The organism is Saccharospirillum salsuginis, from assembly GCF_014651855.1.
GTDB classification, from domain to species: Bacteria; Pseudomonadota; Gammaproteobacteria; order Pseudomonadales; family Natronospirillaceae; genus Saccharospirillum; species Saccharospirillum salsuginis.
Genome location: NZ_BMXR01000002.1, coordinates 230,687 through 346,029, shown reverse-complemented (window position 1 = coordinate 346,029; position 115,343 = coordinate 230,687). Strand labels below are relative to the sequence as shown.

Annotated in this window: 85 protein-coding genes and 1 riboswitch (2 of these 86 running past the window's edge); of the genes, 34 read left to right on the top strand and 51 right to left on the bottom strand. The window is 60.2% G+C overall.

The features are described from left to right. Together IE111_RS04650 and IE111_RS04645 are read right to left on the bottom strand one after the other, a co-directional pair. Positions 1–698, bottom strand: the 5' portion of a protein-coding gene (locus IE111_RS04650; RefSeq protein WP_189607337.1) for a LytR/AlgR family response regulator transcription factor. It extends 22 nt beyond the left edge of the window; only the first 698 of its 720 coding nucleotides appear in the window; the start codon lies at positions 696–698; the stop codon falls past the left edge of the window. Continuing rightward, entirely contained in the window at positions 673–1,776 is a 1,104-nt protein-coding gene (locus IE111_RS04645; protein ID WP_189607336.1) for a sensor histidine kinase, read from the bottom strand. The genes IE111_RS04650 and IE111_RS04645 overlap by 26 nt, the downstream gene beginning before the upstream one ends. A gap of 609 nt (positions 1,777–2,385) precedes the next feature. Between IE111_RS04645 and argH the strand changes: the two genes are divergently transcribed. Together argH and IE111_RS04635 are read left to right on the top strand one after the other, a co-directional pair. After that, entirely contained in the window at positions 2,386–3,777 is a 1,392-nt protein-coding gene (gene argH / locus IE111_RS04640) for an argininosuccinate lyase (protein ID WP_189607335.1), read from the top strand. A gap of 211 nt (positions 3,778–3,988) precedes the next feature. Next, positions 3,989–5,734: a putative bifunctional diguanylate cyclase/phosphodiesterase gene (locus IE111_RS04635; protein WP_189607334.1), complete on the top strand. Its 1,746-nt coding sequence runs from the start codon at positions 3,989–3,991 to the stop codon at positions 5,732–5,734. A 7-nt stretch (positions 5,735–5,741) separates the two neighbouring features. On the opposite strand, the gene IE111_RS04630 is transcribed toward IE111_RS04635, so the two are convergent. The 10 genes from IE111_RS04630 to hemC form a co-directional block, all read right to left on the bottom strand. Then, positions 5,742–8,705 carry an EAL domain-containing protein gene (locus IE111_RS04630; protein ID WP_189607333.1) on the bottom strand — a complete coding sequence of 988 codons (2,964 nt, stop codon included), beginning with the start codon at positions 8,703–8,705 and terminating at the stop codon, positions 5,742–5,744. Positions 8,706–9,044: 339 nt separating this feature from the next. After that, the gene (locus IE111_RS04625; RefSeq protein WP_189607332.1) at positions 9,045–10,154 is read right to left on the bottom strand and encodes an ABC transporter ATP-binding protein; all 1,110 of its coding nucleotides are present in this window, start codon (positions 10,152–10,154) and stop codon (positions 9,045–9,047) included. A 14-nt stretch (positions 10,155–10,168) separates the two neighbouring features. Beyond that, a complete protein-coding gene (locus IE111_RS04620) occupies positions 10,169–11,047 on the bottom strand; it encodes a carbohydrate ABC transporter permease (RefSeq protein WP_189607331.1) in 879 nt (292 codons plus the stop codon). Then, positions 11,040–11,927, bottom strand: a complete 888-nt coding sequence (locus IE111_RS04615) for a carbohydrate ABC transporter permease (protein WP_189607330.1) — start codon at positions 11,925–11,927, stop codon at positions 11,040–11,042. Before IE111_RS04615 ends, IE111_RS04620 begins: the two co-directional genes overlap by 8 nt. Before the next feature lie 207 nt (positions 11,928–12,134). After that, on the bottom strand, positions 12,135–13,382 hold the full coding sequence (locus tag IE111_RS04610; RefSeq protein WP_229805256.1) for an ABC transporter substrate-binding protein: 1,248 nt from the start codon (positions 13,380–13,382) through the stop codon (positions 12,135–12,137). Between the two features lie 739 nt (positions 13,383–14,121). Further along, a complete protein-coding gene (msrC, locus tag IE111_RS04605; protein ID WP_189607328.1) occupies positions 14,122–14,607 on the bottom strand; it encodes a free L-methionine (R)-S-oxide reductase MsrC in 486 nt (161 codons plus the stop codon). Next, entirely contained in the window at positions 14,600–15,775 is a 1,176-nt protein-coding gene (locus IE111_RS04600; protein ID WP_189607327.1) for a heme biosynthesis HemY N-terminal domain-containing protein, read from the bottom strand. Before IE111_RS04600 ends, msrC begins: the two co-directional genes overlap by 8 nt. Beyond that, positions 15,772–17,010 (bottom strand): uroporphyrinogen-III C-methyltransferase, encoded by a 1,239-nt coding sequence (locus IE111_RS04595; RefSeq protein ID WP_189607326.1) that lies wholly within the window; start codon positions 17,008–17,010, stop codon positions 15,772–15,774. Before IE111_RS04595 ends, IE111_RS04600 begins: the two co-directional genes overlap by 4 nt. 60 nt (positions 17,011–17,070) lie before the next feature. Beyond that, the gene (locus IE111_RS04590; protein WP_189607325.1) at positions 17,071–17,817 is read right to left on the bottom strand and encodes a uroporphyrinogen-III synthase; all 747 of its coding nucleotides are present in this window, start codon (positions 17,815–17,817) and stop codon (positions 17,071–17,073) included. After that, on the bottom strand, positions 17,817–18,764 hold the full coding sequence (hemC, locus tag IE111_RS04585; protein WP_189607324.1) for a hydroxymethylbilane synthase: 948 nt from the start codon (positions 18,762–18,764) through the stop codon (positions 17,817–17,819). The genes IE111_RS04590 and hemC overlap by 1 nt, the downstream gene beginning before the upstream one ends. A gap of 221 nt (positions 18,765–18,985) precedes the next feature. Here hemC and IE111_RS04580 point away from each other — a divergent pair, with 221 nt between their 5' ends. Beyond that, positions 18,986–20,260, top strand: coding sequence for an ABC transporter substrate-binding protein (locus IE111_RS04580; RefSeq protein ID WP_189607323.1), 1,275 nt, complete (start codon positions 18,986–18,988; stop codon positions 20,258–20,260). Between the two features lie 242 nt (positions 20,261–20,502). Here the strand turns inward: IE111_RS04580 and IE111_RS04575 are convergent, their stop codons facing one another. Further along, positions 20,503–20,775 carry a late competence development ComFB family protein gene (locus IE111_RS04575; protein ID WP_189607322.1) on the bottom strand — a complete coding sequence of 91 codons (273 nt, stop codon included), beginning with the start codon at positions 20,773–20,775 and terminating at the stop codon, positions 20,503–20,505. 82 nt (positions 20,776–20,857) lie between these two features. Continuing rightward, the gene (gene parC / locus IE111_RS04570) at positions 20,858–23,101 is read right to left on the bottom strand and encodes a DNA topoisomerase IV subunit A (protein WP_189607321.1); all 2,244 of its coding nucleotides are present in this window, start codon (positions 23,099–23,101) and stop codon (positions 20,858–20,860) included. Positions 23,102–23,597: 496 nt separating this feature from the next. Here parC and IE111_RS04565 point away from each other — a divergent pair, with 496 nt between their 5' ends. Further along, entirely contained in the window at positions 23,598–25,994 is a 2,397-nt protein-coding gene (locus tag IE111_RS04565) for a penicillin acylase family protein (RefSeq protein WP_189607320.1), read from the top strand. Between the two features lie 91 nt (positions 25,995–26,085). On the opposite strand, the gene hemE is transcribed toward IE111_RS04565, so the two are convergent. Further along, positions 26,086–27,150 (bottom strand): uroporphyrinogen decarboxylase, encoded by a 1,065-nt coding sequence (gene hemE / locus IE111_RS04560; protein WP_189607319.1) that lies wholly within the window; start codon positions 27,148–27,150, stop codon positions 26,086–26,088. Between the two features lie 109 nt (positions 27,151–27,259). Here hemE and IE111_RS04555 point away from each other — a divergent pair, with 109 nt between their 5' ends. Further along, the gene (locus IE111_RS04555; protein ID WP_189607318.1) at positions 27,260–27,829 is read left to right on the top strand and encodes an acyl carrier protein phosphodiesterase; all 570 of its coding nucleotides are present in this window, start codon (positions 27,260–27,262) and stop codon (positions 27,827–27,829) included. Between the two features lie 35 nt (positions 27,830–27,864). Here IE111_RS04555 and IE111_RS04550 read toward each other — a convergent pair whose 3' ends face one another. The 10 genes from IE111_RS04550 to IE111_RS04505 all read right to left on the bottom strand — a co-directional run bounded on the left by IE111_RS04550 (position 27,865) and on the right by IE111_RS04505 (position 42,150). After that, entirely contained in the window at positions 27,865–29,283 is a 1,419-nt protein-coding gene (locus IE111_RS04550; RefSeq protein ID WP_189607317.1) for a glutamate synthase small subunit GltD family protein, read from the bottom strand. Between the two features lie 18 nt (positions 29,284–29,301). Next, positions 29,302–33,747, bottom strand: a complete 4,446-nt coding sequence (gene gltB, locus IE111_RS04545) for a glutamate synthase large subunit (RefSeq protein WP_189607316.1) — start codon at positions 33,745–33,747, stop codon at positions 29,302–29,304. A gap of 246 nt (positions 33,748–33,993) precedes the next feature. Beyond that, positions 33,994–35,460: an SPOR domain-containing protein gene (locus IE111_RS04540; protein ID WP_189607315.1), complete on the bottom strand. Its 1,467-nt coding sequence runs from the start codon at positions 35,458–35,460 to the stop codon at positions 33,994–33,996. 65 nt (positions 35,461–35,525) lie between these two features. Further along, a complete protein-coding gene (aroB, locus tag IE111_RS04535) occupies positions 35,526–36,623 on the bottom strand; it encodes a 3-dehydroquinate synthase (RefSeq protein WP_373300852.1) in 1,098 nt (365 codons plus the stop codon). A gap of 4 nt (positions 36,624–36,627) precedes the next feature. Further along, the gene (gene aroK, locus IE111_RS04530) at positions 36,628–37,143 is read right to left on the bottom strand and encodes a shikimate kinase AroK (protein ID WP_189607313.1); all 516 of its coding nucleotides are present in this window, start codon (positions 37,141–37,143) and stop codon (positions 36,628–36,630) included. Positions 37,144–37,149: 6 nt separating this feature from the next. Beyond that, on the bottom strand, positions 37,150–39,333 hold the full coding sequence (locus IE111_RS04525) for a type IV pilus secretin PilQ (protein WP_189607312.1): 2,184 nt from the start codon (positions 39,331–39,333) through the stop codon (positions 37,150–37,152). Between the two features lie 25 nt (positions 39,334–39,358). Next, positions 39,359–39,898: a pilus assembly protein PilP gene (locus IE111_RS04520; protein ID WP_189607311.1), complete on the bottom strand. Its 540-nt coding sequence runs from the start codon at positions 39,896–39,898 to the stop codon at positions 39,359–39,361. Continuing rightward, positions 39,895–40,524: a type IV pilus inner membrane component PilO gene (locus IE111_RS04515; RefSeq protein WP_189607310.1), complete on the bottom strand. Its 630-nt coding sequence runs from the start codon at positions 40,522–40,524 to the stop codon at positions 39,895–39,897. Before IE111_RS04515 ends, IE111_RS04520 begins: the two co-directional genes overlap by 4 nt. Further along, positions 40,521–41,084 carry a PilN domain-containing protein gene (locus IE111_RS04510; protein WP_189607309.1) on the bottom strand — a complete coding sequence of 188 codons (564 nt, stop codon included), beginning with the start codon at positions 41,082–41,084 and terminating at the stop codon, positions 40,521–40,523. Before IE111_RS04510 ends, IE111_RS04515 begins: the two co-directional genes overlap by 4 nt. Further along, on the bottom strand, positions 41,071–42,150 hold the full coding sequence (locus tag IE111_RS04505; RefSeq protein ID WP_189607308.1) for a pilus assembly protein PilM: 1,080 nt from the start codon (positions 42,148–42,150) through the stop codon (positions 41,071–41,073). Before IE111_RS04505 ends, IE111_RS04510 begins: the two co-directional genes overlap by 14 nt. Positions 42,151–42,319: 169 nt before the next feature. Here IE111_RS04505 and IE111_RS04500 point away from each other — a divergent pair, with 169 nt between their 5' ends. Continuing rightward, a complete protein-coding gene (locus tag IE111_RS04500) occupies positions 42,320–44,863 on the top strand; it encodes a penicillin-binding protein 1A (protein ID WP_189607307.1) in 2,544 nt (847 codons plus the stop codon). A 100-nt stretch (positions 44,864–44,963) separates the two neighbouring features. Here the strand turns inward: IE111_RS04500 and IE111_RS04495 are convergent, their stop codons facing one another. Beyond that, the gene (locus tag IE111_RS04495) at positions 44,964–46,211 is read right to left on the bottom strand and encodes a malic enzyme-like NAD(P)-binding protein (RefSeq protein WP_189607306.1); all 1,248 of its coding nucleotides are present in this window, start codon (positions 46,209–46,211) and stop codon (positions 44,964–44,966) included. 372 nt (positions 46,212–46,583) lie between these two features. Next, positions 46,584–46,799 (bottom strand): 50S ribosomal protein L31, encoded by a 216-nt coding sequence (gene rpmE, locus IE111_RS04490; protein WP_189607305.1) that lies wholly within the window; start codon positions 46,797–46,799, stop codon positions 46,584–46,586. Between the two features lie 138 nt (positions 46,800–46,937). Here rpmE and IE111_RS04485 point away from each other — a divergent pair, with 138 nt between their 5' ends. The 10 genes from IE111_RS04485 (at position 46,938) to IE111_RS04440 (ending at position 58,790) form a co-directional block, all read left to right on the top strand. Beyond that, positions 46,938–49,130 (top strand): primosomal protein N', encoded by a 2,193-nt coding sequence (locus IE111_RS04485; RefSeq protein ID WP_189607304.1) that lies wholly within the window; start codon positions 46,938–46,940, stop codon positions 49,128–49,130. Between the two features lie 278 nt (positions 49,131–49,408). Continuing rightward, a complete protein-coding gene (gene argS, locus IE111_RS04480; RefSeq protein WP_189607303.1) occupies positions 49,409–51,094 on the top strand; it encodes an arginine--tRNA ligase in 1,686 nt (561 codons plus the stop codon). Position 51,095: 1 nt separating this feature from the next. Next, positions 51,096–51,728, top strand: coding sequence for an SPOR domain-containing protein (locus tag IE111_RS04475; protein ID WP_189607302.1), 633 nt, complete (start codon positions 51,096–51,098; stop codon positions 51,726–51,728). Positions 51,729–52,159: 431 nt separating this feature from the next. Further along, positions 52,160–52,678 (top strand): ATP-dependent protease subunit HslV, encoded by a 519-nt coding sequence (hslV, locus tag IE111_RS04470; RefSeq protein ID WP_189607301.1) that lies wholly within the window; start codon positions 52,160–52,162, stop codon positions 52,676–52,678. A gap of 10 nt (positions 52,679–52,688) precedes the next feature. Further along, positions 52,689–54,032: an ATP-dependent protease ATPase subunit HslU gene (gene hslU, locus IE111_RS04465; protein ID WP_189607300.1), complete on the top strand. Its 1,344-nt coding sequence runs from the start codon at positions 52,689–52,691 to the stop codon at positions 54,030–54,032. Between the two features lie 24 nt (positions 54,033–54,056). Beyond that, entirely contained in the window at positions 54,057–54,437 is a 381-nt protein-coding gene (locus tag IE111_RS04460) for a gamma-butyrobetaine hydroxylase family protein (RefSeq protein WP_189607299.1), read from the top strand. Positions 54,438–55,025: 588 nt separating this feature from the next. Then, entirely contained in the window at positions 55,026–56,489 is a 1,464-nt protein-coding gene (gene ubiD / locus IE111_RS04455) for a 4-hydroxy-3-polyprenylbenzoate decarboxylase (protein ID WP_189607620.1), read from the top strand. A 101-nt stretch (positions 56,490–56,590) separates the two neighbouring features. Next, on the top strand, positions 56,591–57,007 hold the full coding sequence (locus IE111_RS04450; protein WP_189607298.1) for a hypothetical protein: 417 nt from the start codon (positions 56,591–56,593) through the stop codon (positions 57,005–57,007). A 296-nt stretch (positions 57,008–57,303) separates the two neighbouring features. Continuing rightward, positions 57,304–58,041, top strand: a complete 738-nt coding sequence (locus IE111_RS04445) for a ferredoxin reductase domain-containing protein (RefSeq protein ID WP_189607297.1) — start codon at positions 57,304–57,306, stop codon at positions 58,039–58,041. Positions 58,042–58,043: 2 nt separating this feature from the next. Continuing rightward, a complete protein-coding gene (locus IE111_RS04440; RefSeq protein WP_189607296.1) occupies positions 58,044–58,790 on the top strand; it encodes a TrmB family transcriptional regulator in 747 nt (248 codons plus the stop codon). Between the two features lie 381 nt (positions 58,791–59,171). On the opposite strand, the gene cdd is transcribed toward IE111_RS04440, so the two are convergent. The 4 genes from cdd to IE111_RS04420 form a co-directional block, all read right to left on the bottom strand. Continuing rightward, complete coding sequence (cdd, locus tag IE111_RS04435) at positions 59,172–59,588, bottom strand: cytidine deaminase (RefSeq protein WP_189607295.1); 417 nt, start codon at positions 59,586–59,588, stop codon at positions 59,172–59,174. Next, complete coding sequence (gene deoD / locus IE111_RS04430; RefSeq protein ID WP_189607294.1) at positions 59,585–60,301, bottom strand: purine-nucleoside phosphorylase; 717 nt, start codon at positions 60,299–60,301, stop codon at positions 59,585–59,587. Before deoD ends, cdd begins: the two co-directional genes overlap by 4 nt. Positions 60,302–60,434: 133 nt before the next feature. Beyond that, positions 60,435–61,877, bottom strand: a complete 1,443-nt coding sequence (locus tag IE111_RS04425) for an ATP-binding protein (protein ID WP_189607293.1) — start codon at positions 61,875–61,877, stop codon at positions 60,435–60,437. Between the two features lie 2 nt (positions 61,878–61,879). Further along, the gene (locus IE111_RS04420; RefSeq protein WP_189607292.1) at positions 61,880–62,605 is read right to left on the bottom strand and encodes a response regulator; all 726 of its coding nucleotides are present in this window, start codon (positions 62,603–62,605) and stop codon (positions 61,880–61,882) included. A 237-nt stretch (positions 62,606–62,842) separates the two neighbouring features. On the opposite strand from IE111_RS04420, the gene IE111_RS04415 reads away from it, so the two are divergent. Further along, positions 62,843–65,686: a class I adenylate cyclase gene (locus IE111_RS04415; protein ID WP_189607291.1), complete on the top strand. Its 2,844-nt coding sequence runs from the start codon at positions 62,843–62,845 to the stop codon at positions 65,684–65,686. A 14-nt stretch (positions 65,687–65,700) separates the two neighbouring features. Here the strand turns inward: IE111_RS04415 and IE111_RS04410 are convergent, their stop codons facing one another. From IE111_RS04410 to pilG, 8 genes are all read right to left on the bottom strand, one after another. Continuing rightward, positions 65,701–66,171 carry a chemotaxis protein CheW gene (locus tag IE111_RS04410; RefSeq protein ID WP_189607290.1) on the bottom strand — a complete coding sequence of 157 codons (471 nt, stop codon included), beginning with the start codon at positions 66,169–66,171 and terminating at the stop codon, positions 65,701–65,703. 17 nt (positions 66,172–66,188) lie between these two features. Continuing rightward, positions 66,189–67,229, bottom strand: a complete 1,041-nt coding sequence (locus tag IE111_RS04405; RefSeq protein WP_189607289.1) for a chemotaxis protein CheB — start codon at positions 67,227–67,229, stop codon at positions 66,189–66,191. Further along, positions 67,230–73,850, bottom strand: a complete 6,621-nt coding sequence (locus IE111_RS04400; protein WP_189607288.1) for a hybrid sensor histidine kinase/response regulator — start codon at positions 73,848–73,850, stop codon at positions 67,230–67,232. It abuts the gene before it with no gap. A 17-nt stretch (positions 73,851–73,867) separates the two neighbouring features. Continuing rightward, positions 73,868–74,725 (bottom strand): CheR family methyltransferase, encoded by an 858-nt coding sequence (locus IE111_RS04395; RefSeq protein WP_189607287.1) that lies wholly within the window; start codon positions 74,723–74,725, stop codon positions 73,868–73,870. Positions 74,726–74,741: 16 nt separating this feature from the next. Continuing rightward, a complete protein-coding gene (locus IE111_RS04390) occupies positions 74,742–76,841 on the bottom strand; it encodes a methyl-accepting chemotaxis protein (protein ID WP_189607286.1) in 2,100 nt (699 codons plus the stop codon). Between the two features lie 105 nt (positions 76,842–76,946). Then, positions 76,947–77,483, bottom strand: coding sequence for a chemotaxis protein CheW (locus IE111_RS04385; RefSeq protein WP_189607285.1), 537 nt, complete (start codon positions 77,481–77,483; stop codon positions 76,947–76,949). A 10-nt stretch (positions 77,484–77,493) separates the two neighbouring features. Further along, on the bottom strand, positions 77,494–77,871 hold the full coding sequence (gene pilH, locus IE111_RS04380) for a twitching motility response regulator PilH (protein ID WP_189607284.1): 378 nt from the start codon (positions 77,869–77,871) through the stop codon (positions 77,494–77,496). 53 nt (positions 77,872–77,924) lie between these two features. After that, positions 77,925–78,305, bottom strand: coding sequence for a twitching motility response regulator PilG (gene pilG, locus IE111_RS04375; RefSeq protein ID WP_028671183.1), 381 nt, complete (start codon positions 78,303–78,305; stop codon positions 77,925–77,927). A gap of 383 nt (positions 78,306–78,688) precedes the next feature. Between pilG and gshB the strand changes: the two genes are divergently transcribed. The 5 genes from gshB to IE111_RS04350 are packed head-to-tail and all read left to right on the top strand — an operon-like array spanning position 78,689 to position 84,857. Further along, positions 78,689–79,642 carry a glutathione synthase gene (gene gshB / locus IE111_RS04370; protein ID WP_189607283.1) on the top strand — a complete coding sequence of 318 codons (954 nt, stop codon included), beginning with the start codon at positions 78,689–78,691 and terminating at the stop codon, positions 79,640–79,642. Next, positions 79,643–80,533, top strand: coding sequence for an energy transducer TonB (locus IE111_RS04365; RefSeq protein WP_189607282.1), 891 nt, complete (start codon positions 79,643–79,645; stop codon positions 80,531–80,533). Beyond that, the gene (gene ruvX, locus IE111_RS04360) at positions 80,530–80,955 is read left to right on the top strand and encodes a Holliday junction resolvase RuvX (protein WP_189607281.1); all 426 of its coding nucleotides are present in this window, start codon (positions 80,530–80,532) and stop codon (positions 80,953–80,955) included. Before IE111_RS04365 ends, ruvX begins: the two co-directional genes overlap by 4 nt. Before the next feature lie 4 nt (positions 80,956–80,959). Continuing rightward, entirely contained in the window at positions 80,960–82,585 is a 1,626-nt protein-coding gene (locus tag IE111_RS04355; RefSeq protein ID WP_189607280.1) for a VRR-NUC domain-containing protein, read from the top strand. Then, positions 82,569–84,857, top strand: a complete 2,289-nt coding sequence (locus tag IE111_RS04350) for an ATP-dependent DNA helicase (protein ID WP_189607279.1) — start codon at positions 82,569–82,571, stop codon at positions 84,855–84,857. The genes IE111_RS04355 and IE111_RS04350 overlap by 17 nt, the downstream gene beginning before the upstream one ends. Before the next feature lie 173 nt (positions 84,858–85,030). Here the strand turns inward: IE111_RS04350 and IE111_RS04345 are convergent, their stop codons facing one another. The 8 genes from IE111_RS04345 to thiC form a co-directional block, all read right to left on the bottom strand. Beyond that, positions 85,031–85,987 carry a sensor domain-containing diguanylate cyclase gene (locus IE111_RS04345; RefSeq protein WP_189607278.1) on the bottom strand — a complete coding sequence of 319 codons (957 nt, stop codon included), beginning with the start codon at positions 85,985–85,987 and terminating at the stop codon, positions 85,031–85,033. 2 nt (positions 85,988–85,989) lie between these two features. Then, the gene (locus IE111_RS24445) at positions 85,990–86,598 is read right to left on the bottom strand and encodes a histidine kinase (protein WP_229805216.1); all 609 of its coding nucleotides are present in this window, start codon (positions 86,596–86,598) and stop codon (positions 85,990–85,992) included. A gap of 4 nt (positions 86,599–86,602) precedes the next feature. Further along, complete coding sequence (locus IE111_RS24440; RefSeq protein ID WP_229805214.1) at positions 86,603–86,974, bottom strand: response regulator; 372 nt, start codon at positions 86,972–86,974, stop codon at positions 86,603–86,605. Between the two features lie 144 nt (positions 86,975–87,118). Beyond that, complete coding sequence (gene thiH, locus IE111_RS04335) at positions 87,119–88,237, bottom strand: 2-iminoacetate synthase ThiH (RefSeq protein WP_189607277.1); 1,119 nt, start codon at positions 88,235–88,237, stop codon at positions 87,119–87,121. Then, entirely contained in the window at positions 88,234–89,004 is a 771-nt protein-coding gene (locus tag IE111_RS04330) for a thiazole synthase (RefSeq protein WP_189607276.1), read from the bottom strand. The genes thiH and IE111_RS04330 overlap by 4 nt, the downstream gene beginning before the upstream one ends. Before the next feature lie 5 nt (positions 89,005–89,009). Next, on the bottom strand, positions 89,010–89,210 hold the full coding sequence (gene thiS / locus IE111_RS04325) for a sulfur carrier protein ThiS (RefSeq protein WP_189607275.1): 201 nt from the start codon (positions 89,208–89,210) through the stop codon (positions 89,010–89,012). Next, a complete protein-coding gene (gene thiE, locus IE111_RS04320; RefSeq protein ID WP_189607274.1) occupies positions 89,207–90,796 on the bottom strand; it encodes a thiamine phosphate synthase in 1,590 nt (529 codons plus the stop codon). The genes thiS and thiE overlap by 4 nt, the downstream gene beginning before the upstream one ends. Then, positions 90,789–92,765 (bottom strand): phosphomethylpyrimidine synthase ThiC, encoded by a 1,977-nt coding sequence (gene thiC / locus IE111_RS04315; RefSeq protein ID WP_189607273.1) that lies wholly within the window; start codon positions 92,763–92,765, stop codon positions 90,789–90,791. Before thiC ends, thiE begins: the two co-directional genes overlap by 8 nt. Before the next feature lie 175 nt (positions 92,766–92,940). Continuing rightward, positions 92,941–93,047: riboswitch (TPP riboswitch) on the bottom strand. Positions 93,048–93,148: 101 nt separating this feature from the next. Between thiC and IE111_RS04310 the strand changes: the two genes are divergently transcribed. The 6 genes from IE111_RS04310 to IE111_RS04285 all read left to right on the top strand — a co-directional run bounded on the left by IE111_RS04310 (position 93,149) and on the right by IE111_RS04285 (position 102,044). Next, positions 93,149–93,670, top strand: coding sequence for a winged helix DNA-binding protein (locus IE111_RS04310; RefSeq protein ID WP_189607272.1), 522 nt, complete (start codon positions 93,149–93,151; stop codon positions 93,668–93,670). 335 nt (positions 93,671–94,005) lie between these two features. After that, a complete protein-coding gene (locus IE111_RS04305; RefSeq protein WP_189607271.1) occupies positions 94,006–95,016 on the top strand; it encodes a TRAP transporter substrate-binding protein in 1,011 nt (336 codons plus the stop codon). Positions 95,017–95,120: 104 nt separating this feature from the next. Beyond that, positions 95,121–96,098 carry a TRAP transporter substrate-binding protein gene (locus tag IE111_RS04300; RefSeq protein WP_189607270.1) on the top strand — a complete coding sequence of 326 codons (978 nt, stop codon included), beginning with the start codon at positions 95,121–95,123 and terminating at the stop codon, positions 96,096–96,098. Positions 96,099–96,528: 430 nt separating this feature from the next. After that, positions 96,529–97,047 (top strand): TRAP transporter small permease, encoded by a 519-nt coding sequence (locus IE111_RS04295; RefSeq protein WP_189607269.1) that lies wholly within the window; start codon positions 96,529–96,531, stop codon positions 97,045–97,047. A gap of 10 nt (positions 97,048–97,057) precedes the next feature. Next, positions 97,058–98,359, top strand: coding sequence for a TRAP transporter large permease (locus tag IE111_RS04290; protein WP_189607268.1), 1,302 nt, complete (start codon positions 97,058–97,060; stop codon positions 98,357–98,359). Between the two features lie 49 nt (positions 98,360–98,408). Beyond that, positions 98,409–102,044: a hydantoinase B/oxoprolinase family protein gene (locus IE111_RS04285; protein WP_189607267.1), complete on the top strand. Its 3,636-nt coding sequence runs from the start codon at positions 98,409–98,411 to the stop codon at positions 102,042–102,044. 41 nt (positions 102,045–102,085) lie between these two features. Here the strand turns inward: IE111_RS04285 and IE111_RS04280 are convergent, their stop codons facing one another. The 3 genes from IE111_RS04280 to polA all read right to left on the bottom strand — a co-directional run bounded on the left by IE111_RS04280 (position 102,086) and on the right by polA (position 106,518). Beyond that, entirely contained in the window at positions 102,086–102,796 is a 711-nt protein-coding gene (locus IE111_RS04280) for a ZIP family metal transporter (protein WP_189607266.1), read from the bottom strand. A 59-nt stretch (positions 102,797–102,855) separates the two neighbouring features. Next, positions 102,856–103,461: a porin family protein gene (locus IE111_RS04275; protein WP_189607265.1), complete on the bottom strand. Its 606-nt coding sequence runs from the start codon at positions 103,459–103,461 to the stop codon at positions 102,856–102,858. Between the two features lie 246 nt (positions 103,462–103,707). After that, positions 103,708–106,518, bottom strand: coding sequence for a DNA polymerase I (polA, locus tag IE111_RS04270; RefSeq protein WP_189607264.1), 2,811 nt, complete (start codon positions 106,516–106,518; stop codon positions 103,708–103,710). 151 nt (positions 106,519–106,669) lie between these two features. Between polA and IE111_RS04265 the strand changes: the two genes are divergently transcribed. The 3 genes from IE111_RS04265 to IE111_RS04255 all read left to right on the top strand — a co-directional run bounded on the left by IE111_RS04265 (position 106,670) and on the right by IE111_RS04255 (position 110,990). After that, entirely contained in the window at positions 106,670–107,620 is a 951-nt protein-coding gene (locus IE111_RS04265) for a homoserine kinase (protein ID WP_189607263.1), read from the top strand. Between the two features lie 83 nt (positions 107,621–107,703). Continuing rightward, a complete protein-coding gene (gene ppnN, locus IE111_RS04260; RefSeq protein ID WP_189607262.1) occupies positions 107,704–109,086 on the top strand; it encodes a nucleotide 5'-monophosphate nucleosidase PpnN in 1,383 nt (460 codons plus the stop codon). Positions 109,087–109,196: 110 nt separating this feature from the next. After that, positions 109,197–110,990 carry a sensor domain-containing diguanylate cyclase gene (locus tag IE111_RS04255; RefSeq protein WP_189607261.1) on the top strand — a complete coding sequence of 598 codons (1,794 nt, stop codon included), beginning with the start codon at positions 109,197–109,199 and terminating at the stop codon, positions 110,988–110,990. A 177-nt stretch (positions 110,991–111,167) separates the two neighbouring features. Here IE111_RS04255 and betC read toward each other — a convergent pair whose 3' ends face one another. After that, entirely contained in the window at positions 111,168–112,688 is a 1,521-nt protein-coding gene (gene betC, locus IE111_RS04250; protein ID WP_189607260.1) for a choline-sulfatase, read from the bottom strand. 135 nt (positions 112,689–112,823) lie between these two features. Here betC and IE111_RS04245 point away from each other — a divergent pair, with 135 nt between their 5' ends. The 3 genes from IE111_RS04245 to IE111_RS04235 all read left to right on the top strand — a co-directional run. Then, entirely contained in the window at positions 112,824–113,762 is a 939-nt protein-coding gene (locus IE111_RS04245) for a LysR substrate-binding domain-containing protein (RefSeq protein WP_189607259.1), read from the top strand. 69 nt (positions 113,763–113,831) lie between these two features. Then, the gene (locus tag IE111_RS04240) at positions 113,832–115,058 is read left to right on the top strand and encodes a hypothetical protein (RefSeq protein ID WP_189607258.1); all 1,227 of its coding nucleotides are present in this window, start codon (positions 113,832–113,834) and stop codon (positions 115,056–115,058) included. Next, positions 115,055–115,343, top strand: partial view of a hypothetical protein gene (locus IE111_RS04235; protein WP_189607257.1) — the 5' portion only. It continues 890 nt past the right edge of the window; 289 of the gene's 1,179 nt are visible here — the first part of the coding sequence; it begins with the start codon at positions 115,055–115,057; the stop codon falls past the right edge of the window. Before IE111_RS04240 ends, IE111_RS04235 begins: the two co-directional genes overlap by 4 nt.

The window sequence follows — 115,343 nt, the reverse complement described above, 5'->3', positions numbered from 1 at the left end:
AACTCCCGAGCGAAGCGACGACTGACCGGCAAGGACTCCTCCAGCCCCCGCAATCGCAGCCAGAAGCCCCCTTCGCTGTCCCGACTCAGTTTCTCCAGCCTCTGTTTGGGCACCAGGGTATTGCGATGCACTCGGACAAGATGGTCCGGCCAGCGCTCCTCCAGTTGTTTCAGGCTCAGGTCGCACAACCGTTCGCCCTGGCGGCACAACGCGGTTACATATTTCTGATCCGCCCGGAAGTAATACAGGTCCGTCAACGGGATCCGTTCCTTGCCGCGCCCGGTCTGCAAGGTCAGCACCGGCCCGGCGTCCTGGTCGCCGAGCGCATTCAACTGGGCCCGGTTCAGTTGACCGGCCTGACGCAATACCCGGTTTAAGTCCTCCCGTTTCACCGGTTTCAGCAAATAGGACACGGCCTGGACCCGGAACGCGTCGAGCGCGTAGTCGTCGTAGGCGGTGCAAAACACGATCGCCGGCGGCTGGGTGGCCTCCATCATCCGCTCCGAGACTTCCAGCCCGCTGATGCCGGGCATGCGGATGTCCAGCAGGACCAGATCGACCGGATCCGTGGTCATCCTGGTCAGTGCTTCCTGACCGTTGGCGGCACTGAAACACTGGGTCACGGTGTCTTCCGACTCCAGCAGCCGCATCAGCCGCTCGCGAGCCAGGGGTTCATCGTCGACGACCAAGACTTTCATTCGATTCCTCACGCGGGTTGTACAGGCGGGCCGGCAACGTCAGCCGGACTCGATAACTGCGCTCTTCGGGCGCGGCGTAGAGCTTCGATCCGTCACCGTAGAGCGTGGCCAGGCGGTGACGGATGTTGTTCAACGCGACCTGGTTGCCTCTCGACTCTCGTCCTTCCTGCGCGGTCGGGCTGTTGTCGGGCAGCGGATTTTCGATGTCGATGATCAGTCGTTCACCGCGCTGGTAGCAACCAATCATCAGCGTACCGCCCTGAACCTGGGGTGCAATGCCATGCACGATGGCGTTTTCGATCAGTGGTTGCAGGATCAACACCGGCACCGACCAGCGCAATGTGGGTTTGGGCGTGCGCCAGACCACCCGGAGACGGTCGCCGAGACGCCATTGCTCCAGTGACAGATAACCCTGAACCAACGCCAGTTCTTCTTCCAGCGACCAGAAGGTTCCGGCTTCCCGGAGACTGGCCCGGAACAGGCGCGACAGATCTTCGATGGCGCGCTCGGCCTCGACCGGCCGCGTGGCGATCAGTTCGGCGATGGTGTTCAGGCTGTTGAACAGGAAATGCGGGCGAATGCGGTTTTGCAGGGCTTCGACGCGGGCGGCCATTTCGGCCCGGGAGCGGTCGACAACCTGTTGCTGAAGTTGGAAGTAGCGCAACAGCAAGGCGGCGATGATGGCGGTGGCGGCCGTTTGCCGCAGGACCTGCCAGCCGTCGGTATCCTGCCAGCTGCCTTTGACGATCCAGTCGCCGGCGAGGCTGACCACGAAGCCGACGGTCGAAACGGCGGCGAAGGCAACCAGCCAGCCCTGCCAGAGGGGGCGTCGGGCGAGCCAGTGGCGCAGACGGCAGAGTATGGCGGCGGAGGGCAGGACGATCCATTGGACGGTCAGGCTCATGTAGCCGAGTTGGATCCAGTCGATGCCCGATTGCAGGAGGACCCAGACAAGCACGAGGAGTTCGGAGACGAGGACGAGAAAGAAAACCGAGGTGGTGGCGCAGAGGTCCGGCAGGATAAGGGACTGGTTGCGCGGGGGTTTGGCTCGGGTCGGTTTACGCTTGGTCTTCGTCAAACGGGAGTCTCCTTGGATCGGAGTCCAGTTTGGCCTGTGGTTGGTTACGGATCAAGTTTCGAGGTTGGGTCCGTGCCAGGAATCCGGACAGGTAACCTGTTGCCAGTGGATTGCCTCGTGCCACCTTTGACTGGGGCACCCTATTATTGAATGCCACAATAACAAACGTTGGATTACGCCTACGGCTAATCCAACCTACGAAACTGGGACCACGGCCAGGATTGGTAGGTGAGCACCCGGCATCGGGTATGCCCCTGGCGGGACGTCGGTCCGCAGGGATGCGGACCGCCGAGCTTACATGGGTGAGGCAAGCGTCTGCGAAGCATGCTTCGCGCGCAGCCCGAACGACTTCCAGCTGTGCTGGAAGGCTGGACCCGCTTGCGGGTACTTGCAGCGACCCGTCAGGGGCATGCCCGGTGGCGGGTGCGGATTCCTGCCACCAGATTGAGGCGCGCCACAAGCAAACCGGGGCACTCATTCCGGCGATTGGCTCTGACCGTCTTTCCCGTATTGCGCCAATAAAAAGGCAGTCTTGCCAACATGACGTAGCCACAGCCTGTCAGACGCTTATAATCCGCTCCTGAACTCCATGAAAGGAACCGACTCGTCATGTCCGATACCAATGCCGCCTGGGGCGGTCGCTTTGCTGAGGCGACCGATGCGTTCGTCGCTGAATTCACGGCGTCGATTAATTTCGATCAGCGTCTGTATCGCCACGATATTGAAGGCTCGATCGCGCACGCGACCATGTTGGCCGAGGTCGGGGTGCTGACCGAGGCGGAGCGCAAGGCGATTGTGGTGGGGCTGGAGTCGGTTCGTGACGATATAGCGGCCGGTCGGCAAAAATGGTCGGTGGCGCTGGAAGACGTTCACATGAATGTGGAAGCGGCGCTGACGGAGAAGATCGGCCCGGTGGGCAAGAAGTTGCACACGGGGCGCAGCCGGAACGATCAGATCGCGACGGACATTCGATTGTATGTGCGCGACGCGATCGATGGTTTGGGTGCGGAGCTGACGCGTTTGCAACAGGGTCTGGTCGGTCTGGCGGAGCAGGAGGCGGATACGATCATGCCCGGGTTCACCCATCTGCAGACCGCTCAGCCGGTGACCTTCGGTCACCATTTGCTGGCCTGGAACGAGATGCTGCAGCGCGATTTCGAACGGCTGCGGGATTGCCGCAAGCGGGTGAATCAGATGCCGCTGGGCGCGGCGGCGCTGGCGGGGACGACCTATCCGATCGATCGGGCGCGTACGGCGGAGTTGCTGGGTTTCGAGAAGCCGACGGAAAACAGCCTGGATTCGGTGTCGGACCGGGATTTCGCGATCGAGTTCACGCATTGCGGGGCCCTGATCATGATGCATCTGTCGCGGATGTCGGAAGAGCTGGTGCTGTGGACGTCGGCCCAGTTCGATTTCATCGATCTGCCGGACCGGTTCTGCACCGGGTCGAGCATCATGCCGCAGAAGAAGAATCCGGATGTGCCGGAACTGGTGCGGGGCAAGACCGGTCGGGTGTATGGGCATCTGACCAGCCTGTTGACGCTGATGAAGAGCCAGCCGCTGGCATACAACAAGGACAACCAGGAGGACAAGGAGCCGCTGTTCGATACCATCGACACTCTGGCCGGCAGCCTGCGCGCCTTCGCCGATATGGTGCCGCATATTCAGGCCAAGCGCAACGTGATGAAATCGGCGGCGATTCGCGGTTACAGCACGGCGACGGATCTGGCCGATTATCTGGTCAAGAAGGGGATGGCTTTCCGCGATGCGCACGAGGTGGTGGGCAAGAGCGTGGCTTACGGCTTGGATCAAGGTAAGGATCTGAGCGAGATGACGCTGGACGAGTTGAAGCAATTCAGCCAGACGATCACCGAGGATGTGTTCGAGGTACTGACGCTGGAAGGCTCGGTGGCCGCGCGTGACCATCTGGGTGGCACGGCCCCGATCCAGGTCCGGGCGGCGGCGGGTCGTGCTCGCACTCGCCTGGCCGAACGCGGGTAACGTCTCCCCTGGCCTGCCGCGCCGGCGACTCCAGCCGGCGCACGCCTTCTCCTTCCCCGCCTGGCAATCCCCCGGTCTTTTGCTAATCTGAATGTATCAAGGCGCAGTACTCCGTGCGGGGTAGTCCGCAGGTCTGGCCCAATGTCCAACCGAGCATACCGACATATGGATGTCATCCTGTCCAACCGCATAGAGGGAGGCCGTTCAACCTATGAGACACGATGTGGGTGTCGATCTGTACAGAGGCGCGGCAGCAGCCAATCAAGCCCGATCCCGAATAAATCCGTTCGATCCCGTCGCTTTTTACCAATGGTTTGAACGCCATTGGGAACGCCTACAGTGGATCACCCTCCCCCTGCTGATGGTGTTGATGGTTGGCGTTTACAGCCTGGTGTATGCCACCGGTGGCATCAAGTATGTGTACTCCCATTCGATGTACCTGGTCATCCTGCTCGGCGGTTTTCTGCTCGGTGCGCGCGGTGGCCTTCTGATCGGTCTGCTGGCCGGTGTCGTTCTCGGCCCCTTCATGCCCATCGATGTCGCAACCGGGGAACCCCAGAAACTGTTCAATTGGTTGTATCGCACCGGTTTCTTTGGCCTGGCGGGGTTGCTGAGCGGTGTGGCACGGGATGGCACGCGCCACTACCTGGCGCATCTGAACTGGGCGCTACGCCACGACGCTGTAACCGGACTGTCCAACCGGCGGGCACTGATCGAATACCTGGAGGGGCTGCGAGACAGCCAACGGCAACGACTCGCTCTGACGGTGATATCGCTCGACAACGTCGCCGAAATGGAAGCGGCCCACGGACCGGACATCACCGACGAGATCATTCGACAAATGGCGTGTCGGCTGGGGCCCAAACTGAACCGGGGTCATTGCTGCTACCGCATCAATACCCATCAGGTGGCCGCTCTGATCGCCATCTCGACCGATGCCGATCTGGAACGTCGACTGGAGGATGTCACGGCGGAGTGCGGCGAACCCTATGCATTCGGCCAGATTCGCATTCATGGTGATATCCGCATTGGCTACGCCGATATCTCACAACTCGATGTCGAGCCGGAACAATACCTCCGACGTGCGGAAATGGCATTGCGCAACGCCTCGACGCTGTCTCAGCATCGGGTTCGGTTCACACCGGATCTGGACACGCTGCATACCCGGGAAAACCTTGAACTGCTGGGTGAATTGACCGCGGCGTTGTTGACCAACCAACTGGCACTGCATTACCAACCCAAGATCAATCTGGCCGATGGCCGCATCACCGGGGTGGAAGCCCTGATGCGCTGGAACCATCCGGAACGGGGCTTTATTCCGCCCGGCAAATTTATTCCCCGGGCCGAGCAGAGCACCCTGATCGACCGCTTGACCGCCTGGGCGCTGGATACGGCGCTGGCCCAGTTGGTGGCCTGGCGTCGAGACGGCCTGGAATTGACCGTGGCGGTCAATGTCTCGACTCACAACCTGATGCAGCCGAACTTCGTCGATAGCGTTGTGAATCTGTTGAAAAAGCACGACCTGCCCGGTCAACACCTGGAACTGGAAGTGACGGAAGGCGCCTTCATGATGGATCTGGATCACAGCATCGACAAACTGAAACGTCTGGCCGACCACGGCATTCAACTGTCCATCGACGACTTCGGCACGGGGTATTCTTCGCTTCGCTATTTGAACGATCTGCCGGTCTCGATCATCAAGATCGATCAGTCCTTTATTCGAACCCTGTCGCCCACCGGTCCCACAGCCCACATCGTCAATGCCTCGGTCACTCTGGCACACCAGCTGGGCAAGAAAGTCGTGGCCGAAGGGGTCGAGGACGCGGACGTCTATCGTTACCTGCGCGATATCGAGTGCGATATGGCCCAGGGGTATTTCATGCAACGCCCGGCCTCCGCCGACGACCTGTCACGGTGGTACCGCAGCGAACAGGGCGTTTTCAGGCTGGACCCTTGACCTCGCCTTACTCGTACCGCTTCAGCCAGACATCGACATCGGCCGGCGGCAGGGGTTTGGAAAAATAGTACCCCTGGATGGCATCGCACCCCATTTTCACCAGTTCGATCAGGGTCGCCTCGTCTTCGACACCTTCGGCGATGGTGGCCAGATCCAGGTTATGGGCCATCTTGATCGTCGATTCGACGATGATCCGATCGTGAGGGTCGAGCAACAAGTCGGCGACAAAGCTTTTATCCACTTTGAGCGCCTGGATCGGCAGCGATTTCAAATAGGCGAGCGACGAATAGCCCGTCCCGAAATCATCCACTTCCACCTGGATACCGATGGCCGCCAGCTCATTGATGATATCGACCGCACGCAGCGGATCCGACAGCAAGGTGCTCTCCGTCAGTTCCAGCACCAGGGCGGTGCCGGGCAGGCCGTGCTCGCGCAGCAGGCGTTCGATGTTGCGCGGCAGGTTTTGATCCAGCAACACCCGCGATGACAGGTTGACCGCGATATAGAGATCGGGCACGCGCCGGCGCCAGTTCGCGAGCGCGGCCAGCCCGGTATGCAACACGAATTCGGTGATGCGATGGATGCCCTGCCCCATTTCGGCGATCGGGATGAACTCGGCGGGTGACAAGGCTCCCAGTTCGGGATGTTGCCATCGCACCAGGGCTTCGAACCCCTTGGTGCGGCCGTCACTGGCGCTGATCACCGGCTGATAGGCGACCCAGAGGTGTCCCTCGCGCAGCCCCTGATCCAGTTCGGACAGGACCGCGATACGCTGCGGTGTATTCGCATCCAGGGCCGATTCGAACTCGACCAGGGAACGACCGGCATGCTTGGCGGCATACATGGCCACGTCGGCACACCGCAGCAATTCGTGACCGTCGTTGCCTTGGTCCGGATAGTGGGCAATGCCGATACTGGCTTCCACCTGCAACTGCAATGCATCGATCACGTAAGGCCGGCGCAGATGCTCGCTGATGTCTTCGGCCAGACGGCAAGCCTTCTCGGAACGAATGCGGGGCAGGAAGACCGCGAATTCGTCGCCACCGAGGCGGCAAATGCCCCAATTGTTGTCCCGATCGAGGGCCAACCGGACCCGGGGGCCGATCTCGCACAGCAGTCGATCGCCGAAATGGTGTCCGAGGCTGTCGTTGATTTCCTTGAACCGGTTCAGGTCGAACAGCAACAGACTGGCCGTCTGGCGTGGATCCTGTGCCAGTGACTCGCGGATCCACTCATGCAATTGAGCCCGGTTACCGAGATCCGTCAGGCTGTCGCGCATGGCCTGCTGACGCAATGTATGACGCTGCAGCAGGTTGTCAAAGGACAGACTGATGGTCTGCATCAGCAGAGACACGAACTCCTGATCGTCGTAAACCGGTTGGCTACACCCCAGTACCAACACCGCCAGGGGCGCGTCCCGGCCCAACAGCGGAAAATAAAGCCAGTGCCCGGTATCCCGGCGCCAATCGGATTGACCGCTGCGCAATGCCCGGGCGACGGCACCCCGGTGCTGTTGCGGCGCGCCGGTTGGCGCCGGGTTAGCCATCGAGTGCCAGCGATCCTGTTCCCGCTCGAAAAATGCGGCCTCGTGGATACCGCTCTGCCGGTACAGCTGACGACACGCCTCGTATAGAAAGTCGCCCAGGCTGGGCTGGCGCTCCAGTTCGGTCGCCAGCGCCACCAGATTACGCAGCCGCCCCTGTCGTTCATTCTGCAAGGCGTGTTGGGTACGCAGTTCCTGTTCGGCTCGAACCTGATCGGTGATGTCTTCGAAGGTCAACAAGACCCGTTCACTGAGATTCAACACCGTGGACACGGCGTAAACGGTGACTATGCGTGCCTCGCCATCGAGCCGATGAATATGCCATCGCTCCGGCGGCACCGGACCCTGTATGGAGTGGCGGATGTAATGCAGAAAGTGATAGAGCGAAGACCGGCCGTCCGGCTGCTGGCGGGGGAAGATGTCCTGTAATTCGATGCGCGCATCGTATGTCTCGGATATGAGCCCGAACAATTGCTGGGCGGCGCGATTCAGGTCCAGGATGCGCCCCTGAACATTGACCACCACCGAGGCTTGCACGGCCGTTTCGAAAAAGGCCCGATAGCGGCTTTCGCTTTCCTGTAATCGGTCTTCGAGCCCCAGTCGCTCGATTTCCGTCACAGCACGGTCCGAGTACAGCTCAAGCACCCGATCCAGAGTCCTGTCGCGTTCAATGGGATGATCGTGGCCCAGTGCCAGCACACCCAGCCATTCATGTTGTCGGTTGTTCAGTCGAATGGCCGTGACGTGGTGGATGTGCTCCAGCATGGTCCAGGTCTGGTCTTTCGAATCCAGATAGAGCTCGAGTGAGTCCTGCGCACCCAGCGGTTTGAAGATGCTTTGCGCAACCGGAATGCCGTACCGGGGCAGCAACAACCCGTCGCGCACAATGGCCAGGCATTCGAGATAACGTTCATGCTCCACCCGAAAGATGCCGACCTGACGTGCCCCGGTCAGGTGTGACAGGCGCCGGCACAGGTGTTCCAGAAATTCCTGGCCGGTGGCGATGGCGACGTCGGCGTTGAGTCGGGCCAACCGGGTGTCCAGATCCGCCAGATACTCCTGCTGCCGTTCCGGCGCGTTGGAATCGATCAGGCACCCGTAGCTGTGCAAACGGCCGTCCGGATCCCGCTCGAAAATCGAACGTTCCTCGACCAGGCGGTAGCCGTCTGTCGCGTGCAAGAGCCGATATCGCAGCGACACCATCGACAGCGTGGTCCGGCAGCGGTCGTACTCAACGCCCACGCGTACACGGTCATCGGGGTGGATCAATGCGAACAGGTGCCGTTCGGGGTATTCACCAACAAAGTCTTCGGTCGGGTAACCGGTGACCGTCAGCAAGGCGTCGTTGGCGTAGGACAACACCCACAGATCGGTTTGAACCCGTGACGGCATCGCCTCGTAGATCACAACGGGCAATCGATGGATCATGTCACCCAAAGTCGCGTGCAGACGGGGGATCGACACAGAGGGGGTATGGTTGGGGACCTTTGGCAAATCCGACATCCGGAACATTCGATGGCTGAAGCGCTGTCGTATCAGTCTAGTCGGCCCGGGCCGGAATGTCAGGATATTGAGCCGTCCGCCGGAAAGACCTGCGGGAAGCGAGCGTTCCCGGTAAAAAAGAGCGCGGCCCGAGGGCCGCGCCAAGAGGTTGCCTACCAAACGAGCAAACGAGGGTCGTATGCCAGGTGCTCCCCGCGTTTGGGGGAGCGATGAGGCCGCCGGAACGGCCTCGCCGGGCCCATCGCCAGGCGACGGGCCGGGTTCTTACAACCGTTCTTCGGTTTCGGGGTCGAAGAAAACGGCCTTACTCATGTTGAACAGCATTTCCATCATCTCGCCGGGCTTGCCGGCCTCGGTCGGGTGTACCCGGCACTCGCATTCCTGGTCGTTGATGCGAGCCAACACCAGGGTATCGGCCCCGGTCGGTTCGGTGACCTCGATCTTGACCGGCACCTTGGTGACAAAGGGCTCGGCTTCGACATGCGGCATGACATGGGTGATCTGCTCCGGACGGATGCCCAGGATCACCGTCTTGCCAAGGTATTGGCTGAGGTCAGCCTGCTTCGGATCGATCGGCAGCTGGAAGATACGGCCTTCCGAATCGACCTGCACGGCGTAGTTGCCTCCGCTCTCGGTGACTTCGCAGTTCAGGAAGTTCATCGAGGGCGAGCCCATGAAGCCGGCGACGAAAATGTTGGCCGGATCGTCGTAGACTTCCTGCGGTGTTCCGAATTGCTGCACAACACCGCCTTTCATCACGGCGATCCGGTCGGCCAGTGTCATCGCCTCGATCTGGTCGTGCGTTACATACACGATGGTGGTACCCAGACGCTGGTGCAGTTTCTTCATTTCGGTGCGCATTTCCACGCGCAGCTTGGCATCCAGGTTCGACAGCGGTTCGTCGAACAGATAGGTCTTGGGCCGACGTGCCAGGGCCCGCCCCATGGCCACCCGCTGACGCTGACCACCGGAGAGCTGGGAGGGTTTGCGATCGAGCAGAGGCTCGATCTGCAACAACTTGGCGACTCGGTGAACTTCCGCGTCGATCTCCTCTTTCGGCATCTTGCGGATTTCCAGACCGAAGGCGATGTTCTTGCGCACGTTCATGTTCGGATAGAGCGCGTAGCTCTGGAACACCATGGCGATGTCACGATCCTTGGGCGCGGCGTGGGTGACATCGTCCTTGCCGATGACGATGCGACCGTCCGTCACTTCTTCAAGACCGGCGATGCAATTCAGCAATGTTGATTTGCCGCAGCCGGACGGACCAACCAGGATGACGAATTCACCGTCCTGAATGCTCAGGTTGATGCCCTTCAGGATGTGGGTCTCGCCAAAACTTTTGTAGACGTTGTCGATATTCAGTTCAGCCATCTTGCGAACTCCAATTAACCTTTAACAGAACCGGCCGTCAGACCGCGTACGAAATATTTACCGGCCAGTACATAGACCAGAATGGTCGGCAGGGCGGCGATGATCGCACCGGCCATATCCACGTTGTAACGTTTCTCACCGGTGGCGCTGTTGACCAGGTTGTTCAGACCCACGGTCACCGGTTGCGAGTCGGGATCGGAGAAGACCACCCCGAACAGGAAGTCGTTCCAGATCTGGGTGAACTGCCAGATGACCGTGACCACCAGGATCGGCGCGGACAACGGCAGAATGATGCGGAAGAAAATCATCCAGAAACCGGCGCCGTCCAGCTTGGCCGCCTTGATCAGTTCATGCGGCAGGTTGACGTAATAGTTGCGGAAGAAGAGCGTGGTGAAGCTCACCCCGTACACAACGTGGGTCAACACCAGGCCTGGAATGGTGCCGGTCAGGCCCAACCAACCCAGCAACTGCGATTGCGGCAGCAGGATGGCCTGGAACGGCAGGAAGCACCCCAGCAACAGCGCGGCAAAGAACAACTCGCTGCCCCGGAATTTCCAGAAGCTCAATACATAGCCGTTCAACGCGCCCAACAACGTGGAGATCGCCACCGACGGAATCACCATGATGATGGAGTTGATGAAGTAAGGCCGCAGACCCAGTTCATCACGGGCGCCGATCTGGGCTTCATTCCAGGCGATTTTCCAGGCCTCGAAAGTGATCGCATCGGGCCATTCGATCAGTTGCCCCAGACGAATCTCGTCCATGGACCGCAGTGACGTCACAACCATGAGCGCCAGCGGCATCAGGTAATAGAGAGCGATAACAATCAGCACTCCATAGAGGATGGCCCGGCCGGTAATCGGCGAATAACGGGGATCGGTCGTTTTAGCCATTTTTCGGAGTCCTCAATTCGGAATACAGATAGGGCACCAGGATGGCGAGCACCGTCATCAGCATGATGATGGCCGAAGCCGCACCCATGCCGAGTTGGCCGCGCTGGAACGAAAACTGGTACATGAAAATGGCCGGTACGTCGGTCGAATTACCCGGCCCGCCTCCGGTGAGCGCGATGATCAGGTCGAAACTCTTGATCGCAATGTGCGCCAGCATGATGAATGCCGAGAAAAAGACCGGACGCATGGACGGAATGATGATGCGCGTGTAGACGGAGAAGAGACTGGCACCGTCCAACTGGGCCGCCTTGATGATCGAGGTGTCGATCCCGCGCAGACCGGCCAGGAAAATCGCCATGACAAAGCCGCTGGCCTGCCAGACCCCGGCGATGACAATGGTGTAGATCGCCATATTCGGGTCGATGATCCAGTCGAAGGTGAAACTGTCCCACCCCAGACTTCGTATGAATCGCTCAATGCCCACGGTCGGGTTCAACAGCCACTTCCAGACGGTACCGGTAACGATGAACGACAGCGCCATCGGGTACAGGTAAATCGTACGGAGTGCGCCCTCGGCCCGTATGTTCTGGTCCAGCAGGACCGCCATGATCAGACCGACGATCATGCAAATGGCAATGAACAGCACACCGAAGACAAGCAGGTTGGTCAGCGCGCCCATCCAGCGATCGTTCAGAAAGAGACGAACATACTGATCAAAACCGACAAATTCATATTGCGGCAGAATTCTGGACTTGGTGAATGACAACACCGCCGTCCAGATCACAAAGCCGTAAAAAAAGATCACCGTTATGGCGACCGTGGGCGAAACCACCAGCTTGGGCAGCCAGTAATCCAGCCCCTTTTTGTTTGATACCGACATACTATTCCCGTCCGTTCACTTAAGCAGATTGAAAAATAGTTCAACGCAGTGTTAGAGGAACTCTAGAACAAGTTTCTAAGTCTCGCTCCGGTTCCGCAGGCTGAAGAGCTGTTTTTCAAGCTGCCTGCCTGGAGAGCGACGGGTCGCGGAAGCGCGACCCCATCGCTGTCAGATCCGAGGGTGGCTCAACGAGCCACCCTGGGTTGCTTACTGGGCGGCGCGGATGGCGCGAGCCAGTCGAGTGGTCGCATCTTCGGCACTCATGTCGGAGTTGAAGAACTCAGTCACAGTGTCGTAGATGGCACCTTGTACCGTGGAAGTCGTGGACATGCCGTGGGCCATGGACGGTACCAGACCTTCGCCGGAATTGGCGGTCTGCTTGAAGGTGTCCATGGACGCCAGGGCGCAGCTGTCGAACGCGCTCATGTCCATATCGGTACGGGCCGGAATGGAACCCTTGTTCAGGTTGAAGGTTTCCTGGAATTCCGGAGACAGCACCAGTTCAGCCATTTTCATCTGCGCTTCGCTGTTGGAGGCAGTGCGCTGCTTGAACATGGCCAGCGAGTCGATGTTGAACGTGAACTCGCCCTGGGTGCCCGGGAACGGCAGACAGGCATAGTCTTCGCCCGGCGTCATGTTGGCGGCGGTGAATTCACCTTTCGCCCAGTCACCCATGAACTGCATGGCGGCTTCGCCACGAATGACCATGGACGTCGCCACGTTCCAGTCACGGCCCGGAGCACCGCGGTCGATGTAGTCTTTGACCTTTTTGAACTCACGGAATGCCTGGGTCATGGTGTCGCTTTCCAGGGCTTCGGCGTCGTGGTCGACGAAGACATCGGCAAAGAAGTCCGCGCCACCGACAGCCAGTACGATGCTTTCGAAGGTGGTCGCATCCTGCCACGGCTGACCGCCGTGAGCGATCGGCGTCACACCGGCGGCTTTCAACTGATCGGCCGCATCCCACAGTTCGTCCAGAGTGGTCGGCATTTCAACGCCGGCGTTTTCGAACACGTCCGGGTTGGCCCACATCCAGTTAACGCGGTGTACGTTCACGGGGGCGGCTACGTAATCGCCATCGTGTTTCATGACGTCCGATACAACCTCGGGCAGGACCTGATCCCAGTTGTTTTCGTTAGCCACGTCTTCCAGGCTTGCCAGGAAGCCGAGATCACCCCATTCCTGGATTTCCAGACCCTTGATCTGGGCTGCGGCCGGCGGGTTGCCGGAAACGGCGCGTGAGCGCAATACGGTATAGGCGTTTTCACCGCCACCACCGGCTACGGCGAAGTCTTTCCAGGTGTGGCCGGCGTCTTGAACCATTTCTTTGAGCACGGCGATGGAACGAGCTTCACCACCGGACGTCCACCAGTGCAGTACTTCCACTTCACCGGCTTGCGCGGTTGCGGCGACGGTGCCGCCCAATGCCATGGCCATCAGAGTTTTCTTAAACATCATTGCTCAGTCCTTCTCTTGTTGTTGTGACAGAGTCTCAAATTCGATCGAAACCCGGGTTTGTTATTCGGCGGCGCCAAGGACTGCGTTCTCCTGGTCACCGTTCCGTCCCCGAATCCCGTTTGGACAGTGCTTCGATGGAATTCGCTGATTCCAACGCTTTTCACTCTAGTCAGACCGACCGCCCCAAGCACGTCTCGAAGGGCAACCTAACGTAACAAAGCCTTACAGCCGCACAGCGCTGGCTGGCATGTTACTGTGTTACTTCCGGTGACGTTTGGTGGCTTGTCTCTGGTGGCTCGGTTGGTTTTCGTGGCTTTGGTCCGTGCCGGTTGGCGGGGTATTCTCCCTCGGGGTCGCCATAGACCCGTCCATGGGGGCTTGGCTTCGGCATCCATGCCTCAGACATCCCCGATGGAGAATACCCCGCCATCCGGCACTCGCTGTAGAATCCCGTACTCTGAAATCCAACGACTCCACACCAAACATCACCCGCAAAAGCGGTAAAGAGGACATTCTGGTTGAACCCCCTCTCCCGGTTGAATGAAAGAGGTCGGGTTTATTGGAGGCAAGGTTTTTGGAATGGCGGAGATCCGAGATCCGGGAGGATGGACAACGGCAAACCCATTGGCGAGCCGCTGATATTGTTCATCCAAAGGAGGGGGTAACACGAGAACGGTAACACTTTAGCCCGGACGGAGCCTGCCAATGTAACATCCTTGTTACGTTGGCCGGGCAACTATGTCCAGAAGGTTACACAGAGTTGGGCGACACTCTGCAAGCCTTCGATGTCGGCTTCGGTAAAGCCGTCCAGCTGATCGCTGTCGACATCGAGTACCGCCACCACCTCTTCGTCGACCAGAATGGGAACCACCACTTCGGAGCGGGACTGACTGCTGCAGGCAATATGGCCCGGGAAGGCATCGACATCAGGTACCCACTGGGTGGTCGCTTCCGACCAGGCCGCGCCGCATACACCTTGCCCGTAACCGATGCGGGTACAGGCAATGTCGCCCTGGAACGGCCCCAGAACCAGTTCGTCGCCCTGAACCTGATAGAAACCGACCCAGAAAAAGCCGAACGCCTGACGCAGTGCCGCAGCGAGGTTGGCGAGGTTCGCGGTACGATCCGGTTCGCCGCTGACCAGTCCCTTCAACTGCGGCAGGAGGTCGGCGTATTGTTGACGGTGATCGGCGCCGGGTTCGAGGGTCAGTGATTCAGCCAAGGTCGGAGGTTCCTTTGGTTCGTTGGGCCAGGGTCTTGTAGATAGCCTGGGCCTTTTCGGTTTGATGACGGGATTCGTACAGCCGTGCCAGGGCGAGCCCGATGGAGGCTCGATCGTCCTGTTGCCAGGCGTCGTTCAGATAGTCTTCGGCCTTGCCCCAGAGGGACTGGCGTTTACACAGGACACCCAGTGCCCAACTGAGCGTGGCGCTGCGCTGATGTCGGCCTTCCAGTTGCTCGGCCAGTTTCAGTGCCTGTTGGGCGTCGAACGGACAGTCGACCAGCAGTGCGACAAGTTCGTCGGCAGGCCGGCTGTCCAACGCCTTTTTCAACAGTTTGAACGCGTCGTCCAGCTTTTCGTGTCGAGCCAGACAACGCACTTCGGCGGCGACCAGCGCAGGCTGCTGACGAATCTTCCGGGGGATGGTCTTCAGCCGGGTAAAGTCCGGTTGATCGTTGTCGAGACATTGTTTGATCAGCGCCAAACCGGCCTCCTGTTGCCAGCGCTCCCGATCTGAAGGATTCAATGCCGGCGTTGCGCCGACGCTGATCAAGGCTTCTTCTGCCCGGCCGCCGTCGATCAGCGCCCGCCAGTAACGATGCCGCAATCGCTTGACCTCGAGCAATTCGGGGTGCCGGTCGATGCCGGCCAGGAATCCCGTTCGATCACCGGCCTGCCAGAGTTGATCCGCCTGCAGGGCCAGGCCGGCCACGGCCAGGTCGGGGTCGATTTCCATGAATCGGTTCAGCCGCTCTTCCCACTGGCCACTGTTCCGGGCCGGCAACAGCGTCAGCACACGCGGCAGCCGCTCGGAGCCACCGGCTTTGATCACCTTGTCCAGTGCCGTCAACGCGTTTTCGTCATCGCCTTGCAACCAGGCTTTAACCGCCTTTTCGGTTTCGACACGCGCCAGCTTGCGATCGCGCCGATCGCGATACTGCCGCGCCAGCCGAATCGGGTTGAGCCCCCGGGTGAGCCGCCAGACAAGCCAAATCGCCGCCAGGGTGACCACCAGGGCACCGAGAGCCGCCCACAGGGTGATTTCCACCATCCAGTTGCCCCAGGTGACCATGACGTAACCGGGGTGGCGCACCATGAAATGGGCCAGCACGCCGGCCGCCAGCAGCAGCACGAACCACAGCAGAACTTTCCAGACCATCCGGCTCATTCGGTGCCCTCCTGTTCAGCCGAGTCGGAGGGGTCCGAGTCGCTGTTTTCGGTTTCGGCCCGGGCCATGTAGTCCTCGAGCGCCCGAACACTGCCGTGGATATCCGGCCAGTCGGGATTGAGTCGGGTGTCGTGCAGGGCATTCAGTTCGTCGACGACAGGCTGCAACTTCAAGGTTTCACGCATCGGCTGCAAGTGGTCGAGTAATTGCCGCACCGCGGTATCGTACAGGGCCTGGTTGCCGGCGAGCAGCGCCAGCTGGGCTTGCTCGGCGAGCAGCAGGGCATGCTGTTGCCAACGGGCGAAATCGTCGAGCAGTGGAGGAGCCTGGTAAGCGGTATCGAGCCGGGTAATGGTGACCAGACTGCCGAGACTGTCCACGAAGGCCTTCCAGGCGGAATCCGGATCGGGCTGAACCTTGGGTGTCACCGCGTCTTCCGGTGTCCAGTCCAGCGCCGCCAGGGTTTCATGGACGGCATCCAGGCGGAAATAAAGACCGTTGATGTCCGGCGACTCGACCGACTGCAATGCCAGACGATCCTGCGCGATCTGCCGACGCACCGGCAACACGGCGGCCTGGGTCAGGCCGGCCAGGACCTGGTCGGCGGCGTTCAATAAGCGCAGCGCGACCTCGGCGTTCTGGTCGAGCTGCAGACGTCGCTCGGCCAGACGCAGGAGGGCGAGCGCTTCTTCCAGCGGCCAGCGATCGGCTTCCAGATCCTGTCGGCGGCTCAGGCGCTGGGCGGTTTCCACCAGCATTTCCTCTTGAGCGGCGAGTTCGCTGCGCAGTTGATCCTCCAGATTGGCTCGAGCCCGTTCGGATTGCCCCAGGCGGGATTGCAGGGTGTCCACTTGCTCGACCAGTTGTTCCTGGTTGCGGGTCAGGCTCTGCCAGTTCTGGTTCAAACGCCCCAGTTGTTGAACCCCCCAATAACCAGCCGCCACCAGGACCGCGAGCAATATCAGGCTGACCAACGGCCACAGCCAGGGGCGACGGGGCCCGCTTGAGCGACGACTGGTACGCCCGGGGCGCTTGGGCGGCGGCGGTGTCCGGGCTTCGCTTTCGGATGGGCTTGGTTGCGGTTTATCGGTGGATTCCACATGGTCCGCAACCGGCTCGGACTCGGTATCACGGGACGAATCCCCGTCGTTTTGGGTATCGACCCGGTCCGCGCCTTCCGGCGGGGTACCGGTTGACGGTTCGCTGTCCGGTTTTTGATCGTCTGGGTGAGTCATCGTCGTCCTGTCTCGAGCCTGTCGATGGTTGCACAGTGTAAGATGGAAGCTTGGCCGGCGTCACCTGCCGCCGTGTCGGGTTCGTTCGATTAACGCCTGACGGACTTGCTCCAGGGCCGCCCCCCGGGTACCCCGGCAATGGGGGATACCTTCGGCCACCGCCCAGTCGAGCAAACGCGGCGAGGTCAGCCACCATTGGCCCGGCCAGCTCCGCCAGTGCTGTGGGTTTTCGTGCATCAGGGCGGCGGCGAGTGTCTGGGAGCTGACCAGGATCGCCTCGGCGTCTTTACTGCGTTGAACCAGTTCCGAGAGGGCTTCCGCTTTGACCGAACGACGATAGAGGCGCAGTTCGGTGACCTCGGCACCGCGGTCGGACAGGGTTCGAGCAAAGGTGTCCCGGCCTCCCTCGCCCTTGACGACCAGCCATTTTTGTTCGGCGACGGCCTGTGTTTCAGGCAATTGAAGTACGGCTTCGGCGGTGTTATCCCGTTCGGGGAAATGAACCCGCAGACCCGCCTCCGTCAGCGGTGCGGCGGTGCCGCTGCCATTGCACAACCAATGAATGCCGATCGGTGGCATCGGCCAATACCGGTCGAGTGCCGCCACCAGCCCTTCGGCGGCTCGGGCGCTGACACAGATCACTCCCTGGAATTCATCCAGATTCAACCAGACCGTGCGCTGCTCCGGCGTCTCCCACTGCCATTCGAAATGCCAGGGGTCGATACAGATCGGCGTTGTATCCAGATCCGCCAGACCGGCGCGCCAACGCGCCCAGTCTTTCGCGGGTTTTGGTAACAGCAGCCGCATCAGTCCGCCAGTTGGTCGAGAATCTCGCCGGCACCCTGGGCGAGCAGATCTTCCGCCAGCGACAAACCCAGCTTGCGCGCGGCCGCGAGGTGCTCGGCCGAATCGCCCCCGAGCTCCGCCGTGCCCCGGCTCTTGAGCAGGCGGGAACCATCCGGCTCACCGACCCGCCCTTCCATGCTCAACCGGTTGCCATCCAAGATGGCGAAACCGGCGATGGGGACCTGGCAACTGCCTTCCAGACGGCGGTTCATGGCGCGTTCGGCCGTCACCCGGATCAGGGTTTGCTCGTGCATCAACGGCAACAGGCGCTGACGCACGGCCTCATCGCCGGCGCGTATTTCAATACCCACCGCACCCTGGCCGACGGCGGGCAAACTCAAATCGGTGTCCAGGGTATGCCGGATACGCTCTTCGAGTTTCAATCGACGCAGCCCGGCCGACGCCAGAACAATGGCATCGTATTCGCCGGCATCGAGCTTGCCGAGCCGGGTACCGACATTGCCGCGCAGGAAACGGATGGTCAGGTCCGGACGGGCCGCCAGTAGCTGGCTCTGTCGACGCAGGGAGGATGTGCCCACCACCGCGCCTTGCGGCAGATCGGTGACGTGTGCGTACTGGTTGGATACAAAGGCGTCCGTCGGATCCTCCCGCTCGCAGATAACGGCGAGTTCGAACCCCTCCGGCATCTCCATGGGTACATCCTTCATGGAATGCACCGCGATGTCGGCTTCGCCATCCGAAATGGCACGTTCCAGCTCCTTGATGAAGAGGCCCTTGCCGCCAACCTTGGCCAGCGGCAGGTCCAGAATCTGGTCGCCCTGGGTGGACAATTCGACCAATTCGATCGCGAGATCCGGGTGCAGTCGATTCAGGGCGCTTTGGACATATTCGGCTTGCCACAGGGCCAAAGGACTTTTACGGGTGGCGATGCGCAGTGTCTCGGACATGTAAGTCTATCGTTGCAAAATGATGAGGCCGGAGTGTAACACAGCTTGAAGCGGTTCATGGGGAGGCCGAAGACAGCCTCGTTTGCGGCCGGCGCAACCGAGACCAACGATTTGATACAGTTTGTTACACAAGCCTCAGCTACGCTGTCCGGATCGGATGCTCGCTCGATAGACACTACACGGACAGCGCCAACAACGATAAAAACGGCCTGGAGTCAGCAATGAACACACTCGCCAAAGTCACACAAGGCGCCCTGGTGGCGACCCTGTCATGTTTACCCATGAGTCTCTACGCCGGCAGCGTTGAGGTACTGCATTACTGGACCAGCGGCGGTGAAGCCCGTGCCGTTCAGGTATTGAAAGATCAAATGGAAGCGGACGGCCACAACTGGGTCGACTTCGTGGTCGAAGGCGGTGGCGGCGGCAACGCCATGGCTAGCCTGCAGGATCGCGTGTTGCGCGGCGACCCGCCCACTGCGGCGCAGATCAAGGGTCTCGACATCCAGCGCTGGGCCCGGCTGGGCTTCCTGCGGAACATCGACGGCTTGGCCGAGGAGCAGGGCTGGGACGGCCGACTGCCACCGGTCGTGGCCGAAGCCATGCAGTACAACGGCAACTACGTGGCGGTTCCTGTCAATGTGCACCGGACCAACTGGTTATGGGCCAACAAGCAGATTCTGGACAACGTCGGCGTAAGCGTGCCCCGCACCTGGGAGGAATTCGAGCAAACTGCGGAGCAGATTCGCCAGGCCGGCTATCAGGTCATCGCCCAGGGCAATCAGGACTGGCAACACGCTACCCTGTTCGAATCCGTCGCCCTGTCGGTGGGCGGCCCGGAGTTCTATCAGAACGCCTTTGTTGAGCACGATTTCGGCGCCATGAAAGGCGACACCATGGCCGCAGTCTTCGAACGCTATTATCGTCTGGTCGACGACATGAATTTGAACAATGGGGTTTCCGAATGGAACCAGGCCACCGCCCGGGTCATCAACGGCGAGGCCGCATTCCAGTTCATGGGCGACTGGGCCAAGGGTGAATTCGCCGCGGAAAACAAGCGGCCGGGTCAGGACTATCTGTGCGCACCGGTACCCGGAACCACCAACCAGTTTCTGTTCAATATCGACAGCTTCGCCATTTTCGAACTGCGCGAGCCGAGCCCGGCCGATTTGGAAGCCCAGAACGATCTGGTTCGCAACATCATGGATGACGATTTCCAGAAGACGTTCAACCAGAACAAGGGCTCGATTCCCGCCCGGACCGATATGTCCATGGCCGGGTTCGACCTTTGCGCGAACATCTCCATGTCGGAATTCATCGCCTCCGCCAACAACGATGCCCTGTTGCCGAGCATCGCCCACGGCATGGCCACGACCGGTACGGTTCAGGGGTACTTCTACGAGAAGATCGGGGAGTTGACCGCCAATCCGGAATCACCCAGCGATTCCGCCCGGGCACTGGCGAAAGCCATTCGCTACGGCCAGTATGTGATCAAATAACTCAACTTTCGGAGTTCGCCGAACTGACTAGCGGCAGATTCCGGGGATGCCCCTGTGGGGTAGTCCGCAGCAAGGATGCTGCGGTCTAGGCTCCATGGATGGATTGAGTGGGCGGCATTCCGCCCGACCCCACAGGGGCATGCCCGGTAGCCGGCGTGGGCCACTGCCTCACAGCCCGCACGAACTCCTAAACTTGAAAAATAAAACTCCGAAAGCGCCGGAGCTTCACCGGCGCTTTCGAGTCACTCGCCACCACGACCGTGTTCCTGGACAAATTTCAGGGCATGGGTCACCGCGTCCCTGACCGCCAGTTCCATCTGGTGCTGTTCCTGCACCGACAGATAAAACGCCATATCCACGGAAAACCGGTAGTACCGGGCGGGCAGCCGGTTCAAAGCCACACAAGCGATGTCTGCCAACTCGTCCTCGGGCTTGCCGGCCACTTCGTCTCGGGAAGTCAGCTCGTCCACCACCAGTTTTTCGTAGTAGTTGGCAATCTGGGTATCGATGGTCATTACAGGCACTCCGTCCGTTTTCGATGCCTTATGAGGTTAGCTGAAAACGAACGGAGTGTGAGAGGAAAGGCTGACGTTGGCGTCAGCGTTCGACCTCGATGCCGGCCACATTCTGGAAACCGCGCGGCAGTTTGTTGCCGCGCCGGCCACGCTCGCCCAGATAGTGCTCGAGGTCGGCGCCTTTCAGCTTCAGCTTCCGTTTGCCGGCGTAGACCAGCAGGGTGTCGTCCGCGCCCAATACGACCGCTCCTACCATATACTCTTCGTGCTCCAAGGCCCGGCTGGACGGTATGTTGATGATCTTGTTGCCCTTGCCCTTGCCGAGCTCCGGCAGATCGCGCACCGGGAACACCAGTAGCCGGCCTTCGTTGCTGACCGCGGCCAGGTAGTCGGTCTGCAACTGGTGGACAGAGGCCGGCGGCAGGACGCGAGCGTTCTTGGGCAGCGACAGGACGGACTTGCCGGCCTTGTTCTTGCCGATCATGTCCTCGAACCGGGCGATGAAACCGTACCCTGCGTCCGAAGCGAGCAGATATTGCTCGCCCGGTTCACCGATCATCAGACCACACATCTCGGCCCCCGGCGGCGGGTTAACGCGCCCGGATATCGGTTCGCCCTGCCCCCGGGCCGAGGGCAGACTGTGCGTCGCCAGGGTGTAGGTACGGCCGGTGGAGTCGAGCAATACGGTCGGCTGGTTGCTCTTGCCGGGACCGGCGAAGGCGAACCCGTCGCCCGCCTTGTAGTTGAGGCCGGTCGGGTCGATATCGTGCCCCTTGGCCGCCCGGATCCAGCCCTTTTTGGACAGGACCACGGTGACCGCTTCGGACGGCAATATTTCCGTCTCGCTGAATGCCTGGGCCTCTTCGCGCTCGACCAGGCGGGTGCGGCGGTCGTCGCCATAGGTTTCAGCGTCGGCGAGGATTTCCTTCTTGATCAGGGTACGCATCCGTGCCTGGGAACCGAGGGTCTTCTCCAGCTTTTCCCGCTCGGCGGACAACTCGTCCTGTTCGCCGCGAATCTTGATTTCTTCCAGCTTGGCCAATTGACGCAGTTTGATCTCGAGAATGGCCTCGGCCTGAACGTCACTGAGTCCGAACCGTTCCATCAGCACCGGCTTGGGTTTGTCCTCGGTGCGGATGATGTGAATGATCTCGTCAATGTTCAGATACGCGATCAACAGGCCGTCGAGAATATGCAGACGGGCGATGACCTTGTCGAGCCGGTGCTGCAGTCGCCGGCGAACCGTGGTGGTACGGAATTCGAGCCATTCAGTCAGTATGCGGTTGAGCGCCTTGACCTGGGGGCGCCCGTCGGTGCCGATCATGTTCAGATTGACGCGAATGGTCTTTTCCAGATCGGTGGTCGCGAACAGGTGGTTCATCAGGGCGTCGACATCGACCCGATTGCTGCGCGGTTCGATGACAAGCCGAGTCGGGTTTTCATGATCCGATTCGTCGCGCAGGTCACTCACCATGGGCAGTTTCTTGCCCTGCATCTGCTGGGCGATCTGCTCCAGTACCTTGGAGCCGGACACCTGGAACGGCAATTCGCGAATGATGATTTCGCTGTTTTCGACCTCGTAACTGGCCCGGACCTTAACGGTGCCCCGCCCGCCTTCGTAGATCTTGCGCAGGTCGTCGCGCGGGCTGATCAGTTCGCCCCCGGTCGGAAAATCCGGCCCTTTGATGTGCATCATCAGGTCTTGAACGCTGGCGTCCGGAGCATCCAGCAGGTGGACGCAGGCGGCCGCGACCTCCTTCAGGTTGTGCGGTGGTATGTCGGTCGCCATGCCGACGGCGATACCGGTGGTCCCGTTCAGCAGGATGTGCGGCAAGCGCGCAGGCAATACCGAGGGTTCGTCCATGGTACCGTCGAAGTTGGGCACCCAGTCGACTGTGCCCTGCCCCAACTCGTCGAGCAGTAATGCGGAGTTGGCGTGCAGGCGCGATTCGGTGTACCGCATGGCGGCGAAGGATTTGGGGTCGTCCGGGGAACCCCAATTGCCCTGGCCGTCGACCAGCGGATAACGGTAGGAAAACGACTGAGCCATCAGCACCATGGCTTCGTAGCAGGCGCTGTCGCCATGCGGATGGTACTTACCGAGCACATCCCCGACGGTGCGCGCGGACTTTTTGTACTTGGCGGTGTTTTTCAAGCCAAGTTCGCTCATGGCGTAGATAATACGCCGCTGAACCGGTTTGAGACCGTCACCGATATTGGGCAGTGCCCGATCGAGGATGACGTACATGGAGTAGTCCAGGTAGGCCTTCTCGGTGAATTGGCCGAGGGATAGCGTTTCGGTGTATTCGCTGGATTGATCGCTCATTCGTGGTGTCGCCCGGACATTTTGGATCGGTTTCTCAGTAGTGCCAGGAACCCGCACCGGCTACCGGGCGAGCCCAGTCGAGGTCGCCGTGAACCCATCCATGGGGGCTTGACGGCCGTGTCCGACCGCCATGGATGGCGGAAGTGCCGGTTTTGCATGGAGCAAAAACCGGCCAGGCGGCCGACATCCTCGACTGGGCTCGCCCGGCATCCGGCGCTGACCCTGTGCGGAATTCATGACTTTCATCAATAAGTCGACAAGTGTCGCAATTTCAACAGGTTATGACAATCCGATTGAGATTGCCGAGACTTGGCAGGATTGTTGAACAAAGACTGTGTAGTGATCTCAAGTCACTTGGGAACGATTACATACCTGTGCGAAACTCTTTGACTGCTCGGCGAATCCGTATCGGTTGCCGAGAGTTCGGCCACGGATACTGACCTTTCGAAGTCGGCCACCGACTGGCCCGATAACAAGCATTCAAAAGGAGACTCTCATGGCGTTGTCGCGTCCCGTCCGATGGGTATTTCGGACCCTGTTGTTGTTGCTGGTCCTCGCTGCGGGCGGCGTGGCCTGGGTGTGGTGGCAGCTGAACGGCAGCCTGGCGCCGTTGGACGGTGAATTGTCGTTGTCCGGGTTGAACGACCGGGTATCGATCGAACGGGATGCCCAGGGCATTCCGACCATCGAAGCCAGTAACCGACCGGACACAGCGTTTGCCCTGGGTGTATTGCATGCGCAGGAACGTTATTTCCAGATGGACTTGCTGCGTCGAAATTCGGCGGGGGAATTGGCGGCACTGGTCGGACCGGTGGCGGCGAACTATGACCAACGGATTCGATTGCACCAGTTTCGCAAACGCGCGCAGCGGGCGGTGGCGGCAATGGATACCGGCTCGCGCCGGGTTCTGGATGCCTACACCCAGGGCGTCAATGCCGGCTTGAATGCCCTGTCGAGTCCACCTTTCGAGTACCGTTTGCTGCGGGTTCAACCCGAACCCTGGCAAGCGGCGGACAGCATTCTGACCCTGTACAGCATGTACCTGGATTTACAGCCGGAATGGAACGAACGTGAGCGGTCTCTGGCGGTGATGAAGGACCTGTTGCCGGCGGACTGGTACGAGTTCCTGACTCCGCGCGGCGGTCGATGGGATGCCCCCGTGGAGGGCGAAGCCTATCGCTTTGAAGCCGACTTCCCACAGACACCGTTGACGGAACTGCAGAGCGGCGCTCTGGCGGCTCGCGACTGGGAGTATCGCGATGAGGTGCAACTGGGCTCCAATAACTGGTCCGCATCCGGTGACCGTACCGCCTACGGCGCCGGGATGGTGTCCAACGACATGCATCTGGGCCTGAATGTACCGAACATCTGGTACCGCGCCTCATGGATACTGCCAGGGGGCGATCAACGGCGGGTAACCGGCGCTACCCTGCCGGGCGCGCCGGCCATGGTGGTCGGATCGAACCAGCATATCGCCTGGGGTTTCACCAACTCGAACGGAGACTACCACGACAGCATCACTTTACAGACCAATGCCGAGGGCTCCGAGTACCTGACCCCGGACGGCTGGGAGCCGTTTCGGGTCGAACGCGAATCCGTCGACATCAAGGGTGGAGAGCCGGTCGAGGTTGACGTCCGCCTGACCCGTTGGGGGCCGGTCATCGGCGAAGATCACCTGGGCAATCTTACCGCCTTGCGATGGGTGGCTCACGATGTGGAAGGAGCAAACCTGAATCTGATTCGGATGGAGAAAGCCAACACCGTTTATGAAGCTCTCGATGTCGCAGCCGTGTCCGGCGTGCCCGGTCAGAATCTGAATGTAGTGGACGATCGGGGGAATCAGGCCTGGACCATCATGGGCCGCCTGCCCCGCCGTTTCGGCTTCGAGGAAAACGGCTTTTCAGCGGAACAGCCCAGCGATTGGTCGGCAGGCAACCATGGCTGGAACGGCTACCTCAGCGCGGCCGAATACCCGCGCATCGTGAATCCGGAGCCGGGCCGACTCTGGACGGCCAACGCACGCATCGTCGATGGCCAACTCGATCGGGTCGGCTGGGGTGGCTATGCCCTGGGTGCGCGCCAGCAACAGATTCGCGATGACCTCTTCGCGCTGGAGACCTTCACCGAGCAGGACTTCCTGGACATCATGCTCGACGACCGTGCGGTCTTCCTGGAACGCTGGCAACGCTTGATGCTGGCCGTTCTGGACGAGGAGACATTGGCCGATCGGCCGCCGTTGAACCGACTCCACGATCAGGTCGAGAACTGGCAGGGGCGCGCCAGCAAAACCTCGGTGGGCTATCGGATCGTCAAGCGCTATCGGGAACGGGTGATCGATCAGACTGTCGGTCCGGTCTACGACTATCTGGCCAATGCCAGCAATGCCTTCTGGCCGGGCCAGGTGGATAATTTCCTAGAGTACCCGGTCTGGGCGCTGGTTAACCAGCAACCGGAGCGCCATTTACCCGAGGGGTTTGCTTCCTGGGATGACTTCATGGTGCGCATGGCGGTGGATACACTGACCGAACTGACACAGGGAGAGGCCTCCCTGTCCGACCGGACCTGGGGGGAAGCGAACCGACTGGACATTACCCACCCACTGAGTGGTGCATTACCCACAGTGTTGTCCAACTGGCTGAATATGCCAGCCGAACCCATGGACGGCGATACCTACATGCCCAGAGTTCAATCTCCGGACTCCGGCGCTTCGGAGCGGATGGTGGTCGCACCCGGCCATGAGGAGAACGGCATTTTCCATATGGCGACCGGTCAAAGCGGGCACCCATTGTCATCGTACTATGATCGGGGTCATCGGGACTGGGTGGAAGGCCGACCCAGCCGATTCCTGCCGGGACCGACCGAGTGGAGTTTACTGTTGGTACCCGGCCAATAGAACGACGGCTTTCAGGATGCGCAGCGGGCGGCGGAGATTCAGTTTCGGCGTCCGCCTCCTGCAAGCGATCCTACTGATTATCGAGCCTGCTCTAGCGGTGGTATTTCGGACTCAGCTCGACCACCGCCTCCACGAATGCCCCGGCGCGATCCGGATCGACGAACTGATGAATGCCGTGGCCCAGGTTGAAGATGTGGCCAGCACCTTTGCCGTACTCGGCGAGGATGCGTTCGACCTCTTCACGAATCCGATCCGGTGATGCATAGAGGACGGACGGGTCCATATTCCCCTGCAACGCGACCCGGTCGCCCACGTGCTGACGAGCGTCGGTCAGCGACGTTGTCCAGTCCAGCCCCAGGGCGTCGGCGCCGCTGTCCGCCATCGCGTCCAACCACTGCCCCCCGCCCTTGGTGAACAGGATCACCGGAACGGTTCGACCGTCGTGGCTGCGTTTCAGGCCTTTGACGATCCGGCTCATGTACGCCAGTGAGAACTCACGGTAGGCCGGGTGACTGAGCGCCCCGCCCCAGGTATCGAATATTTGCACCGCCTGGGCGCCCGCTTCGATCTGGGCGTTCAAGTACTCGGTGACCGCCCGGGCCAGACGATCCAACAGGGCGTGCATCACCTCCGGCTGATCGTAGAGCATGGCCTTGGCAAAACGGAAATCCTTGGAACCGCCTCCTTCGATCATATAGGTGGCGAGCGTCCAGGGGCTGCCGGAGAAGCCGATCAGGGGGACCCGGCCGTTCAGGGCACGGCGAATCGTACCGACCGCGTTCATCACATAACCCAGATCGCCGTCGGCCGAAGGCTGATGCAGAGCCTCGACATCGGCCATGGTACGCACAGTTTTTTCGAAGCGCGGCCCCTCGCCGGTCTCGAAATACAGGCCCAGCCCCATGGCATCGGGAATGGTCAGAATGTCAGAGAACAGAATGGCCGCGTCGAGAGGGTAACGTTCCAGTGGCTGCAGGGTCACTTCACAGGCGAAGTCCGCATTTTTACACAGGCTCAGAAAATCCCCGGCCTGAGCCCGGGTCTCGCGGTATTCCGGCAGATAGCGCCCGGCTTGACGCATCATCCAGACCGGCGTTCGATCCACAGGTTGGCGCATCAGGGCGCGCAGAAAGCGGTCGTTCTTCAATTCAGCCACAACAGGGTCCCCAAACGGAAAAGTGCCCGCATTATACGCACCGCACCCGCCACTGACGAACTCGCCGGTGTGTTAGACTGACGGACGTCAATCCACCCGGGAGACACTCATGAACTACCTGGGCCACTGGCTCTTCTCCGACCCCACTCCGGACGCCCTGATGGGCAGTCTCTGGCCGGATTTCGGCAAGCGACCCTCGCCGGATGAGGTCTCCGAAGAGTTTCTGGTGCATTTCGACCGGCATCAGTGGTTGGACAAGGAGACGGACCGAACGCCAATTCTGGAGCCGTTGCGACAGGCGTTACGACCGAAACTGAGGAAGACGACGCCCATCGTCGTGGATATGTTGATTGATCATCATCTGGCGAAGCATTGGACGGAATACCACCAGCGATCACTGACGGCATTCACCCGCATTTGCTACGAACAATCTCGACGTTTTGGCGCTTTGACGTTGCCTGCCAAACTGGAAAAGACATTGAACTGGATGCGCGAAGACGATTGGTTGGCGGGCTATCAAGACCCCCGTAATGTCTTAAGAGCCCTGGCGGGATTGTCCAGACGATTGAAATTCGATGACCCCATGGTTCAATCCGGGCACTGGGCCATTACTCAGGCGCAACATCACAAGTCTCAAATTTCCCAATTTCTGACGCATGTGAATCGATCACTCAACTGACAGCCAGCACTCCCTGCCGACTGTCAGCGATTGGTTCAGACATCCAGAAAATCAAGAATGCCTTCAGCCGCCTGCCGACCTTCATAAATGGCCGTAACCACCAGATCCGACCCTCGCACCATATCGCCGCCAGCGAAAATCTTCTCATTACTGGTCTGGAAGGCGAATTCCTGGTGTTCCGGCGCCTTGACGCGCTTCCAGTCGTCCAGATCGATGCGGTGATCGCCGAACCAGTCCGCCGGGCTGGGCTGGAAACCGAAGGCGATGATAACGGCGTCCGCCGCCAGCACTTCCTCGGATCCCGGCACCGGTTCCGGCCGGCGACGGCCGTTTTCGTCCGGTTCGCCCAGTTTGGTGGTGATTAGCTTGATGCCCTCGACCTTGCCGTCGCCGATGATTTCGACCGGCTGACGGTTGAACAGGAACTGGACACCTTCTTCCTTGGCGTTGGCGACCTCTTTGCGCGAGCCTGGCATATTGGCCTCATCGCGGCGGTAGGCGCAGGTCACGCTCGACGCCTGCTGGCGGATGGAGGTGCGGTTGCAGTCCATGGCGGTGTCGCCGCCCCCGAGGACTACGACACGTTTGCCTTCCAGGTTGATGAATTCGGACTCGTTCTTCTCCCAGCCCTGGCAATGATTGACGTTGGAGACCAGGAATGGCAGGGCTTCGTGGACGCCGTCCAGATCCTCACCCGGCATCCCGCCGCGCATGGAGGTATAGGTCCCCATGCCCATGAAGACGGCGTCGAACTCGTCATAGATGTCTTCGAAAGCGATATCCTGGCCGATGTCGGTGTTCAGCCGGAACTCGATGCCCATTTCCTCAAAGACTTCACGGCGCTTGGCCATGATGCTCTTCTCGAGCTTGAATTCCGGGATACCGAACGTCAACAGACCGCCGATTTCAGGGTAACGGTCGAACACCACCGGCTTGACGCCATTGCGGACCAGCACATCGGCGCAGCCGAGACCCGCCGGGCCGGCGCCGATGACGGCCACGCGCTTGTCGGTCCAGGTCACCTTGGACAGGTCCGGCTTCCAGCCCATGGCGAATGCGGTATCGGTGATGTACTTCTCGGCATTGCCAATGGTGACCGCACCGAAGCCGTCGTTCAGTGTGCAGGCCCCTTCGCAGAGGCGGTCCTGCGGGCAAACCCGGCCGCAGACCTCGGGCAGGGAGTTGGTCTGGTGACTCAACTCGACCGCTTCCAGCACATTGCCCTCACTGACCAGCTTCAGCCAGTTGGGAATGTAGTTGTGCACCGGGCACTTCCACTCGCAGTACGGATTGCCGCAGTGCAGGCAGCGGTGCGATTGCTCGGCGGCCTGCTTCTGGGCAAAGGGTTCGTAGATTTCCACGAACTCGTGTTTGCGGGTATGAATGTCTTTCTTGGCCGGTTCCCGGCGTCCGACGTCCAGGAACTGAAAATCGTTGTTCAAACGCTGTGTCATGGTCATTCCTCCGTCGGATTACTCGGGCCGCGCGCGGGTGTTGGACAGCAGATCGGACAAACTGGCCGCCTTCGGCTTCACCAGCCAGAATCGGCCGACATAGTCGTCGAAGTTGTCCAGCAGCTCGGCCCCCCAGGCGCTCTTGGTGTCCTCGACGAACCGGCCGATGACACCAAAGAGGTGGTCGCGATAGGTTTCCATGCTTTCGGTACCGATGCGATGGATGTCCACCAGTTCGCGGTTGTACTTGTCCGGGAAGGTGTTTTGCAGGTCCAGCACATAGGCGAAACCACCGGTCATACCGGCACCGAAGTTGCCGCCCACATGCCCCAGAACGGCCACCATGCCACCGGTCATGTACTCACAGCAGTGGTCGCCGGCCCCTTCGATCACGGCAACACAACCTGAGTTGCGCACCGCGAAACGCTCGCCGGCCGCGCCGGCCGCAAACAGGGTGCCTCCCGTCGCGCCGTAGAGGCAGGTGTTACCCATAATCGATGTCTTCTGGGTTTCGAAGGCGCTGCCTTTTGGCGGCCGGATCACAATCTTGCCACCGGTCATGCCTTTGCCGACATAGTCGTTGGCGTCTCCGTCCAGGACCAGGTTGAGACCGCCGGCGTTCCAGACACCAAAGCTCTGACCGGCCACACCGCGCAGGTTCAGCGTGATCGGTCGGTCGGACATGCCCTGGTTGCCGTACCTTTTGGCGATCTCGCCGGAAGCACGGGCACCGATCGAGCGGTCGCAGTTACCGATGGAGAACTCGTACTGCCCGCCGGTCTTGTTTTCGATGGCCGGCAGAATGGTCTCGAAAATCTCCCGCTGCTTCTCGCCCTTGTCGAACGGACGGTTACGATCGACCAGGCACTGCTGTGGTTTGTCGGCCGGTATCTGATCGCTGAACAGCACCGGAGACAGATCCAGGCATTTCTGTTTGTCGGTCAACCCCGGCTTGACGCTGATCAGGTCGGTACGACCGATGATTTCGCCAAGGCTACGGAAGCCCAACTGGGCCAGGTTTTCGCGCACTTCTTCAGCCACGAACCGGAAATAATGCTTCACCATGTCCACCGTGCCCCGGAAATGCTGATCGCGCAGCAGGTCATCCTGAGTCGCGACGCCGGTCGCACAGTTGTTCAAATGGCAGATGCGCAGGTATTTGCACCCCAATGCGACCATCGGTGCCGTACCGAAACCGTAGCTTTCGGCGCCGAGAATAGCCGCTTTGATCACGTCGAGGCCGGTCTTCAGGCCCCCATCCGTCTGCAGACGGACCTTGTCACGCAGGTCGTTGCCACGCAGTGTTTGCTGAACTTCGGCCAGACCCAGCTCCCAGGGTGAACCGGCGTGCTTGATCGACGTCAGCGGGCTGGCGGCGGTACCGCCGTCGTAACCGGAAACCGTGATCAGATCGGCGTAGGCCTTGGCCACGCCGGCGGCCACGGTGCCGACACCGGGTTCGGAGACGAGCTTTACGGAGACCAGAGCATCCGGATTGATTTCCTTGAGATCGAAAATCAACTGGGCCAGATCTTCGATCGAGTAGATGTCGTGATGCGGCGGCGGCGAAATCAGCGTCACACCGGGTACTGAGTAACGCAGCTCGGCAATCAGCTTGTTGACCTTGCCCCCCGGCAGCTGACCGCCCTCGCCCGGCTTGGCGCCCTGGGCGACCTTGATTTGGATGACATCGGCGCTCATCAGGTACGCTGGTGTCACGCCGAAGCGCCCGGACGCAACCTGCTTGATCTTGGAGCGGCGGTTCGTGCCGTACCGTTTCGGATCCTCACCGCCTTCACCCGAGTTGGAGCGACCGCCCAACTCATTCATGGCGATGGCCAGGGCTTCATGGGCCTCGGGTGACAAGGCACCCAGCGACATGGCGGCGGAATCAAAACGAGGGAACAGTTTCTCGACCGGCTCGACTTCGGAGACCGGAATCGCCTTGTTCTGCGAACCCAGCTCGAACAGGTCGCGAATGGTCGCCACCGGCCGGCTGTTTACGAAGTTGGCATAGTCCCGATAACGGGCCGGATCGCCGTTCTGAACCGCATCCTGCAGAGCCGTGACCACATCCGGGTTGTATCCGTGGTATTCACCACCGTGTACGTATTTCAGATACCCGCCCTGCTGCAAGGGTTTGCGCGGCTTCCAGGCCACCTTGGCCAGCTCCTGCAATTCCTGATGGAAATGCTCGAACCGCGCGCCCTGGATACGGCTTTTAACACCCTTGAAGCACAGATCCACCACCTCGGTCGACAGACCGACGGCCTCGAACAGTTGAGCGCCCCGGTAGGAGGCGATGGTGGAAATGCCCATTTTGGACATGATCTTGAACAGGCCTTTGTTGATGCCCTTGCGATAATTCTTATGCAGCTGACGCGGATCTCCCTGCAATTCATTGGTGCGAATCATGTCGTCCAGCACTTCATACGACAGGTAGGGATACACGGCGGTGGCACCGAAGCCGATGGCGACCGCGAATTGATGCGGGTCGCGAACGGCACCGGTGTCCAGCACGATATTGGTGTCGCTGCGCAGGCCTCTGTCCACCAGGTGATGGTGAACCGCGCCGGTGGCCATGACGGCCGGAATGGCCAACTGACCGGCTTTCAGGTCGCGGTCGGAGAGGATAACGATTTTCACACCGTCGCGGCTCGCGGCCTCGGCGGCGTCGCACAGATCCTCGATGGCCTGTCGCAAGTCACCCTCGGCCGGATAGGCCAGGGGCAGCACCTGATGGCGAAACTCCGGTGCTTCCTGATGCAAAAAGTTCTGGTATTTGAGCGGCGACAGCACCGGTGACGTCAGGATCAAGCGCTTCGCGTGATCGGCACTGGGCTCGAACAGGTTCCGTTCCGGACCCAGACAGGTCTCCAGGGACATCACCACGGCTTCGCGCAGCGGGTCGATCGGCGGGTTGGTGACCTGGGCGAACTGCTGGCGGAAATAGTCGGTGACCGGCCGGACACGTTGCGACAATACCGCCATCGGAGTGTCGTCTCCCATGGATCCGACCGCTTCCTGTCCGCTCTCGGCCAGTGGTCGCAACACCTGGTCGCGCTCTTCGAACGACACCTGGAACATTTTCTGATGCGCCAGCAGTTGCTCCGGTGCCAGTGATGCCCCGTCGACCTCCTCGGCCAGTTCCAGCTTGCTGCGCAGACGAACAGCGTTGTTCTTCAACCAGTCTTTATAGGGGTGCGTCTTCTTCAGGCGATTGTCGATTTCCTCGGTCTGCAGGAATTCGCCCGTCTTTGTGTCCACGGCGACGATGCGACCGGGGCCGACCCGGCCTTTTGCGACCACATCTTCGGGTTTATAGTCGAAAGTCCCGATTTCGGAGGCCAGGGTGATGTAACCGTTCTTGGTGATCACCCATCGTGCCGGGCGCAAACCGTTCCGGTCCAGCATGCAGACGGCATAGCGTCCGTCGGTCAATACGATACCGGCCGGCCCGTCCCAGGGCTCCATGTGCATGGAGTTGTATTCGTAAAAGGCCTTGAGCTCGGCATCCATGTTTTCCACATTGTGCCAGGCGGGCGGAATCATGGTACGGCAGGCCCGGAACAGGTCCATTCCGCCAAGCAGCATCAATTCCAGCATATTGTCCATGCTGGAGGAGTCGGACCCCGTGGTGTTGACCACTGGCTGCAGTTCTTCCAAATGCGGAATAGCGTTGGTGGCGAATTTGCTGGCCCGGGCACGAGCCCAGTTCCGGTTACCCTGGATGGTATTGATTTCACCGTTATGAGCCAGCAAGCGGAAGGGCTGCGCCAGCGGCCACTTGGGCATGGTGTTGGTGGAGAACCGCTGGTGGAATACGCAAATGGCAGTTTCCATGGAATCACTGGCCAGGTCCTGATAGAAACGCGGCAAATCGACCGGCATCACCAGGCCCTTGTAGGACAGGACCTTTTCGGACAGGGAGCAGATGTAGAACTCCTCGTCATGAATCATGGCCTGCTCGGCCTTGCGCCTTGCGGTGTAAAGCTTCACGGCCAGATCGTCCTGGCGTTCGGCCTTTACGAAGACCTGCTCTATTGCGGGGAGACAATCCATCGCCATCGGGCCACAGAACTGGGTGTCCGTCGGAACCTTACGCCAACCCAGGACCTCCAGACCCTGGTCGGTCAGCGCCGCTTCCAAAGCTTTCCGGCCTTCCTTGGCACGGCTGTCTTCCGCGCTCAGGAAGATCATGCCAACGGCATAGGCATCGCCCAAATCGGTATCAAACAGTTTTCGGGCTTCAGCACGAGCAAAGGCATCGGGCATCTGCAGCAACAAACCACAGCCATCACCCGTTTTACCATCGGCGGCGATGCCGCCCCGATGAGTCATGCAGGTCAGCGATTCAATCGCGGTCTGTAGCAGGTGGTGGCTGGCCTTGCCTTCCATATGGGCAATCAGACCAAACCCACAGTTGTCGCGAAATTCAGCCGGGTTGTAGAGACCTTGAATCATAGTGACTCTCTTCTTGTTGACGGGAAACATTGACTACAGCCGGGACAAACAGACGTTCCGATGACTGGTACTGCCGATGTTTCCTGGGTTTCACGCATCTCGGCACGGTGAAATGCGCTCCCAAAAACTCTGAGAACTGGCGCCGAGTCTACTGAGCGAAAGGCATCAAACAATTAATAACGGTATAATAAGCGGATAATTCAGTCGCATGAGTGAAAATCACGAGGAGGATATTGAAAAGCCGGGTCACTCTTCAGGTGCGTCGGCTCTTAAGCTGGAAAAGGTACGGGGCCAGGGAGACTGACCACTAAATACGTCCGGCAGGCGGTCGATGTCGGCTCGAGCCTGGGCCGCATCCTCATACTGCCCGTGAATCAGGACATACCAGGGCTCACCCTGGTAAGTGGACGAAACGATCTCGAACCGGTCCGGGTTTTCCAGGCCCAACACCACTCGTTCAATCGCAGAACGATCCCGCACGCCCAGCAGTTGCAACGTATAGTCGCTGTCCGCTGCCGTAGCCATCAGGCCACGATCACCCCCGGCATCCGTTTCGACCTCCGTCGACGCATCGGGCTGTTCGGTGTCCACATCGGTACTTCCGGGTGTCGCCGCCGGGTTCTCGGTCGTCTGAGTAGCAAGCTGCGATGTCTCGCTCGGTGGATCAGTCGGTGACGTGTCGGATGCCGGCTCCGGCTCTGCAACCGGCTCGGATTCGGAAGCGGATGCCACCCCCTCCTGACGACGCGCCTCTATACGTGCCGCGGCTTCCGCCAGTCTCTGTTGTACCTCGGTGGGTTCCTCGGTCTCCGTGTTGGTCTGCTGGGAAGAGGTTATGTCAACCGACTCATTGGCGGGTTGTTGACTGTACAGAACAGCCAGTACGACCACGGTGACAACGGCCGCGCCGGCCAACACATGGGTGAGCGGAAACCCCTGACGCCGTTCCGTGGTTTTGTAGGTGCCGGCAATCAGGTAATCCTTGACGACTTGATTCAACTCGCCGGGTAAGCCACCGGCCAATTCGTTCAAACGCGTAACATCGCGAGGCTCAATGGGGACGCCATCCAATTGGCCGGCACCGGCGAATCGGTCTTTTAAATAGGTCAGGGCGTCGCTGGCGTTAAAGGGTTCGAGTACGAGGCTGTACCATTGATCGTCATTGTCCGCCTGCTCGATGGCCGTGGCGGAACTCGCCAGCCAGAGTTGACGCAATCGACTGTCAGGGCGTGGACTGAGTGTGCGAAACGACTGGAGCCACTGCTGGACATCGAGAGGCAGCTGATCGGCATGTTGCACGATTAACAGAAAGAATTCGCCATCTTCGGTACGCTGCCGGATAACATCGGCAATGTTCCGGAATGCCGATGCTATATCGCCGTCGGCCTTCAACCCCAGGCCCAGTTGACCGATCAGTTCCCGAACCAGATCGTCCAATTGAGTGGCCTCGGCGGCATTGACCCAGGCGACGCGCCATTCATCGTCCAACCGTTTCAATACCTGTTGAGCCAAAGCGGTTTTACCGCCTCCGGCGGGTGCCATCAACAGGCAGTCCTGGGGACTGAATGTCAGGAGGTGCTTGAATTGTTCCGCAAGCTCGGACCGGTCGCCGGCATTGCTGAATACCGTGGCATCGACCTGCTCACCGAACGGGTCCTGTGCCAGCCCGTAAAAGTCGAGCATTCGCTGGAGTTGATCCGGCATATCCTGCATAGACTGATCTCTGGCGTGTTTGGACCATTAAACCGGGTGCTTCGGCCCCTGTCCAGTGGACGATATCACGGCTGAGAGTGAGAAGTGCAGAAGGCGCTCAGACAAGCTTCCAGTCGAGCCGGATCGAACGTGGACGTAACCGTGGCTCGGCCGAGCGCCTCCAACAGAACCAGGCGCAATTGGCCAGATTCGACTTTCTTGTCTCTGGCCATATGGTTCATGAAACGGTCGGGTGTCATTTGCGGCGGTGGCGCCACCGGCAATCGGGCGGCCGACAGCAGGTTCCTGGCCCGCTCGGTCACTTCGCCGTCAATCCACCCCTGGCGCTGGGAAAGGTCGGATGCCATGACCATACCGGCTGCGACCGCCTCGCCATGCAACCAAAGCCCATAGCCCAGTTCGGCTTCGATGGCATGGCCAAACGTATGACCCAGGTTCAATATGGCGCGAATGCCCTGCTCGGTCTCATCGGCGGCGACGATATCCGCTTTCAATCGGCAGGATCGCGCGATGGCCTGAACCAGGGCATCGGCGTCCTTGGCAAGCAAGGCGTCGATATTGGTCTCTAGCCATTCAAAGAAGTCGGCATCGTGAATGAGTCCGTATTTGATCACTTCCGCCAATCCGGCCGACAACTCGCGATCCGGCAATGTTGAAAGAACGGCGGGATCGATCACGACGGACTTCGGCTGCTTGAATGCGCCGATCATGTTTTTTCCAAGAGGGTGATTGATGCCGGTCTTGCCTCCCACGGAGGAATCCACCTGGGACAGCAACGTCGTCGGTACTTGAATGAAATCGATCCCTCGCTGAAAAGTGGCGGCCGCATAGCCGGTCAGGTCACCGATGACACCGCCACCCAGCGCTATCAGAACCGCCTTGCGACTGATCGAATGCTCCAACAGGAAATCATAGATCCGACCCAGTGTCTCGGCCGATTTGTACGACTCGCCATCCGGCAATGTTAACGACAACAGTCGACGCCCGGACCGTTCGAGGCTGCGTTTGAGCGAGTCAAGGTACAAAGGGGCAATGGTCTCGTTGGTGACAATCACCACTTCCGCATGAGGCACCCGTTCGGACCATTGGTCCTTGCGGTTCATACAGCCGGGTTCGATCAGTATTGGGTAGCTGCGCTCTCCCAACTCGACGGTCAATAGCATCACTTCACGCCTGTTTCAAATGTCGAAGAATGTCACGAACGACGGCCTTGGGAGACAGCCCGTCAGTGTCGATGGTCAAGTGGGCCGTGGTTTCATACAACGAATTGCGCTCAACTGCGAGGGCTCGGAGAACGGCTTCAGGGTCATCCCGTTGCAGTAATGGACGGTTCTTGTCCTTCGCCGTACGGATCAATTGTTGTTCGACCGATGTTTTCAGATACACCACGAATCCGGACGCCTTGAGCAAGCGTCGGTTGTCTTCGCTCAATATGGCACCGCCACCTGTGGCCAACACCTTCGCGGGCTCGCCAAGTAGATCCGCAATGACCTGACTCTCCCGCTCGCGAAAGCCGGCCTCACCTTCCAGGTCAAAAATCCAGGGAATGTTCGCACCCGAACGATCCTCGATCTCCTTGTCGGAATCGATAAAGGGCAAGCTCAGATCGTCAGACAGCAAACGGCCGATGGTGCTCTTACCCGCACCCATCGGCCCGATCAGTATTAGATTGTCAGCTTTCATTGCTTCTTAGTTTGACGCGAGCCCCTCTCTCACCAGTTTCGGTGTAATGAAAATCAGGAGTTCGGTTTTTTCTTCGGAAGTCGAACTGCGTTTAAACAGTGCCCCAAGTACCGGCAAATCACCCAACAACGGTGTTTTGTTGACCGTAGTGACGGCCTCTGTCCGGTATACACCGCCAAGAACCAGAGTTTCACCATTGTCGACCAACACTTGGGTAGTCACCGAGTTCGTGTCGATGGCGTTACCGCCTGCCGCCAGGGAATCCTGGGTTACAATCAAATCCAGAACCATTCTATTGTCGGGTGTGATTTGCGGTGTGACGCGCAGTGACAAGCCGGCATCCCGGAATATCGTTTCACCATCCTCCCCGGTAAAGGGGATGGATTGCCCGGAAATGATGTAAGCCTCCTGGCCATCGGACGTTACAATTTTTGGTTGAGAGACAACCTCTGCCGAACCGCGGGTCTCCAGGGCGGACAGCTCAAGATCCAGCGCATAGTCGAAAGCGGCTACGCCGATCGCAAAGGAGCTGGCATTGCTGTTCGCAGCAGGTAAATCCACTACCAATGCATCCGGGTAGGACATTTCGTAGGATGTTCCGCCAGACGTATTCAAGTCGCTGCCGATACTGCTGGTTTGATCCAGACTACCTGATGCGACGACTGGTGTATCACTGGCGTTGTTCACATTTCCGCCCCATCGAATACCCAACTCCTTGCCGACAGAGGTTCGTGCCGCGACAACTCGAGCTTCGATCAGAACCTGACGCACCGGAACGTCGAATATGCGGATGGCTTCTCGAATACGCTCGAGGTTACTGGCGGTATCCCGCAAAATGAGAGTATTCGTACGCGCATCAACCGAGGCTGAGCCACGACTGGAGAGGAATCCCGAGGATGAGGATCCACCTTCTTCTCCTTCACCATCGGAGCCACCGCCGCCACCGGCTCCAGTTTGAATAACGGACAGGATCTCGGACGCCTTCGCATAATTGATTTGAACAAATTCAGTTACCAAAGGCGCTAGCTGCTCGACCTGTTGCTGAGACTCCAGTTCCAAACGCTCTCGCTCAGCGATCTCTTGAGCTGGAGCCACCAACAGAACATTACCTGTCTGACGCTTGTCGAGCCCTTTCGTCTTCAATACGAGATCCAACGCCTGATCCCAAGGAACGTTCTGCAATCTCAATGTAATGTTTCCGGATATGGAATCGGAAGCCACGAGATTCAAACCCACATAGTCTGCTATCAATTGCAGTACGTTTCGAACCTCGATGTCCTGGAAACTAAGAGACAGTTTTTCACCACTGTACGGAAATTGTTCCTTGAGGCGCGCCTCCGCTTCCTCAGGAGTCAAAGTCTGCACATCTATCGTCATACGATTATCGGCTTGATATGCCAGATAATCGTAGGCGCCATTGATTTCGAGTTCGATAACGGCATCGCCCTCTTCCCGATAGACATTGACGAAGTGGACGGAGGTGGCGAAGTCGACGACATCCAATCGGCGACGCAGTTCGCTGGGCACCTCATAGTCTTCCACTCGAACCATGATATTGTTGCCTCGCTCCACTACGTCGGTCCGGGCTGTATCGTTGGAAAACTCCAGTATTACCTGCCCAGTCCCGGCTTCAGAACGACGAAAGTCAACATTAATCAGTTCATTGGAAGCGGATCTTGAGGCCTGGGTGGTTGAAGCGTTCTCTTGTCCAGCCCCGGTAGACGATTCGTTGGCGGACATAATCATGTCTCCATCAGGATCGCTTACCCCATCCCTGGTATTCGATGAACCGACCAGTTCTTGAGCCCCTTCACCGATCAAGACCTGGACCTTGTTACCCGATACCGCCGTGGCATAAGGAACCAGGGTCGTCAGACTCAGTACTACCCGGGTTCGACCGCTGGAGGAGACAATCGCCGCATTGCGGGTATTCCCCGTACTGATCTGATAATACTTATTGTCCAACAGACTGTTGGTATCACTGAAATCGAGGGAAATCCTTGCGGGATCCTCAATACTGTAGCCAACAGGTGTAGGCGCAGGGCCATCAAATGTGAGCTCCAATTGCGTTCGGTCACCAGACAATGCCATCGCACGAAAATCTGTCAGGGAAACCGAGAAGGCGCTGCAACTCACGAGGGTTGCAACCAGAAATACGACTAATCGACTCAGATTCATCTTCCAACTCATATTTATCACCCTTCGTTCTCCTCGGTCACTCATCCAGGCCCGAGAGAACAATTGCCCTGGGACGTTCGACCCAGTTGTCCTGACCTGATGGCACTATTTCTATTAGGTCGATCTGCGTTTCGCTGATGTTGATGATTTGGCCATGATTCCGGCCCAGAAAATTACCGACCTGGACTCTGTGAATCTCGCCATTGCCATCTCGTATCAACGCCCAGAGAGCCTCTGAATCCAATCCCGTCAAGGTACCAACCATGGCCAGGTTTTCTATACGGAAAGACTCCAGATACTCAGGTACCCGATTCGGATCGGGTCTGACATTGCTTTTTGGTTCCTCACCTTCTTCGCTCTCCACTTCCACCGGACGGGGCACCTCGAACGGAGAGCGTTCACCACTGGCTGTGTAAGATACCAGTTCGAAAGATTTGTATTCAGGCGGGGGCGGTATGCTTCCTGAGGGGCGTGCGTTGACTTCCTCGACGTAATCCCGCAGATCGGCCAGTGGGTCCTCTTGGACACAAGCCGTCAGCAATACCACCACGGGAACTATCCAGCTAACTTGTTTCATTGGCCACCCCCGGGATTGTAACGGTAGGTGCGTGCTTGAATGGTCATGCTCAATGGCGCTTCGGAATTGACACTACCCTGGCCTTGCAAGGAAATATTAAAATCATGAAGCGTCACAATTCGAGGAATCGCCGACATGGCACTGACGAAGTTACCCATTTCATGGTATGAGCCACGAACAGCAATGGTGATCGGAGTCTCGATGTAAAATTCCCTTACCACGTCTGAACTGGGCGTGATCCGGTCGATCTCCAGGCCACTCTGGGTGCCGGTCGTGCTGATGTCGTCCAGTAGCCCGGGCATTTCGGTTTCATCGGGAAGTTGATTGAGCAGTGTGCCAAAAGTCTCTTCCATTTCAGCCAGTTGAGCCTTGAATGCATCGAGATTAGCCACCCGAAATGCCTTGGATTGATATTCCTCTTTTAATGAAGGTTCCCTGCCGGTTGCACGCTCCAGCTCTTGATAAGAATTTTTAATGGCGAACCAATAGAACCCACCTATGATCGCAACTATGACGATCAGTAGAGTAAGCATCTTGATCCCGAGCGGCCAAGACCCCATATTTTCAAAATCAGGGTTGTTATAGTCGAAACGCCTGAATCCGTCCAAAAATTCTTGAAAGGTCATTCATCAGCCTCCGAATTCGGATTGGCGCGTTGGACGCGAAGACTGAAGGTATTTCCGACAACCTCCTGCCCTTCCTTAATAGACTGTACATTGATCAGGAATGCGTTCTGGAACCAGGGTGATGTGTCCAGATTACGAAGAAAATCAGAAATACTTAAAGGCCGGTCGGCCCGCCCACTGATATTAATCGTTGTGCCCTGGCTACTCAGCGAAGTGAAGTAGACTTCTTCCGGTGTCGCTTCCACCAACTCTTCAAATACGTGAACAATAATAGGCCGGTCACCCTGAAGGCTTTGAATCACCTCCATCCGTTCAACCAGCTTTTCACGCTGCTCTCGCAAAGTCCTGATTTCCTCGATCTTCTTGTCCAGATCGGATATTCGCTGTTGAAGGAATGTATTGCGCTGTTCCTGCTGCTGTATCTGAGCCTTCACAGTCTGATTCCAGGACCAACCCGCAGCACCGGCAGCGACAACCACCAACACCAAAACCAGAAGAAACTGCTGTTGTCGTTCCTTGCGGCGTTCTTCACGCCAGGGCCTTAAGTCAATATTTGCCACGTTCAAAACTCCTCAGCGCCAGGCCACAGGCGATCATCAGTGCGGGGGCGTCATTGGTGAGGTTGCTGGCATTGACCTTATTGGAGAGCGTCATGTTGGCGAACGGATTGGCGATCAGGGTATTGGTACCAATCTTTTCTTTCACCATTTGCGCCAGACCCGGGATGGATGACGTCCCTCCCGCCAGAACAATGTAGTCCACATCGTTGAACGGGGAGGCTGCGAAGAAAAACTGCAGTGAACGGCTGACCTGCTGCACGACGGCTTCCTTGAACGGCTCCAGTACCTCGCTGGCGTAATCGTCCGGCAAGCCACCCTGTTTCTTGGCGAGACCGGCCTCGGCCTGGGTCATGCCGTAGCGGCGCATGATTTCTTCGGTCAACTGCTTACCACCAAACAACTGCTCACGAGTGTAGATGGTTTTTCCATCGTTCAAAACACTGAGCGTGGTCATAGTGTGACCGACGTCAACCACCGCGACAGTCAATCCCTCTTCACCGGGAGATTCGAGCTCAGGCAGGAGCAGTTGGAAGGCGCGCTCGAGAGAGAAGGCTTCCACGTCCACGGCGCGGGATTCCAGACCGCCGATTTGCAGGGCGTCTTCACGCAGCTCGACGTTCTCCCGCCGGCAGGCCGCCAGCAGGACGTCCACCAGAGTATCACTCTTGCTGGATGGGCCGATGACATCGAAATCGATCGCCACTTCATCCAGGGGATAGGGGATGTATTGATCCGCCTCGACCTGAATCTGGCTTTCCATCTCTTCGTCGGACATGCCGGCGGTCATCTCGATGGTCTTGGTGATCACCGACGAACCGGACACGGCCACAGCCGCCTGTTTCAACTTGGAGCGGGACTTTGAGACCAATTTACTAATGGCCTCGCCGACACCCTCGACATCGTTGATGTTTTTCTCTACAACGGCATTTTCAGGCAGGGGTTCGACCGCGTAAGCTTCAACACGGTAGCCGTCTGACGTCTGATTGAGCTCCATCAGCTTCACCGAGGTGGAGCTGATGTCGATGCCCAAAAGCCGTTTTTGCTTCTTTTTGAATAGCGAGGCCACAGATGTTTCCCTTCAACGACACGTACTTACGAACGTTTTATAGGTATTTACATTAACTATTACATAACACAATAGACCAATCCGCAATGTATAAAAAGCCTCAATTCTGCCTATAATGTCGCACTTTTGAGGCATTTTTCAGCTAACCCCTTCTTTTAATTGGGAAAACATGAAGTTTCTGGCCAAATCAACCACATTCGTCCTCTGGACAGCGTTCTCTTTAATTTGTGCCCTGGTTCTCATTTCATCCAGCGTCTATCTCTACCTGGTTCCGACGCTGCCTGAGGTCGAGACATTAAAGGACATACAACTCCAGACCCCGATGCGCATCCTGAGTGCGGATAACCGGCTGATCGAGGAATTCGGCGATCAGCGTCGAACACCGTTATCCTTCGAGGAGGTTCCCACCCAGTTCGTGCAAGCCCTGATTGCCGTCGAGGACAGTCGCTTCGAGGAACACTTCGGTGTCGACCCGATCGGGTTCACCCGGGCCGTGCTCACCGTCCTGGCCACGGGCGAGACAGACGGTCCGGGGGGGTCCACGCTCACCCAGCAGGTGGCGCGGAACTTCTTCCTGACCCGGGAAAAGACCATCACCCGGAAGTTCACCGAGATTCTGCTGGCGTTTCAAATGGAGCGCGAGTTGACCAAGGAGGAAATCTTCGAACTTTATGCCAACAAGCACTTCCTCGGCTACCGTTCCTATGGCATCCAGGCGGCGGCGGCCGTTTATTATGGCCGCGACATCAGCGATCTGACATTACCGGAGCTGGCCATGATCGCCGGCCTGCACCAGGCCCCGTCCACCGCCAACCCGCTGGCCAATCCGCAACGGGCCGAGCGGCGACGCAATACCGTCCTCGGGCGCATGCATGAATTGGGCTACATAAGCGACGCAACCTATCGGGAGGCCGCACAAGCCCCATTGACGGCCAGCTATCGAGGTAACCGCCCGGGCATCGAAGCCAACTATGTGGCCGAAATGGTGCGTGATTTCATGATCGAACAGTACGGCGAATCAGCCTACTCGGATGGCTATACCGTCCACACCACCATCAACAGCACCCTCCAGGAAGCGGCCAATCGAGGGGTTCGCAAGTCGTTGCTGGAGTATTCCAAACGCCATGGATATCTGGGTCCGGAAGACCACATACCCGAACAAGGCCAAACGCCCCCGGAAGCCTATGCGCACTGGCGTGAAACCGTGGATGCGACGCCCTCATTCGGGGATTTGACTCCAGCCATCGTGGTGCGAGCCGATGAGGACGAACTCTGGGTCCTGCCCAAGGACCGGCCACTGATGCGTTTACCGTTGTCCGCCATGGACTGGGCCCGCCCGCGCATCAAGGTCGACGAATTTGGACCGGAACCCGAGATCGCGATGCAGGTCGCGGTACCTGGTGATTTGATTCGATTGCATCAGATCGACGGTGAATGGCAACTTGCCCAGATCCCCAACGCCCAGGGTGCTCTGGTCTCGCTCGATCCGCAGGATGGGGCGATCCAGGCACTGACCGGCGGTTTCGATTACTTTCTGTCCAAATACAATCGGGCGGTACAGGCCAACCGCCAACCGGGGTCCAACTTCAAACCCTTCGTGTATGCCGCTGCGCTCGACAAGGGCTACACCCCCGCCACCATCGTCAACGACGCCCCGATTGTACGGGCGGACGCCACCCTCGAAGACGTCTGGCGTCCACGCAACTCCGGGGACCGCTACCTTGGCCCCATCCCCATGCGCCAGGCGCTCTATCAGTCCCGCAACCTGTCCAGCATCCGCATTCTGGACGATATCGGCATCGACTATACTCTGGACTACGCCACGCGTTTCGGATTCGATCGGGCCAAGCTGGCCAACGACATGACGCTGGTGCTCGGCAGTGCGTCCATGTCGCCGCTGGAAATAGCCCGGGGGTACGCGGTCTTCGCCAATGGCGGGTATCGGGTGGACCCCTACTTTATCGCCAGCATCGAAGATGTGAACGGCAATATTATCTATGAAGCCCAACCCGCGGAGGTTTGCCGGAACTGCCCGGAAACCCCGACGCCATACTGGGAAAACGAGTCGGAGCCGGTCGCGGAAACCGACACCGCAGGCGCTTCCGGTGTCGACATCGAGCCTATTGAATTGAATCTGGAAGGAGGTGGTGAGGAATCTCAAACGCAGGTACAGACCGCCCGGAGCCAACGGCGTTACGCATCCCAGGTTATCTCCGAACAAACCGCCTATCTGATCGATTCCATGCTGAAGGATGTCGTGCGGCGAGGCACCGGACGTGTGGCCTACCAGACAATGGGTCGCGAAGACCTGGCCGGCAAGACCGGGACCACCAATGACGCGGTTGATGCCTGGTTCACCGGTTACAATGGCGATTTCGTGACGTCGACCTGGGTCGGCTACGACCAGCAGGTCGGCCTCGGTCGATCGGAATACGGCGGCAAGGCGGCCTTGCCGGGCTGGATCGAATACATGCAAACGGCTCTTAAGGGCGAACCCAGCAATGAACTGCCCCAACCGGTGGGCATCGTTAGGATGCGGATCGATCCGAAAACCGGATTGCTGGCACGCCCCGGTCAAAGCAGCGCTATCTTCGAAATTTTCCGCCAGGATACGGCGCCGACCGAATTCAGCCGTGAAGACGTGACCATCGACTTTTCAGGCGGCGGCGAATCGCAATCCAGTGATTCGGTCTCACCGGCGGAGCTGTTCTAGGCGGGTATCGGCCCTAATCAGGCCGTCATATCGTCAATCACACATAAAAAAGGGGAGTCAGCCACCAGGCTGACTCCCCTTTTATGTACCGGCTAGCGGATCAGGCCTTGTACTGCTCCGGTAGCGGCACGCGGGCCACGCCAGTCTCGACCGCGGCACGAGCCACGGCGCCGGCCACCCGGTTCAGCAGGCGGGCATCCATCGGTTTGGGAATGATGTAGTTGCGACCGAAGGTCCATTGTTCGCCGCCGTAGGCCGCCACCACTTCCGGCAGGACCTCTTCCTTCGCCAGTTCCTTGATGGCGAAGGCGGCAGCCAGCTTCATTTCTTCATTGATCGCGGTGGCGCGCACATCCAGCGCACCGCGGAAAATGAAGGGGAAACCGAGCACATTGTTGACCTGATTCGGGTAGTCCGAACGACCGGTGGCCATCACCAGGTCGTCGCGCGTCGCCAGGGCGAGTTCCGGGCGAATCTCCGGATCCGGATTGGCGCAGGCGAAGACAATCGGGTTGGGCGCCATTTTCTTCAGTTGATCGGCGCTCAACATGTCCGGACCGGACAGACCGAGGAAGATGTCGGCGCCGTCGATGGCGTCATCCAGGGTACGTGCGGAGGTGACCTGATTGGCGAACTCGGCCTTGTATTTGTTCAGGTCATCGCGGCCGCCGTGAATAACACCCTTGCGGTCGATCATCAGGATGTTGTCTTTCGGCATGCCGGCGGAAACCAGCAGGCGGCTGCAGGAAATGGCGGCGGCGCCGGCACCCAGGCAGACCAGCTTGGCATCCTTGATCGATTTGCCCTGGACTTCCAGCGCATTGAGCATACCGGCGACGGTGACGATGGCTGTCCCGTGCTGGTCGTCGTGAAAGATCGGCACCTTGCAGGTTTCGATCAAACGACGCTCGACCTCGAAGCATTCCGGGGCCTTGATGTCTTCGAGGTTGATGCCGCCGAAGCTTTCGGCGATCAGGGAGACGGTCTTGACGATGTCGTCGACGTCTTCGCTGTCGATTTCGATGTCGATGGAGTCTACATTGGCGAACCGTTTGAACAGCAGCGCCTTCCCTTCCATGACGGGTTTGCTGGCGAGCGACCCGAGGTTACCCAGGCCGAGAATGGCGGTTCCATTGGAGATGACGGCCACCAGGTTGCCTTTCATGGTGTATTTGAAGGCGTTTTCCGGATCCTCGGCGATGGCGCGGACCGGCTCGGCGACGCCCGGGCTGTAGGCCAGCGACAGGTGTCGCGAGGTTTCCGCCGGTGTGGTGATTTCTATGCTCAACTTACCGGGACGGGGCAAGGAATGATACTCAAGCGCATCGCGCTTTAAATCGTCTGACATGATCGATTCCACTTATTGTTATGGCGAGAGGTAGGTAGTGCCCGCAAGCATAACCAACGGCATGAGGCGGCTCAAGCGAAGGATGGCGAGGATACCGCACGACAGTGTTGAACGCTGCGCAAGAACAGACTTGGCAACGTCAGGGTTACTCATTATTCGGAGACAGGAATCCGCCAGGATGGCCGGGTAGGGCCCCCAGGGTCGCGGTGAATACATCCATGTACGCTAGACCGCAGCATCCCTGCTGCGCACTACCCTGGATGACCCTACCCGGCCACTCTGGCTCATTACAGGGGCTGTTCATGCACACACAAAAAAGCCCGGCACGAGGCCGGGCTTTCGGATTCACTGGAGTCAGTGAGCGTGCAGAGATTACTTGCCGATTTTGCGAGCGCCAAAGCGGGACTTGAAGCGGTCGATACGGCCGCCGGAATCAACGATCTTCTGCTTGCCGGTGTAGAAGGGGTGGCAAGCGGAGCAAACGTCCAGGTGCATTTCACCGCCACGGGTGGAACGGGTTTTGACGACGTTGCCGCAGGAGCAGTTCGCGGTCAGTTCCTGGTACTTGGGATGGATATCAGCTTTCATGGGTCACCTCTGCTGTGCCGCCACCCGGTCTTGCCGGGCACCGCACTTTGACGTAAGAATCTGCTTCGGGGCACAATGCATGGCTTTTCCAGGACCGGCCCCAAAATTGGGAGCGCAATCATACCAGAGTCTGATCGATTGACAACCACTCTCGCCAGTACCGTCACCATCGCCGATATCGTTGTTCCCGGGCCTTTCCAGGCGCCCTTGAGTTATTGTTTGCCACCGTCCGGTGAGGTTCTCCCCGGGCAGCGGGTTCGGGTTCCGCTGCGCAAGAAGACAGTAGTGGGGCTGGTGACCGGTAAGCGCCAGGTTTCGGAAGAAGAGGCCGGACGTTTGAAGCCGGTTGAGGCGATTCTGGATGAGGAACCCTTGGTGGGGGCATCCTTACTGGCCATTGCCGATTGGATCAGCCGCTACTATTTATACGATGCCCACAGTGCCTACTTGCTGGCCTTGCCCGCCACCCTGCGCAATGGCGATGCGGCCGCATTGGCCGAGGAGGAACAGGTAGCGCTGACCGTTGCCGGGGAGCACCTGGAACCCGGTCAATTGAAGGGCGAGCGCCAGCAACAAGCCCTGTCATGGCTTCAGGCACATGGTCCGGGCACTCCCTCCGAACTGCGTTCCCAGGGCATTCAACGACCGCATTGGCAGGGGCTGGTGAAAAAACGCCTGGCTCGAACCGAGGCCGCGAGTGCTTCTCCCAGAACGCCTGTCGGCGAGCTCAAACAGCCCCCGCTACCGCTCAATGACGATCAGCAGGCCGCGCTCGACGCACTCCGGATCGGCCAGTTCAACGCCTTGTTACTCGAAGGCATCACCGGCAGCGGCAAGACCGAAGTCTATCTGCAGGCGATGGCCTCGGTGCTGAACGCCGGCCAGCGGGTTCTGGTTCTGGTTCCCGAAATCGGCCTGACCCCCCAGACCCTGGCCCGCTTCCAGCAGCGATTCGGCGACAAGCTGGTCGCGCTGCACAGCGGCCTCAACGACCGGCAGCGCCACAACGCCTGGTTGCGTGCCAAAACTGGCGAAGCGGCGATTGTGCTCGGCACCCGCTCGGCGGTAATGACACCCATTCCGGACCTGGGCCTGATCGTCGTCGACGAGGAGCACGACAGCTCCTTCAAACAACAGGACACACTGCGCTACCACGCCCGGGACGTCGCCATCTATCGGGCTCGCCAATCCGGCATTCCAGTGATCCTGGGCTCGGCGACACCCTCGCTGGAATCCCTGCACAACGCGCAATCGGGCCGATATCGCCATGCCCGCCTGCAACAACGGGCCCAGGGTCACCGACTGGACCGGCTGGAAACCATCGACATGCGTCGCCAGCAGCACCAGGACGGTCTCTCGGAACGCCTGGTCCACAGAGTCCGCCAACACCTGGACAGCGGCAACCAGGTCCTGCTGTTCCTCAACCGGCGCGGCTACGCCCCGTCCTGGTTCTGCACCGCCTGTGGCTGGATGGCCGACTGTCCCTTCTGCGACGCCCGTTTGACCTACCACCGCAGCCGCCACATGACCCTGTGCCACCACTGCGGCTACCAGGCCCGTCCCGAAACCACCTGCCCGGACTGCGGATCGCACGAACTGATGCCGCTCGGCGCCGGTACCGAACGCGCCGAAGAAGCCCTCGGCCAATTGTTCGGCGACGTCCCCATCATCCGTTTCGACCGGGACGCCATCACGTCCGCCAAAACACTCGATGCCCAGCTGTCGCGCACCCAAGAAGCCGGACCGGCCATCCTGGTCGGCACCCAGATGCTGGCCAAAGGCCACCATTTCGACCGCGTCACCCTGGTCGGCATTCTCGACATGGACGCCGGCCTGTTCAGCGCCGACTTCCGGGCACGCGAAAAAATGGGTCAACTGCTCATCCAGGTCGCCGGCCGCGCCGGACGGGGCGAACGAGCCGGAGAAGTCGTCCTGCAAAGCTGGCACCCCGACCACCCCTTCTTCGAACCCCTGCTCAACCAGGACTATGCCTCCTTCGCCCAGCAACTGCTGACCGAACGCGAACGCTCCGGCCTACCCCCCTTCGGCTACCTCGCCTGTCTGCGCTCCGACAGCGCCTACCCGAAGCGCGCCGAACAGTGGCTCGGAGAAATGGCCGAGCGCCTGCTCGCCACCGGCGAGGTCCGCGTCTTCGGCCCCCTGCCCGCCATCCTCTCGCGCCGGGCTGGGAAGCACCGTTTCATCCTCCTGGTCCAATGCCAAAGCCGAGCCCGACTGCACGCCGTACTCGAACCACTGGTTCGGGACTACCCCCGGCAGCATCGCCAGGTGAGCTGGCATTTGGATATCGACCCGATCGATTTGATGTAAAGCACTGAAGCTTAAGAGGAATCGTTGATGGCTAGCGCCGGGGGCCGGGTAGGCCTGTTCGGGGATGTCGGCCGCCAGGACGGCGGCCGTCAAGCCCCCATGGACGGGTTCACGGCGACCCCGAACAGGCCTACCCGGCCGCCGGTGCGGGTTCCTGGCAACACACGAAACCCGAGCAAGGTGGAGCCCAAAGCCCTATTCGTGGATAATGCGCACCTCACAGAACACATCACCGACCGCCCGGTCGGTCAGCACTCACCTACGGAGTTCCAACACCGATGAAAGAACAGGTTGCCGAGTTACTGGGTCAAGCCGTCGATCAGTTGAAGGCCAAAGGCACGATTCCGGGCGACCACCCCGTGCGCATCATGGTCGACAACACCCGAGACAAAACCCACGGCGACCTGGCCAGCAACCTGGCGCTGACCCTGGCCAAGCCCTGCGGCCAAAAACCGCGCGACCTGGCCGAAGCGATCATCGAATCCCTGCCGGATAACACCCTGATCAGCAAGGTCGAGATCGCCGGCCCCGGTTTCATCAACTTCTTCCTGGCCAGCGACTCCGTCGCCGAAATCGTCGGCGACATCTTGGAGCAAGGGTACGACTTCGGCCGCAACACCAGCGGCCAGGGCGAAAAAGTCCAGGTCGAGTTCGTCTCCGCCAACCCCACCGGCCCCCTGCACGTCGGACACGGCCGGGGCGCCGCTGTCGGCGATTCCCTGTGCCGCGTCATGGACGCCAACGGTTGGAACGTCACCCGCGAGTTCTACTACAACGACGCAGGTGCCCAGATCAACAACCTGGCCCTGTCCGTCCAGGCCCGCGTAAAAGGCCTGACACCGGACGACCCGAGTTGGCCGGAAGACGGCTACCGGGGTGAATACATCATCGACGTCGCCAACAGCTACAAGGCCAAAGACACCATCGACGCCGACGACCAGCACGTTACAGGTTCGGGCGACCCGGATGACCTCGAGGCCATCCGTCACTTCGCCGTCGCCTATCTGCGCCGCGAACAGGATTTGGACCTCAAAGCCTTCGGCGTCGAATTCGACGTCTTCTTCCTCGAATCCTCGCTGTACACCGAGGGCAAGGTCGAGGCCACCGTCCAGCAACTGATCGACAACGGTCATACCTACGAAAAAGACGGCGCACTCTGGCTGAAAACCACCGAATTCGGCGACGACAAAGACCGCGTCATGCGCAAGAAGGACGGCAACTACACCTACTTCCTGCCGGACGTCGCCTACCACAAAGACAAATTCGAGCGCGGCTTCAAGCGCGTTATCAACGAACAGGGCGCCGACCACCACAGCACCGTCACGCGTGTCCGCGCCGGCCTGCAGGCCCTGAACGAAGGCATTCCCGAAGGCTACCCGGACTATGTACTGCACCAGATGGTCCTGGTCACCAAAGGCGGCGAAGAAGTCAAACTCTCCAAGCGCGCCGGCAGCTACGTCACCCTGCGAGACCTGATCGACGAAGTCGGCCGCGACGCCACCCGCTACTTCCTAGTCTCACGCCGGGCCGACTCCCAGTTGACCTTCGACATCGACCTGGCCCGCAGTCAGAGCAACGACAACCCGGTCTACTACATCCAGTACGCCCACGCCCGGATCTGCGCCGTACTTGGCAAAGCCAGTCAGGACGACCTGGACAACATCACCACCTCCGGCGTCGCCGCCCTCGGCGAACTGGAACTGGACGATGAACGCGAACTGGTCACCCAGCTGCGTCGCTACCCCGAGGTTGTCCAACACGCTGGCCAGACACTCGAACCCGCCGTGATCGCCACCTACCTCAAGGAACTGGCGTCCATCTTCCACGGCTACTACAACAACCACCGCATCCTGGTCGACGACCCCTCCGTCATGATGGGCCGCCTTGCCCTGTCCGCCGCCATCAGGCAAGTCCTCGCCAACGGCCTCGACCTGCTCGGCGTCGGCGCTCCGGAGCAGATGTAACATGGCCCGGGACTTCGCCAGCAAACGACAACCGGAACCCGAGCGCAGCCGAGTACCCGGCTGGGTCTGGGTGTTCACCACCCTGACCGCCGTCGCCTTCGTCGGGTTCCTCTACTACCTGACTCAGATTCCCTCGGATGGATCATCCGGGGCCGACGCTGTTCGTAAAGAAGTCCAGAACCTCACGCAGCAACCCAAAACCCAATCCGAGCCCAAGCCGGAGCAAAATACCGAACCCAAGACCAGCGACGACACCACCCGCAGCCTCGAACAGGCCTTTGAGTTCTACAAACTGCTCAAAGACGACGAAGTCCCCGTCATCCTGCCCGAGCCCAAAACTCCCGGCGCCGACCAACCCGGCACCGACGCCCCCAAAACCACCGTGCCCGAAGGCGGCAAACGCTGGATCATCCAGGTCGCCTCCTTCAGCCAGGTCGCCGACGCCGACCGCCTGCGCGCCGAACTCATCATCAACGGCCTCACCGAAACCCACCTCGCCACCGTCGAACTGGGTGATCGCGGCACCTACCACCGCGTCATGGTCGGCCCGTTCGAGAACCGATCGAGATTGAACAAGGCTCAGGATATTCTGGTGGGGTTGAATCATGAGGTGATGGTTCGGTCGTTGGATTGATCGCCATCCATGGCAATCGTTGGTTGAGGAGTCTCGGATCGAGGTCGCGCACAGCGTGCGCTCCTACGATGTCCTGATTCACGAATTTCACACGATGACTACCGCCCGGTCCCCACGCCAAACAAGCCTACCTCCGAGACGCTTAGTAGAAAGGAATGTCGTTGGTTATGTAACCACGGATCCGAGCGCCCGGCGGAGGGGTGGCCCTGCCGAGGGATATCCGAGGCATGGATGCCGAGGCTAAGTCCCCATGGATGGGTTCACGACGGCCCTCGGCAGGGCTACCCCTCCTCCGGGTGCGGACCACTGGCACCTACCCAGCCAACCACTGGCACCCAAGCCAAAAGTAACCTCCCAACCAGCTTCGCCTTTGAATTCCCCACCCCGTCCCCATCTAGGCGAGTGAAGCCAACAAAGGAACACAACACCACATGACAACCATCGTATCTGTGCGCCGCGACGACCAGGTCGTTATCGGCGGCGACGGTCAAGTCTCCCTGGGTAACACCGTCATGAAAGGCAACGCCCGCAAAGTCCGTCGGCTCTATCACGAAAAGGTCATCGCCGGCTTCGCAGGCGGCACTGCGGACGCCTTCACCCTGTTCGAGAAATTCGAAGGGCACCTGCAGCAACACAGCGGCCACCTCACCCGCGCCGCCGTCGAACTCGCCAAAGAATGGCGCAGCGACCGCGCCCTGCGACGCCTGGAAGCCATGCTCATCGTCGCCGACAAAGAAAGCACCCTGGTCATCTCCGGCACCGGCGACGTCGTCGAGCCCGAACACGGCATCGTCGCCATCGGCTCCGGCGGCAACTTCGCCCTGGCCGCCGCCCGAGCCCTGTCCGAGAACACCGAGATGAACGCCGAAGACATCGCCCGTCGCGCCCTGGACATCGCGGCCGACATCTGCGTCTTCACCAACCACAACGCCGTATACGAATCCCTGTGAGAGGTCTGTGATGTCGACCATGACTCCCCGTGAAATCGTCCATGAACTGGACAAATTCATCATCGGCCAGGACAAGGCCAAACGCGCCGTTGCCATTGCCCTGCGCAATCGCTGGCGCCGTATGCAGCTCGACGAGACGCTGCGCGACGAAATCACCCCGAAAAACATCCTGATGATCGGTCCGACCGGCGTCGGTAAAACCGAAATCGCCCGTCGCCTGGCCAAATTGGCCAACGCCCCCTTCATCAAGATCGAAGCCACCAAGTTCACCGAGGTCGGCTACGTCGGCCGGGACGTTGAAAGCATCGTGCGCGATCTGGTCGAAACCGGCATCAAGATGCTGCGCGAACAGGAAATGCAGCGCGCCCGCCCACGTGCCGAGGACGCCGCCGAGGATCGCATCCTCGACATCCTGCTGCCGCCAGCGCGCGACAGCCACTACGGCGATGCCAGCGACGACAAGCCCAAAACCGACAGCAGCACCCGCCAGATCTTCCGTAAAAAGTTGCGCGAGGGTGAACTGGACGACAAGGAAATCGAGATCGAGATCGCCGAGCCCAACATGGGCGTCGAAATCATGGCGCCTCCCGGCATGGAGGAGATGACCAGCCAGTTGCAAAACATGTTTTCCAACATGGGTGGGCAGCGCAAGACCAAAAAGCGCAAGCTCAAGGTGAAGGACGCCTACAAGCAATTGGTCGACGAAGAAGCCGTCAAGCTGGTCAACGAGGAAGAGTTGAAGCAAAAAGCCGTTAAATCGGTGGAACAGAACGGCATCGTCTTCCTCGACGAAATCGACAAGATCGCCAAGAGCGACCAGCGCACCGGCGGTGAAGTCAGCCGCGAAGGCGTCCAGCGCGACCTGTTGCCGCTGATCGAAGGCAGCACCGTCTCCACCAAATACGGTATGGTCCGCACCGACCACATCCTGTTCATCGGCAGCGGCGCCTTCCACTTCTCCAAACCCAGCGACCTCATCCCGGAGCTGCAGGGCCGATTACCGATTCGTGTCGAACTGGATGCCCTGACCCCGGACGATTTCAAGCGCATCCTCACCGAGCCCGACTACTGCATCACCGATCAGTACAAAGCCCTGATGGGCGCCGAAGGCATGACCGTCGAATTCACCGAGGATGCCATCGACGCCCTCGCCAAGACGGCTTACCAGGTCAACGAGAGCACCGAAAACATCGGCGCCCGTCGCCTGCACACCATCATGGAGCGTCTGTTCGAGGATCTTTCCTTCCGCGCCAGCGAATTGAGCGGTCAAAGCCAGACCATCGATGCCGCTTACGTGAATCAATTCCTGGGCGAACTGGCTCAGGATGAAGACCTCAGCCGCTTCATCCTCTAACCCGGCTTGACAGGAGCGTACACCATGACCCAGGCCCCGAAGTCGATCAAATACCGACGCGAAGATGCCGAGTTGCACCTGATCTGGCCGGACGGCACCGAACACCGCCTCAGCGCGGAGTTCCTGCGCGTCCACTCCCCCTCGGCGGAGGTTCGGGGCCATGGAGTCGGACAGGAGGTTCTCCAGTTGGGTAAAAAGGACGTCGCCGTCCTGAAGCTGGAACCGGTCGGACGTTACGCCCTGAAGATCGTCTTCGACGACGGCCACGACTCGGGCCTCTACGACTGGGGCTACTTGCGTACCCTGGGCGACGAGAAAGACGCCTACTGGGAGCGCTACCTCAAACGACTCGAGGAAGCCGGACAAAGTCGGGAGCCTCTGTTTATCAAGGCCCGACAGTTGTAGGTTTGCTTCAGTGGCTAGGCGTTTTGGTGGCTGGGTTGGCATTGTTGCCATTGGTCAGCGGCGGCTGCCGGGTAATGCCCTCAGGGGTCGCCGTGAATACGTCCATGTAGGCTTGGCGGCCGCATCCATGCGGCCGACATCCCCTGATGGCATCACCCGGCATCCGCCGCTCGATTCAGTGCCACCTACACCATACCTTTTAACGTAGGTTGGATTAGCTCGAAGAGCGTAATCCAACAATCCATCCCTACTTCCCTACCTTATTCATTGCCCTGGTTTGTATTTGTCGGATTACAACCCTTAGCCTTATCTGACTTGAGATTTCATTCAAAATAAAACCTTGAGCGCCTGTATGGGAGTGGATGGCTCCAAAGGTAGTGGTCGGGGATCGGGATACTTTGGAAGGGGCATCAGAGCCATGGATGGCGAGGCTAAGCGTCCATGGATGGATTCACAGCGGCCCCTGGAAGAGTATCCCGGTTCCCGAACACGGGCCACAAGCACAACAACCCAATCAACCACGGACCATTTGGGCTTTACCCCCGGATGCTTTAGCATTGCCCGGTCTATTCAATCGGCCTGCGGATGATGAAATACCGAGACCTGCGTGACTTTCTGGACGGCCTGGAACAGCGAGGCCAGCTTAAACGGATTCAACAATCCGTCGATCCCCACCTCGAAATGACCGACCTCTGCGACCGGGTGCTGCGACAGGAAGGCCCCGCCCTGCTGTTCGAAAACCCGACCGGCTACTCCATGCCCGTGCTCGGCAACCTGTTCGGTACTCCCGAACGCGTCGCCCAGGGCATGGGCGCGGACTCACTCGAAGATCTGCGTGAAATCGGTCGTATGCTGGCCTACCTCAAGGAACCCGATCCGCCGAAAGGCCTGAAGGACGCCTGGGGCAAGCTGCCTCTGGTAAAAAAAGTCATGTCCATGGCCCCAAAAACCGTCCGCAACGCCCCCTGTCAGGAAGTCGTCTTTGAGGGCCCCGACGTGGACCTGGGCACATTGCCGGTCTGGACCTGCTGGCCCGGGGACGCGGCACCCCTGATCACCTGGCCGCTGGTCATCACCCAGGGACCGAACGGCGGCCGCACCAACCTCGGCATTTACCGCCAACAGGTCATTGGCCGCAACAAGTTGATCATGCGCTGGCTCGCGCATCGCGGTGGCGCGTTGGACTTCCAGGCCTGGCAGCAGGAAAAACCGGGCGAGCCCTTCCCGATCGCCGTCGCCCTGGGTGCCGACCCGGCGACCATTCTGGGCGCCGTGACCCCGGTTCCGGATACACTGTCCGAATACGCCTTTGCCGGCCTATTGCGTGACAGCCGCACCGAACTGGTCAAATGCAAGACGCACGACCTGATGGTCCCGGCCAGCGCCGAAATCGTACTCGAAGGCTACCTGCACCCGGGTGAGACCGCCGACGAAGGTCCCTATGGCGACCACACCGGGTACTACAACGAAGTCGAAACCTTCCCGGTCTTCACCGTCGAACGCATCACTCATCGGGAAAACCCGATCTACCACTCCACCTACACCGGTCGTCCGCCGGATGAGCCAGCCGTACTCGGCGTCGCACTGAACGAAGTCTTCGTACCGATTCTGCAGAAGCAGTTCCCTGAAATCGTCGACTTCTATCTGCCGCCCGAAGGCTGCTCCTACCGCATGGCCATCGTCAGCATGAAAAAGCGCTACGCCGGCCACGCCAAACGCGTCATGATGGGCGTCTGGTCGTTCCTGCGGCAATTCATGTACACCAAATACGTGATCGTCGTCGACGACGACGTGAACACCCGCGACTGGAAAGACGTCATCTGGGCCATCACCACACGCATGGACCCCACGCGCGACACCGTCCTGATCGACAACACCCCCATCGACTACCTCGACTTCGCCAGCCCCGTCCCCGGCCTTGGCTCCAAAATGGGGCTCGACGCCACCAACAAATGGCCCGGCGAAACCGACCGCGAATGGGGACGCCCCATCATCAAAGACCCCGACGTGTCCGCCAGAGTTGACAGCCTGATGACCGAACTGGGGCTCTAAGCCCCGGTAACCACACCCTTTATTGATCTCCATCAGCTGACAAAGCGGATTTCTTTCATTATAATCTTGACCAATCAGTCAACTTTTATAGGAGCAACCACATGAACTGGTTGGAAATCTACGGCTACCTCGGCTCAGTCCTCATCGCTGTGTCACTCATGATGGCCGACATCTACAAACTGCGCTGGATCAACCTCGTCGGCGCCGGCGCCTTCGCCAGCTACGGCCTGCTGATCGGCGCCTGGCCCGTCGCTGCCCTGAACGGCTTTATCGTCCTCATCGACATCGTCCACCTGTGGCAACTCTACCGAAAACCCAAAGCCGCCCGGTCCGAAGTCGAATTCCAGGTTGCCGACGCCTACGTCCAAACCGTCCTCGCCGCCACACTGCCGCAAATCGACGGACTGGCCGCCAATGAACGGATCCGGGTCACCTTCGAAGGCACTCAACCGGTCGGGTTCGAAGTACTGGAAGAACAACCCCATTACCCTGCGACGGCAGAAAAACTCGCGGCTTGATCCAATCTGATTTTGGATCGCTTGCGAGCTTCGTAACCACTGATTCGAGTGCCAGAGATCGGCCATGCTCTGGAGGGGGTATCTGAGGCATGGATGCCGATGTTTAGCGCCCATGGATGGGTTCACAGCGGCCCCCGGAGGAGCATAGCCGGTCTCTGGCACGGAACACGGGCACCCAAGACTACTGGCAACAAACCAAGAACAACCCCGGAACGCCCAAAACCGACCACCCCATGGCCCCATCGGAAACTCACTGTGTATAATGTCCATTGACATAAACCAACCGGAGAGTTTCCGTGACCGAGCACGCCCTGACCACCGCCACCCTGCACGACCTCAAAAAACTCAGCGGCGGCGTCTGGCTGGTCCAACTCAAACCCCTCGAACCCTACCCTTTCGAAGCCGGCCAACATACCGAACTCAAGATCCAGGGCTTCAACGACCTCTACTACACCATCGCCTCCGCCCCCGACAGCCCCTGCATCGAACTGCACATCCAGTCTGGCACGCCCCAGGCGGACGCCCTGATCGACTGGCTTAAAAACGCCGACGCCGTCCAGCTCGCCCCGGCCGCCGGCGACACCCGGCTCACCACATTGCCCGACGAGGCCGGCCCGCTATTACTGATCGCCTCGGGCACCGGTTTCAGCCAAGTCAAATCCATCGCCGAAGACCTGATGGGCCACAACAGCCAGCGCCAAATCCACCTGTACTGGTCCGGCTACCGCCTCAGCCAGCTCTACATGCTGCAAAAAGCCGAAGCCTGGGCCGACCAGCACGACAACCTGCACATGTCCGCACTGATCTCCGAACACAGCCACTGGGAAGACAAACACCAGATGCTGGTGCACAGCATCCTCGGCGATCACAGCGACCTGGACCGCTGCCAGGCCATCTGCTGCGGCTCCCCGGCCATGGTCTACACCGTCTACGACGCCCTGTGCGCCGAAGGGCTGCGACCGAACGCCATGCTCAGCGACGTCTTCCACTACGCCCCCCGGCCCGCCTCGGAACAACAAAAACAAGGAGTCTGACCATGAACACCGCGGAAGTGCTGAAAATCTTCGGACTCGAACCCCGTGAAACCCGCATCTACCTGGCTCTGCTTCAATCCGGCCCGGCTTCGATTCGCGACATCGCCGACCGCGCCGGCATCAACCGGGGAACGACCCACGAACTGCTGAAACGCATGCAGCAAAAAGGCGTGGTCAGCTATTTCCCCAAGGGCAAGCGACGCCACTTCAGCGCCGAACCACCACAACGATTGAAAGAATTGGCGCTGAATCACCAGCAGCAGGTCACCGAGGCGATGGAATTGCTGGACGACAAGGTGATACCGGAACTGAGTCACCTGAGGCCGGCGACCGGTAATGCGGATGTCCACTACTACGAGGGCGACGACGGCATCGAACTGGTACTGAAAGACATTTTGTCGACGGTGAGCGAGCAGGAAACACGCAGTTACTGCATCTACTCCGCCAAGGCGATCCGGAAATACCTGTACCGCCCCTTTCCGAACTACACCCGCCAACGGGTAAAGCTGGGCATCAACGTGAAGGTCATCGCGATCGGCGAGGGTGGCGAAGAAGCGCCGTTGGCGGACCGCAAATGGATCAACGAAAAATCCAGCGACCGCGCCGGCAGCTACATCGCCATCTATCCCCCGAAGTTGGCGATGATCTCCCTGAGCCACGGCGACCTGCCAACGGCGGTGGTCATCAACTCTCCCACCATCGCCAACACCCAACAGGTCATTTTCAATACTCTGTGGGAGACTCTCTAGTCTCAAAACGCTGCCAATGGGCTATTTTGTGCCTGGGTTGTATCTTGCTTAGACGCCTTGGGTGACATAGGCCCGTGCCACCGCACTATTCACATTCCAAAACATCGATGGAACTTCACAAAGCAATGGATACTTCCACTAGGTAATCGAAAGCGAAAGAAAAACCGAGAGAGGCCTCTCGCCAAATTCAGTCGGACGAAAGGATAGAAAGTCTTCTTTAGTATCGAGCCACGGATCGTTCAGGCTGGGGTGGGGGTAGTGGTTTTCGGGGATGTCGGCCGCAGGGATGCGGCCGCCAAGCCTACATGGACGTATTCACGGCGACCCCGAAGACTACTACCTCCATCCCAGCCCCTGGCACAATAGGACAATTAGCCAGGGTCAAACGGAAGGCTCCAGGCCATCAAAACTGAACCCGTCAGGCAGCAGCTCTTCAGCCGTCCACTCTTTGAACGACACGCCATCGTTCGTCGCCCAGACACGCGCATCGGCGGGCAGGAACTCGGCGATGACCTGGCGACAGCCGCCGCAGGGCGAAAACAAGCGGTCGCCGGGCATGTAGATCACCAGTTCGCGGATCTCACCGGGGCGGACACCAGCGGCCGCAGCGGCGCCGATGGCGTTGCGTTCGCCGCACATGCCCAGCGGGTAAGAGCGGTTCTCGACGTTGCAGCCGGTGAACACCCGGCCGTCGGCCGTCTTCAATGCCGCGCCGACCGGGAAGTCGCTGTAGGGCACATAGGCGTGGGCGGCCACCGTCCGGGCCGCCGCCTTCAGTTTGGGGTCGAGCGTGGTCATTCGTCCAGATCCAGGGTCGCATCCAGCGTAAGCCGGATCATGTCATTGAACGTCGTCTGGCGCTCGTCGGAGGTGGTGGCTTCACCCCGGGTGATGTGGTCGCTAACGGTCAGCACGGTCAACGCCTTGGCACCGAATTCGGCGGCGACACCGTAGAGGCCGGCCGCTTCCATGTCGACGGCGAGAACGCCCATTTTCTCGAGAGTGGACATCAGCGTCGTGTCCGGAGAGTAGAACAGGTCGGACGTGAAGATGTTGCCGACGCGCACGTCGATGCCGGCTTTGCGGGCCGAGGCGACGGATTTTTCCAGCAGGCCGAAGTCGGCCAGGGCGGCGAAGTCGTAGCCATTGAGGCGAAGGCGGTTGACGCCCGAATCGGTGCTGGCGCCCATGGCGATGATGACGTCACGCAGCTGGATGTCCTGGGAGATGGCGCCGCAGGTGCCAACACGGATGAGGTTGCGGACGCCGTAGTCGGTGATCAGTTCCTTGGCGTAGATGGACATGGAAGGAACACCCATGCCCGACCCCATGATGGAAATCGGCTTGCCCTGGTAGGTACCGGTGAAGCCGAACATGTTGCGCACGTCGGTCACCTGACGAACGTCGTCGAGAAAATTCTCGGCGATGAACTGGGCCCGCAGCGGGTCACCCGGCATCAGGACGGTCTTGGCGAAGTCGCCCGTCTGGGCGTTGATATGGGGAGTGGGCATGAGCACCTCTTAATTTCTGACCAATCGTTCAAGTTTTGGCACTATAGCGAATCTCGACAGCCAAGCCAAGCACCGTGAATACTGTTGAGGGAGGGGAGGATAACCGGTTTGCGTGTGAACGGAACAGACGCGTTCAACGTCTCGGCAGCAGCACCGCGGCCTCCAGGCCGCCGCCAATGCGGTTGCGCAGCTTGAGCTGGCCGCCGTGGGCATGAGCGATGTTACGGGCGATGCTCAAGCCCAGGCCCGCGCCGCCGGTGTTGCGGTTGCGCGAAATCTCCAGTCGCACATAGGGTTCGAACACCTTGCTTAACTGGTTCTCGGGTATGCCGGGACCGTTGTCGACGACATAGATCTTCAGTTCCTGGCGGCTGTCGACGACATCGAGCCGGACATGGGTCCCGTAAAAGGCGGCGTTGTGGACCAGGTTCGACAGACAGCGTTTCAGCGCCAGCGGTTTACCGAAAAAGGGCCGCTGCGCCCTTCCCTGAATCTGCAGGTCGTAACCGATCAGGTCCAGGTCGTCTTTCAGGGTTTGCACCATCTGGTTGATGTCGATCGGATGGGTTGCCTCGTGAACGTCGGTACTGCGCCCCAGGTCGAGGGCGCCCTTGACCATGCCTTCGAGCTCTTCCAGATCCTTGATCATCTTGGTCTTGACCGACGAATCATCCTCCATCATTTCGGCCCGTAAACGCAGGCGAGTGATGGGCGTTTTCAGATCGTGCGAGATGGCCGAAAACATCCGTTCCCGGTCATCGACGAAGCGCAGCACCCGCTCCTGCATCAGGTTGAAAGCCCGTGCGGTCTCTTTCACTTCCCGGGTCCCTGTCTCGTCCAGCGGAGCCAGATGGATGTCCGTCCCCAATTGGCGGGCGGCCGAGGACAGATTGCTGAGCGGTCGGGTCAGCCAGCGCACCACCACCCAGAGGATGGCGACCAGGATGATCATCAGCGTCGCCAGGAACAGCAATTGCCCTTTGTCGAGGTATTCGGTTTCGCTCAGGAAATAGGGGTCGGGCAGTAAACCGGCGAGGTACAACCATTCGGTCTCTCCAACCGGCACCTGGGCGACGATGACCGGTGGCGGATCGGGCTCCAGAATCAGCGTGTTCTGAGCCCAGCGTGGCGGCAGATCGACCAGACGGATGTCGTTCTTGTAGACGTTCAGGAATCGGGGATCGGCGAATTCGACGTGCAGGTCGGCCAGACGCTGACCCAGTTTTTCTTCGACCGCTTGGTTGAAGTCGGTCAGAAAGCGCTGTTTCGCCGCTGAATTGCGTATGGGCTCTACATCGATGAATTCATCATTGATCGATACCAGAAACCGGGAGCCGCCCATATCCCGCAGCTGATTGATGATGATGTGTCGGTAATCGCGTGGGTAAGCGCGAATGAACTCCATGGTCGACCCCATGGAAAACGCCAGATCCCGCGCCATGGACTCGCCCTGCTCCTGGCGCTGCAACTCCAGAAAATACAGCCAGACGTAGTTGCTGATGGTAAAGGCGCTGATCAACCCCAACACCATCAGCACCAGCAACCGGCTATAAAGCGATGAGAACCGGAAGCGCATGGTCAGTCGGTAACCACCGGCACCGTCAGGATGTAGCCGGCCCCGCGCACGGTCTTGATCAGCTGGGGGGACTTGCCGTCATCGTGTAACCGGCTGCGCAGTCGGCTGATCTGGACATCGATGGAACGATCGAATGGCGAGGAATCACGGCCGCGCAGATGATGGCTCAAATCGTCACGACTGAGCACTTCACCCGGCCGGGAGAGAAACAGCTGCAACAAGTTGAAATCCGCACCGTTCAGGGATTGAACATCGCCGTCCGGGTCGGTCAGCTCGCGGTTGGTCAGGTCAAGGTGCCAATCGCCGAAGCGGATTTTATGGGCACTGTCCAGCGCATGGCGTTCGCCACCGTCTTCGTAGCGCCGCAGCACGGCCTTGATTCGGGCCAACAACTCGCGCGGATTGAAGGGTTTGCCGACATAGTCGTCCGCGCCCAGCTCCAGACCGATAATACGATCGGTCTCGTCGGAGCCGGCGGTCAGCATGATGATGGGCACCTTGGATTTGGCGCGCACCTCCTTGCACAGGGTGAAACCGTCGTCGCCGGGCATCATGATGTCCAGCACCATCAGGTCGAACCGTTGCGCGGGCCAGAGTTGGTGCATTTGCTGACCATCGGCGGCGCTGGAGACGGCAAAGCCGTTTTTTTCCAGATATTCTTTCAACAGGTCACGGATGTCTTCGTCGTCATCCACAACCAGGATGCGCTTTTGTTGTTCTGACTGCATCTCTGATCCATTATTTCGATTACTGCATGAGAAGTCCGGTCTGACCGGCCGCCAAAGTGTACCCCGAGCCGGGTGTCCGCTTTGTAACAAAGTATAACAGTCATAACGCAGTACGCCCGCCCGACACCGCACCCGGTGAATCCGATGTTCAATGGTTCGGGACAACGGCCGATATCGACTACACTTGGGACATCAGTCACACTTTCCCTATATTCATCATATTCAGGTTCATGCCCAGTGGCGGACGCACCGGCAGTAACGACTTCCACCCCCAGCTGGCCAACGCTTCAGGAGCGACGCGAGCGATTTCTCACCGTCAACGATGGCCGTCTGTCGCGCCTGCGCGACAGCTTGCAGGCGAAACAGCGCCAATGTCTGGATCTGATTCCCTTGCTGTTTCACACCAACCTGCCCCAGGCTCCGGGCTATGTCGACGAACCGGAAATACCGGTGGGGCTGGTCAACTACACGCCGGCACAGGGTACGGTGCAGATGCTGCAAAGCTACCAGCGATCCGTCAAGCCGGCCGACCTGCGCCCGATGCAGCCACAGCTGATGAGCCTTTATCTGATGGGTTCCAGCGGCAGCATCGCCCAGTCGACCACGTCGGACCTGGATATCTGGGTGTGTTACAGCAGCCAGCTCAGCGGTGAACAGATCCGATTGCTCGAATATAAAGCCCATGCACTGAGCCAATGGGCGGAGGGGTTCAACCTGGAAGTGCATTTCTTCCTGATGGACGCTCACCATTTCCAGGGCAACGACCAGCGTTCGCTGACCGGCGAAAACTGCGGCTCGACCCAACATTTTCTGTTGTTGGATGAATTCTATCGAACCGGCCAGCTGCTGGCCGGCGCCCCTCCGGCCTGGTGGCTGGTTCCGATCGAAGACGAGACCCATTACGAAGCGACCATCCGGGAATACCAGGACAAGGGGTTGCTGCGCCCCGAACACACCATCGATTTCGGGCCCATTCCGCAACTGCCGCCCGGTGAATTCATCGGCGCCGGTCTCTGGCAGCTCTACAAAGGCATCGATTCGCCGCACAAGTCTGTGCTCAAATTGCTGCTGCTGGAAGTCTACGCGCGGGAGTTTCCGTCCGTCACCAGCCTGGCGCACCGCTACAAGAATGCCATCCACAGCAACTTCCTTACGCTGAACGACCTCGACCCCTACGCGATGCTCTACCAGCGCATCGAGACCTATTTGCGCGAACGGGGCGAGACCGATCGACTGGAACTGGTACGACGCTGCTTCTACTTCAAGGTCGGCATTCCCATGAGCCGCAGCATCCGCACCGTCGGCTGGCGGCGTCGGCTGATGCAACAGATGGTGGAAGACTGGCAATGGAGCGACGCCTATCTGAGCTATCTCGATGGCCATCGCAACTGGCCGGTCCAGGACGTGATGCGCGAGCGCAAGCTGTTGGTCAACGAGTTGACGCACAGTTACCGGTTCCTGACCCAGTTCGCCGCCGAGCATCAAAGCAGCCACCTGATGAGCCAGAAAGACCTGCTGATTCTCAGCCGCAAGCTGCACGCCGCCTTCGATCGCCGGCGCGGCAAGATCGACTTCATCAGCTTCGGACAGGACGTCGATCTCAGTCACGAGAAGGTGCGCATTCACGAAGAGAGCAACCGCCGCCAACCCGGCCAAACCCAGTGGGCGGCCTACAGCCAGGTCCAGGGCGACGACGATGAACCGGCGGCATTGAAGAAAACGCCCGGCCTGCTCGAAACGCTGCTCTGGTGCCATTTGAACGGCCTGCTCGAAGCCCATCTGCACATTCCGGTCTTCGCCCGGCACCAGGAATTGACCGAGTTCGAGGTACGCAAGACGCTGGCGACCCTGCGCCAGGCCCTGCCCTCGGATCGACCGGTGGTCAGCCAGCCGAACTACTTTCAACCGGCCCAGATCGAGCGTGTTCTGGTGTTCATCAACCTGGGTTGCGATCCGCTCAAACACCTGACCGAGCGCGGCCTGCAAAAGATTTCCGCACGCAGCAACAGCCTGGATTTCAGCGCCCTGCGTGAAAACCTGGTGGCGACGCTGGATCTGGTGGCGATCAATTCCTGGGGGGAAGTCATGGTGGATCGGTTCACCGGCCAGGATGCCCTGCCCCAGGCCATCCAGTTCCTGCTCACCCGGCTCGGCAAGCCCAATCAATCCCAACCGCTGGTGGAATGCCATTGCCACAACCAGACACGACCGCATGCGATCGCCAAGCGGGTCCAGGACCTGATCGGCGACGCCATGACCAGCCTGTATGAATCACTGATGGGCCGGCCGGTCCGCTTTTTGTACAACCTGGGGAACCGGTATCAGGCATTGTTTTTCACCGGCGAGCAAATCCAGCCCGTGCAATTCGAATCCGAGGCCGAACTGGTCGAATGGCTGGGCAGCGAACAACCCGCTCCCAGCCTGATTCGGCCGGACCGCTTGTTCGACACCCCGCGCAGCCATCTGAAAACCGTTCTCAGGGAACAACCCGGCGATACTGCGATCACCTTGGTCTACCGCCTGACCGATCGCCAGGCCACGCTGTATCTGCTGGATGAACACGGTTCACTGCTGAAATTCCGCCAACCCTATTACAACCTGCCCACCTTGCTGGCACCGCTGGTCCGGTTTCTGCGCATCACCGAACACCGCCAGCGCAGCGAGGAAGATGCCTTCCACCTCCATCAGCGTTCGGTCAACTGCTATGAACTGGCGGGCAAGGGCGCCGGCGATGCCAAGTTGAAACGGGCCCGCTTGAATGGATTGATGCAGGAAGGTCGGTTCATCAACCTGCAGGCGGTGATGGACCGGAACAACAAGGGGCGCTACGAATATCAGATGATCTGCAACGACAAGGAATTCAGTACGGCGGAATTGGGCGAGCAATTCTATCCCGCCGTCGCCTCCTATGTACTCGGCCTGCGCGCCCAGGGCCAGCGCTATCCGGTCTACATCACCGACCTGGCGCTGACCGACCGGGTATTGGCCAGCCTACCTTACGGACGGGCGCAAACCATGCATTACGTGCGGGCGAAACTGAAGCTGGAGAAGCGCATTAACGATGCGATGACCAAGCTCTAAAAAGCCGATGGCCGTTAGGCCACCCGGGCGACCAAACCTTCCAGGTAGTCCAGATCCGGAATCGAGGCTTTGCCCAACTGGGTGATCACGGCCTGTTTCTCGGCCTGGGCCAGGCTGGCTTGGCTGTCTTCGCGAATATCGGCCTCACCCAGCTTGATCTGACGCGGAATGCCCTGCACCAGCAGTCCGAAGAAGCGCCGACGGCTCTTGTCCGAAACCGCGTTGAACACGGCGATTCGGGCCTGACTGGCATCCTGGGCGTGCACCTGGCTGTTGGCGACTTCGAAACTGAGTACCGGCACCTGCTCGCCGCGCCATTCCAGATAGCCGAGAAACCAGGGCGGCGCATTTTCCAGCGGTGACAGGGTCGATTTCGGCACCACTTCGGCAATCGCCACGTTGGGCACCAACAGATTCTTTTGCTGCATCGGGACCAACAGGCTGGAAACGATGGTGTCCTGTTCGGCCGGTGTCATTGCTTTCATGGTGTTTCCTCGATTGATCAAGCCACCTGGGTGCTGTGTGAATCCAACCAGGCGATGAGTTTTTCGGCCATGGCTTCGGGGGACCCCCGCCAGGCGACGGCGCCGGTACGGTCGGCGGAATCGGGCATCGAGCTTTGCACGCAACTGACGTGGTCCTGCGCCCAGACGGTTCCGCCGGCGGACTCCACCTCGGTGGCGCCGATCGCGCCGTCGCTGCCCATGCCGCTGAAGACGATGGCATTGGTGTCGGACCCGAACCGGGTCACCACGTTTTTCAACAAATGGTCGTGGCTGGGTCCATAAGGCCCGGACCAGGGGTTGTTCTGCCAGACGATCCCATGGTTCTCGGTAAAACGGATCTCGTGGTTGACCGGCACCACATGTACGCGACCGTTTTCCAGTTGGGAGCCGTGGCCACCGGGTACCAGTTTCAGTTCGGTGTGTCGGCCGATGGACTGGATCAGCGCGTCCAGACAGCCGGCGTCGATGTGTTGGGCATAAAGGAAGCAGGCCGGCAGATCACGCGGTAACAGGTCGAGAAAGGTCTTGACCGCTTCCGGACCGCCCAGGGAGGCACACAGCACCCAGATCGGCCCCAACTCGGTCTTGGGCGCCGACTTCAACCGGTCCGGCAGGGTGTAGACCGGGCGAGGCGTCGTCTTCAACAGCCGCTCAAGGTCGATTTCCGGAGCATCCACCTTGGGTTCGACCACCGGCGCCAGCGCGCGCAATTTGTCCTGCATGCGCTTGTGCCAGCGCGGATAGCGCTCGTCGTTCTTGCCGGGGATGTCGCCATCACCAAACAGGATCGGCGCTTCGACCCGCTCGAGCAGGTCGTTCAGGAAGGTGTCCCAGGTGTCGTGGTTTTCCAGCTCGACCACCCAGACGCGTATCGTCTCGCTGTCCAGCAGGGTGGCGTTCAGCCGCTCCGGCGAGGTGTTGACCGCCACTTCGTAGCCGGCGTCGGCCACCACCTGATGCAGCATGTGCTGCACCAGGGGCGTGTCCGCGATCAACCCGACCCGGTTGTGCTGGTCGGTCGCCGGCCGGGTATCCACTCAGTCATCCCCGTCGAGCAGTCGATTGATGGACTCGAGCAGCGGTCCTTCCTGGAACGGCTTGCCCATATACTCGTTGACGCCGATCGACAACGCCCGCTCACGGTGTTTGCTGCCGGTTCGGGAGGTGATCATGATGATCGGCACCTGTTTGAGACGTTCATCGTGGCGAACCCGGGAGGCCACCTCGAAACCGTCCATATAGGGCATTTCGATGTCGAGCAGCATGATGTCCGGCACCACATCCTGCAATTGGGTCATGGCATCGGCGCCGTGCTTGGCCAATAGCACTTCCATGCCCTGGCGTTCCAGCAGGCGGCTGGTCACCTTGCGGACCGTCACCGAGTCGTCCACCACCATGACCCGTACCGGCGCATCCGGATCGCGTTCTTTCTTGGGCTGCGGAGCCGGCGCTGGCGTAGAGACCGGCAAACGGGTGACGTTGTGGTGTTCGACAGCCAGCTGACTGCGGATCAGGGCGGCCAGATCCAGAATCACCACCACTGAACCATCCCCGAGGATGGTGGCCCCGGAAACGCCGGGGACGGTGCTGAACTGGGGTCCCAGTGTCTTCACCACGATTTCACGGCTGCCCATGAGTCGGTCGACGTGCAGCGCCATGGAGTGGTGTTCATCGCTGCCCTTGACCAACACCAGCGGCACCGGCATGTCGAGTCCGTGCAGGTTGGGCATGGCGCCGGTGCGCAGCAGGCCACCCATGTATTCCAGGCGATAGCGGCCGCCGGCGTATTCGAACAGCGGCGCGTCCGGCTTGTAGTACTCGGCCAGTTGCTTGGGCGTCACCCGCACAATGCCCTCAATCGAACTCAGCGGAATGGCGTAATGGTCATCCTCGATGTTGACCATCAGGGCCCGGTTCACCGATACGGTGAACGGCAGGCGGATGGTGAACTGCGACCCTTCACCAGGCCGCGAGTCGATGGCCATGTTACCGCCCAGTTGCTTGACCTCGGAATTCACCACGTCCATGCCGACGCCGCGCCCGGAAATCTGGGTCACCTGATCGGCGGTACTGAAGCCGGGCTCCAGAATATATTGCAGGATCTCGCGGTCGTTCAGGTCCGCGTCCGGGTCCATCAGACCCCGGTCGATGGCCTTGTCACGGATGCGGTTCACATCCATGCCGCCGCCGTCGTCGGACAGGCGCAGCACAATGTCGCTGCCCTCGCGGGACAGGTCGAGGTAGACCGATCCCTTTTCGGGTTTGCCGGCCTGGCTTCGCTGGTCGACACCTTCGATGCCGTGGTCGACGGCATTGCGCAGCATGTGCTCGAGCGGGGAAATCATCCGTTCCAGCACGGTCCGGTCGACTTCGCCTTCGGCGTTGCCGACGATGAAGTCGACGCCTTTGTTCAGTTCGCCGGCGACCTGACGGACGATCCGACGCAACCGCGGTACCAGGCGGTTGAACGGCACCATCCGCGTCTGCATCAGGCCTTCCTGCAGTTCGGTGTTGATGCGGCTCTGTTGCAGCAGCAGGGTTTCGGCGTCCCGCGTCTTGTCGGTCAGCGACGACTTCAACTCGTTGAGGTCGTACGTGGCCTCCATCAGGGAGCGCGACAACTGCTGGATCTGGGAATAGCGGTCCATTTCCAGCGGGTCGAAGTCTTCGTAGTTGGTTTCCTCGGCCCGTTCCTGGCGGAAGATGATTTGCGCTTCCGTTTCCATGTCCAGCCGCCGCACCTGTTCGCGCAGTCGGTCGATGGTGGAGTCCATCTCGGTCAGGGTGAAGGTGAAGTCACTGACTTCCTGCTCCAGACGGGCGCGGGCGATGGATGTCTCACCGGCCAGGTTGACCAGACCTTCCAACAGGCTGGCGTTGACCTTGACCGTCTCCTGTGGCTGGGCACGGCGCTGGGTCTCGGCCTTGCGCTCGGCCTCCTTGCGTTTAAACGGCAGGACATTGGTCTTGTCACCGCTGTCCTCGGACGGAGCGGCCTGTTCCGGTTCGCGTACGGCCGGCGGCTGGGCGTCGCCGGTCGATTGTTCCCAGTCGTCATCGTCCAGTTCCTGCGCCATCTGGATCACGCTTGGGCCGAAGCTGCCGCTCGACCCCTGGGTTTCCAGGAAGGCCTGCATCGCTTCGACGCCCCGCACCAACTGGTCCTGACGGCCGAGAATGTCGCGGAAGAATGCCTCGTCCAGCGGTTGCTTGTCTTGCTGGGCACGGATGATGTAGGTTTCGAAATCGTGGCTCAGATTGCCGAGGTTTTTCAACCGCGCCAGACGGGCACCGCCCTTCAACGTATGCAGCACCCGCTTCATTTCGTCCGCGTGCAGCTCGTTGCCCGGCTCGGACTGCCAGTCTTCGATGGCTTGTTCGAGTTCGTTCAGCAGTTCCCCGGCCTCATCGATGAAGATCTCGAGAATATCGAGGTCGATGTCTTCACCCAGTTCGTCCAGGGGCTTCGGCTGATCGGAGTCCTGCGGCGCCTCCTCGGTCGCCCCGGATTTCGTGTTGGGCAAGGCGGCCTCGGCCGAGTCGTCGCTTTCGGGTGGACGGCTTTCGGAAGCACGGCTCTCAGGCGCACCACTGTCAGGCTTCGGAGCCGAATCGGTCACCGAGGGGCGGGACATATCCACCGGTTGGGGCGCTTCACCCGGGTGCTTGCGAAAGTGATTGATGGCCGCCACCAGGTCCGGCGCCGATTCGCAGCTCATGTTGGATTCAATGTCCTGAACCATGACGGCCAGGCGGTCGTGACACTGCTGGATCAGTTCCAGCAAGCCTTCCGAAGGCTTGTATTTGCCTTGGGCCAGACCTTCGTACAGGAACTCCAGTTCATGCGCCAAATCGCCAAGCGGTGCGATTTCGGCCATGCGCGCGCCGCCTTTGAGGGTGTGCAGATCGCGCTGCAAGCCTTCCACGGCCAGGGTGTTGTCGGTGTCTTCGCGCCAGTTTTCGAGAGCGGCCTGAATGCTCTCCAGAATGTCGTTGGCTTCCTCGAGAAAGATGTCGACCAGATCCGGGTCGCCTTCGACATTCAGACGTTGCGGCGCCTCGGGTTGAGGCGCGGGAGTCGCGGCTTCGAGTTCACCGGTCGGTTGCGGTTCGCTGTCGCCACTGTGCAGATCCTGTTGGACCAGGCTGTCGACGGCCGTACGCGCCGCATCCGGATTCTCGTCTTCGGCCAGATCGGCCAGGGGTTCGGCATCCGGCACCAATTGGTTCAAACGCTCCAGAAACAGAGCGTCGGAACGAATGCTCTGGCCGGCGGCCAGGCGATCCATCATGGAGATCAGGGATTCGTGACCGTCGTTGGCGAGTGTGAACAAGCCGTCGTCGACCTTGACCCGGTCGTTCCGGGCAGCGACATACAACTGGGCCAGGCCCTGACTCATTTCAGCGACCGGAATCAGATCCACCGATTGGGCGGCCTGGGACAAACGGGTCAATTCCCGGGACAGCTCGTCGATGTCCTCGGCACGATCCTGGCCGTCACGCCAGTTCTCCAGCACTGTCTCGGCGCCCAGCACGATATCCATGCTCTCGGACATGAAGATGGCCATCAGGGCGGGGTCATCGGGCTCCTGACCGGGCGCGGAACGGAACAGACGATTGTAGGCCTGCTCGACACGCTCGACGAAAGACTCGGTTTCGACCTCTTCGTCTCCACCAGCCGCGCTGCGAATGCGCCGGGCCCCTTCGGCCAACAGCGACAGCACCTCGGGATCGGCCGGAATCGACCGCTCCTGCATGTCTTTGACCAGACGCTCCATCGGTTGGACCAGCTCGGCTACGGCCTCGACACTGGCCATGTGGGCCGAGCCCTTGATGGTGTGCAGTGCGCGCTGCAGGGCATCCGGCAGCAAGGCCTGTTCGGGCGCGTCTTCGATGTAGCTGTCGATGTAGTCCAAATGGCTGGCCAACTCGGCCTGGAAAATATCCAGGAGCGCGACGCCACCGTCTTCGTCATCGCGGCTGGTAGTCGGCTCGACCGCCTCTTCGCCCTCGTCAGCCCGGGCTTCAATCTCATCTTCCGGCGACTCGGTCTCGTCGACATCGGCCTCGACGGTCGCATCCGGCTCGAAGTCGGGCTCCGCGCCGCTCGCCGTGTCGTCCCATTGAATCGGCTGGCCCTTGGACAAGGCGTGGGCTTTCTCGGCCAGCTCATCCGCCCGACGGCTGTCCGGAACACGTTTGTCTTCGAACGCCTTCACCAACTGCGGGACTTCGGCGGTGACTTCCTCGACCACGCGGATCAGGTCATCCGAACGCTGAATGCTGCCTTCGATCAGGCGGTTCAGCATGTTTTCCACGGCCCAGGCGGTCTCGCCCACGACCGAAGCGCCCACCATACGGCCGCTCCCCTTGAGGGTATGGAAGGCGCGGCGGAATTCGGTCAGGGCCTCGTTGTCGTCCGGATTCGCCTTGTAACGCGGGAAAAATTCATTGATGGCTTCCAGAACTTCGCCGGCTTCCTCGATGAAGATTTCCAGAATGTCGTCGTCGATCAGATCGTCATCGTCGGCTTCGGGCGTGGCCTGCGGCGTTTCGGCTTTCGCTTCGACCTCGTTGGCTTCCGGCTCGATCGTCTCGTCGGCGGGTGTTTCGCTCGTCCCGGCATCCTGGCTGTCGACCAGCCAATCGGAAAAGTCCTGGTCCCGGCTGTCCGCGCTCGTTGCTTCGGTGTCGTTCGACTCGTCACCGAAGCCGAGTGAAGACAGACCTTCGGTGTCGATCTCCAGGCTGTCGTCCAGATCGTCACCGTCGAGCTCGTATTCGGTCATCGACTCCCAGGGCATGTCGCCGCTGTCGGCCTCGGACGACTCGTCCAACGCGTACGTCGTGTCGGGGTCCGATTCGGATTCCAGCTCCAGTTCGTCCAATTCCAGATCAAGATCGGTGTCCGGATCCTCGCTCGGTTCGGACCAGGCCGGCGGCTCGGTTACGGGTTCGACTCTGGGTTCGTTGCCGGCCGTCAAGTCGACGCGATAGCCGAGTTCACCGATGGAGTCGGCCGCGCGCTGCAACAGGTCCAGATTGGTGCCGCTGCCATCACGCGACAGACGTTCCAGGTAATATTCGACCCCCATGATAGCGTCAGCCAGGGCATCCAGCTCCTTCCATTCGGGGGTACGCTTGTCGCCCAACAACTGCTGCTCGACGTATTCCTGGGCATGGCGCAGGACGAGCGCCGCCTGTTCCAGCGGGATCATCACCAGGCCACCACGAATTCCGCTCAACTGGCGCGGCACCTGTTCCAGCTTGGCGTGGTCCCAGTGCGAGCCGATGAATTCGACGATGGCGTCCTTGACCTGTTCGAGACCGTTGCGAGCCTCGCGCACCACGGCTTCCTGCGCGCCGTCGAGACCGGTCTCATCGTCTTCGGTCTCGAAGGTGGCGTCGTCGGCAATGCCGGACAGGGTTGCTTCCACGTACAGCAAGGCCCCGGCGATATCCATCAGGACACCGTCATCCTCCAGTTCCGGCTGCTGCTGGACGCGGCGAATCAGGTCGAGTTGCTCGGTCAGCACCCGGCGCGGGTTGCCGAGCCCGAGGACGGCCATAGTATCGGCCATCTGCTTGATGCCCGGTTCCAGTTCGGACAGGCGGCGGGTCTCGGTGACACGGGAACGGACCATCAGGTCCAGGCTGTCCTTGAGTCGGGCCAGCTCTTCCAGCAGGGCGGAGACGACATTGCCGACCGTTTCACGGTCCGGTCCGGACAGACGCTGGCGCTGGGTCTCGATTTCCTCGCTGCTCGGCAGGGCGTCGCTCAGGTGGAACTGCTCGTGAATGCGCTGCACACGCGGCAGCCCGGCCGGATCGAGCTTGGCCAGGTAGTAGAGCAGGTTCTTCAGCAGGTCCTCGTCCGGTGCCTGTCCGGCCACTTCGTGGGGTTTTTCCAGCAGTCGCTTCAGGGCGCCGTCGAGGTGCCGCAAAATGACGGAGATGGCCGGCGACCGGTCGATGCGACCGGCCTTCAGGGCCGAGACAAACGCATCGGCCACGGACCAGAGCGGTCCGATCGGCGTCTTTTCGGTCAAACTGCGGACCCGGCCGATGGATTTACCCAAGTATTCCAGATTGGTGTCGATGTCCTGGTTCCGCAACCAACCGAGCAACGCCAACTGATACATCTGGCGCAGCTTGCGCAACAACTGGGCGACGCTCGGCTGACGGAAGGAGTCAGTGTCGGGCTCACCGATGAAGCGACGTGCGGCCGTCAGATCGGGCGTGAACAGGGCGGTCTCGGACAACAGGGTATCGCCACGGGCGGCGCGCAAATCGTTCAGCAACGGCAGAATAACGACCGGCAGGTCGCTTTGACCGCGCTTGAGTTTTTCCAGGTAATTGGGCAGTTGCAGCATGGCCTGCATCAGCACGGCCAGGTTTTCCTGGCTGGCCGGCGTGGAGCCGTCGAGCATGGCCTGGTTGAGGCGCTCCATCTCTTCGGCGAGCAGTGCGGCCCCATAAAACTCGACCATTTGCAGGGTGCCGTTGACCTGATGCACATAGGCCAGGCTGAACTGCAGCCGGGTGGTGTCGTCCGGGGTCTCGACGAATGCTTCCAGGGCCTGACGAGCCTGTTTCAGCGTCTCGTCGATCTCACCCTTGACCCATTCCAGTGCAACATAATCACGGCGTTCTGCCATGCCTGTACCCCTCAGTATTATTTGTGTTTCAAGTAGGCCAACGCGCGCTCACCGGGTACCCGCGTCAGTTCAGGCATTTTCCAATCGACCACCTCGCCGAGTCCCAACACCAACATACCGCCGGGGGCGAGGCGTCGGGCCAGCTCGGTGACGATTTCCTTGCGGCGCCACTTGCGAAAGTAAATCAGCACATTCTGGCAGTAGATCAGATCCAGGTTCGCCATCGGCGAACGTGCCAATTCCAACACATTCAACCGGGTAAAACAGACCCGGTCTTTCAATTCATCGTTGATCCGGTATCGATCGTTTTCGCGTGTAAAAAAACGCTCAACCAAACGAGAGTCCAGATTCTCCAATCGGCGCGACGGGTAGGCACCCGCCCGGGCCGTCTCCAGAGCGCGTCGGGACACATCGGTACCGGTCACACCGAATCGTCGCACGCCCTGTTCGCCTTCTTTTCGCAACAGATCGAAGGTCATCATCGCCAGGCTGTAGGTTTCCTCACCGGTGGAACAACCGACACTCCACAGGCTGAGCGGACGCTCGCCTTCACGGGCCCGCCGCTGCAGGAAATCCTTGGTCAGGGCGAATGCCGCCGGATCCCGAAAGAATCGGGTTTCCTGGACCGTGACCCGATCGATCAGGATGTTCCATTCGACCAGCCCGGCATCGCCGCTTCTCACATAGCGGTAATAATCCAGGTAATCGTCGAAGCCCAGCTCGCGCATACGAATCGACAAGCTGGTCTTCAGGAAGCTGCGACGTTGCTCGGGCAACTGCAGCCCGAGCCGTTCTTCCAGCAGATCCTGCCAGGTGGTAAAGGCCCGGTCGCTCAAATCCGGCGCCTGGCTGACCGACACGCGTTCAGTGGACAAGCTCAGGCCTCAGACCTCAGGCGGATGCGACTTCATCATCCAGCTCGGGCGCCTCCAGCATGCTGAAATCCTCCTCGTCCCCTTCCGGCAGTTTGAAGCCGGCTACCGAGGAACGAAGGTCGTTCGCCAACTGGGCCAGGTTACCAATGGATTTCGCCGTGGCGGTGGTACCGGCCGACGTCTGGGAGGTAATTTCCTGAATCACGTTCATCGTGTTGGAAATGTGACCGGCCGAAGAGGCCTGCTGACGAGCGGCGTTGGAAATGTTCTGAATCAGGTCCGCCAGGTTCTTCGATACCGTTTCGATCTCTTCCAGTGCGACACCGGCGTCCTGGGCCAAACGGGCCCCGCGAACCACCTCGGCCACCGTTTGCTCCATCGAGATAACGGCTTCGTTGGTGTCGTTCTGAATCGTCTTGACCAGTGCCTCGATCTGCTTGGTCGCCGCCGAGGAACGTTCCGCGAGGCGCTGTACTTCGTCCGCGACCACCGCGAAGCCCCGACCCGCATCGCCGGCCATGGAGGCCTGGATCGCGGCGTTCAGTGCGAGAATGTTGGTCTGGTCGGCAATGTCGTTAATCAGCGATACGATGTCGCCAATCTCCTGGGAGGATTCACCCAGTCGTTTGATCCGCTTGGACGTTTCCTGGATCTGCTCCCGGATGTTGTCCATGCCGTTGATCGTCGCCTGCACCACGTCGGCGCCTTTCTTCGCGATCGATACCGACCGCTCCGCCACCGCGGCGGATTCGGCGGCGTTGGCGGATACCTGGTCAATGGACACGGCCATTTCGTTCACGGCCGCGGAGGCCCCGGCGATTTCCTGGGCCTGGTGTTCGGAGGCTTCGGCCAGGTGCATGGCCGTGGCCTGGGTTTCCTGGGCGGCCGAGGAGACCTGGACCGCCGTCGAGTTAATGGCCGATACCAACTGGCGCATCTGGTCGATCGCGAAGTTAATGGAGTCGGCGATGGCACCCGTGAAGTCTTCCGTCACCGTCGCCTGGGTGGTCAGGTCGCCGTCGGCGAGGTCGGCCAGTTCATCCAGCAGACGCAGAATGGCGTTCTGGTTCTGTTCGTTGGTTTCGGCGGTTTCACGCAAGTCGCGTTGGGTATCGCGGATAATCACCACAACCGCGCCGAGAATCAGGCCGGCGGCGACGATACCCATGACGATCAGCACCCAGGTCTGGCCGAGCGGGCGGCTGTTGGCGGCCTGCTGGATCTGACCGGCCAGAGTGGAGGACTCCTCCAGCAGAACCTGGGAGTCGGTGAAGATGTTGGCGGAGGCTTCGCGCACCTGGAAGAGCTCGGGCGACGTCGCCATGATCTGCGTGACCGAGCCGGATACGATCTGGAACAGATTGGCGATTTCGCTCAGGGTTTCCCGCGCTTCGGGGTCTTCCACCCGCTGGATGTCGAGGTTCGGGTTGCCGTTCAGCATGCCTTCCAGTACGCGCTGGAAGAGGGCAGCATCCCGTTCGAAGGAGTCGGCCGCCATGACCGCGCCTTCACCACCGACCAGTACGCGGTTAATGGAACGCACGATCCGTTCGGCCAACCAGGCCTGGCGCTGGGCCACCGCCACCTGGCCCGCCGGGGCATCGGTCTCGAGCATGATTTCGACAACTTCGTCGTATTCGACCTGGAGTTCCGGAATCCGCTCGGACAGTGTCTGGGCCGTGTCGTGCAGATCCAGGATGGTGTCTTTGGATTCGACGATCAAATCGGCGTTCTGGCTCACCCGATTCCAGATGCGCGACAGATTGCTGATGTCGACATTCGGGGCGTGCTCGCTCAGAGCCGGCATGCCGGTGATGGTGTTGCCCTGCTGCACGTAATTCCAGCGCACCTCGAATTCGGCACGGGAGCGTTGCAACAGCCCGAAGGCTTCTTCCTGACCGCCCGAGGCCTCGGTGGCGTTTTTCGCGATCTCCTGGGACAGTACCCGCATCTCGCCGGCATGCTCCAGCAGTTCCTGGTCATAGCCCCGCATCTGGAAGGTGTAGATCACCACATACACCAGTGCCAGTACCACTACGAGCAGCGATACCAGCAGGATACTGAGCAAGCGGTTCGTGCCCAGAATCGTCAATATGTTTCCGGCTCTTTGTTTCATCGTTCGAACTCCAGTTCGGCCTCAGGCTGTTGTTCCGTCGTTTGTGCTTGGTTCAAGCGATTCCATGTTGTGCGTTTTATTGGGGTGCACAGGCATAGGACGTGGCTAGACCGCCACGTCCTGAAACGCTTCGTGTTCATATAGGTCCGCCATACTGATGACAGCCCAGACCCGGTTGTCCCGGACATAGTGACCGCGGACAAAGGCGCTGATGGCCGCCGGCAATTCCGGGACGGTATCGGAGAATTCGTCCACCGGGAAGTGCTGCATGCCCTCAACGGCGTCCACGATCAGGCCATCGACCTGTTCTTGCTGTTCGATGACCAAAATATGGCGGTTACGCAGGGATTCCTGACTGGGAGCGTCAAAAAACAGGTCCAGATCGACCACCGGGATCAGACGACCACGGACATTGGCCACACCCTGGACCCAGGGCTTGACGTTCGGCAGACGTGTCACCGGGGGGACCTTGAGAATTTCGGTAATTTCATCCATGGCCGCCACGAAATGCTGGTTGCCCAGACGAAAACCGATACCGCTCCAGGTCTCCCGGGCCTCCTGCTGCTCCGGCAGGCCCGCCGCCTGGGCGCGACACCGGCTGGCGATGTCGCGCAATAACTGGATAGGGGTCATGTCGGACATAAGACCCGTATCAGTCCTGAGCCTTGCCGGCGAGTACTGCGTCCACCGTGGACGACAGCTGCTCCTCGCTGACCGGCTTGACCAGATAGCCGCTGGCGCCCTGGCGGCGACCCCAGACGCGGTCGGTTTCCTGATCCTTGGTGGTGACGATCACCACCGGGATGTGCGCCGTATCGGCGCCCTTGGTCAACTGGCGCGTGGCCTGAAAACCGTTCAAGCCCGGCATGACGATGTCCATCAGGACGATGTCGGGCAATTCCTGACGGGCCAGAGCGACGCCATCGGCGCCGTTATCGGCCGTCAGCACTTCGTGGCCATGCTTTTCCAGCATGCCCTGAAACGCGTAGGTTTCGGTTGGAGAATCATCTACGATCAGAATGCGTGCCATGTTTCACCTGTTATTATTCACTGAAACATGCCGGCCCAGGCCGGCATTCGTTGTCACTTCACATAGTCGCGAATGGCGCCCAGGAGCTCTTCTTTGCCAAAGGGCTTGGTCAGGTATTGGTCGCTCCCGACAATACGTCCCTTGGCCTTATCGAACAGGCCATCCTTACTGGACAGCATGATCACAGGCGTTTCCTTGAAGGCACTGTTGTTCTTGATCAGTGCGCAGGTTTGGTAACCATCGAGGCGGGGCATCATGATATCTACAAAAATGATGTCCGGTTTTGTATCGGCGATCTTAGCCAAGGCATCAAAGCCGTCCGTAGCGGTGATAACCTCGCAGCCGACCTTTTTGAGCAGAGTTTCGGCCGTACGGCGGATGGTTTTCGAGTCGTCAATGACCATCACCTTCAGGCTTTCAAAGCTGTTTTCCATAGGTCATCCCAGGGTCGAAAGCGGTATGTTCTAGTTCTCATTTTGAACCGACAGTGCTGCCCTAAGGGCGGCAAAGTCTTTAATATCCAGTTGCGAAAGCTGACCCGTGCACCCCAAACGGAGGCAACCGGCCCGGCTTTCCAGCAAAAACTCGGCTTTTCAGCATTCACGGCCACCCCGCAGGCCAACAACCTTGTCACCGTCTGGTGAGGATATCATGACACTTTCCAAAGAGGATGTGCCCGGTTAAGCGCGGCTGTGGACAACTTCGGAACTTTTATCACAGTTTCTAGCTATTCGCTATAACCGGCTGTAAAGAAAGTTGTTTTTGCTATAGCAAAGAACCATTACCATACCAGTAGTTGATTACCCGAGGCTAGAGGATGAAATTGCGAATCGGCATCGTCATGGACCCGATGGAAAGTGTCCAGTACAAGAAAGACAGCTCCCTGGCCATGCTCTGGGCCGCACAGGACCGGGGTTGGGAGCTGTTTTACATGACCCAGGCGGACCTGTATCTGCGCGATGGTCAGCCTTGGGCACGAATGACCCCTTTAAGCGTATTTCGTGATCCGGATCACTTTTATGAACTGGGTGAGGCCGAGATTCAGCCACTGCCCTCGCTCGACGTGATTCTGATGCGCAAAGATCCACCGTTCGACAACGAATATATTTACGCCACCTATATGCTCGAGCGGGCCGAGCAACAGGGGACTTTGATTGTCAACAAACCACAGGCCCTGCGCGATTGCAATGAGAAATTCTACGCCACCGCCTTCGCCGACTGCGCTCCACCGCACCTGGTCACGCGCGACGCCGACCTGCTGAAGGCATTCCACAAGGAATTCGGCGATGTCATCTTCAAACCCCTGGAGGGCATGGGCGGCAGCTCCATCTTTCGCCTGAAGAAAGACGAGCCCAACGTCAACGTCATCATCGAAACGCTGACCCACTTCGGCACCCACCAGACCATGGCGCAGAAGTACCTGCCGGAGATCAAGGACGGCGACAAGCGCATCCTGCTGATCGACGGCGAACCGATCGACTATTGCCTGGCCCGGGTTCCGGTCAAGGGCGAAACCCGGGGTAATCTGGCCGCCGGCGGCAATGGCATCGCCCAGCCGCTGTCCGATCGGGACCGGTGGATCGCCGAGCGGGTCGGCCCGGAACTGAAGGCGCGTGGGCTGATCTTCGTCGGACTGGACGTGATCGGCGACTATCTGACCGAAATCAACGTCACCAGCCCAACCTGTATTCGCGAAATCGACGCCGCCTACAACACCGATATCGGTGGCCGTTTGATGGATCTGATCGCCGAGAAACGGGGGCAAGGCTAGATGGCAACCGCAGTAGCGGGCGTGGGCGCGGCCGACCGGCTCAGTTTCACACTCTTTATTGCTCTGGGTCTGCATGCGCTGCTGATCTTCGGCGTCAGTTTTCAACCGCCCAAGGCCCAGCAGATTCCGCCGACGCTGGAAGTGACGCTGTCCCAGCACCGCAGCGACAGTGAAACCCCGCTGGACGAAGCCGATTTCCTGGCCGACGCCGACCAGCAGGGCAGCGGCACTCTGGAGGAAAAGGCGCAGTTGACCTCCACCGAGCAGGCCGATATCGAGGACAACCAGATTTTCCGGACCACGCCGCAGGTCCAACAGATCCGGTTCTCGCCCACGGAGCAGCCACGCCAGCGCATCGTCACCACCGACGCGGACCAGCGCCGCGAGGTCAACGACCAGTCCGAGGAGGAAGCCCCGGCCGAAGCGGAACTGGCCAGCCAGGACCCGATGATGGTCAGCCAGATCAGCGATGTGGCGACCCTGCGCGCCATGCTGGACGAGAGCCGCCAGAACTACGCCAAGCGTCCGCGCGTGCGCACACTGACGGCGGTCTCCGCCAAACGCTCGCTCGATGCCGCCTATGTGTTCAACTGGCTGGAAGAGGTGGAGCGCATCGGCAACCAGAACTACCCGCAGGCCGCGAGACAGCAGCGGTTGACCGGCGCGGTCCGGCTGGCGGTGCGCATTCGCGCCGACGGCAGCCTCGATGAGGTGACCGTGACACAGAGTTCGGGCCACGCGCTGCTGGATCAGGCCGCCAAGCGCATTGTGCACCTGGCCGCCCCCTTTCCGACGTTCACCTCGGACATGCGACAGGAATACGACGTACTGGAGATCATCCGTACCTGGCAGTTCCGCACCGACAACCGCTTCAGCCGGGAGGCGTCTTGAGCGACTCTGCCGGCTACTGGCTCGGTTTCGACTTCGGCCTGGGCTGGATCGGCGTCGCCACCGGCCAGACCCTGACGCGCACCGCCTCGCCCTTGCCGCCATTGCGCGCCCGCGACGGCATACCCGATTGGGACGACATCGACACCCTGGTGCGGGAATGGAAACCGGTCAGCTTCGTGGTCGGCATTCCCTATAATATGGACGGCAGCGACAGCGAGATGGGCCAGCGCGCCAATAAGTTTCGCAAGCGCTTGCACGGCCGCTACGGCCTGCCGGCCGAAGGTGTCGACGAGCGCCTGAGCAGCCGGGAAGCCCGCAACCAGATGGGGCAAAAGGGCAGCACCCTGACCAAGGCTCGCCAGGCCCAAATCGACAGCGTTGCCGCCCAATTGATCCTGGAGACCTACTTGCAGGGACTGTAACCCGATGACGACCGCCCTGCCCGACTTACCCGAGGGCTACTACCTCGACAACTTTCGCCGGCTGCTGGACACCGTCGTCGATCGCTACGACGACCTGCTGTCCCCGGATGATCGCGATTTCGTGAAACGATTTCGAGCGCTGAATCAGGCGCCGGCCCGGCTACTGGTCCGGCTTTACACCCGCAAAGGCCCTTTTTTCCGGCGCGACAAACTGAACTACCCGGAAATCCCCGACCTCGATGCGGCCCTGACCGATCTGGCTCAATCCGGCCTGGTCGATCTGAGCCCGGAACTGACCGCCGGTGAACTGGCCCGGTTGCTCACGCTGGCGGAACTGCGAAGGCTGGACTGGTTGCCGGATCGGAAAGCCGCCAAGGCGGTACTGCTCGAGATGCTGGACGAGTGGCCGGATGTACAACCGGCCTCCGATTGGCAGGTCGATATTCCCATTCTGCTTCCGCGCCATTGGCTGACGCTGCGCCGGCTGCAACTGATGTACTTCGGCAACGAATACCAGAGCCTGACCGATTTCGTCCTCTCCGACCTCGGCCTGTTCCAGTACGAGCCGTATTCACTGGACCGACGCCAGCGCCGCTTCAATACGGCTCTGGAGATCGATCAGCAGTTGGCGCTGAACGACCTCAAGGCCGAATATTACCAGGCACAGGAGAACGGCGACCGGGACACCCTGCTGCAGTTGGCCGGCGACCTGCTGCGCGACGACTGGTGCGAGTCGATCCGGGACCGGCTCGATCGACTGCGCAACCGGGTCGGTTTTCGTCTCGAACAATGGGGTGAACTGGACACGGCCCTGGCCCTGTTCCAAACCAACGATCAGCCACCGGCGCGCGAACGCCGCTGCCGAATCGACTACAAAGCCGGCCGTTACCAAATCGCCTGGGACACTCTGCAACAACTCCGCGACCGTCCCCGCGACGCCACCGAGATCCGGTTCGGCCAGCGGTTCATGCCGAGACTGGCCCGCAAATTGAGCCAGCCTGTAGACCCCGATCCCGTCCATGCGCCGATCGAACACCGGGCATGCTGGCCCCGGGGCAACGGCAGCGTCGAACAACTGGCGTGCGAGCACCTGCCCGACTCGGTGTGGCTGGAGAATCTGTTGCCACTCGGCGTGTTCGGTCTGATCCACTGGGACCTGGTCTTCCGTGAAGTGCCCGGCGCCTTCCACCATCCCTTCCAGCAAGGACCGGCCGACCTCCACGACCCGGATTTCCTGAACCGACGCGGTACCTCCCCCCAACGACTCTACCGGGAACTGACCGCCCGGGACGCCCGGGACCGCATCCGGCGACACTGGTCGGCCAAGTTCGGGCGGTTCAATCCCTTCGTGCACTGGGCCGCCCTGGATGAAACCCTGGTGCTGCGCTGCTTCGACACCGTTCCCTGGGAGCACTGGGTCGCGATCTTTCACCACCTCTGGCTCGACCTGCGTCGGCACCGGGCCGGCTTCCCGGATCTGTTCCAGTTCCGACCGGGTCAGGATGCGGGGTATCGCTTCATCGAGATCAAGGGGCCGGGCGACCGCTTGCAGGACAACCAGCGCGACTGGCTGGCGGTGTTCTCCGAGGCCGGTATTCCGGCCGAGGTCTGGTATGTCGACTACGCCTGAAGCAGCTTCGAACCGACCGGCCTACCGGGTTTCCATTCGCGCCCTGGCCGAGTTCGGCCTGGACGAAGGCGATCTGGTCAGTACCTTCCGTGCCACACCCAGTGCCCTCGAAGGCCGGGAGACCCACGGCCTGGCGCAACGGCGCCGTACCGATGAGTATCGCGCCGAGTGTCCGGTCACTCTGGCGTGGCACCATCCGGACTTCGATCTGACACTGGCCGGACGCATCGACGGCACCTGGCCCGGTGGTGTCGAGGAAATAAAGACCTGCCGGGTGCCGCCGGACGAACTGCCCGACTCCGCCCGCCGGCAGAACCGCCGCCAGGCGCTGCTCTATGCGGCCCTGTGGTCCCTGCAGGACCCGGACACCGACCGCTGGACCGTCCGCCTGACTTATGTGCACAGCCAGACCCAGCAGGAATGGCAGGAGGATGAAGTCTGGCTCAGGCCCGCATTGCTGGATTTCCTGGTCGGCGAGCTGAGTCGCTATGAAACCTGGCTGGCAAGGCTCCAGAGCCATCGCCAACACCGCGACCGGACACTCGATCGGCTGGCGTTCCCATTCAGTGAGATGCGCCCGGTCCAGCGCACCATGGCCGAAACCGTCTATAAAGCCCAGGCCACCGGCCGCCAGACCCTGATCGAAGCGCCCACCGGCACCGGCAAGACACTGGCGGCGTTGTTTCCGGCGCTGAAGGCCATGGCCAAAGGACACCACCAGGGCATCTATTACCTGACTATGAAAGGCACCGGCCAACCTCTGGTACTCGACACCGTTCGCGCCCTGAATCTGGGCGCCGACGACATTCAGGTGGTCAATCTCCAGGCCCGGGACCGGCTGTGCCTCAGCCCGGATACGCCCTGCGACGGCGCCCTCTGCCCCTATGCCAGGGATTATTACAGCAAGCGCAGCCGGGTGCGCGAGCGCTTTTTCGACCAACCGATCTGGGATGCCGCGCACCTGACCGAACTGGCGGAAGCCGAACGGATCTGTCCCTACTACCTGAGCCAGGACTGGGCGCTGTGGGCCGATCTGGTGGTCGGTGACATCAATTACCTCTACGACACCGCCGCGGTCCAACCGTACCTGCTCCGGGAAGTCGACAACCAGGTTGCGGTCCTGGTCGATGAAAGCCACAACCTGATCGATCGCGGCCGGGGTATGTTCAGCGCCCGTCTCAGCGGCGAAGCCATCGCCCAGCTCGACAAACAGGCGCCCCAGGGTATTCGCAACGCCCTGAAACCGCTCAAACGTGCGTTGCGCGAATGCCAGCCTGAACAACCGGGCCTGTCCGACCAGGCACCGGACGGGCTGATCCAGGCTTTGCGCACCTGGCTGCAGGGCAGCGCCAAACTGCTGCGTGACAGCCCCTTCTGGGAGCCTCCGGCCGCCTGGCAGGCCCTGTTGTTCGATGCCGGCCGGTTCGTGCGCATCAACGAGTTGGCCAGCACCCTGGATTTCTGCTGGCGCTACACGCCGGGCAAACCCGCCGAGCGCACCGTCGAAACCCTCTGCCTGAACCCGGCCCGATTACTGCGTGCCAAGCACGACCTGGTCAATTCCGTCACCGCTTTCAGTGCCACCCTGGTGCCCTGGCACTACAGCCAGGCCATGACCGGTCTCGAGTCCGCTGTTCCGCTCAGCCTGGCCTCGCCCTTTCAGCCCGAGCAGTTCCGCGTCACCGTGATCACCGACATTTCCACCCGTTACCGCGACCGATCCGGTCTGGCCGAGCGGATCGCCCCACTGATTCGCGCGTTTCAACGACACACAGCCGGCAACGCCCTGGTTTTCTTTTCCAGCTACCAGCAGATGGGGCAGTGCGAACCCCTGCTGGGCGACGACCCCACCATCATCGCCCAACGGCGCGACATGAGCCTGTTGGAGCGCCTGGCGCTACTGGACCGATTGCGCACCGAACAGGGGCTTACCGTGCTCGCGCCGCTGGGCGGCGTCCTCGGTGAAGGCATCGACCTGCCCGGCGACGCCCTCACCGGCGTCATGGTCATTGGCCCGGGCCTGCCCCAGGTCAACCCGTTGAACGACCGGATTCGTCAGTCGCTGGACCGCTCGGGCCAGCCCGGATTCGACTTCGCCTACCGCTTCCCCGGCCTGCACAAAGTGCTGCAGGCGGCCGGGCGATGTGTGCGGACAGAAACAGACACCGGAGACATCTGGCTCGTCGACGATCGGTTCGGGGATTATTATCAGGCCGGCTGGTTGCCGGCTCACTGGCAGGTTCGGCTGGTGGAGCGGTCGACGGTGTTGTAATAGTAGGTTGGATCAGCCCGAAGGGCGTAATCCAACAATCCTTCCACGCCAGGTTACAATTTCCAGGCTCATTACGACGTCGGATTACGCCCTTCGGGCTAATCCGACCTACAGATCCGTTTTATGGGTGTTGCGGGCACAAGCCGACAGACTTTAAGCGGACAAAGCCCCATTTAAGCCAATGTCACCAGATTCCGACCGCCCTGCTTGGACTGGTACAACGCCTGATCGGCGCTGTCGATCCATTCGGAGTATTCGCTGAAGCCGGAATTCCAGCCGGAAACGCCGAGGCTGATGGTGACCTGGATGTCCTCGCCCTGGGTCTTCACCACCTGGGCTTCCACATGCTCCCGCAATCGCTCCGCCAACTGCATGGCGTCTTCGGGCTGGGTATCGGGCAGAATCACCGCGAACTCCTCGCCACCGTAGCGGCCGGGAATATCGCTGGCGCGAATGGTCTCGCGCACCACACGGGCCACCATGCGGATCACCTCGTCGCCGGCCGGATGACCGTGTTCGTCATTCACCTTCTTGAAATGATCGATGTCGAACATGACCAGACTGGTGGCGTTGCCGGAACGCTGCTGGCGCATGAATTCCTGGGACAGCTGCTCTTCCCAATAGCCCCGGTTGAACAGCTCGGTCAGCCGGTCGAGGCGGGACAGCTCCTTCAACTGGACGTTGGCTTTCTGCAATTCCTGTTTGCTGACGGCGACGTCGGTGACGTCGTAAACAATGACGCAGAGGTTCTCCACCTCACCCTGGGTGTTGGTCACCGGTATGAAGGTGCAGTTCTGGTACATGTATTCCGAGGTGCCGGTAATCGGCCGGTTGTTCTTGAATTTGAAGACATAAGGCCGTTGTTCCCAGGTGGTGAAGGCCCGGTTCTTCAGCTGGATGACGGTTCGCGACTTGTGTTCGAACCAGTCCTGGGGGATGTCGGGAAACACGTCGAACAGATGCCGGCCGAGGGCGTCCTGGGGAGCGATGCCGCTGTGATTCTCCATGAAACCATTCCAGGCGATGACCTTGAATTCAAGGTCGACCACGAGCATGCCGACGTCGATCGTCTGCAGGACCTCGAGCAACCAATGAAATTCGGTCAAATTGTCATCACGGGATGCGGACATCTTCACTCCAACATGAAACTGACTTTGTCTTCCAGCACCTTCAAGCTGTCCTCGGTGAACAGCAGCAGAAGATCGCAGTCCACGTTGCGACCTTCCAGACGGTACGGAATTTCGATGGTCAGGGCGCGTGTCCAGCGTCCGGCCTTGCCGGAAACCAGATCGTTCAACGCCAGGTGTTGTCCGAGAATGACCGGCTGACCCTGACTGAAAGACACATCCAGTTGCTCGGCCAAGCCTTTCAGGCAGGCACCGATCAGGATGTTGGCGATGTCCATCAGCAGTTCCAACTCGATCTGCGGGGTGATGTCGCCGGCGAAATTGGTCAGTTCGGCGATATCCTGGAAACTGGTGTCGTTGAAAATCAGCAGGGCTTCACCGGCGATGCGGGACCCGACGAATCCCTGGCAAACGGCACTGACGGACTCGAATTCCTCCAGCGACGTCAACGCCATGTTCAATTCGGCGCGCTCCATCAGGTTGACGACCGGAATCGGCAGCACCACATAGTTGTTGAGCAGACGAGCCAACAGATCGGCCGCGCGTCCCATCGCCACGTTGGTGATCTCTTGAAAGACGTCGCGCAGTTCTTCGTCCAGGTGCTCGCCGCTCATGGCACTACTCCGCGTAAATTCCGAATTCGGCCAGAACCTGCTTCAACCGGTCCGGGTCTACGGGTTTTTTGATGAAGTCCAGAGCCCCCAGACGTTTCACCCGCTCCATCGCTTCGGGCTGAATGTCACCGGAAATGACAATCACCATGGCCGGCAGGTCTTCCTGCTTGACGACTTCCAGCATCTGAAAGCCGTCCATGACCGGCATGGTCAAATCGAGGAACACCACGTCCCCTTTGCCGTCCCTGATCGCCGTCAAACCTTCCTCGCCATTGCCGGCGAAGGTGACTTCGACGTCCCAGCCTTTGGGCAAGGCTCGCTGCACCTGTTTTCGGGCAAAACTGGAATCGTCACAAATTAAGACGGGAATCGACATGGCTACTCCAATCTACACTCCGGTGCGCCGACCGAGGCGGCCACCCGTTACACACGCCCCCGGATTCATTCGAACCGCGGGACATGGCTCAGTGGAATGTCTCTTAGTTAAGGTCATAAACGGGGTCCCGGCAAACTTTTGGCCTTAATCGCGCAGCATGGCCGGTTCCCAGTCTTTCCAAACAGGCTGGTAGTGTAACGCCTCCAACCGGTGAACGATATCCTGCACGGAACGGCGGTCATCGGTGCTGAATTGCTCGAGCGAGTCGTCCGTATCGACGGCATAGCCGCCCGGACGGGTGGACGATTCGGCGCTCAGACTGGTGATGCCCAGAGGGATCAGCCGGTCGCGAAACCCGGGTCGTTCACGGGTCGAGAGGGTCAGTTCCAGGTCCGGGCTGAACAAACGCCAGGCACCGATCAGTTGCACCAGGTTACGGTCATTGATCGGATTCGGGACCTCGAAATTCCCTTCGGCCGGTCGCAGCCGGGGAAACGAGACGGAAAAGCGGCTGCGCCAGTAGCGCCGCTCCAGGTAACGCAGGTGGTGGGCACACATCAGGCTGTCCACGCGCCAGTCGGTCAGGCCGAGCAGTACACCGAGGCCGATTTTATGGACACCGGCGGCCCCGGCCCGGTCCGGGGTATCGAGCCGGTAGTCGTAGTCGGTCTTGTTGCCCCGGGTGTGATGCTGGTGATAACACGCCCGGTGGTAGGTTTCCTGATAGACCAGCACCGAGTGCAGGCCGGCTTTGCTCAGCCTTTCGTAGTCCGGCTGGTCGAGCGGCTGCACTTCCAGACTCAACTGCGCGAACTCCGGTGCCAGTTGGGACAGCGCGCGTTCGTAGTAGTCGGTTCCGACAATTTTCGGGGCTTCGCCGGCGACCAGCAGCAGATGCTCCATTCCCCGGGCCTTCAAGGCCCGCGCCTCGGTCGCTATCTCCTCGGGTGTCAGGATCTTGCGCCGGAGCTTATTGCTCATCGAAAAGCCGCAGTAACTGCACTCGTTGGCGCAGGCATTGCTCAGGTAGAGTGGCGCGAACAACTGCTGGGTCAGACCGAACCGCCGCACCGTGGTACGGTGACTGCGTTGGGCAATCGACTCCAGACAGGTTTCGGCGGCCGGGCTGATCAGTGCCTTGAAGTCCTCCATATCGATGCGCGACCGGGCCAGTGCCCGTTCCACGTCGGCCGGTGTCTTGGCGTAGAGCGACAGGCGCTCCTCTTCCCAGTTCACGGATTTCAGGACGTCACTGAAACTCATGGTGTCGCCTCCGACAGAAAGTCGGTCAGAGGACTCGACGCCTCGGCCTGACTCTGCCGCGCCGCCAGACCGGCATCGCGTGCCTGGCGGCCGGCCTCGACCGCGCCCCTGAACGCGCGTGCCATGGCCACCGGGTCGCGTGCCGTGGCGATGGCGGTGTTGACCAGAACGGCGTCGGTCCCCAGTTCCATCGCTTCAGCCGCCTGAGAGGGAGCGCCCAGACCGGCATCGACGATGACCGGCACGCCGCTTTGCTCAATGATGATGTCCAGAAAAGCCCGGCTTTCCAGACCCCGGTTGGATCCGATCGGCGCGGCCAGTGGCATGACGGCCGCGCAGCCGGCTTCCTCCAGGCGCTTGCACAGCACCGGGTCGGCGTGCACATAGGGCAAAACAACAAACCCTTCACGCACCAGTCGCTCGGCGGCGGCCAGCGTCTCGACCGGGTCCGGCATCAGCCAGCGCGGGTCGGGGTGGATCTCCAGTTTCAACCAGGAGGTGCCCATCGCTTCGCGTGCCAGGCGTGCCGCCTGAACGGCTTCGTCGGCGGTGCGGGCGCCCGAGGTATTGGGCAGCAAGCGGTAACCGGCGCGGGCAAGGGGTTCGAACAAATGATCGCGGTCGCGACGGTCCATTCGGCGCAGAGCCAGGGTGACCAGTTCGGTGCCACTGGCTTCGAGCGCCGCCAGCATGGTGTCCGGATGATGGAATTTTCCCGTGCCGGTCAGCAAGCGGGATTGGAAATGTGTATCGGCAATCGTCAGCATGGTTTTCAACCTCCCGCCACGGCATGAAAGACGTCCAGCCGGTCGCCTTCGCTCAAGGGGGTATCGGCCCATTGGCCGCGCGGTACGACTTCGCCGTTCAGAGCCACGGCCATACCGGCGCGTTCGCCATACTCCGCCCGGATGATGTCGTCCAGGCGACTCTGCGCCGGGCAAGGGTGTGTCTGATCGTTCAGTGCGATGTTCATTGTGGATTACCTTCTGATGTTTCATGTAGGAGCGCAGGCCTCTGCGCGACCGACCCCGTCTCGGCGGTATCCCCTTCGCGCACGGAGTGCGCTCCTACACGCAAGGAACGCCAACGGCCATCCAGTACCTGCCAGGCGGCCACCGGATCTTCGGCCTCGGTAATGGCGGTGACCACCGCCACGCCATCGACCCTACAGGCCGCGATGCCCGGCAGGTGGTGGTTCTTGATGCCACCGATGGCCACCGTGGGCACGGCCGGGTCCACCACGGCCCGATAGCGGGCCAGCCGCTCCAGCCCCTGGGGCTGGCTGGGCATGTCCTTGGTCTGAGTGGGAAACACATGGCCCAGGGCGATGTAACTGGGCTGGAAGGTGCGGGCCCGGCACAGTTCGGCGTAACCGTGCGTGGAAATCCCGAGACGCAGTCCGGCACGGGCAATGGCGTCGAGATCCGCTTCCTCGAGGTCTTCCTGGCCGAGATGGACACCGTAAGCGCCCAGCTCGATGGCCAAAGACCAGTGGTCATTGATGAATACCTGGGCGTCGTATCGTCGGCCGGCTTCGATGGCGTGGCGAATGGCCGGCACCAGACGGTCCCGATCATCTAACTTGAGTCGCAACTGGACGGTGGTGACGCCGGCATCCAGCAGATCTTCCAGCAAGGTGGTATCGCTCACCACCGGATAGACACCCAGCGGTCGATGCAGGGGCGCGAAGCGGTGTTGCAACTCAACGTCCTGCGCGTGCCTGGCCTGCGCAAAGCCCTCGCCAAGCGGCCATCCGGTTCGCGCCAGCGAGCCGGCGCCCTCGCCGGTGGCATAGGCCTGTTTCAATCCGGCATGGACATAGGCGTTGGCGACGGTGACGGCGTCTTCCAGCGGATAGTCCCGAGCCCAGGCCGCAGCAATGGCACTGCCCAGCGTGCAGCCCGTGCCGTGATTGTGGCGGGTTTCGATGCGGGGTTGGGTCAGCACCCAATGTTGGCCGGGAGCGAGCAGATGATCCCGGCTGTGATCGGCCCCGAAAGCATGACCGCCCTTGGCCAGTACGGCGGTGGCTGTCGTCTCCACCAGCGCCCGGGCCGCGCGCAGCGCGCCGACCTCGTCGTTGACCGCGTGACCGGTCAATTGGGCCAGTTCCGGCCAGTTGGGCGTGATCAGGTCGACCCAGGGCAACAACTCGCCCAGGGCGCGAAACAAGTCCGCATCGGCCAGGCGATCACCGCTGGTGGCGACGCACACCGGATCCAGAATGACGCCCAGCCCCGGCCATTGGCGCTTCCAACGGGGCAGCGTCGCGACCAGGTGGCGGACCTGATCGGCCGACCCCAACAGACCGATCTTGATCGCCCGAGGCGGAAGATCGTCGGCCAGCGCATCCAGTTGGGACACGAGCAGGTCGATGTCCATGGGCTGGACGGACCGCACGCCCAGGCTGTTTTGCGCGGTCACCGCCGTCACCACCGAACAACCGTGAGCCCCCAGGTCGTGCAGGGTGAGCAGATCCGCCTGCAGGCCCGCACCACCGCCGGAATCGCTGCCGGCGATGGTCCAGACAATGGGGCGGGTCGCATCGCGATCAGTCATCACCCTCGCCCTCCAGCTCGGTCACCGGGCTATACAGTTGAGCGCCGCTTTCGCGGAATTCGGCCGCCTTTCGTTGCATGCCCGCCAGCGGATCGTCGAGCACCTGCACGTGATCGATCTCGTTTCGTCCGTTGGCGCCAGCCTCTTTGGCCTGTTGCTCTTTCGCATAGTCGCGCACGTCCTGACTGATCTTCATCGAACAGAATTTCGGACCGCACATCGAACAGAAATGGGCCACTTTGTGGCCTTCCTTGGGCAGGGTCTGGTCGTGGTATTCGCGCGCCGTATCCGGGTCCAGCGCCAGGTTGAACTGATCCTCCCAGCGAAACTCGAACCGGGCCAGGCTCATGGCGTTATCGCGGATCTGGGCACCGGGATGGCCCTTGGCCAGGTCCGCCGCATGCGCGGCGATCTTGTAGGCGATCAGGCCCTGTTTGACATCGTCCCGATCCGGCAGCCCCAGGTGTTCCTTGGGCGTGACGTAGCACAGCATGGCGCAGCCGTACCAGCCGATCATGGCCGCCCCGATGCCGGAGGAGAAATGGTCGTAGCCCGGCGAAATGTCCGTGATCAGTGGCCCCAGGGTGTAGAACGGTGCTTCGTCGCAGCTTTCGAGCTGCTTGTCCATGTTCTCCTTGATCAACTGCATCGGCACATGGCCCGGACCTTCGATGATCGTCTGAACGTCGTGTTTCCAGGCGATCTGGGTCAGTTCCCCCAGGGTTTCCAATTCGGCGAACTGGGCTTCGTCGTTGGCATCGGCGATCGAACCGGGACGCAAGCCGTCTCCCAGCGAGAAGGACACGTCGTACGCTTTCATGATCTCGCAGATGTCTTCGAAGTGGGTGTAGAGGAAGCTTTCCTCATGGTGCGCCAGACACCACTTGGCCATGATGGAACCGCCGCGACTGACAATGCCGGTGACCCGATCCACCGTCATCGGCACATGGTGCAAGCGCACGCCGGCGTGAATGGTGAAATAGTCGACGCCCTGCTCGGCCTGCTCGATCAGGGTGTCGCGATAAACCTCCCAGGTCAGATCCTCGGCGACGCCGCCGACTTTTTCCAACGCCTGATACAACGGCACGGTGCCGATCGGCACCGGCGAATTGCGCAGAATCCACTCGCGGGTCTCGTGGATGTTCTGCCCGGTGGACAGGTCCATGACGGTATCGGCACCCCAACGCGTGGCCCAGATCAGCTTGTCCACCTCTTCCTCGATGCTGGACGTAACCGCTGAATTACCGATGTTGGCGTTCACTTTCACCAGGAAATTTCGGCCGATGATCATCGGTTCGGCTTCGGGGTGGTTGATGTTGCTCGGGATGATGGCACGGCCGCGCGCGACTTCGTCGCGCACGAATTCAGGGGTGATCGGGTCGGCCAATTGGGCGCCCCAGCCCTGGCCGGGATGCTGGCGCTTCAGCGCCTCGTCGCGGATCCGTTCACGGCCCTGGTTCTCGCGGATGGCGATGTATTCCATCTCCGGCGTGACGATGCCCTGGCGGGCGTAATGCATCTGGGTGACATTGCACCCGTTCCGGGCGCGACGCGGCTGGCGTCCGCCGTGGAAGCGCAACGCCTCCAGCTTCGGGTCGGCCTCGCGATCCTGGGTATACCGCGCGCTGGCACCGTCCAGGGTCTCCGTATCATCGCGTTTTTCGATCCATTGCTCGCGCAGTGGTCGCAACCCCTGGCGGACATCGATCTCAGCGTTCGGATCGGTATAGGGACCCGAAGTATCGTAGACGTAGATGGGGTCGTTGGGCCGGGTCTCGGGGTTGTCCTTGCGGCCGCCGACCACGGTCTCGGACAGGTCGATGGCGCGCATGCCAACGCGAATGTCCGGCCGGGAGCCGTCGAAATAGACCCGCCGTGAGTTGGGAAAAGGACGGATGGAGTCCTGGCTTAATTGCTGGACGCGCTGGCCAAGGTCGGTTTGGGCATTATTGTTGGTCGTGGTGGTCATTCCGGTCGATCCTCATGGTTCGGAAGCGACGGAGTGACCGCACAGGGGTGGTACTGGTTGGACTGGGTATGACAGTGACTGACAGGGAGGCGGCACGGTTTGGACAACGCCCCTGTCAGCGTGAACCCAAACAAGTGGTTCGACGACGGTCGAACCGAGGCACGGCCCAGACGGCTGGCTGTGCTCTCTTGTTCCCTTCGCGAGTATTAACTCGATCAGGTTCCACGGATCCCGCTGATGCGATCTCAGCCAGCTGTTTCACTGGCACTCCGACAAGACAGCCGACAGGTTAGCGCCCGGCCCGGCCCGGTGCAAGTTGTACACGGCAAATGGGGGCGGGTATGATCCGGGCCACTGTCCGGAAACACCCGAGAATCCCCGTTATGTCCAAAGCCTCGAAGACAACGAAAGCCTCGATCGTATCATCCAGTCACCTGAGCGAACGCAGCACCGAGCTCAGTGAGTTCGAATACGCCCTGATCATGGCGGAGAACACCTTCTCGCGCTGGCTGGTGCACTGCATGACCGCCGCCGGAAACGAGGAAATGAGCCCGATCGACATCCTGGTGATCCACAACGTCTACCACCGCAACCGCGCCAAGCGCATCGCCGACATCTGCTTCATGCTCAACATCGACGATACCCACACGGTGTCCTATTCGTTGCGAAAACTCGCCAAAATGGGGCTGGTGGAAAGCAAACGCGTCGGCAAGGAAACCTTCTACAACGCCACTGACGCCGGCGAAGAGCTGTGCCTGAAATACCGCGACGTGCGCAGCGTCTGCCTGGTGGACTGGCTGGAAAACCTTGGCATCAGCGAGGACGAACTGAGCGACGTTGCCAAGACCCTGCGCACCATGTCCGTCCTCTACGACCAGGCCGCCCGGGCCGCCGCTTCCCTCTAAGCATTCCTCCCTTGGGGCGGCCCGATGGCCGCTCACCCACCGCACCCCGCGTCCATAAGTAGGGCAGAAGCGCCGTCAGGCGTTATCTGACGCAAAGCTCAACGCCTGCGCCATCGCCTCCCCCAGACACTATTGATAGGCCACTGAAAGAGTCCGGTTAGCCACCCATACCGCCCCCATGAGCTTGATCAATGTTCAACTCTTTTAGAATACATTTTGCATTCACTTTTTATTGACTTTGCGTTTTTTGTGACGCTATAGTGAATCCATCAAAAAGATAAGACGCATATCGCTCGTAATTCATTCACAACAATAATACTGAGAGGCGTCCCGACATGATCGTTCAATTCACCCCACCCCGATGGGCCCTGCTGCTCATGGCGGTCGTACTGCATGGTGCAATGGCTGCTCTAGCCAACGCCCAGACCCTGACTTTTCCGACGGCCTATGACGAACGATCGCCACACACCATCAATATTCGGGTTCTCGCCAACGAGCTGAACTACGCCACCTTTGGCCAACTGCAACTTGAGGTTCACCCCGCCGGTCAATTGCTCCCCGCCAACGCCATTTACGACGCGGTTCGCTCCGGCGAAGCGGATATGGGTGAAGTACTTTTGGCGTCGCTGGCCGAGCGCGACCCACTCTTCCTGATCGACAACCTGCCGTTCCTGGTCGCGGATTTCGATACCGCCGAGGCACTGTGGGAGGCCTCGCGCGACTACATCGAGGCACGCCTGAACGAGGATGGCCTGACCCTGCTGTACGCCACGCCCTGGCCACCCCAAGGGTTCTATTCGATATCCCGTATCGACGATGTCGGCGACTTGGAAGGGCTGCGGGTCCGCAGCTATTCGGACACGCTCGAAGACCTGATTACGCTGGCCGGCGCCACACCGGTGAGCGTTGACTACACTGATCTGCGTTCCGCGTTTCAGCAGGGTCAGATCGACGCCATGATCACCTCGGCCACCACCGGCGTGCGCGCCAGCGCCTGGGAATTCGCCACCACCTACACCGACATCAAAGCCTGGATTCCCAAGAACATCGTGTTCATCAATACCGACCGCCTGAACAGCCTGAATTCCGAACACAGATCCCTGTTACTGCAGCAGGCCAACGTGGCCGAACAACGCGGCTGGACCATCGCCCGGGAAGACTACTTTCGCTCACGCATCACACTCTCAGACAACGGCATGGCCGTGCGCAGCCCGTCGCCGCGCCTGCAAAAACAACTGGTCAGCCTGGGCAACACCATGACACAGGAATGGCTGTCTCGAACCGGAGAAGAGGGCGAACGAATCCTGACGACGTATCAGGAGCGGGTGACACAACACACCGATTGATACCGACCCATTCGGCGAGACGCCCCGGATGGCACTCGCCAGGTGAACGCACCTGAACCCAAATGACTCGGACGTCCCCAATAACAATGACAGAGGAAACACAGATGAAATTTCTGATGAAGCCCTTACTGACGACTACCCTCGCGGCCCTGACCGCAACGTTTGCCTCGGCCGAGGTCAAGTGGGACATGCCTACGCCTTACGCCGACGGTACCCACCACACCCAGAACATTCGCCAGTTCGCGGAGGACGTCTCCGACGCAACGGACGGTGAGATGAACATCGTGGTGCACTCCGGTGCCTCACTGTTCAAACACCCGGAAATTCACCGGGCTGTCCGTACCGGACAGGCACCGATCGGCGAAGTATTCATGGGCTTGTTGGGCAACGACGATCCCCTCTACAAAGTCGACAACATCCCCTTCCTGGTCACCAGCTTCGACGGCGCCAAAAAGCTCTGGGACGTCACCCGTCCGGAGGTGGAAAAGAGCCTGGAAGAACAAGGCCTGATGCTGCTGTACGCTGTTCCCTGGCCGCCGCAGGGTTTTTACACGAAAGAACAGATCACCAGCATCAATGACTTCCTGGGCATGAAGATGCGTGCTTACAGCGCCTCCACCTCGCGCATGGCCGAGTTGTTGGGCGCCATTCCCACCACGGTCCAGACACCGGAAATCCCGCAGGCATTCAGCACCGGCATCGTGGAAGCCATGGCAACCTCACCGACCACCGGTGTGTCCAGTCAGGCCTGGGACTACACCGACTTCTACCTCGATGCCCGCGCCTGGATTCCGAAAAATATGGTGTTCGTCAACGCCCGAGCCTTTAAACGCCTGCCGGACGAAATGCAACAAGCGGTATTGGAAGCCGCCGAGGCCGCCGAAGCTCGTGGCTGGGAAATGGCCGTCAGCGAAACCGAAGAGAAAACCGCTTTGCTGGCTGAAAACGGTATGACCGTCTACAGCCCGGATCAATCACTGGCCCGCGCCCTGAACGAAGTCGGCGACGACATGGCCCGCGAGTGGTTCGAGGAAATGGGTTACGACAGCAGTAACCAAATCCTGGAGGCTATCGGTCGATAGTTACCGAACTTTATGTGCCAGTGGTACGGTTTCTAGCCTGAGTCCTATCCGTGTTCCGTGCCAGGGTCCGTGTCCGCTGATGGGTAGACCCATTCAGGGTCGTCGTGAATACATCCATGTAGACTTGGCCGCAGCATCCCTGCTGCGGACATCCCTGAATGGGTCTACCCACCATCGGCCACTCGGTGCATTGCCAATAGCACCATCCACCTTGGAGAGCTTGGCGCAATAGTGAGTGTCCGGTACCGGGTTTCCCCTCGGCGGGACGTCGGTCCGCAGGGATGCGGACCGCCGAGCTTACATGGACGTACTTGCAGCGACCCGACGAGGGGATACCCGGTACCGGATACGGGCCATTGGCACCGTAGCTGACCCGGATAGGCTCTACCCTTGGCACGATACAAGCCACTTTCCCAGGAGACCACCCAACATGCTCCAACGACTGCTCCACACACTATACGCAGCCGGTATGGTGATCGCCGCCACCAGTCTGAGTTTGATTTGCCTGCTTATCGTCGCGCAAATCGTCGGCCGCTGGTTCGGTGTCATCATTCCGTCCGCCGAGGATTTTACCGGGTATCTTCTGGTATCCAGTCTGTTTTACGGCCTTGCTTACAGCTTTCGCAACAACAGCCATATTCGCGTCATCCTGCTGTTGGATCAGGTCAAACAGCACCGATTGAAAGCCGAATTTTTCAGCTTGACGGTGTTGCTGGCATTGACCGCTTATTTCACCTACGCCTTCGCGATTTTTACGCTGGAAACCTACGACTTCGAAGAAGTCAGCACCGGTATGGTGGCGGTTCCGCTGTGGATACCGCAGACCTCCATGGTGTTCGGCATGGGCCTGTTCTGTCTGGCCGTGTTCGAAGATTGGATCGTTTGCCTGCGTCGCACCAAACCCAGTTATCTCGTCGCCGAAGAACACGGCGCGCACAGTTCCGAATAGAGGCCGACTCATGGATCCCGTTGTTATTTCCATCATACTGGTCGTCCTGCTGTTCGGTCTGCTCGCGACCGGCCTCTGGGTCGCCGCCACCCTGTTTGTCGTCGCGCTTGCGGCTCTGGTGCTGAACGATCAGTTCGCGATCAGTATGATCGCGGCCACCACTACCTGGGGCGGTACTTCGTCCTGGACATTGGCCGCACTGCCCTTGTTTATCTGGATGGGTGAAATCCTGTTTCGCACCCGGTTGTCCGAGGACTTGTTCAAGGGCCTGGCGCCCTGGTTGAACCACATTCCAGGTGGCCTTCTGCATGTGAATATTTTCGGTTGCGGTATATTCGCAGCGGTATCCGGTTCGTCGGCGGCGACGACGGCGACGGTGGGCAAGATCAGTCTGAAGGAGCTGGAAAAGCGCAAATATCACGAGTCGATGGCGATCGGGACGCTGGCGGGTTCCGGCACCCTGGGGTTATTGATTCCGCCTTCGATCATTCTGATTGTCTATGGCGTTTCAGCCGAAGTATCCATCTCCCGCTTGTTCATGGCCGGCGCCTTGCCCGGTTTGATGCTAGTCGGTTTGTTCGTGTCCTACGTGGTGGCCTGGTCACTGCTCAACAAATCGAAGGCGGCTCCGCTCGATGCGCAGCTCAGTTTCTTGGAGAAGGTAAAGCAGTCGCGCCGGCTGCTGTCCATCGCGTTGCTGATCATGTTTGTCATCGGTTCGATTTATATGGGCTGGGCAACGGCGACCGAGGCGGCAACTCTGGGGGTCGTGGGCTCTCTGGGCCTGGCGCGACTGACCGGCAGTCTGAATTGGGACATGTTCCGTTCAAGTCTGGTCGGTGCCACCTGCATGTCCTGCATGATTTTGTTGATCCTCGCCGCGGCGCATTTATTGACGGTGGCCATGGGCTTTGTCCGCATTCCGGCCATGCTGGCGGAATTCGTCGCCAGCCTGGATCTGTCCGTCGCCCTGCTTCTGGTCGCGTTGACATTTCTGTTCATACTTCTCGGTTGCTTTCTCGACGGCATTTCAGTGGTCGTACTCACCACGTCTGTGATCCTGCCGTTGGTCGAAGCGGCCAACATCGACCTGATCTGGTTCGGCATCTACCTGGTGCTGGTCGTCGAGATGTCGCAAATCACGCCCCCGGTGGGTTTCAACCTGTTCGTGATCCAGTCACTGACCGGGAAGGATATCTTCAAAGTCGCACGCTACGCCTTACCGTTTTTCCTGTTGCTGATCGTCGCCGTTGCGCTGATCACCGTGTTCCCGGGCATCGCCTTATGGCTGCCCGACGTCCTCAACAAATAATCGTACGGATCATTACCCGCTCGTTATGACAAGTTCCGGAGAACGCCTCATGAATACCAACCGTCACTCGATGAAACCCTGGTCGTTTTGGGTGGACCGCGGCGGCACCTTCACCGATATCGTCGCCCGCAACCCCCAGGGTGAGCTGGTCAGCCACAAGCTGCTGTCCGACAACCCGGCCCAGTACAAAGACGCCGTCATCGAGGGCATTCGTCAACTGATGCAGGTCCCCAGGGGATCCCGTATTCCGGTTGAACAGATTGAAGAAATCAAGATGGGCACGACCGTGGCCACCAATGCCCTGCTGGAGCATAAGGGCGAGAAAACCCTGTTGGTGACCACACGCGGTTTCGCCGATGTATTGCGCATCGGCTATCAATCACGGCCGGACCTGTTCGCCATCGACATCCAGATGCCGGATATGATTTACCAGCGGGTAGTGGAACTGGATGAACGCATCGACGCTAAGGGCCAGATACTGCAACCTCTGAATGCAGACCAGGCTCGTACCCTGCTGCAAGAAGCCTACGACGACGGTTTTCGGTCCTGCGCCATTGTGCTGATGCACAGTTACCAATTTCAGGACCATGAACAAACCGTCGCCGGCCTCGCCCGTGAGATCGGGTTCGAACAGGTGACCGCGAGCGCCCAGGCCAGCCCGCTGATGAAGATCGTCAGCCGGGGGGATACGGCCGTGGTCGACGCCTACCTGTCGCCGATCCTGAAACGCTACGTCAATCAGGTAGCCGGCGAACTGGATACCTTCGTCGACGAGCCCGGCCGCTTGATGTTCATGCAATCCAACGGTGGCTTGACCGATGCGCAAATGTTCAACGGCAAGGATGCGATTCTGAGCGGTCCGGCCGGCGGCGTGGTCGGTATGGTGAAGACGGCCGAGCAAGCCGGGTTCGATCGGTTGATCGGGTTCGACATGGGCGGTACGTCGACCGACGTGTGTCACTACCAGGGCGAATACGAGCGCACCTTCGAAACAGAAGTGGCCGGCTTCCGTCTGCAAACCCCGATGATGTCCATCCATACTGTGGCCGCCGGTGGCGGCTCGGTGCTGAATTTCGACGGCAGTCGCTTCCGGGTCGGCCCCGATTCGGCCGGTGCCTTTCCGGGACCGACCTGTTACCGCAATGGCGGTCCCCTCACGGTCACCGACTGCAACGTCATGCTGGGCAAACTGCAGCCGGATTACTTTCCCAAAGTCTTCGGTCCCGACGCGGACGAACCGCTGGATGTCGAAGCGGTCCGGCAAGGGTTTTCGCGATTGGCGGGCGAGATTGAACAGCAGACCGGGCAAGCGTTCAGCCCCGAACAGGTGGCCGAAGGTTTCCTGTCCATCGCCGTCGACAACATGGCCAATGCAATCAAACACATCTCGACACAACGCGGCTATGACGTTCAAGATTATGTCCTGTGCTGTTTTGGCGGCGCCGGCGGTCAACACGCCTGCCTGGTCGCCGAAGCGCTGGGCATGAAGAAGGTCTTTCTGCATCCCTATTCGGGGGTGCTGTCGGCGTTTGGCATGGGCCTGGCCGATGTGCGCGACGTCAGCGAAACCAGTGTCGAAAAACCGCTGAGCGACGAGACCGTCGCGGAATTGGATGCGTTGAAAGGCACCCTGGCGGACGCCGGCATCGAAAAACTCAAACGCCAGCGTGTACCCGTCGAGGCCATCGAGACCATGGCCCGGGTACACATCAAATACGAAGGGTCGGATACCAGCCTGCTGGTCAATCATGGTCGACTGGACGACATCAAAACCCGCTTCGAAACCGAGCACAAACAGCGCTTCGGGTTTATCTCCAAAGACACCCGGATGATCGTCGAAGCTTTACAGGTGGAAGCCGTGGGTGGCGGTTCGGCACTGGAACACCCCCAGCAACCGGTCGAACCCGGAACGGGGTCGGAGGCGGTCACCTACCATGAGTTGACCACCAAGGGGCAACGCTACACCGCACCGTTTTATCAACGCGAACACATCCGCCCGGGCCAGCACATCCAGGGGCCGGCCGTGATCGTGGAAAAAACCAGTACCCTGGTCATCGAACCGGGCTGGGATGCGACTCTGACGACCGGCAACGACATTGTGCTCGAACAGGTGGCCTCAGCCAGAGAATCGACCCACACGTCCACCGAAGCCGACCCGATCACGCTGGAGATCTTCAACAACCTCTACATGCACATCGCCGAACAGATGGGTCTGGTGCTGCAGAACACCGCCGCCTCGGTCAACATCAAGGAACGGCTCGATTTCTCCTGCGCCATATTCGATGCGGACGGCGAACTGGTCGCCAATGCCCCGCACATGCCAGTGCACCTGGGTTCGATGAGCCACAGCATCAAAACCGTGATCGACAAGAACCGGGGGCAAATGCGCGACGGCGATGCGTTCATGCTGAACGATCCGTACAACGGCGGCACCCATCTGCCGGACATCACCTTGATCAAACCCGTGTTCAATCCGGGCGGAACCGACATCGCGTTCTACGTTGCCTCGCGCGGACACCATGCCGATGTCGGCGGCATCACACCCGGTTCGATGCCATCCAACTCCAGCCATATCGACGAGGAAGGCGTCCTGCTCGACAACGTCAAGATCGTCGATCAGGGCGTGTTCCAGGAAGCATTGATTCGGGATCTGTTCAGCACGGCCCAGTATCCTGCGCGCAATATCGACTACAACATCGCCGACCTGAGGGCTCAGATCGCCGCTTGCGAAGCCGGCATGCAGGCGCTCAATCGCGTGGTCGATCAATACGGCCTGGAAGTGGTCACGGCCTACATGCACCACGTCCAGCAGAACGCCGAGGAAAGCGTGCGGCGGGTCATCGATGTGCTGTCGGACGGCGAATTCGACTACGCCATGGACGACGGCTGGACCGTGAAGGTGAAGATCACCGTCGACAAAGCCGAGCGCTCGGCCACCATCGACTTCACCGGCACCAGCGATCAGCACCCGTCCAACTTCAATGCGCCGCTGGCCGTGACCCACGCCGCCGTGCTCTATGTCTTCCGTTGCCTGGTCAACGACAACATCCCGTTGAACGGCGGCTGCCTGCGGCCGTTGAACATCATCGTGCCCGAGGGCTGCATGCTGAACCCGCGTTATCCGGCCGCCGTGGTCGCCGGCAACGTCGAGGTGTCGCAACTGGCCGTCGATACCCTATTCGGCGCCCTGCATGTAGCCGCCGCGTCACAGGGCACGATGAACAATGTCACCTGGGGCAACGACCAGTACCAATACTACGAAACCCTATGTGGCGGCAGCGGTGCCACCCGCCATTCCGACGGCGTCAGCGCGGTACACACCCACATGACCAACTCCCGTCTGACCGACCCTGAAATCCTTGAATGGCGCTTCCCGGTTCGTCTGGAGGAGTTTCGCATTCGGCGAGGATCCGGCGGGCGCGGACACCATCAGGGCGGTGATGGCGTGGTGCGCGAGATGCGTTTCCTGGACATCATGGATGCGAGCATTCTGTCCAATCGCCGCCGGATTCCGCCTTACGGCCTCGAAGGAGGCCAGAATGGCAGCGTCGGTCGGAACAGTGTCATTCGGACCGACGGTTCGGAAGTCGTCCTGGACTCAAAAGCCAGCGTCCAGTTGAATCCGGGCGATGTTCTGGTAATTGAAACGCCGGGAGGCGGCGGGTTCGGCACGCCAAACGACTGAGCACGACACAGGCCGGTCTTCGGACCGGCTGAGTGTATGGATCAAAGCACCCACTGATGACACAACATGCCGACCATGAAACCGACCACAGCCCCCAAAGGCGGTGTCCAATGCCGATGCATGCGAGCCTGGGGAGCGATGTCCTGAAAGATGAGATAGAGAATACCGCCGGCGGCGAATACCATAATGCTGGCGGTGATGCTGGATCGGTCCTGCAGCAGGAAGTATCCCAGACTGGCGGACAGCGGGCCAAGAAAACTGATGGCGAACAGCGATATCAAAATGGCGCTCTTGCGGAAGTGGTGTCCCCGCAACTCCCGGTAGCTGTTGTAGCCTTCCGGCAGATTCTGAATACCGATCATCAGGGCCAACAACAACCCCAGTTGAGGGTTGTACCCGAATACGGCACCCAGGCTGATGGCTTCGGGCACAAAGTCCATAATCATGGCCATGAGCTGGGCGACGGATCCCTTACGACGCGCCAGTTGAATGTCGAGCACACAGAATACGCCGCCACCCAACAAGAAGACGGCCGCGAGCACCAACGGCGATAAATCCTTGATCCCTTCCGGCGTGAGCGCAAACGCAACCGACGCCACCAGAATACCGCCACCAAAGGCGATGATACCGTGGGTGATTTCCCGTTTCAGCCGGGTCTCGCGCGAGGGTTCCAACCAGGCGGCAAGCCCACCCAAAAAGGCCGTCAGGCCCGAGAGCCAGGCGGCCACTAATATCAGGACCAGTGAGCTCATGTCGTGCATGCCTATCGTCGCTGTGGACCGGTCCCGGAAATCAGACACCTTCAATGGCTTTAAAACCGGTAGCGGGCCCCGGCTTTCAACGTATCGACATCGTTGTCGGAATTCTCGAAATCTTCGGGAAGGTCGTCGTCTTCATTGACGCCCACTTTGTAACGATCGTACTCAACCGTCAACCGCAACGGATCGGAGACGGCAATCTCCGCCCCGGCACCATAGAAAAACTGATCGTCCTCGTAGGTGTTCTCGTAACTGCCCACTTCCACGTCCACATTCGAATAGAACTTGCCGAATTTGCCGTACAGATTCAGGTTTTCCATGACGGGAATGGAACCGATGGCCGAAACACCGAAGCCGTCGACTTCCGCCGATGCATTGTCGTTGCCGTAGCGGCCAAAATTTTCATAGGACCCTTCAACGCCGAGGTACTGGTTTAACATGACACCCGCGTTGGCGCCCCAGACATCGTCTTCATCTTCGAATTCACCGCCGCGAGAACGGAAAAAACCGTAACTCGCGCCGACGTAGGCATGAGGTTCGAGGTGGTCGCGCATACTGTTCCCGGATTCGGCCATGGCCGAACCGGAATAAACAATGGCGGCGGCGGAAATGGATACAACTGACAGCGTGCAAAATACTTCCCGGTTGAATGAAGTCATGGTGCATGCCTCCTTTACGGATCTTGAAAAAGGGTTGGCCGCCACGGCTGTACAAGCCCGTGTCGCGAGCCGTTTGCGTAATCGTGTAACGCAGTTCAAGCGTAATGCGGGGAGGTCGGGGTCAATAGATCGGATGGGTAGTCGGATTGTATCCGCGGTAAAGGATGCGTCACCCTCTTCGTATAGAGATTGTCTACCAACAGCGCACACCTCGATGATCCGGTCATCGGGTGCGCGCTGCACTATTCAGTGCGCCGATTCCCAGGAATCCCCGACGCCGATGTCGACGATCAGCGGGACGTCCATGCTGGCGCAATGCTGCATCCGGAAACGGATGCCCTCGGTCACCTTGTCCAGGTCGTCTTCATGGACTTCAAAGACCAGTTCGTCGTGCACCTGCATCACCATCCGGGCCCGGTAGCGGCTCTTGTGCAGCCAGTTGGCGACATCGACCATCGCCATCTTGATGATGTCCGCGGCCGTTCCCTGCATCGGCGCGTTGATCGCGGTGCGCTCGGCGGCGCGGCGCAGCATCTGCTTGCCGGCCTTGATGTCCGGCAGGTAGAGGCGACGGCCGTACAGGGTCTCGACGTAGCCGGTCTCGGCGGCTTCGGCGCGGGTCTCGTCCATGTAGCGACGCACGCCCGGGTAGCGTTCGAAGTAGGTGTCGACATAGGTCTGGGCATCGGTTCGGCTGATGCCCAGTTGCCGGGCCAGACCATAGGCGGACATGCCGTAGATCAGGCCGAAGTTGATCGCCTTGGCCGATCGGCGCTGTTCGGAGGTGACCTTGTCTTCTTCGATGCCCATCACTTCGGCGGCGGTGGCGCGGTGAATGTCTCGCCCTTCCCGGAAGGCCTTGATCAGGTTCGCGTCCTGGGACAGGTGCGTCATGATGCGCAATTCGATCTGCGAATAGTCCGCCGCGACCACCTTGTACCCTTTGGGTGCGACAAAAGCGCGCCGAATGGAGCGCCCCTCGTCGGAACGGATCGGGATGTTCTGCAGGTTGGGGTCGGTCGACGACAATCGGCCGGTCTGGGCTCCGGTCTGGTTGTAGCTGGTGTGCAGGCGACCGGTGCCGTCTTCGACGAGATCCGGCAACGGGTCGGTGTAAGTGCCCACCAACTTGCTCAGGTGTCGGTACTGCAGAATCAGTTTGGGCAGGTCGTGCCCCTGCTCGGCGAGTTCGGTCAGTACGTCCTCGTTGGTGGACGGCGCGCCGCTCGCGGTTTTGGACACCACCGGCAGACCCAGCTTGGTGAACAGCACTTCGCCGAGTTGCTTGGGGGAACCCAGGTTGAACTCGGTGCCGGCCTGTTCATGGCATTGGCTGACCAGGGCGTCCATGCGTTGCTTGAAGTCGTGACTCAACTGGCGGATGTAGGGCACGTCGAGCAGCGTGCCGTTTTCCTCAACCTCGGCCAGGACCTTGATCAGGGGTTTTTCGATGTGCTCGTAGACGCCGGTCAGCCCGCGCGAGGCGAGCCCCTGTTCCAGCCAATCGGCAAGGCGACCGGTCAGGTCGGCCCGCTCGGCGAACCAGGGGCCGATCTCGGCCGGATCGGCGCTCTGGATCGGCAATTGGCGCTTGCCGAATTTGCCGAGAAAATCCTCGATGGTTTTCGGGTCTTCTTCCAGATAATGGCGAAACAGGTTGTCCAGCGACAGGGGGCCGAAGTGATTGCTCAACCGGGTGTCGCGCCGCACCGTGCTGTCGTAGACAAAGGCCATCAGCAGGGTGTCGCGCCCCAGATGCGCGGCCTTGTGGTCACGCGGTAGCAGAATGTGCCAGAGGGCTTTAAAGTCATAGCCGCTCTTTCGCACCGCATAAGTGGCCAGCCTCGGCGCCAGCGCCTGCCAGAGTTCGTTCTCGGTCAGTGTATCGCCCTGTTCGGTGATGAGCGGGACATAGGCGCCCACGCCCGGCTCCAAAGCGAGCGCCACCCCGACCAGATCGGACTGGTGGTAGTGACCGATCTCGCGCACCGGCAGTATCGTCAGTCGGCCTGCCTTGTCGGCCCGGGCCAGGAAGGACTCCAGATCCTTGGCCGTTCTCACCACCCGGTAATCGGTGGTCTCGGGCTTCACCAGGACCGGCCGCACCTCGCCCTGCCCGCCCTGGTCCCGATCGCCGCCGGACTTCGCGGCCACAGCCTTGCCATTGCCGTTGTCCTCGCCGGTCAGTTCACGAATCCAGGTCTTGAACTCCAACTGCTGGTAGAGCCCCAGTAAAGCGTCCTGATCGGGATCGGTCGGTACCAGTTCATCGACCTTGAAGTCCAGTTCGACATCGAGCTTGATGGTCGCCAGTTCATGACTCAGGTAGGCCTGCTCGCGGTGTTCCTCGAGTTTCTTGGCCATGGTCTTGGCGCCACGAAACTCAAGGTCCTTGATCTTGTCCAGATTGGCGTAGATGTCGTCGAGCCCGCCCAGCCCCTGGATCAACGCCAGCGCGGTCTTCTGGCCGACACCCGGCACGCCGGGAATGTTGTCGACCTTGTCGCCCATCAGCGCCAGATAGTCGACCATGAGCTCCGGCGGGAAACCGTATTTTTTCTCGACGCCGCTGACATCCAGCGTCTCGTTCTTCATGGTGTCCATCAGCGTGACGTGAGGACTCACCAACTGCGCCATGTCCTTATCGCCGGTGCTGATCAGGCACTCCTGCCCGCTGTGTGTCGCCTGATTGGCCAGGGTGCCGATGACATCGTCGGCCTCGACGCCGGGAATCGACAGCAGCGGCAGCCCCATGGCCTTGACGATGGTATGGATCGGCTCGATCTGCTCGCGCAATTCGTCCGGCATCGGCGGCCGGTTGGCCTTGTACTGGTCGTAGATCTCGTTGCGAAAAGTGGGCCCCTTGGCGTCGAACACCACGGCGATGTGGCTGTCCGGGTAATCGGCCGCCAGTTTACGCAGCATGGATATCACGCCCTTGACGGCGCCGGTCTGTTGCCCGGCCGAATTGGTCAGGGGCGGCAGTGCGTGAAAGGCCCTGAACAGGTAGGAGGACCCGTCCACCAGGACGACGGGTTTGGGCTGGGTGTCTGCCATGAATCCGGTTCCTTACAAGAAATGCCGAAATCTTAACATGAGAGATGGACCACTTCTGCCCTACTCGATTCGCGACAATTCAGGTCCGCCCCATGGCTCCGGCCGAGCGCCCGGTTTATACTCCCCGTCCCATTCACCGAACACCCCTGGCATGTCTGTATTCACCGAATTATCCCGCGCCGACATCGAGTCCCTGCTGTGCCACTACGATCTGGGCGCCTACCGCGACCATCAGGGCATCAGCGCCGGGACCGAAAACACCAATTTCTTTGTCGATACCGACCAGAATCGCTTCGTTTTGACGCTGTTCGAGAAACACGCTCCGGAAGAGCTGCCCTTCTTCCTCGCGCTGGGCGAGCACCTGCACGACGACCGATGTGCCGTTCCACAGCCGTTTCGCACCCGGGACGGGGACTTCCTGATCTCGGTGAAGAACAAACCGGCGGTTCTGTTCGAATGCGTCCAGGGCCGGCATGAGCAACCGACACCCGCTCACGCCCGAATCCTGGCCGAAGCCCTGGCGGATATTCACCGCAGTACCGCCCGGTTCGACGGACGCCGACCTCACAGCCACGGCATCGACTGGATCGAGCGCACGGCGCGCGAGCTGACAGCGGGCCTCCCGGACGAAGACCGGCGCTTGCTCGACGAGGCGCTGGACTGCCTGGCCGGAATCGACCGTTCACTGCCCCGGGGTGTGATTCACGCCGACCTCTTTCACGACAATGCCCTATTCGAAGGCGACCATCTGGCCGGGATCATCGACTGGTATTTCGCAGGTCAGGATCTCTATGCGCTGGACATCGCCGTGTGCCTGATCGACTGGTGCCTGGGCGAAGACGGCGGTGTCGACCTCGACCGCTGTGCGGATTTTGTCGCGCACTACCACAGCCACCGCGCCTTGAAAGTGGCGGAAATCACCGCCATACCGGCGCTTACGGTCCAGGCCGCCACGCGTTTCTGGCTCAGCCGGGCTCTGGCCGTGCGCGACAATCCACCCCAGGACGGTGTCACCATCAAAGATCCCGATGCCATGAAAACCCTGACCCGCCAGAGCCTGGAACGGCGAACAGAATTCGGTCGGATACTGAAAAACAGCTAAGCTGATACATCCGGCCTCTTTATTTTTATCCGATCAACCCAGTCCCAAGGGGGGTCGGGCCATCTGTACAGGTTACCGATACTATGAACAAAGCTTTTACCAAACCCGCCACCGTCAACGCGTCCGTTTCCCCCAAGGGCAGCCTGGAAGTCCTGTCCCAACTGGAAGTGCAGAAGTTGAAGTCGGTCAGCGAGAATGGCCTTTACGACCTCTTTCGCAGTTGCGCGCTGGCGATTCTGAACACCGGTTCGGGCACCGACAACGCCAAGGCCATCCTGGAAACCTATCCGGATTTCCGCATCGACATCGTCCAGCAGGATCGAGGCATCCGCCTGAACCTGTTCAACGCCCCGGCCGATGCCTTCGTCGACGGGGAAATGATCGCCTCCACCCGGGAAATGCTGTTCTCGGCACTGCGCGACATCGTCTACACCGAGAGCGAACTGAAGAGCAAACGCGTCAAGCTCGACTCGGGCGAAGGGATCACCGATTACGTCTTTCATCTGCTGCGCAACGCCCGCTCCCTGGTACCCGCCCAGGAACCGCGCATGGTGGTGTGCTGGGGCGGCCACTCCATCGGTCATGAGGAGTACGAATATTCCAAGGACGTCGGGCATGAGCTGGGGCTGCGCGGCATGGACATTTGCACCGGTTGCGGCCCGGGCGTGATGAAAGGCCCGATGAAAGGCGCCACCATCGCCCATGCCAAGCAACGCGTTCGTCACGCCCGCTATCTGGGGTTGACCGAACCGGGCATCATCGCCGCCGAGGCGCCGAACCCCATCGTCAACGAACTGGTGATCCTGCCGGACATCGAGAAACGCCTGGAAGCCTTCGTGCGCGTCGGGCACGGCATCATGATCTTTCCCGGCGGCGCCGGCACGGCCGAGGAACTGCTGTACCTGCTGGGTATTCTGCTGCACCCGGAAAATGCCGACCTGCCCTTCCCGCTGATCCTGACCGGACCCAAGTCGGCCGAACCCTACTTTAACCAGTTGAACCGGTTTATCAGCGCCACCCTCGGCAGCGAGGCACAGAAACGCTATCGCATCATCGTCGGCGACCACGCCGAGGCCGCGCGCGAGATGGTCAAGGGGATTCACGAAGTGCGCGCCTTTCGCCGCGCCAAGGCGGACGCCTATCACTTCAACTGGCAGCTCCATGTCGATATGGAATACCAGAACCCGTTCGAACCGACCCACGCCAACATGGCCAAACTGGCGTTGCGCAAGGACATGCCGGTGCACTTGCTGGCCGCCAACCTGCGCCGGGCCTTCAGCGGCATTGTCGCCGGGAACGTCAAGGAACAGGGTATCCGCCTCATCGAGGAGCACGGCCCCTACGAAATCCGCGGCGAGACCGATATTCTGGGGCCGCTGGATGAACTGCTGCAGGCCTTCGTCAAACAGCACCGGATGAAGCTGCCCGGCACCGAATATGTGCCCTGTTACCGATTGAAACGGTGAATCAAGCGGCGGTCGATGACTTGGACTACACTGTGGGCAGAGAGTGAGCCTGCGGAGGATTCACCCCACCGCGACTGTTGTAACGCTCGGAACGGGGTACCCACACCATCGTGCTGCCTGCATCGATCAAGCCGTTTATCACCGTTGGTATGGCGCTGTTGCTGACGTGCGCGGTCGCTTTTCCGGTCTCGGCGGACACCGCCGTCTGGTCCGGTGAGCAGCGGCTGGATGTCGACGGCGTCATCGAGGGCTATTATTCCTTTCAGACACAGTCGGATCCCGAAGCCGACTGGCAGCCCCTGTCCGACCTCGACACCGATGGGTACCAGCCGCCGGGCCAGGTCTTGCATCTGCGTTTCAACCTGCTCAACACCACCACAAATACCGAGCGCCTCTGGCTCGCCATCGACGCCTCCTTTCTCAATCACCTGTGGCTGTCGGTCGGTGAAAGATCCTGGCTTACCGGCGAGGACCTGCCGTTCGACAGTCGCCCGATTCCGCACACCGGCTTTGTTTTCCCGGTCACGTTGGAACCGGGCGAAACCGTGCCCGTCCGGGCCTGGATTCGAAGCACCCTGCTGCACCTGCCGACCACCCTGTGGCAACCCTCGGCTTTCATGGAGCGGGCACTCAACATCAGCTATCGGGACATGCTGTATTTCGGGTTGATGATCACCCTGGTGGTTTACTGCGTACTGCTGTTTTTCGCCACCCGGGTACGCGCCTATTTGGCCTTCGCCGTGTTCGCCGCCGTCCAGGCGTTTTTCTTCATGCTGATTTTTGGCTATGGCAACCGCTACGGCTGGCCGAACCATCCGGAATGGAACGCACCCGTATCGGCGATCACCCTGTATGCCCTGGTGTTCACCCTGGGGCTGATGACGCTGACCATGCTGGGAACGGATAAACGCCCGCCTCGATTACACGCGTTAATGAAAGGCATGCTGGCGGCCCTGGTTGTCATCGGTGCCGCATTGGCGGCCTTTGCGGAACGCACCACCTTGATGGCCTTTCCGGTGCGGTGGACCCTGGTTCTGCTCGTGCTGATCGTCGCCATGCTGACGCTGGAAATCCGGGAGGGATCCCGCCGAGCCAAATGGTTCGCCCTGGCGTGGACGCCGATGTTGTTCGGCGCCTCGGCATTGGCACTGAGCGCCTTCGGTTGGGTGCCCTACGGCCAGCCCCTGATCAGCCTGTTGCTGACTGGTATGGCCGTCACCTCGATGCTGCTGTCCTTCATCATCGCGCTCAACATCCGCGACTCAGTCATCCGGCGTCAGGCGCTGGAACAGGAAACACTGCAACTGAAACAGGAACAGGCCAATCGGTTGGAGCAGGAAGTGGAGCGCCGAACCGCTCAGTTGGAGGAAAGCAACCGGCGCCTGAATCAACTGGCACTGACCGACCCGCTGACCGGTCTGCCCAATCGCCGCCAATTGGACGATTTCGGCGATGTGCACCACCGTCTGATGGTCGAGATCGGCGGGGATCTGTTTGTCGCCATTCTCGATCTGGATCATTTCAAATCGATCAACGACCGATTCGGTCACGACGCGGGCGACGAAGTGCTGACAACAATGGCCCGCACCCTGGCTGAATTCAGCGTACCTCCCCGCGCAACCAGTAATCTGCTGGCCGGCCGGCTCGGCGGCGAGGAATTCGCCCTGGTCGGTTACGAATTGTCCGAAGCCGAGTTCGCGCGGTTGCTGGAAACCATCCGGGATACCATCGAAGATCTCCGCTTCGCCCAACTACCAAGCGTACAGCTCACGGTCAGCATCGGTTGGTCGCGCGCCGAACCGGACCAGCCTTTGAGTTCGGCCTTTCGACAGGCCGACCAATGGCTGTACCAGGCCAAGACCGGCGGCCGAAACCGCGTTTGTGGCGAGGTGGTGACCGCTTGAGCGATCATCCACACCTCACCATGCCCAGTGTCCATGCGCTCGAGCCGGGTTACCGCAGATACTGCTGAACCGCCGCTAAACCGACCTCTCCGTCAACGGTTTTCACACCGTCCAACCGAAAGTTCGTTTCAGCACAATCATCGTTTTATCCTCTTGTCCGTTGTTATTATTGGTGCGTTATTCGACTCGCGGATATCGCGCCCGTCGTTCCAGATCGCCCAGATCCAGGGTGTTTCGCATGTATTGTCGGCTGGCATCGACCATGGGTTGGTGATCCCAGGATGTGACTTCGCCCTTCGACAGTGCCGACGCCACCAGGCGGCGACTTCTCTGACTGTTGAGTACGGATTGGTGAATGGCGTCCAGGTCCCAGCCCTCCGCGATCTCCTGCCTGAACTGTGCCAGACGGTCCGCATGCGCCGGATCCCGCGCCAGGTTGGATCGTTCGGTGGGGTCTTCAGCCAGGTTAAACAGTTGATCCGGATCGCCGGGGGCATGGATGAACTTGTAGTCGCCACGCCGGATCATGACGATCGGCGCCCGGGCCCCCTCACCCATGTACTCGCCAATGACTTCATCATGACCGCCATCGCCCCGCAGGTGCAGCAGCAGGCTACACCCCTCGATCTTCGTGGCGTAGCGGTCGTCACTGGGTCCGTCGACCAGATCCAGGAAGGTCGGCAGCAGATCCATCGTCGACACACTCCGGGAGACCCGGTGCGGGCGGAAACGATCGGGCGCATGCACGATCAGGGGCACTCGTGCCGAGCCTTCGAACCAGCTCATCTTGTACCAGAGACCGCGTTCTCCCAGCATATCGCCATGGTCTCCGGAGAATACGATGATGGTGTTTTTATCCAGACCGGTGGCTTTCAGGGTGTCCCGCAGTCGCCCGATCTGGTCGTCGACGTAACTGATGGCCCCGTAATAGGCACGGCGGGCATTGCGAACCTGAGCCTCGGTCAAGTGGGTGACATCGGCCTGGTAAACGGACCGCAGGCGAGTCGAATGCGGGTCCTGTTCAACCTCTTCCCAGTCAAGGCTCGGCAAATCGATCTCGTCGTCCTGATAGCGATTCCAATATTCTTCCGGGATGGCATACGGATCATGCGGGTGTGTCATCGACACCGTCAGACAGAAAGGTCGACCGTCCTCGCTGCGGGCCCGGTCATGCAGATAGCGCTGAGCGTGAAACACCACTTCATCGTCGTAGTCCAGTTGGTTGGTGCGCACGGCGGGGCCGGCTTGCACGACAGAAGACATGTCGTGATACCAGGTAGGCCTTTCCGCGGGGTCGTCCCAGTTCACCGACCAGCCGAAATCGGCAGGGTAGATGTCGCTGGTCAACCGATGCTCGAAACCGTGCAACTGGTCGGGTCCGCAGAAATGCATCTTGCCCGACAGGGCCGTGTGGTAACCCAGATTGCGCAAATAATGGGCGAAGGTGGGCGTATCCGCTCTTAATTCAGCCGCATTATCGTAGGCACCGATGACGGACGGCAGGCGACCGGTCATCAGCACGAACCGGGATGGCGCGCACAGCGGGCTGTTGCAATACGCGGAATCGAAGACCACACCGCCATCGGCAAGCGCGTTCAGATGCGGGCTTTTAACCACCTGACCACCGTAGATGGGCAGCACAGATGCCGCCATTTGATCGGCCATGATGAACAGTATGTTGGGTCGGGCATCGGACATGATCGAAAACACCTTCTTGGGATCGCACGGTCTGCGATTAACAGAATTAATAGTTTCCAAAGTTGTTTTCATGGTGATCCTGCTCAGCCAGGGTGTAAACTGAGCTTTCACTTATAGACAACATCAGTGTTACTAATGGCAAGTTCCGATCCGCTACCGCCACTGCCTCGCCTTCAAGCGTTCGAATCCGCCGCCCGGCTGGGATCCTTCACGGCGGCGGCCCGTGAACTGGGCAGTACTCAGTCGGCCATCAGTCAACACATCAAACAGTTGGAGGTCGAACTCGGTACGCCCCTGTTCCAGCGGGTACATCGGGGTGTCCAATTGACCCGGGCCGGCAATGAGGTGGCTCGGTGGGCATCCGAAGGGTTGGGCATTCTGACCGAGGGATACCGTCGGGCCCGGCAACCAAGGCGGCATCAATGCATCACCCTGTCCGCCGACTATGCGCTGGGTACCTATTGGCTGCTGCCGCGTTTGCGCCATTTCCGACAGCACCATCCCGAACTGGATGTCCGGCTGGTTACGGCACAACACTCGGTCAGCCCCGACGAGGGCGACGTCGATATCGGGCTGTTGTTCGGCAACGGCTTCACCATGTCCGAGCCGACGCGGTTGTTGTTTCCCGAAGTCGTGGTCCCGGTGTGCAGTCCCGCCTTGTTGGAGCGACACCCGGATATCGAGCACTGGTGGCAGCTTCCGCTGCTGGAGTTGGAAGCCGAGGACCACCCACCCTGGTTCGATTGGCAACGGCTGTTCACAGCCCTCGATCTTCCAGCTGTCCCCGGCGAACCCGAATTGATATTCAACAACTACACTCTGTTGCTGCAGGCGGCTCTCTCCGGTCAGGGTGTGTCCATTGGCTGGTCGCCTTTTGTCGAACCCCTGCTGGAAAACCACAGTTTGCTGGCATTGTCAGACAAGGCCGTTCAATCCGACCGGGGTTACCAGATTGTTTTCCCGTCCAATCGATCTCTGTCTCCCCAGGTCTCGCAATTTATCGATTGGTTGATTCAGGAAGGGGAGGCCACGCAACGCGAACAATCGCTGGAACAAAGTCTGAACCCTGATTGAAAAAAAGCCGAAAGCCCCGATACCCAGCTCCATATCCGACGATAAGGCGGTGTTAACGATGCTTAAGCCATGAACAGATTCATCCAGCCCGCTGTTCGGTGGCTGCTGATCGGCACACTTCCGATGCTGCTGATCGCCTGTCACTCCAGTCAACCGGGCGCCCAGGCCTGTGCCCATGAGGTCAGCCGGTCAATGGATACCGGCCAGTGGCAACAGGCTCTCGAACAGATCGATTCCCCAGAATGTCGGCGCGGCATGAGCCAGGAGGGCCGGGCGTTGAACCGCGCCGCGGCCTACATCGGTCGGGCGGGCTATGAATTGACCGACCTGATCGAGGTGGTGTTGTCCGAACCGCTGCCCGACGAAGACAATCCGGATCTGCGCTTCATCCGTCGGCTGGGCAGTCTGGGCGTCTCTCCTGGAGCACTGCGGGATCTGGATTTGTCCTTGCTGTCACACCAGTCGGTGGTATCGAAAAACAACGGTGACGGTGCCAGTCTTCTGCAGCAGGCCTGTCTGCCGGGCAACATCGATCAGCTGTCGGACACCGAAAAGGACGCCTGCTTCCTCGCCGGGCTGTTCGCTCCGGCCCGCTTCGCCAAAGCCCTGACCCTGATGCTCGGCCAGGAAGCACCGGCCTGGCAGGACGACGACGCCCTGACCTGCGAAACGGACCTGAACAACAGCGGTGTGATCGACGGCGCCCAGGTGACGGCCTGCGCGCTGACCGCCATCGGCGAGGACAACAGTACCGGCGATGTCTGCGTACCGGGGTCTTCGGTGACCGGAGAGGTCCGTTGGGAACGTTTGACGGATGTTTCCGAGGTTCAGTTCGAAATCGACGGCCAGGTTTTTGGTGCCCTGTCGCCGGTTCGGGTCATCATTGAACCGGGCCCCGCCTGCACCGGCCGGGAATCGCGTGTCCGTTACCGCTTTATCGTTCCGGGCAGCGACCCGTCGATGGCCGTCACCGACGGTTATTGCCGCCGGGATGTTCGCGACCGGTGCTCGGCCGCCGCTCCGGGATCGGGATGCTGGCCCTGCCCGATCCCGCGCGCGGATGGCACCGATTTACTGACCCTCAGTAATACCCTGCTGTCGCCGTTGAACCGTGAGGCGGAATTGATGTTGTTCGTGCTGCCCAATGTCGAATCCGACCGGGTGGCGCAACGCCTGGAAAGCACCCGCCAGAGCCTGTGTGAACCGGCCGAAGGTACGCCCGAAGCGTGCGATTTGCGCGAAGACGGCGCCACCCTGGTCAGACAATCGGCGCTGGAGGCCTATTTCGAGCAATGAAGGTTCGTATGCGCCTCGGCCTGTTCGCGACACTCTGCCTGTTCGGCGCCTCCACACCGGCCGCCGTGTCGGAGTATCCCTACATCTATCGCTCGCCACGAAGCATGGGCCTGGGCGGTGTGGACCTCGCGATCGGCGGGCATCCGACGTCGGTTTTTTCAAACCCGGCGGGCCTTGCTCGCCTGCCCGATGGCTGGCAGTTCGTGCCCTGGGCGCCTTCGGCGGGCACTACGACCCGGACTTACGACTTCCTGCGGGATCTGGACACAGCCCTGTCGATATCGG

Excerpts from the sequence above, each read along its gene's own strand:
- argH (WP_189607335.1), top strand. The coding sequence starts at position 2,386 with ATGTCCGATACCAATGCCGCCTGGGGCGGTCGCTTTGCTGAGGCGACC.
- IE111_RS04635 (WP_189607334.1), top strand. The coding sequence starts at position 3,989 with ATGAGACACGATGTGGGTGTCGATCTGTACAGAGGCGCGGCAGCAGCC.
- IE111_RS04630 (WP_189607333.1), bottom strand. The coding sequence starts at position 8,705 with ATGATCCATCGATTGCCCGTTGTGATCTACGAGGCGATGCCGTCACGG.
- IE111_RS04625 (WP_189607332.1), bottom strand. The coding sequence starts at position 10,154 with ATGGCTGAACTGAATATCGACAACGTCTACAAAAGTTTTGGCGAGACC.
- IE111_RS04620 (WP_189607331.1), bottom strand. The coding sequence starts at position 11,047 with ATGGCTAAAACGACCGATCCCCGTTATTCGCCGATTACCGGCCGGGCC.
- IE111_RS04615 (WP_189607330.1), bottom strand. The coding sequence starts at position 11,927 with ATGTCGGTATCAAACAAAAAGGGGCTGGATTACTGGCTGCCCAAGCTG.
- IE111_RS04610 (WP_229805256.1), bottom strand. The coding sequence starts at position 13,382 with ATGTTTAAGAAAACTCTGATGGCCATGGCATTGGGCGGCACCGTCGCC.
- IE111_RS04600 (WP_189607327.1), bottom strand. The coding sequence starts at position 15,775 with ATGAGCCGGATGGTCTGGAAAGTTCTGCTGTGGTTCGTGCTGCTGCTG.
- IE111_RS04595 (WP_189607326.1), bottom strand. The coding sequence starts at position 17,010 with ATGACTCACCCAGACGATCAAAAACCGGACAGCGAACCGTCAACCGGT.
- IE111_RS04590 (WP_189607325.1), bottom strand. The coding sequence starts at position 17,817 with ATGCGGCTGCTGTTACCAAAACCCGCGAAAGACTGGGCGCGTTGGCGC.
- hemC (WP_189607324.1), bottom strand. The coding sequence starts at position 18,764 with ATGTCCGAGACACTGCGCATCGCCACCCGTAAAAGTCCTTTGGCCCTG.
- IE111_RS04580 (WP_189607323.1), top strand. The coding sequence starts at position 18,986 with ATGAACACACTCGCCAAAGTCACACAAGGCGCCCTGGTGGCGACCCTG.
- IE111_RS04575 (WP_189607322.1), bottom strand. The coding sequence starts at position 20,775 with ATGACCATCGATACCCAGATTGCCAACTACTACGAAAAACTGGTGGTG.
- parC (WP_189607321.1), bottom strand. The coding sequence starts at position 23,101 with ATGAGCGATCAATCCAGCGAATACACCGAAACGCTATCCCTCGGCCAA.
- IE111_RS04565 (WP_189607320.1), top strand. The coding sequence starts at position 23,598 with ATGGCGTTGTCGCGTCCCGTCCGATGGGTATTTCGGACCCTGTTGTTG.
- IE111_RS04555 (WP_189607318.1), top strand. The coding sequence starts at position 27,260 with ATGAACTACCTGGGCCACTGGCTCTTCTCCGACCCCACTCCGGACGCC.
- IE111_RS04550 (WP_189607317.1), bottom strand. The coding sequence starts at position 29,283 with ATGACACAGCGTTTGAACAACGATTTTCAGTTCCTGGACGTCGGACGC.
- gltB (WP_189607316.1), bottom strand. The coding sequence starts at position 33,747 with ATGATTCAAGGTCTCTACAACCCGGCTGAATTTCGCGACAACTGTGGG.
- IE111_RS04540 (WP_189607315.1), bottom strand. The coding sequence starts at position 35,460 with ATGCAGGATATGCCGGATCAACTCCAGCGAATGCTCGACTTTTACGGG.
- aroB (WP_373300852.1), bottom strand. The coding sequence starts at position 36,623 with ATGCTATTGACCGTCGAGTTGGGAGAGCGCAGCTACCCAATACTGATC.
- aroK (WP_189607313.1), bottom strand. The coding sequence starts at position 37,143 with ATGAAAGCTGACAATCTAATACTGATCGGGCCGATGGGTGCGGGTAAG.
- IE111_RS04525 (WP_189607312.1), bottom strand. The coding sequence starts at position 39,333 with ATGAGTTGGAAGATGAATCTGAGTCGATTAGTCGTATTTCTGGTTGCA.
- IE111_RS04520 (WP_189607311.1), bottom strand. The coding sequence starts at position 39,898 with ATGAAACAAGTTAGCTGGATAGTTCCCGTGGTGGTATTGCTGACGGCT.
- IE111_RS04515 (WP_189607310.1), bottom strand. The coding sequence starts at position 40,524 with ATGACCTTTCAAGAATTTTTGGACGGATTCAGGCGTTTCGACTATAAC.
- IE111_RS04500 (WP_189607307.1), top strand. The coding sequence starts at position 42,320 with ATGAAGTTTCTGGCCAAATCAACCACATTCGTCCTCTGGACAGCGTTC.
- IE111_RS04495 (WP_189607306.1), bottom strand. The coding sequence starts at position 46,211 with ATGTCAGACGATTTAAAGCGCGATGCGCTTGAGTATCATTCCTTGCCC.
- rpmE (WP_189607305.1), bottom strand. The coding sequence starts at position 46,799 with ATGAAAGCTGATATCCATCCCAAGTACCAGGAACTGACCGCGAACTGC.
- argS (WP_189607303.1), top strand. The coding sequence starts at position 49,409 with ATGAAAGAACAGGTTGCCGAGTTACTGGGTCAAGCCGTCGATCAGTTG.
- IE111_RS04475 (WP_189607302.1), top strand. The coding sequence starts at position 51,096 with ATGGCCCGGGACTTCGCCAGCAAACGACAACCGGAACCCGAGCGCAGC.
- hslV (WP_189607301.1), top strand. The coding sequence starts at position 52,160 with ATGACAACCATCGTATCTGTGCGCCGCGACGACCAGGTCGTTATCGGC.
- hslU (WP_189607300.1), top strand. The coding sequence starts at position 52,689 with ATGTCGACCATGACTCCCCGTGAAATCGTCCATGAACTGGACAAATTC.
- IE111_RS04460 (WP_189607299.1), top strand. The coding sequence starts at position 54,057 with ATGACCCAGGCCCCGAAGTCGATCAAATACCGACGCGAAGATGCCGAG.
- ubiD (WP_189607620.1), top strand. The coding sequence starts at position 55,026 with ATGAAATACCGAGACCTGCGTGACTTTCTGGACGGCCTGGAACAGCGA.
- IE111_RS04450 (WP_189607298.1), top strand. The coding sequence starts at position 56,591 with ATGAACTGGTTGGAAATCTACGGCTACCTCGGCTCAGTCCTCATCGCT.
- IE111_RS04440 (WP_189607296.1), top strand. The coding sequence starts at position 58,044 with ATGAACACCGCGGAAGTGCTGAAAATCTTCGGACTCGAACCCCGTGAA.
- cdd (WP_189607295.1), bottom strand. The coding sequence starts at position 59,588 with ATGACCACGCTCGACCCCAAACTGAAGGCGGCGGCCCGGACGGTGGCC.
- deoD (WP_189607294.1), bottom strand. The coding sequence starts at position 60,301 with ATGCCCACTCCCCATATCAACGCCCAGACGGGCGACTTCGCCAAGACC.
- IE111_RS04425 (WP_189607293.1), bottom strand. The coding sequence starts at position 61,877 with ATGCGCTTCCGGTTCTCATCGCTTTATAGCCGGTTGCTGGTGCTGATG.
- IE111_RS04420 (WP_189607292.1), bottom strand. The coding sequence starts at position 62,605 with ATGCAGTCAGAACAACAAAAGCGCATCCTGGTTGTGGATGACGACGAA.
- IE111_RS04410 (WP_189607290.1), bottom strand. The coding sequence starts at position 66,171 with ATGAAAGCAATGACACCGGCCGAACAGGACACCATCGTTTCCAGCCTG.
- IE111_RS04400 (WP_189607288.1), bottom strand. The coding sequence starts at position 73,850 with ATGGCAGAACGCCGTGATTATGTTGCACTGGAATGGGTCAAGGGTGAG.
- IE111_RS04390 (WP_189607286.1), bottom strand. The coding sequence starts at position 76,841 with ATGAAACAAAGAGCCGGAAACATATTGACGATTCTGGGCACGAACCGC.
- IE111_RS04385 (WP_189607285.1), bottom strand. The coding sequence starts at position 77,483 with ATGTCCGACATGACCCCTATCCAGTTATTGCGCGACATCGCCAGCCGG.
- pilH (WP_189607284.1), bottom strand. The coding sequence starts at position 77,871 with ATGGCACGCATTCTGATCGTAGATGATTCTCCAACCGAAACCTACGCG.
- pilG (WP_028671183.1), bottom strand. The coding sequence starts at position 78,305 with ATGGAAAACAGCTTTGAAAGCCTGAAGGTGATGGTCATTGACGACTCG.
- gshB (WP_189607283.1), top strand. The coding sequence starts at position 78,689 with ATGAAATTGCGAATCGGCATCGTCATGGACCCGATGGAAAGTGTCCAG.
- IE111_RS04365 (WP_189607282.1), top strand. The coding sequence starts at position 79,643 with ATGGCAACCGCAGTAGCGGGCGTGGGCGCGGCCGACCGGCTCAGTTTC.
- IE111_RS04355 (WP_189607280.1), top strand. The coding sequence starts at position 80,960 with ATGACGACCGCCCTGCCCGACTTACCCGAGGGCTACTACCTCGACAAC.
- IE111_RS04350 (WP_189607279.1), top strand. The coding sequence starts at position 82,569 with ATGTCGACTACGCCTGAAGCAGCTTCGAACCGACCGGCCTACCGGGTT.
- IE111_RS04345 (WP_189607278.1), bottom strand. The coding sequence starts at position 85,987 with ATGTCCGCATCCCGTGATGACAATTTGACCGAATTTCATTGGTTGCTC.
- IE111_RS24445 (WP_229805216.1), bottom strand. The coding sequence starts at position 86,598 with ATGAGCGGCGAGCACCTGGACGAAGAACTGCGCGACGTCTTTCAAGAG.
- IE111_RS24440 (WP_229805214.1), bottom strand. The coding sequence starts at position 86,974 with ATGTCGATTCCCGTCTTAATTTGTGACGATTCCAGTTTTGCCCGAAAA.
- thiH (WP_189607277.1), bottom strand. The coding sequence starts at position 88,237 with ATGAGTTTCAGTGACGTCCTGAAATCCGTGAACTGGGAAGAGGAGCGC.
- IE111_RS04330 (WP_189607276.1), bottom strand. The coding sequence starts at position 89,004 with ATGCTGACGATTGCCGATACACATTTCCAATCCCGCTTGCTGACCGGC.
- thiS (WP_189607275.1), bottom strand. The coding sequence starts at position 89,210 with ATGAACATCGCACTGAACGATCAGACACACCCTTGCCCGGCGCAGAGT.
- thiE (WP_189607274.1), bottom strand. The coding sequence starts at position 90,796 with ATGACTGATCGCGATGCGACCCGCCCCATTGTCTGGACCATCGCCGGC.
- thiC (WP_189607273.1), bottom strand. The coding sequence starts at position 92,765 with ATGACCACCACGACCAACAATAATGCCCAAACCGACCTTGGCCAGCGC.
- IE111_RS04310 (WP_189607272.1), top strand. The coding sequence starts at position 93,149 with ATGTCCAAAGCCTCGAAGACAACGAAAGCCTCGATCGTATCATCCAGT.
- IE111_RS04305 (WP_189607271.1), top strand. The coding sequence starts at position 94,006 with ATGATCGTTCAATTCACCCCACCCCGATGGGCCCTGCTGCTCATGGCG.
- IE111_RS04300 (WP_189607270.1), top strand. The coding sequence starts at position 95,121 with ATGAAATTTCTGATGAAGCCCTTACTGACGACTACCCTCGCGGCCCTG.
- IE111_RS04295 (WP_189607269.1), top strand. The coding sequence starts at position 96,529 with ATGCTCCAACGACTGCTCCACACACTATACGCAGCCGGTATGGTGATC.
- IE111_RS04290 (WP_189607268.1), top strand. The coding sequence starts at position 97,058 with ATGGATCCCGTTGTTATTTCCATCATACTGGTCGTCCTGCTGTTCGGT.
- IE111_RS04285 (WP_189607267.1), top strand. The coding sequence starts at position 98,409 with ATGAATACCAACCGTCACTCGATGAAACCCTGGTCGTTTTGGGTGGAC.
- IE111_RS04280 (WP_189607266.1), bottom strand. The coding sequence starts at position 102,796 with ATGAGCTCACTGGTCCTGATATTAGTGGCCGCCTGGCTCTCGGGCCTG.
- IE111_RS04275 (WP_189607265.1), bottom strand. The coding sequence starts at position 103,461 with ATGACTTCATTCAACCGGGAAGTATTTTGCACGCTGTCAGTTGTATCC.
- polA (WP_189607264.1), bottom strand. The coding sequence starts at position 106,518 with ATGGCAGACACCCAGCCCAAACCCGTCGTCCTGGTGGACGGGTCCTCC.
- IE111_RS04265 (WP_189607263.1), top strand. The coding sequence starts at position 106,670 with ATGTCTGTATTCACCGAATTATCCCGCGCCGACATCGAGTCCCTGCTG.
- ppnN (WP_189607262.1), top strand. The coding sequence starts at position 107,704 with ATGAACAAAGCTTTTACCAAACCCGCCACCGTCAACGCGTCCGTTTCC.
- betC (WP_189607260.1), bottom strand. The coding sequence starts at position 112,688 with ATGTCCGATGCCCGACCCAACATACTGTTCATCATGGCCGATCAAATG.
- IE111_RS04245 (WP_189607259.1), top strand. The coding sequence starts at position 112,824 with ATGGCAAGTTCCGATCCGCTACCGCCACTGCCTCGCCTTCAAGCGTTC.
- IE111_RS04240 (WP_189607258.1), top strand. The coding sequence starts at position 113,832 with ATGAACAGATTCATCCAGCCCGCTGTTCGGTGGCTGCTGATCGGCACA.